General features: G+C 42.0%; 83 protein-coding genes, 1 tRNA gene and 1 pseudogene (1 of these 85 cut by a window edge). 34 read left to right on the plus strand and 51 right to left on the minus strand.

Translation table 11 applies throughout. From position 1 onward, the window contains the following. Positions 1-1020, minus strand: the 5' portion of a protein-coding gene (locus D2U88_RS00555; protein WP_119638354.1) for a right-handed parallel beta-helix repeat-containing protein. 948 nt of this gene lie to the left of the window's left edge; only the first 1020 of its 1968 coding nucleotides appear in the window; it begins with the start codon at positions 1018-1020; the stop codon falls past the left edge of the window. Positions 1021-1378: 358 nt separating this feature from the next. On the opposite strand from D2U88_RS00555, the gene D2U88_RS00560 reads away from it, so the two are divergent. The 7 genes from D2U88_RS00560 to D2U88_RS00590 all read left to right on the plus strand — a co-directional run bounded on the left by D2U88_RS00560 (position 1379) and on the right by D2U88_RS00590 (position 9579). Continuing rightward, entirely contained in the window at positions 1379-2542 is a 1164-nt protein-coding gene (locus D2U88_RS00560) for a glycosyltransferase family 4 protein (RefSeq protein ID WP_119638355.1), read from the plus strand. Positions 2543-2681: 139 nt separating this feature from the next. Beyond that, positions 2682-3770 (plus strand): hypothetical protein, encoded by a 1089-nt coding sequence (locus D2U88_RS00565; RefSeq protein ID WP_119638356.1) that lies wholly within the window; start codon positions 2682-2684, stop codon positions 3768-3770. 154 nt (positions 3771-3924) lie between these two features. Continuing rightward, positions 3925-4542 (plus strand): sugar transferase, encoded by a 618-nt coding sequence (locus tag D2U88_RS00570; RefSeq protein WP_119638357.1) that lies wholly within the window; start codon positions 3925-3927, stop codon positions 4540-4542. Between the two features lie 40 nt (positions 4543-4582). Next, positions 4583-5221, plus strand: a complete 639-nt coding sequence (locus D2U88_RS00575) for an acetyltransferase (protein ID WP_119638358.1) — start codon at positions 4583-4585, stop codon at positions 5219-5221. Between the two features lie 19 nt (positions 5222-5240). Beyond that, positions 5241-5906, plus strand: a complete 666-nt coding sequence (locus D2U88_RS00580) for an acetyltransferase (protein ID WP_182859069.1) — start codon at positions 5241-5243, stop codon at positions 5904-5906. After that, entirely contained in the window at positions 5903-8530 is a 2628-nt protein-coding gene (locus D2U88_RS00585) for a GNAT family N-acetyltransferase (RefSeq protein WP_119638359.1), read from the plus strand. Before D2U88_RS00580 ends, D2U88_RS00585 begins: the two co-directional genes overlap by 4 nt. 17 nt (positions 8531-8547) lie before the next feature. Continuing rightward, on the plus strand, positions 8548-9579 hold the full coding sequence (locus D2U88_RS00590; protein ID WP_119638360.1) for a GNAT family N-acetyltransferase: 1032 nt from the start codon (positions 8548-8550) through the stop codon (positions 9577-9579). 52 nt (positions 9580-9631) lie between these two features. Here D2U88_RS00590 and D2U88_RS00595 read toward each other — a convergent pair whose 3' ends face one another. Together D2U88_RS00595 and D2U88_RS00600 are read right to left on the minus strand one after the other, a co-directional pair. Then, positions 9632-10585, minus strand: a complete 954-nt coding sequence (locus D2U88_RS00595; protein ID WP_119638361.1) for a hypothetical protein — start codon at positions 10583-10585, stop codon at positions 9632-9634. 3 nt (positions 10586-10588) lie between these two features. Beyond that, complete coding sequence (locus D2U88_RS00600; protein ID WP_119638362.1) at positions 10589-12040, minus strand: MBOAT family O-acyltransferase; 1452 nt, start codon at positions 12038-12040, stop codon at positions 10589-10591. A gap of 240 nt (positions 12041-12280) precedes the next feature. Here D2U88_RS00600 and D2U88_RS00605 point away from each other — a divergent pair, with 240 nt between their 5' ends. Genes D2U88_RS00605 through D2U88_RS00645 form a run of 9 tightly spaced genes read left to right on the plus strand, consistent with a single transcriptional unit; the run spans position 12281 to position 22468 of the window. Further along, the gene (locus D2U88_RS00605) at positions 12281-13726 is read left to right on the plus strand and encodes an MBOAT family O-acyltransferase (RefSeq protein ID WP_119638363.1); all 1446 of its coding nucleotides are present in this window, start codon (positions 12281-12283) and stop codon (positions 13724-13726) included. A gap of 7 nt (positions 13727-13733) precedes the next feature. After that, positions 13734-14681, plus strand: a complete 948-nt coding sequence (locus D2U88_RS00610) for a hypothetical protein (RefSeq protein WP_147378491.1) — start codon at positions 13734-13736, stop codon at positions 14679-14681. A 2-nt stretch (positions 14682-14683) separates the two neighbouring features. Then, complete coding sequence (locus D2U88_RS00615; RefSeq protein ID WP_119638365.1) at positions 14684-15718, plus strand: GNAT family N-acetyltransferase; 1035 nt, start codon at positions 14684-14686, stop codon at positions 15716-15718. Positions 15719-15733: 15 nt separating this feature from the next. Continuing rightward, entirely contained in the window at positions 15734-16693 is a 960-nt protein-coding gene (locus D2U88_RS00620) for a GNAT family N-acetyltransferase (protein WP_119638366.1), read from the plus strand. Between the two features lie 13 nt (positions 16694-16706). Continuing rightward, entirely contained in the window at positions 16707-17924 is a 1218-nt protein-coding gene (locus D2U88_RS00625; protein ID WP_182859070.1) for a GNAT family N-acetyltransferase, read from the plus strand. Then, the gene (locus D2U88_RS00630) at positions 17921-19129 is read left to right on the plus strand and encodes a GNAT family N-acetyltransferase (RefSeq protein WP_119638368.1); all 1209 of its coding nucleotides are present in this window, start codon (positions 17921-17923) and stop codon (positions 19127-19129) included. Before D2U88_RS00625 ends, D2U88_RS00630 begins: the two co-directional genes overlap by 4 nt. Then, the gene (locus D2U88_RS00635; RefSeq protein ID WP_119638369.1) at positions 19110-20288 is read left to right on the plus strand and encodes a GNAT family N-acetyltransferase; all 1179 of its coding nucleotides are present in this window, start codon (positions 19110-19112) and stop codon (positions 20286-20288) included. Before D2U88_RS00630 ends, D2U88_RS00635 begins: the two co-directional genes overlap by 20 nt. A 22-nt stretch (positions 20289-20310) precedes the next feature. Further along, positions 20311-21267 carry a GNAT family N-acetyltransferase gene (locus tag D2U88_RS00640; protein ID WP_119638370.1) on the plus strand — a complete coding sequence of 319 codons (957 nt, stop codon included), beginning with the start codon at positions 20311-20313 and terminating at the stop codon, positions 21265-21267. Positions 21268-21304: 37 nt separating this feature from the next. Continuing rightward, positions 21305-22468: a GNAT family N-acetyltransferase gene (locus D2U88_RS00645; protein ID WP_119638371.1), complete on the plus strand. Its 1164-nt coding sequence runs from the start codon at positions 21305-21307 to the stop codon at positions 22466-22468. Here D2U88_RS00645 and D2U88_RS00650 read toward each other — a convergent pair. The 10 genes from D2U88_RS00650 to D2U88_RS00695 all read right to left on the minus strand — a co-directional run bounded on the left by D2U88_RS00650 (position 22465) and on the right by D2U88_RS00695 (position 35070). Next, a complete protein-coding gene (locus D2U88_RS00650) occupies positions 22465-24168 on the minus strand; it encodes a carbamoyltransferase family protein (RefSeq protein ID WP_119638372.1) in 1704 nt (567 codons plus the stop codon). The genes D2U88_RS00645 and D2U88_RS00650 overlap by 4 nt on opposite strands. Before the next feature lie 135 nt (positions 24169-24303). Further along, on the minus strand, positions 24304-25473 hold the full coding sequence (locus D2U88_RS00655) for an OmpA family protein (RefSeq protein ID WP_235855687.1): 1170 nt from the start codon (positions 25471-25473) through the stop codon (positions 24304-24306). Positions 25474-25586: 113 nt separating this feature from the next. Then, on the minus strand, positions 25587-25976 hold the full coding sequence (locus tag D2U88_RS00660; protein ID WP_147378492.1) for a hypothetical protein: 390 nt from the start codon (positions 25974-25976) through the stop codon (positions 25587-25589). Positions 25977-26046: 70 nt separating this feature from the next. Continuing rightward, positions 26047-27189, minus strand: coding sequence for an N-acetyl-alpha-D-glucosaminyl L-malate synthase BshA (gene bshA / locus D2U88_RS00665; RefSeq protein WP_119638374.1), 1143 nt, complete (start codon positions 27187-27189; stop codon positions 26047-26049). A gap of 29 nt (positions 27190-27218) precedes the next feature. Next, complete coding sequence (locus D2U88_RS00670; protein WP_119638375.1) at positions 27219-30131, minus strand: glycoside hydrolase family 3 N-terminal domain-containing protein; 2913 nt, start codon at positions 30129-30131, stop codon at positions 27219-27221. A gap of 91 nt (positions 30132-30222) precedes the next feature. Further along, on the minus strand, positions 30223-30705 hold the full coding sequence (locus D2U88_RS00675; RefSeq protein ID WP_119638376.1) for an ABC transporter ATPase: 483 nt from the start codon (positions 30703-30705) through the stop codon (positions 30223-30225). A 1-nt stretch (position 30706) separates the two neighbouring features. Then, positions 30707-31492, minus strand: a complete 786-nt coding sequence (locus tag D2U88_RS00680; protein WP_182859071.1) for a (Fe-S)-binding protein — start codon at positions 31490-31492, stop codon at positions 30707-30709. Positions 31493-31502: 10 nt separating this feature from the next. Further along, the gene (locus D2U88_RS00685) at positions 31503-32831 is read right to left on the minus strand and encodes a 4Fe-4S dicluster domain-containing protein (protein WP_119638377.1); all 1329 of its coding nucleotides are present in this window, start codon (positions 32829-32831) and stop codon (positions 31503-31505) included. After that, positions 32832-33800: an MlaD family protein gene (locus D2U88_RS00690; protein ID WP_119638378.1), complete on the minus strand. Its 969-nt coding sequence runs from the start codon at positions 33798-33800 to the stop codon at positions 32832-32834. A 67-nt stretch (positions 33801-33867) separates the two neighbouring features. Next, on the minus strand, positions 33868-35070 hold the full coding sequence (locus tag D2U88_RS00695; RefSeq protein WP_119638379.1) for an N-acetylmuramoyl-L-alanine amidase family protein: 1203 nt from the start codon (positions 35068-35070) through the stop codon (positions 33868-33870). Between the two features lie 130 nt (positions 35071-35200). Here D2U88_RS00695 and D2U88_RS00700 point away from each other — a divergent pair, with 130 nt between their 5' ends. Together D2U88_RS00700 and D2U88_RS00705 are read left to right on the plus strand one after the other, a co-directional pair. Beyond that, the gene (locus D2U88_RS00700) at positions 35201-37888 is read left to right on the plus strand and encodes a putative LPS assembly protein LptD (protein WP_119638380.1); all 2688 of its coding nucleotides are present in this window, start codon (positions 35201-35203) and stop codon (positions 37886-37888) included. Between the two features lie 44 nt (positions 37889-37932). Then, positions 37933-38313 (plus strand): RidA family protein, encoded by a 381-nt coding sequence (locus D2U88_RS00705; protein WP_119638381.1) that lies wholly within the window; start codon positions 37933-37935, stop codon positions 38311-38313. Here the strand turns inward: D2U88_RS00705 and D2U88_RS00710 are convergent. The 4 genes from D2U88_RS00710 to D2U88_RS00725 all read right to left on the minus strand — a co-directional run bounded on the left by D2U88_RS00710 (position 38306) and on the right by D2U88_RS00725 (position 45794). Then, positions 38306-39157: an N-acetylglucosamine kinase gene (locus D2U88_RS00710; RefSeq protein WP_119638382.1), complete on the minus strand. Its 852-nt coding sequence runs from the start codon at positions 39155-39157 to the stop codon at positions 38306-38308. The two genes, D2U88_RS00705 and D2U88_RS00710, sit on opposite strands and share 8 nt — an antisense overlap. 71 nt (positions 39158-39228) lie before the next feature. After that, positions 39229-40230: a type I glyceraldehyde-3-phosphate dehydrogenase gene (gene gap, locus D2U88_RS00715; protein WP_119638383.1), complete on the minus strand. Its 1002-nt coding sequence runs from the start codon at positions 40228-40230 to the stop codon at positions 39229-39231. A gap of 24 nt (positions 40231-40254) precedes the next feature. Then, complete coding sequence (gene pfkA, locus D2U88_RS00720) at positions 40255-41241, minus strand: 6-phosphofructokinase (protein ID WP_119638384.1); 987 nt, start codon at positions 41239-41241, stop codon at positions 40255-40257. A 134-nt stretch (positions 41242-41375) separates the two neighbouring features. After that, positions 41376-45794, minus strand: coding sequence for a translocation/assembly module TamB domain-containing protein (locus tag D2U88_RS00725; RefSeq protein WP_235855688.1), 4419 nt, complete (start codon positions 45792-45794; stop codon positions 41376-41378). Positions 45795-45895: 101 nt separating this feature from the next. On the opposite strand from D2U88_RS00725, the gene tsaD reads away from it, so the two are divergent. Both tsaD and D2U88_RS00735 read left to right on the plus strand, forming a co-directional pair. Further along, complete coding sequence (gene tsaD, locus D2U88_RS00730; protein WP_119638386.1) at positions 45896-46924, plus strand: tRNA (adenosine(37)-N6)-threonylcarbamoyltransferase complex transferase subunit TsaD; 1029 nt, start codon at positions 45896-45898, stop codon at positions 46922-46924. A gap of 20 nt (positions 46925-46944) precedes the next feature. Next, complete coding sequence (locus tag D2U88_RS00735) at positions 46945-47649, plus strand: 16S rRNA (uracil(1498)-N(3))-methyltransferase (protein ID WP_119638387.1); 705 nt, start codon at positions 46945-46947, stop codon at positions 47647-47649. Here D2U88_RS00735 and D2U88_RS00740 read toward each other — a convergent pair. Further along, the gene (locus D2U88_RS00740; RefSeq protein ID WP_182859072.1) at positions 47646-48383 is read right to left on the minus strand and encodes a DUF1223 domain-containing protein; all 738 of its coding nucleotides are present in this window, start codon (positions 48381-48383) and stop codon (positions 47646-47648) included. The two genes, D2U88_RS00735 and D2U88_RS00740, sit on opposite strands and share 4 nt — an antisense overlap. A 78-nt stretch (positions 48384-48461) precedes the next feature. Here D2U88_RS00740 and D2U88_RS00745 point away from each other — a divergent pair, with 78 nt between their 5' ends. The 3 genes from D2U88_RS00745 to D2U88_RS00755 all read left to right on the plus strand — a co-directional run bounded on the left by D2U88_RS00745 (position 48462) and on the right by D2U88_RS00755 (position 51402). Further along, positions 48462-49112 (plus strand): DUF4159 domain-containing protein, encoded by a 651-nt coding sequence (locus tag D2U88_RS00745; RefSeq protein ID WP_119638389.1) that lies wholly within the window; start codon positions 48462-48464, stop codon positions 49110-49112. Between the two features lie 3 nt (positions 49113-49115). Next, a complete protein-coding gene (locus tag D2U88_RS00750; RefSeq protein ID WP_119638390.1) occupies positions 49116-50216 on the plus strand; it encodes an AI-2E family transporter in 1101 nt (366 codons plus the stop codon). A 73-nt stretch (positions 50217-50289) separates the two neighbouring features. Continuing rightward, positions 50290-51402, plus strand: a complete 1113-nt coding sequence (locus tag D2U88_RS00755) for a class I SAM-dependent methyltransferase (protein WP_313781656.1) — start codon at positions 50290-50292, stop codon at positions 51400-51402. Between the two features lies 1 nt (position 51403). On the opposite strand, the gene D2U88_RS00760 is transcribed toward D2U88_RS00755, so the two are convergent. The 5 genes from D2U88_RS00760 to D2U88_RS00780 form a co-directional block, all read right to left on the minus strand. Continuing rightward, positions 51404-52330, minus strand: coding sequence for an alpha/beta hydrolase (locus D2U88_RS00760; RefSeq protein ID WP_119638392.1), 927 nt, complete (start codon positions 52328-52330; stop codon positions 51404-51406). A 15-nt stretch (positions 52331-52345) separates the two neighbouring features. Then, the gene (locus D2U88_RS00765; protein WP_119638428.1) at positions 52346-53056 is read right to left on the minus strand and encodes a M15 family metallopeptidase; all 711 of its coding nucleotides are present in this window, start codon (positions 53054-53056) and stop codon (positions 52346-52348) included. 5 nt (positions 53057-53061) lie between these two features. Beyond that, positions 53062-53784: a carboxylesterase family protein gene (locus tag D2U88_RS00770; protein WP_119638427.1), complete on the minus strand. Its 723-nt coding sequence runs from the start codon at positions 53782-53784 to the stop codon at positions 53062-53064. A 7-nt stretch (positions 53785-53791) separates the two neighbouring features. Then, positions 53792-54313, minus strand: coding sequence for a 5' nucleotidase, NT5C type (locus D2U88_RS00775; protein WP_119638393.1), 522 nt, complete (start codon positions 54311-54313; stop codon positions 53792-53794). A 187-nt stretch (positions 54314-54500) separates the two neighbouring features. Further along, a complete protein-coding gene (locus tag D2U88_RS00780) occupies positions 54501-55268 on the minus strand; it encodes an energy transducer TonB (RefSeq protein ID WP_119638394.1) in 768 nt (255 codons plus the stop codon). Between the two features lie 77 nt (positions 55269-55345). On the opposite strand from D2U88_RS00780, the gene D2U88_RS00785 reads away from it, so the two are divergent. From D2U88_RS00785 to D2U88_RS00800, 4 genes are read left to right on the plus strand one after another with little or no spacing between them, the layout of a single operon-like run. Then, entirely contained in the window at positions 55346-56224 is an 879-nt protein-coding gene (locus D2U88_RS00785; protein ID WP_119638395.1) for an aminotransferase class IV, read from the plus strand. 10 nt (positions 56225-56234) lie between these two features. Beyond that, a complete protein-coding gene (locus D2U88_RS00790) occupies positions 56235-57818 on the plus strand; it encodes an N-acyl-D-amino-acid deacylase family protein (RefSeq protein ID WP_119638396.1) in 1584 nt (527 codons plus the stop codon). A 12-nt stretch (positions 57819-57830) separates the two neighbouring features. Then, positions 57831-59129 carry a M20/M25/M40 family metallo-hydrolase gene (locus tag D2U88_RS00795; RefSeq protein ID WP_119638429.1) on the plus strand — a complete coding sequence of 433 codons (1299 nt, stop codon included), beginning with the start codon at positions 57831-57833 and terminating at the stop codon, positions 59127-59129. A 4-nt stretch (positions 59130-59133) separates the two neighbouring features. Then, positions 59134-60762, plus strand: a complete 1629-nt coding sequence (locus tag D2U88_RS00800) for a serine hydrolase domain-containing protein (RefSeq protein WP_182859073.1) — start codon at positions 59134-59136, stop codon at positions 60760-60762. An 85-nt stretch (positions 60763-60847) separates the two neighbouring features. Here the strand turns inward: D2U88_RS00800 and D2U88_RS00805 are convergent, their stop codons facing one another. From D2U88_RS00805 to D2U88_RS00830, 6 genes are all read right to left on the minus strand, one after another. Beyond that, positions 60848-62287, minus strand: coding sequence for an efflux transporter outer membrane subunit (locus tag D2U88_RS00805; protein WP_119638398.1), 1440 nt, complete (start codon positions 62285-62287; stop codon positions 60848-60850). Positions 62288-62295: 8 nt separating this feature from the next. Then, positions 62296-65451, minus strand: a complete 3156-nt coding sequence (locus D2U88_RS00810) for an efflux RND transporter permease subunit (RefSeq protein ID WP_119638430.1) — start codon at positions 65449-65451, stop codon at positions 62296-62298. Positions 65452-65611: 160 nt separating this feature from the next. Beyond that, entirely contained in the window at positions 65612-66781 is a 1170-nt protein-coding gene (locus D2U88_RS00815; protein ID WP_147378493.1) for an efflux RND transporter periplasmic adaptor subunit, read from the minus strand. A 181-nt stretch (positions 66782-66962) separates the two neighbouring features. Continuing rightward, complete coding sequence (locus D2U88_RS00820; RefSeq protein ID WP_119638400.1) at positions 66963-67883, minus strand: helix-turn-helix domain-containing protein; 921 nt, start codon at positions 67881-67883, stop codon at positions 66963-66965. Positions 67884-68325: 442 nt separating this feature from the next. Further along, on the minus strand, positions 68326-68925 hold the full coding sequence (locus D2U88_RS00825) for a hypothetical protein (protein ID WP_147378494.1): 600 nt from the start codon (positions 68923-68925) through the stop codon (positions 68326-68328). Further along, the gene (locus D2U88_RS00830) at positions 68903-69376 is read right to left on the minus strand and encodes a PspC domain-containing protein (RefSeq protein ID WP_182859074.1); all 474 of its coding nucleotides are present in this window, start codon (positions 69374-69376) and stop codon (positions 68903-68905) included. Before D2U88_RS00830 ends, D2U88_RS00825 begins: the two co-directional genes overlap by 23 nt. Before the next feature lie 166 nt (positions 69377-69542). On the opposite strand from D2U88_RS00830, the gene D2U88_RS00835 reads away from it, so the two are divergent. Together D2U88_RS00835 and D2U88_RS00840 are read left to right on the plus strand one after the other, a co-directional pair. Further along, positions 69543-71333 (plus strand): tetratricopeptide repeat-containing sensor histidine kinase, encoded by a 1791-nt coding sequence (locus D2U88_RS00835; protein WP_182859075.1) that lies wholly within the window; start codon positions 69543-69545, stop codon positions 71331-71333. A 17-nt stretch (positions 71334-71350) separates the two neighbouring features. After that, positions 71351-72085 (plus strand): LytR/AlgR family response regulator transcription factor, encoded by a 735-nt coding sequence (locus tag D2U88_RS00840; protein ID WP_119638404.1) that lies wholly within the window; start codon positions 71351-71353, stop codon positions 72083-72085. Positions 72086-72109: 24 nt separating this feature from the next. Here D2U88_RS00840 and D2U88_RS00845 read toward each other — a convergent pair whose 3' ends face one another. The 8 genes from D2U88_RS00845 to D2U88_RS00875 all read right to left on the minus strand — a co-directional run bounded on the left by D2U88_RS00845 (position 72110) and on the right by D2U88_RS00875 (position 81026). Beyond that, positions 72110-72943: a TolB family protein gene (locus D2U88_RS00845; RefSeq protein WP_235855689.1), complete on the minus strand. Its 834-nt coding sequence runs from the start codon at positions 72941-72943 to the stop codon at positions 72110-72112. A gap of 145 nt (positions 72944-73088) precedes the next feature. Beyond that, on the minus strand, positions 73089-73973 hold the full coding sequence (locus D2U88_RS00850; RefSeq protein ID WP_119638405.1) for a dienelactone hydrolase family protein: 885 nt from the start codon (positions 73971-73973) through the stop codon (positions 73089-73091). A gap of 504 nt (positions 73974-74477) precedes the next feature. After that, positions 74478-74672, minus strand: coding sequence for a hypothetical protein (locus tag D2U88_RS19455; RefSeq protein WP_147833601.1), 195 nt, complete (start codon positions 74670-74672; stop codon positions 74478-74480). A 1172-nt stretch (positions 74673-75844) separates the two neighbouring features. After that, positions 75845-76501, minus strand: a complete 657-nt coding sequence (locus tag D2U88_RS00855; RefSeq protein WP_119638406.1) for a response regulator — start codon at positions 76499-76501, stop codon at positions 75845-75847. 27 nt (positions 76502-76528) lie between these two features. Beyond that, on the minus strand, positions 76529-78421 hold the full coding sequence (locus tag D2U88_RS00860; RefSeq protein ID WP_182859076.1) for a tetratricopeptide repeat-containing sensor histidine kinase: 1893 nt from the start codon (positions 78419-78421) through the stop codon (positions 76529-76531). A gap of 138 nt (positions 78422-78559) precedes the next feature. Further along, positions 78560-79570 carry a hypothetical protein gene (locus D2U88_RS00865; protein ID WP_119638408.1) on the minus strand — a complete coding sequence of 337 codons (1011 nt, stop codon included), beginning with the start codon at positions 79568-79570 and terminating at the stop codon, positions 78560-78562. A 103-nt stretch (positions 79571-79673) separates the two neighbouring features. Further along, positions 79674-79898, minus strand: a complete 225-nt coding sequence (locus tag D2U88_RS00870; protein WP_147378495.1) for a hypothetical protein — start codon at positions 79896-79898, stop codon at positions 79674-79676. Positions 79899-80015: 117 nt separating this feature from the next. Then, on the minus strand, positions 80016-81026 hold the full coding sequence (locus D2U88_RS00875) for a hypothetical protein (protein WP_119638410.1): 1011 nt from the start codon (positions 81024-81026) through the stop codon (positions 80016-80018). A 120-nt stretch (positions 81027-81146) separates the two neighbouring features. Between D2U88_RS00875 and D2U88_RS00880 the strand changes: the two genes are divergently transcribed. Next, positions 81147-82808, plus strand: a complete 1662-nt coding sequence (locus D2U88_RS00880) for an MORN repeat-containing protein (protein WP_119638411.1) — start codon at positions 81147-81149, stop codon at positions 82806-82808. 692 nt (positions 82809-83500) lie between these two features. On the opposite strand, the gene D2U88_RS00885 is transcribed toward D2U88_RS00880, so the two are convergent. The 6 genes from D2U88_RS00885 to D2U88_RS00910 all read right to left on the minus strand — a co-directional run bounded on the left by D2U88_RS00885 (position 83501) and on the right by D2U88_RS00910 (position 88810). Further along, entirely contained in the window at positions 83501-84562 is a 1062-nt protein-coding gene (locus tag D2U88_RS00885) for a site-specific integrase (protein WP_235855690.1), read from the minus strand. Between the two features lie 442 nt (positions 84563-85004). Then, positions 85005-85078: transfer RNA gene (locus D2U88_RS00890), tRNA-Arg, on the minus strand. A gap of 102 nt (positions 85079-85180) precedes the next feature. Continuing rightward, positions 85181-86056, minus strand: coding sequence for a sugar phosphate isomerase/epimerase family protein (locus tag D2U88_RS00895; RefSeq protein WP_119638432.1), 876 nt, complete (start codon positions 86054-86056; stop codon positions 85181-85183). A 162-nt stretch (positions 86057-86218) separates the two neighbouring features. Beyond that, on the minus strand, positions 86219-86818 hold the full coding sequence (locus tag D2U88_RS00900; RefSeq protein ID WP_147378496.1) for a YceI family protein: 600 nt from the start codon (positions 86816-86818) through the stop codon (positions 86219-86221). A gap of 80 nt (positions 86819-86898) precedes the next feature. Then, entirely contained in the window at positions 86899-88161 is a 1263-nt protein-coding gene (locus tag D2U88_RS00905; RefSeq protein WP_119638413.1) for a hypothetical protein, read from the minus strand. Positions 88162-88207: 46 nt separating this feature from the next. Further along, positions 88208-88810 (minus strand): YceI family protein, encoded by a 603-nt coding sequence (locus D2U88_RS00910; protein WP_119638414.1) that lies wholly within the window; start codon positions 88808-88810, stop codon positions 88208-88210. A 344-nt stretch (positions 88811-89154) separates the two neighbouring features. On the opposite strand from D2U88_RS00910, the gene ppdK reads away from it, so the two are divergent. Both ppdK and D2U88_RS00920 read left to right on the plus strand, forming a co-directional pair. Further along, positions 89155-91881 carry a pyruvate, phosphate dikinase gene (gene ppdK / locus D2U88_RS00915; RefSeq protein ID WP_119638433.1) on the plus strand — a complete coding sequence of 909 codons (2727 nt, stop codon included), beginning with the start codon at positions 89155-89157 and terminating at the stop codon, positions 91879-91881. 140 nt (positions 91882-92021) lie between these two features. Next, on the plus strand, positions 92022-92909 hold the full coding sequence (locus D2U88_RS00920; RefSeq protein WP_119638434.1) for a cation diffusion facilitator family transporter: 888 nt from the start codon (positions 92022-92024) through the stop codon (positions 92907-92909). Between the two features lie 117 nt (positions 92910-93026). Here the strand turns inward: D2U88_RS00920 and D2U88_RS00925 are convergent, their stop codons facing one another. The 5 genes from D2U88_RS00925 to D2U88_RS00945 form a co-directional block, all read right to left on the minus strand. Then, a complete protein-coding gene (locus D2U88_RS00925; RefSeq protein WP_119638415.1) occupies positions 93027-93794 on the minus strand; it encodes a YoaK family protein in 768 nt (255 codons plus the stop codon). Next, on the minus strand, positions 93778-94254 hold the full coding sequence (locus D2U88_RS00930) for a hypothetical protein (protein ID WP_147378497.1): 477 nt from the start codon (positions 94252-94254) through the stop codon (positions 93778-93780). The genes D2U88_RS00925 and D2U88_RS00930 overlap by 17 nt, the downstream gene beginning before the upstream one ends. A 5-nt stretch (positions 94255-94259) precedes the next feature. Beyond that, positions 94260-94760 carry an adenine nucleotide alpha hydrolase family protein gene (locus D2U88_RS00935; protein WP_119638417.1) on the minus strand — a complete coding sequence of 167 codons (501 nt, stop codon included), beginning with the start codon at positions 94758-94760 and terminating at the stop codon, positions 94260-94262. Positions 94761-94857: 97 nt separating this feature from the next. Continuing rightward, positions 94858-96231 carry a HAMP domain-containing sensor histidine kinase gene (locus D2U88_RS00940; protein ID WP_119638418.1) on the minus strand — a complete coding sequence of 458 codons (1374 nt, stop codon included), beginning with the start codon at positions 96229-96231 and terminating at the stop codon, positions 94858-94860. Further along, entirely contained in the window at positions 96228-96980 is a 753-nt protein-coding gene (locus tag D2U88_RS00945; RefSeq protein WP_313781657.1) for a response regulator transcription factor, read from the minus strand. Before D2U88_RS00945 ends, D2U88_RS00940 begins: the two co-directional genes overlap by 4 nt. Positions 96981-97137: 157 nt before the next feature. Between D2U88_RS00945 and D2U88_RS00950 the strand changes: the two genes are divergently transcribed. Next, positions 97138-98868 (plus strand): alpha/beta hydrolase-fold protein, encoded by a 1731-nt coding sequence (locus D2U88_RS00950; protein ID WP_119638420.1) that lies wholly within the window; start codon positions 97138-97140, stop codon positions 98866-98868. Positions 98869-98896: 28 nt separating this feature from the next. After that, the gene (locus D2U88_RS00955) at positions 98897-99370 is read left to right on the plus strand and encodes a Cif family virulence factor (protein ID WP_119638421.1); all 474 of its coding nucleotides are present in this window, start codon (positions 98897-98899) and stop codon (positions 99368-99370) included. A gap of 116 nt (positions 99371-99486) precedes the next feature. On the opposite strand, the gene D2U88_RS00960 is transcribed toward D2U88_RS00955, so the two are convergent. The 3 genes and pseudogenes from D2U88_RS00960 to D2U88_RS00970 all read right to left on the minus strand — a co-directional run. After that, positions 99487-100155 (minus strand): bifunctional 4-hydroxy-2-oxoglutarate aldolase/2-dehydro-3-deoxy-phosphogluconate aldolase, encoded by a 669-nt coding sequence (locus tag D2U88_RS00960; protein WP_119638422.1) that lies wholly within the window; start codon positions 100153-100155, stop codon positions 99487-99489. Between the two features lie 50 nt (positions 100156-100205). Continuing rightward, positions 100206-101255: a sugar kinase gene (locus D2U88_RS00965; RefSeq protein WP_119638423.1), complete on the minus strand. Its 1050-nt coding sequence runs from the start codon at positions 101253-101255 to the stop codon at positions 100206-100208. Between the two features lie 129 nt (positions 101256-101384). Beyond that, a pseudogene (locus tag D2U88_RS00970) lies at positions 101385-101564 on the minus strand (bile acid:sodium symporter family protein); the annotation flags it as partial.

A 101564-nucleotide genomic window follows, 5' to 3' on the forward strand; every position in this document is an offset into this window, starting at 1 on the left:
GCCATGAACCCCATCAGCACTTCTTATATTGGCCCCATGGACTCCAAAGCAGTCTCCTGTCGAGTTCGAAAGAGTGATGTTCTCTATCAAGATATTTTTTCCTCCACTAACACTCATTACGTGCCCCCAGTCATGACTATCCGCAGGTCTTCCCTTTATATCGTTAACGGGGGAATAATCGTGTTTCCAACGATCTCCGTAGAGATTGCCTCCTATGATATGTATATTACTACTTTTATATATAGCCATCAAAGTATATCCGGGCGAACCGTTAGGTTGGACCCTTAGATGTGTCTTATCTGACATTTTTAAAGTAAAGTTCTCAGGAATAAGTATGGATTCTTCTGCAAGCATTTTCGGATTGGATATCGCTATATGCACATTAAAATATGCATCCATTTCATCAATCTCAAAAGAATTGACTCCTAAAGATTTGACTAAAGTCATGGCCCTTCTTAAATTATCCCTATTGATACGGGCCTTTTCGTCTGTAGTCTCTCCTTGAGTTATATCCCATCTCTGCGGATAGAAAAGAAAAGAATCTTCTATGAGTTCAGTATCTCCTTCAATGGATAGTGTATGATTCAACAAATTTCCAGAAATATACCCACCATGGAAATTTAAAGTTCCATTGATTATTTCTCCTCCATCAAAATCCAATGTTACGTTATTAGGCAAATCCACAACACCTCCATTAAGGTCTATCTGGCAACTTATGTTAAATGATTCATTCGCCACCAAAACTTCCAAGCCATGGCCACAAGGTGTAGAATTTATTTTTAAACCTTCGGAAGAATCAAAAGAGGGAGTGTCATCTTGGGCATCCTCAGAAACTGGGTTCCCATTGCCTTCATCATTGGAATCTTGATTATCGATATTTTCTGAATCTGTTGCATTGGGGTCTTCAAGCCCAACAAGGTCGATAAAGGCTTCGTCTTTAGAACAGGATATAAGGGCTGTCTGGGTAAATAGCAAAAAAAGGGTAGTAAATAAAAGCAATTTTGGGGTGTTTGTCTGCATCACACAATTTTTATTAATAACAAATTTGTTTTTTTTAACTCAAAAAACGACAAAAAGCGTCTTTTTTTCGATGAAATACACATCCTTGTACGAACGGTGTCATAAATTTGGATTCCCAGATTGTTGGTTTTAACAAAAAAATCGATGAAATGCATTTTTATTAGCAGATTTCCAGAATCTTACCGAGTGGAAAGATAGTTACATTTCATCCTATTTTTATTCACATAAATCTAAAATTTTACATTTATTTATCATTTAGCTGGTGTAAGGAACTAACTTTACAGCATGGAAAAAAGAACTCCCCCTACTTCCAGAAAATTTGAAAAAAAGACCACTTTTCAGATTGATTGACCAACACATGAAAAAAAAATTAGTCAGAATTACCACCGTACCAATTTCATTGAGCGGATTACTACAGGGACAGTCTAGGTTTATGGGCCAATTTTACGAGGTCATAGGCATATCCTCAGACCCCAATAAACTTAAAAAAGTAGGACAGCAAGAAGGAATGCGTGTAATTCCCGTTGAACTCACCCGAAAAATCACTCCTATAAAAGACCTCGTTGCCCTTGCACACTTATGGCGTATTCTAAGAAAGGAAAAACCGTTCATTGTGCATTCCCATACCCCAAAGGCCGGCACCATAGGCATGATGGCTGCAAAACTGGCAGGTGTGCCGCATCGTCTACATACCATTGCAGGATTACCTTTGGTAGAGGCCACTGGACTTAAAAGAAAATTGTTGAACACGGTTGAAAAAATAACCTATGCCTGTGCTACCAAAGTTTATCCAAACTCTGTAGGGCTACAGCAAATCGTTTTGGACCATAAATTTACACGTAAGGAAAAATTAAAGGTCATCGGTCATGGGAGTTCCAATGGCATAGACACTACATATTTTAACCCGGAATTGTTTTCTGAAAACACAAAGAGTGAGCTTCGCAACAAGTTAAGATTGGCCAATGATGACTTTGTGTTTGTATATGTAGGTCGGTTGGTAGGTGATAAAGGTGTCAATGAGCTGATAAGTGCCTTTAAGAAGATCCTTAAGGAGCACGATAAGGTGCAGCTATTGTTGGTCGGTAGCCATGAAAAGGAACTGGACCCCCTTTTGCCTGAAACCGATGAATTTATAGCCACCTCGGAAAAAGTCATTGCAGCTGGCTGGGCAGACGATGTACGCCCCTATTTTTCCATTAGCCATTGCTTGGCTTTTCCTAGCTACAGGGAAGGTTTTCCCAATGTGGTTATGCAATCTGGAGCCATGGGACTTTTCAGCATCGTGAGCAACATCAACGGTTGTAATGAAATAATACAAGAAGGTGTAAATGGGACCATCATCCCAACCAAAGACCCAGAAGCAATCTACAGGGCCATGAAATATGTTTTGGCCAATCAAGAGCTTTTATTGGGAGCTAAATCAACCTATAGGAAATTAATCCAAAATCGCTATGAGAGGTCTTTTATTTGGAATGAAATTTTGAAGGAATATGAGGAATTAGATACCCCGATTGACAATTGAGGTGTATAGGGCTTATATCTTTCCCAGCTTCTGCCCATCCAATGTTTTTGGACGATGAAGGATAAAGGTTTATCTAATTTATTTATCGTTGTTATCCCGTATAGTCTATTATCGCAAAAATTTTTCTAACCATATTACCATGCAAACTACCATGATGGATAAACCAGAAGGTATCGGTTCCTTTTTCAATGAAATAAACCCCTCAAACCTAAAGGAATTGGACAGTCTTTCCTTTTTAGGAGACCACAAGCTCTTTTATACCGGACGGCATGCGGTGCGCCACATTATAGACCACATACTCAACAAACAACATGTGCGCTACATTTGGGTGCCCGCTTACTATTGCCATCATGTTATAAGATGGTTGCAAGATGTCTATCCCAACATTAAATTATATGAGGTTTCCCCCTTCACTGAGGATAGTAATCCTGACCTGAGCGAGGTAGGGCCAGAAGATATAGTGATCATCAACAATTTTTTTGGCATTACCAACATGGACTATCCTAGACACCATAAAGAAACCATTTTTATAGAAGATCATTCGCATGGTTGGTTGAGCAATCAATGCATGAACAGTAATGCTGACTATTGTTTTACTTCTTTGAGAAAATCCCTTCCTACACCATTGGGAGGTATTTTTTGGGTGCCAAAAGCATCAAGAAAAACTTTTTTTGAAGATATAGGGTCCATTGATAAAAGCATTTATGAAAAATGGGGACAGGCCGGTGAAGCCATGAACCTTAAGAAAAAGTTCATGGAAGCGGAAATTTCGGATAAAGCCTATTTGGAAGTGTATCGGGAAGCCGAGGATTTCCTTGACCACCAATATGACTTTGTTAAAATGACCCAAGAACACCTTGGCACTTTGAAGGCCTTTTACACAAAAGATTATGCATATTACAAGAAACAGAACCTAAAGGCAGTGATTGGGAAACTCCATCAATCTGAAGTTTTCAAGGTATTGGATTTTAAAGATAAGTTTACTTTTGGTTTGGACCTGATCTTCAAAGACAGAGAAGATTTTATGGCATTGCGCTCCCATCTGGTATCGCATCAAATATATCCATCAGAATTATGGCCTGGAAATACCATTGAAACTGGTTACAAATATTTACTGAACATCCATATCGATTTTAGATATGACCATAAGGATATGGATTACATAGCACATACTATAAATGAATGGTCTATTCGTAATGATGCAAAACAACAATATACCTCTGTATAATTTTACAAGTGCTATTTCAATTCATCTAGAATATTGGTTCCTTAAACCATTATTCGATCATATTTCGGCAACTTGTCATAATTTCAACACTTAATAAGGTCACGTTTTGCAGACTTACCCTTATTTAAGCCCTAAATCAAAGACTACACTGACCATGTACAAGAATTTTTTCAAACAATTCATTGATTTCTTTATTGCCCTGATCCTGCTGCTATTCCTGTCACCCATTTTATTGGTACTTATTATATTACTTTTATTCGCTAACAAGGGAAAACCATTTTTTTTACAACCACGGCCTGGTAAACACGGAAAAGTTTTCAAAATCATTAAGTTCAAGACCATGCGTGATTTGGAGCCTGACTCCACTATTGGATCACACAGTCCGGAACGTATAACGCCTGTTGGCGGCTTTATACGCAAATATTCATTGGATGAACTATTGCAATTGATCAACGTACTAAAAGGGGACATGGCACTTATCGGTCCCAGACCTTTATTAGTTGATTATCTGCCTTTGTACAACCAAGAGCAGGGCCAGCGCCATAACGTAAAACCCGGAATAACTGGGTGGGCACAAGTAAATGGGAGAAATGCCATCAGTTGGGACAAAAAATTTGAACTGGATGTATGGTATGTGAACAATATTTCGTTCTTATTGGACCTGGAGATTTTTTATAAGACCTTCATTAAGGTAATTAAAAAGAAAGATGTTAACCAAGGGGCGGATGAAACCATGCCACGTTGGGAAGGAAACGAAACCGTTGTCCAGTAGATAATAGAGTCAATCTTCCTAATTTTACCGAAAAGATTATATGAAACGAATCAGGATATATGGAGCAGGAGGCCATTCCCAAGTCATCCGAAAAGTACTGGAACTATCAAATATTTTGGTCACAGATACTTTTGATGATAAGCCAGAAACTGCCCATAATGCCTATGACAATTCTACAATTGAAGGAGGGGTGAGAAATGATATGGATTCCTTTCCACACGATGGCGATCCGGTAATAATTGCCGTTGGCAATAATTTTCAACGTGCTGAAATAGCCCAATTTTTAAAGAGTGATTTTGAAAAAGCCATTCATCCATCTGCAATTATAGCCGAAAATGCAGAAGTAGGTGTGGGGACTGTAGTATTCGCCGGGGCCATAATACAGCCCAACACCAAAGTTGGCGAACATGTCATCATAAATACTGCGGCAAGTATAGATCACGACAACATCATTGGAGATTATGCCCATATTTCGCCCAAGGCCGCACTTTGTGGCCATGTTGAGGTTGGCGAGGGTTCCCATGTAGGTGTCGGTGCTGTTGTTATACCCAAAATAAAAATAGGCAAATGGTGTACCATCGGCGCAGGAACAGTAGTGATCAGGGACATTCCTGATTATGCAACTGTAGTGGGTAATCCAGGGAGAATTATCAAGATTGGCAACCCCTTTCATCTGTAAACACTAGGATATCAATATCATGGTTAGTAGCATTAACAAATTGGATGTGCAAAATAAAAGAATCCGTCTATATGGTGCTGGAGGACATTCGCAAGTAATTAAAGATGTTGCGGATAACATTGGCTATGATATCGTAGAAGTCTTTGACGATCACCCCTTTAATACCAACTACTGGGAATCGGGAACAATCCGACCGGGCCTTATGATAAACCCTGATTTCCCTCATGAAGGAGATGCCTTCATTATCGCCATCGGTGATAATAGAACCAGGGCCCTATTGGCTCAAAAATTGAAATCGCGCTTTGAAACCATAGTGCATCCATCAGCCATAGTAAGCAAAGAAGCAATAATAGGGACTGGAACGGTCATTTACGCAGGCGCAGTAATACAGCCCAATACCCGTATTGGTGAACATGTCATTATCAACACATCAGCCAGTGTCGATCACGACAATGTCATTGGAAATTTTGCCCATATTTCACCAAAAGCGGCCCTCACTGGTCATGTCGAAGTTGGAGAGGGTTCTTTTGTAGGAGCAGGCGCTGTGATTATCCCAAAAATAAAAATCGGCAAATGGTGTATCATAGGTGCAGGAACCGTGATTATAAAAGATGTTCCGGATTATGCCGTTGTGGTAGGTAACCCTGGCAAAATAATCAAATACCAAAAACCATTTCAAAAATGAGCAAATCTATTTCCTTTGACCTAGCATTTATCGGTTCCGGTATTTCTTCGACCTATACCTTGCTCCATTTTCTCAACAAATTGGACACAAAGAATGATTCCTCCATTTACCACATTGCCATCATAGAAAAATATCCGACATTTCATACTGGTATCCCCTATGGGGAAAGATCTGGGAGCACTACCCTATTGATCACCTCCTTAAAGAACTTTTTGCCAGAGCCCGAACTTTCTGAGTTTATTCCATGGCTTAATGAGAATAAAGATTGGTTATTAAAGGAATTTTTGGAAGAAGGTGGTCCGCTGTCGCTTGAATGGATTCAGAAACATAAAGACGCCCTCGAACATAATCAGTGGGGAGACCTGTTCATCCCACGGCGATTTTTTGGATACTACATCGATAATAAAATCAAATCTTTGACAAGATACCTCGAAAAAGAAAACCAGCTTAAGGTATCCTATATACACGATAAGGCCACCGATATGGTCCAAAAAAATGGATTATGGGAAGTATCCTTTAAGAAGCAATCTCCAATAGTTGCTTCAAAGGTGATATTGGCCATTGGGTCGCTTCCAACCAATTATTTATGGAAAAATAAAGCACGGGTCAACAAGGAACATTTTTTATTGATCAACGATCCATACAAACCCAATCTATCAGAAACACTACAAGATATTGGAAACTTTGTGGATGAACAATCTCTAGTCCAGCAATTAAACATAGCCATTATAGGTGCCAATGCAAGTGGGCTTGAAATGTTATATCAGCTTAATGACCATCCAGAAATTAAAAAAAACATTCATAATTTCTTTATGTTGTCCTCCCAAGGATTGCTGCCCGATTCCAAAATAGACGAATCAAAATTGTTGGAATACGAAACCACCAATTTAGACCACTTGGAAAAGAAAGAATCCATCCAAGCATCAGACATTGCTGAAGCGGTCTATAAAGACTTGGACCTGGCAGAGAATATTCAACTTGGAGCTGCAAGCACAGTTGGTATCATTTCCCAAAAGTTTGGCTCATTGTTAAACAAACTTGATTACGACGAATTGGAAAAATTTGCTTGTCTCCATGGTAATGAAATCGGCAGAAGGCAAAGATGTGCCGGCGAACATTATTCAAATATAGCAAAACTGCTGGGGGATGAAGATCGGTTCGTACATATCGCGGGGCGGTTTGCCGACCTTCAACCAACAAGCACGGGGTATGAACTCATTTATTCCGACAAGCACGGAAAAAAACAGAAGATCGAGCAATCCGTAAATCTTGTCATAAACTGTATTGGGGGAATGAAACTATCCCATCCAAAAACACCAAAAATACTTCGCAACCTACTGATCAAAGGAATAATCCAGGCGAACAAATCAGGAATTGGAATCAAGGTAAACGAGTCCTTTGAAGCAGCGGAAAATCTTCATATAATGGGTCCCCTTCTGGCGGGAAACGTGTTGGAAGACAAAGCCGTTTGGCATGTGGAACATTGTGGGAGAATTATCTCACTGTCGGAAACACTGTCAGATATTCTTTTTAATACTATACAAACCTCTAAAGAAAATAATTTTCAACTGGAAATAATTGATCTTGAGGATAGTGAAGGCATAAATGCCTATAAGAGTTTGATCAAATCCGAGTGGGACAACAACCCATATTACGTTTACGAACACCTATCACATCATAAATCGGAGGAAAACAAGCTCCTGGCCTTTAACTTCAAGGTTGGGTCAAAATCGACTGTGATCATGCCCATGGTAATGCGACAAATAGAATTGACCAAAGAACCTCTTTTTGACATCATCTCCCCTTATGGATATAGTGGACCTCTATACCGAAATGAAACAACATCAGGAATCATAGGAAGCTTCTGGGAAGCAATAGATGAATGGTATAAAAAAAATAACGTGGTCTCAGAATTTGTTAGATTTCACCTGAACGGAAACCACGAGGGCTATTCTGGATATTGTGTACCTACACTTGACAACGTTTTTGGTAAACTCATGACTTCTTTTGAAGAACAGTGGGACTCCTTTCTGCCCAAGGTCAGGAACAATTACCGTAAAGCGGCCAAGGCTGATTTAACCATAAAGTTTTATGAGCACGGGGAGATCGATCGCAATCATGTTGCCACTTTTTATGACATCTATGTGAGCACCATGAAACGAAATGGCGCTTCCAAATCACTCTATTTTTCATTGGAGCACTTCGAGAATTTGGTACTCTCCCATAAGGAAAGTTTCAGTATTGCCCTTGTATACAAAGGCGAAGTAGCAGTATCCACTGAACTAATCATCCATTTAGAGGATTCAATGTTTGCCTATCTTGGAGGTACCCTAGCAGATTATTTCGACCATAGACCCAATGATTTTTTACGGGTAGAAGTAATCCGATGGTGCATTGAAAAAGGAAAAAGCCACTATATATTGGGAGGTGGTATCAATAATGGGGATGGATTATATAAATTCAAGAAATCACTTTTTCCCAATTCCACAGATCGAATTTTTTATACAGGTCGAAAAATAATCAACCTAGAAAAATATAACCAATTAAGTGCATTGGCCGGCCTTCCATTCGAAGGATTGGAAGAAGTTTCCTATTTTCCAGTGTATCGAAAAACAGTTGTATAGATTGAAACCATGAGTTCATGTTGAAGGTAGTAACCAAAAAAAAAGAATGGGACCATGTGGTCGATAGTTTCGATAAATCCGATTTTTATCACTCATACGATTACCACCAGGCCTGCCTTAAAGAAAAAGAAGCTGCCAAGCTCTTGGTTTATAAGGCAAGTGGTGCTACCATTGCCCTTCCCCTACTTGTACGACCTATAAATGGAAGTGGCTATTTTGATGCCGCCTCGGTGTACGGCTATGCTGGTCCTTTGGTTTCCCAACTGAACGAGGATTTTAACTTTGTGGAGTGGAAAACACGGATGCTCTCCTACTTTACCGAGAACAAGATTGTCAGTGTGTTTTCCAGTATTAACCCTTTTGTGGAACATCAGATGGAACTGCTCTCTATCTTTGGAGAAATTGAAAAGCTTGGCGATATTGTCTTTTTTGACCTTGAACGGCCACAAACTCACTTTAAAGACTATTCAAAAACTACAAAAAGGTACATTAAACGCAATGAGAACCTTTTTGATATTCGTGAAGGCAAATCCGAGGAAGATGCCCGTAAGTTCATTAAGATATACTACCGAAGTATGGATCGGATCCAAGCAGATTCCCAGTACTACTTCAATCTCGAGTATTTCATGGATTTGTTGAACAGCAAAAGTTGTGATGCCTATTTCGTTTTTGCCACAAAAGATAATGGAAAAGAGATTTCTGCGGCCTTTATAGTACGCACCAACCAAATCATCCAATACCATCTGTCTGGAACTTTGGACAAATACAGGCACCTTTCACCTGTGCGTACCATTATTGACCATGTGAGGAAGAAAGGCATCGCCGAAAACTCAAAATTCTTTAATCTAGGTGGTGGGGTCGGTAGTAAAAATGACACTCTATTCGAATTCAAGGCATCCTTTTCCAAAAACAGGACACCTTTTAAGGTCTGGAAATTTATAGCCAACAGTGAAGTCTATCATCAGCTTTGCAGGGAGTATCCACCTATTCAGGATTTGGATAAGCCAAATTACTTTCCTAAATATAGGAGTAGTTTAAATAAATCCTAAACCATAAAAATATCTTGGGCGATATTCTTATTGGCCTTGGCAACTCTCTCCCCTATCCCTTTTTCTTTAAATAATTGGAGATAAGCTCTGCCAACAGTTCCCTACCATGGTCATTCCAATGCTGGTCATAAATAAGGTCCGTAGGAGTTTCTGATGCCAAGAACGTTTTGCTGAAATCGATGGTCTTGAAACCATTGCCCTTTAAATAGTTCAAAAAATCCTCAGAGCACAACCTTCCATCCAAAAGAAGAATATTCTTCTTTTTATCATAGCCATATGTTTCTACCAATGCCTTGAAGTTTTCCAATCTCTTTTCATCGATTGCCTCCTTATCTGGAGCCTGCGGGGTACCTTGACCATCAGTTTTCCCTTTAAGCAGGGATAAGACAGACCCGACGGTTTTAGTAATGGGGTCGAACAATCCGATATCTTTTAGGTAAACAACCGTTTTGATTTCTTTTAATATCCGGTTTACGGGGGTGTCCAATGAAAGTCGGTTGGAAATCTTATATTCCGACCTGGTCAAATCATCGGTAAATCTCATATAAATGATGGTGCAATCCATTTTTTTAAATATAGAATCATAAGCCTTGATCAGGTGTAATTGGTCCGCTAAATCGTACCCTGCATATCCAAACTCCCATACCTTGACTTTATCACCCATATAATGTTCCACCTTTTGCCCAAGGGAATTATTATAATCTTGATGAAATCCCTCGATAAAGGAATCGCCGACCAGGGCCACATCCAATCCGTCGCCTTTTGGGTCATAAGTGTCGTATACTGAATTAAAACCAAACTGGTTGATCCTATACTTTCCAACATTCTGTTTTCGATTGCCGGTCACGGACAATCCGGTTTGGTTGGGCACCCACTTCTCTACATCATAGCCGTCCAAGTATCTTTCAGGCCTTTCGGTATATACATGGAATACACGTACAAGCAACTCTATTCCCAAGAGCATTAGCATCCCATAGAGCCCTATTTTAAAAACGAACTTCTTCATAATCTAAAATTGAAAATAAATGAATGAACGATCTACACCATCATCATAGAACAATGCCATAATGAAAATCAAGATCAAATAGACAAGGAATCTTACATACCTATTTTTAAAACCAATCGGGTTTCGCTCATCTGCCCGGATAATGTATTCAAAAATGGAAAAGCCTACCAAAAGAAGGTAATAATCCAACATTCTATACCCATTGGGATGATGGTATTCGGAATGGCTAAAGTCAAACAACATCCGCTTCAAGTACAAAAGGGCATTGGACAGTGTCTCACTTCTAAAGAATATCCAACCAATGGTCACCAAAATGAAAGTCCATAAAATTTGTGTTCCCTCAACAAAAAATGTACGGACCGAACTGAACAGATTTGGCGTCTCCAGAAAATTTCGGTTCAAGTTCAAATAGAACAATGGCAAGAAAAGAATTGCATGGAACAATCCCCATATCACAAAGGTCCAGTTGGCACCATGCCATAAACCGCTCACTAAAAATATGATGAATATGTTTTGAACCGCTTTGGTTCTTCCTGCCTTGGAACCTCCCAAAGGAATGTACAAATAGTCCCGGAACCATGTGGACAGTGAAATATGCCACCTACGCCAAAATTCTGCAATGCTACGTGAGAAATAAGGAAACTTAAAATTGGACATCAACTCTATGCCGAACAACTTGGCCGTGCCAATAGCTATATCCGAATAACCGGAAAAATCCCCATAAATTTGAAAACCGAACAGAATTCCACCCAATGCAAGCGTGGTAGATGGATAGCTATCCGCATGTTGGAAAATATCATCTACTATAGGTGCCAAGGCATCAGCAATGACGATTTTTTTAAAGAGTCCCCATAGCATCAACTTAAGTCCTTGAACAGCTTGGTCGTACTTAAATTTCTTATCCCCGTCAATTTGGGGCAGCAATTGAGAGGCACGCTCAATAGGTCCCGCCACCAATTGAGGAAAGAAGGCCACATAGGTGGCGAAAGAAATAAAATTTTCACTGGGCTTTAATCGTTCCCTATAAATGTCCAGCGAGTACGAAAGGGTTTGAAAAGTGTAAAAAGAAATCCCAACCGGAAGAACAATGTCCAATGTCCATTGGTGTTCCATTTTGGCACCAGCAAAGGAAAAGGCTGTAATAAAGGAATGAACAAAAAAGTCAAAATATTTAAAAAAACCCAGCAGTCCTAAATTAAAGACCAAACTCAAAGTCAACCATTTTTTCTGATGAGATCGATCTTGGGATGCATAAATTTTACGTCCCACAACATAATCTACCAAAGTAGATAGAACAATAAGGGACAAAAATCGGTAATCCCACCATCCATAAAAAACATAGCTGGCCACCAATAGTATAAAGTTTTGGGTTTTTACGCCCCTTTTTGCAAATACCCAAAAAATGGAGAAGACCAAGGGTAGAAATATGAAAAATTCAATCGAATTAAATATCATCTGGCCGTTTTTGGTTCATGTTCGTTTGTTTTTTACAACGGGTCCGAAAATAGTAAATATCCATAGTCATAAACTTCTTTTTTGTTTAGATCGTCATATTTTCGGTTTAACAGCACTTATAAAACATTTTCATCGTTTAAATGGTAGACGATATCTTATATTTCATCTCGTTTCCTATACATATCCTAATTTTATTCCATTAACAAAGAATCGACATTCAAATAGCACTTTATCTCGAATATGCTTTTCAATTCATTTAATTTTCTGATTTTCTTCCCATTGGTCTTGGTAATCTATTACCTATTGCCCTATAAATCGAGATGGCTGTTCTTGTTGGTTTCGAGCTATTATTTCTATGCCGCCTCAGAACCTTACCTCATTGTATTGTTGCTTATTTCCACTTTAGTGGACTATTATTGTGGATTGAAGATTGGGGAGTTTGAGAATGGAAAAAAGAAAAAAGCTTATCTGTGGATAAGCATCTTGGTAAATGTGGGCATTCTTGTCACTTTTAAGTACCTGTTCTTCTTTATAGATTCACTTAACGGGTTGTTTGAATATTTTGGAATTGAAGTATCCTCCTCAGAAAAAATACAGAGCTTTAGAATTGATCAGGTTTTATTGCCGGTCGGAATCAGTTTTTATACGTTTCAGACCATGAGTTATACCATTGAGGTCTATAGGGGCAATATGCAGCCCGAAAGACATCTTGGACGGTTTGCACTATTTGTTGCCTTCTTTCCACAGCTTGTTGCCGGCCCAATTGAAAAAGCCACCAGATTGTTGCCCCAACTAAAAAGAAACATCGCACCCGATGTACAGCTGATCAAGCGTGGGATGATTATTATGGCCTGGGGTTTTTTCTTGAAACTGGTCGTTGCAGATAGACTTGGCCTCTATGTAGATGCTGTTTATTCCGACCCTGATGGGAACAAAGGGCTGCCATCGATACTGGCTGCCTCCTTTTTTGTTTTTCAGATATACTTTGATTTTGCTGCCTATACCTATATTGCCATTGGCGCGGCAAAAACCATGGGGATTTCCTTGATCAACAACTTTAACAGGCCCTTATTCTCCCAAAACATTTCACAATTCTGGCAACGTTGGCATATATCGCTCACCCAATGGATTCGGGACTATTTGTACAGGCCGCTCAGAAGAAATGGTAAAATAAACCGGATGTTCTCCGTTATTCTTGTCTTTTTTATCATGGGATTATGGCATGGGGCCAATTGGACATTTGTTGTTTGGGGGCTCATCAATGCCTTGTTTTTAATTATTGAGGTAGCTACCAATCCTGCTCGTAAACGTATTTTTGACCTTTTGCGGATAAACACTAATATAAGGGCATTTCTCGGATGGGGAACTTCTTTTACCTTGATGTTGGTTTCCCTCATTTTTTTTAGGTCACCTTCCCTAAAGGATGCCCTTACATATATTCAAAACCTGTTTGTGCTGCCCAACCTGCACGTGAACATACTCAACAATTATTTTGAGCTGTTTCTCAGTTTTATACTGATCATCGGCGTTCAACTGGTCCATTTTTACAAAGGCAACGATAAGGTTTATGAATTGATAGAAAACAAACCCAAATGGATGCGTTGGTCCATGTATGTGGCATACGTGGCAATAATTGTACTGTTCGGCATCAACAGACAGGAAAGCTTCATATATTTTCAATTTTGATCCTATTATGAAAGTATTTATTCTAAAAATAACCTTGTTCTGTGCACTTTTGGTCTTGTCATATCTTGCAATGGTCCATAAGCTTTCGGAAGGATATGTGGACATGTACTATCCCAAATTCACCCAAAGTGCGAAAAGCTTGATAATCGGACTGTCCCGGGCGGATGAAGGAATAGATCCATATACTTTAGAGAATGGCCTACCAGAGGAATACAACGGACCAGTAGTCAATTTTGCCTCGAATCAGAACTATTTTGGCAGTGTATACCTGGATGCCATAAAGGAAAAATTAGTAGATACCGGGAATAGCGAAAAACGATTTTTTATCGTGACAGTCTCGCCCGGCAGCTTTACCGCTCCAAAAGGTTTTGGCACTAAAGGAATTGAAGCCATGGATCGGAAAACGGCCATTGGAAGGGCCAATGATTTTACATCGATGCCCAATTATAGTTATATTATGAACTGCTACGGCAACGGTCTCTATAATGCCTTTATAGATTCCTATTCCGGGGGCAACCTAACCACCCATACCAATGGCTGGAACGAAGTTTCCCTTGAATCGCCCACATTCAACATTACCCAAGAAGTCATAAAGGATTGGAAAAGAAAGAACCTGGCCTATTTTGAGCGCAGACTGCCCAAGGAAGAGGTTAAACCATATCGATTGGAATGGTTTGGAAAAACGTTGGAACACTTAAAAAGCAAAGGAGATGTATTCTTGGTGAGAATGCCTGCCGACAAAGAGGTCATTGAGTTTGAAAACAAAAACTTACCAACCTTCAAAACATTGATGGATAGCATTACCCATGCATACCAGATTCCCTATCTTGACTATTCCATAGGCAACAAATCGTTTGGGACATATGATGGTTCACACCTCTATTCGGAATCAGCAAAAGAGTTCTCTACCATTTTGGCCAGGGATATGTTGAGACATCTTAAAAACCAACCTTAAACTTGTCAACCAATTCAATACATATCATTTCAAGAAAACTTGATGGTCCCTACCAACAGGAAGGGTTCAAACAGATTTGGTTGAAACATTTTCAAGCCAACAAGGCTACCTATACATTTGAATGTTTTAAAGGTATCTCCTTTTACAAACAGGCCTTCCCCCCTATTTATGTCAATGTTGGTGCCACCAATACAAAGAGCGTAATATATGAACTGGACCAAAATAGTTCAGTAAAAGACATTGCCAATAGTGTTTTTTTGATTTATGATGTGCCCCAACATAATGGGGATGGGGAACTAAAACTTGCTGGACTCAAATTAAAGACGGTCCCTCAATATGAAGGTTTCATCTGCGATCTAAACCAAGTAGGCTCTTTAGAGGAATATCTAAAGCAAAATCTGAGTAGCCGCAGTCGTTCCAAACTCAGAAATTATATCAATCGATTGAACAGAGACCATAAAGCGTATTGTAAAATGGTCTGGGGAGATATCGATTCAGAGGAATTTGACGTTCTCTTTGATCGCTTCCATGAATTACTGGTACAACGATTTGAAGACAAACAGATTGTAAACAATAACTTGGACCCCACCGAATGGGCATTTTATAAAGATGTCACATTGCCCATGTTGAGAAAAAAGGAAGCAGGGCTTTTTGTCACCTATATTGAGGAGCAACCTGTTGCCATTACATTGCTCAACTTTTCGGGCACCCATGTTTATGATGTAATCCGCGTTTTTGATATTGAATTTTCAAGGTACAGAATAGGAAGTATCAGTATCATGCACCAGCTTGATTGGTGTATCCAGAACAATTTTAAAACACTGGATTTTTCGAAAGGGTATTATGACTACAAAAAAAGATGGAGTACCAATTCATACCAGTTCCATTATCATATCTGGTACGACCCAAAAAAAATAGCCAGCTTGGCAATTGCCAATGCACTAGCCCTAAAATTTAAACTTAAATATTGGGCACGAAAACACAATCTATTTAAGCTAATTCACAAAATAAGATATCGGCTGGGCAATAAACCTTAATAATCCATTTAGAAAATGTCAGACCTCCCTGGACCATATAGAGACCATTGCCTCTTCCAGCTATACTTGGAACACAAAGTCCATGAAATCTACCAAGGGAAGGTAATCAATAAACTTTTGGACCATACCCTTGATGTGAATCTGGACAATATTGTCGACCATCGAAAGTTCAAGATCATAAAAGATGTTCCCGATTACCTTAGGTTCGAACGGAATATCCCCCAAAATTCCAAACTGTTACGAATTGCACAGTATAATGGATATCTCATTAACCTAAAGGGTTATAAAAAGATTGAGGATTTTTTAAATAGCCAACTCAGTAAAAGGAACACAAAGAATCTTCACAGTAAAAAAAGAAAATTGGAACTCCAAGGTTCTATTGAGTACAAGGTACTGACAGGTCCCATAGAAGAGTCCATATATTCTAACATATTTGATGATTTCAAAAGATTATTGCTCACACGATTTGATGAAAAAAAGATTTTCAATAGAGATCTCTTTCACTGGCAAGAATTGTATGCGCATACGTATCCAAAACTGGTCCAAGAAAAAGCAATGCTCTTTGTTATCTTTAAGGATAATGAGCCTATTTGTATTGCATTAAACTATATATTGGGCAATAGTATGTTCAGTCACATACAGACCTACCATGTGGGCTACTCGCAGTACAACATGGGAGATATAAACATGCTTTTCCAACTCGAATGGTGCCTTATCAATAATATTGACATTTTTGACGTTTCTAAAGGCAGAAACCCTTACAAAGAAAAATGGTGTAATCATACCTATCGTTTGTTTTATGAAATTGTATACCCCAAAGGTTCTTTCTTAATGGCTTTAAAGGCAAAAAATATTGGATACAGATTGTCCCTTATGCAAAAGCTAAGGGACATAGGGTTGTTGGGCAATATTGTGAATGTTGATAAATGGCTCTATTTTAAGAACAAGGGAAGACTCAAAGCCATCACAAAGTAAACCAGAGGCGTATATGCTTCAATTTTTTAAAATACTGGGCAATCAATTGGATTTTCATGAATTCATGCTTTTGTATGATCGTGCGGGAACCGTGTACAAGTCATTGTCCAACACGTACACTGGTTGTGACATATTTCCAGAAGAAAGCTCTTCCACTATACCTTACCCCATACACATCAAGCCCCTGATCATCACCAGTGTTCCCGGCTATTTGGAAACTGTCCCGGTCTTTGGTTCCAGAACTACCCTTAAAAAGGTGAAAACATACCCAGGTTCCCTGATCAAGCTTTCCTCCTACCCAAATTTTGAAGCCTATTTAGATCAAAACTTTAATAAAAAACGACAGGCCAATTTCTTGCGAAGCGAAGAAACACTATATGATTGCTTCGATATTGAACATCGGGTATTCTACGGGGAAATGGAAAAAAGTGACTACGAGACTGTTTTCAAGGCCTTCCAGGAAATGCAATCGTTCAGGTTCGACCAATTGGGAACCCAAGACGATGCTGCAGATATGTGGCCCATCTATTACAAGCAAACCTTGGAACTTGTCCAGAACAAAAAAGCTTGCATATCGGTCATTTACGATGGGGACAACCCTATTGCAATTAGCCTGAATTATGTTCTCGGCAAAATGATGTTCGGTTTTACCAAAACCTTTGATATGGCGTACACCAAATTCGGCATTGGAAATGTGGAGCTCTTAAAAATGATTTCTTGGTGCATTGACGAAGGTTTTGAGGTACTGGACTTTATGAAAGGGGAATACGATTACAAAAACAGGTTTATAGACCATGCTTATCCATTTTCGCTCCAAATTATGTATTCCCGCAATACTTTAAAGCAAAGACTCTGGGGAACCACAGCCTTTTGGGTGTTGCAGTTTTTTTACTTTATTTATCACGGGGCCAAGTGGCTGGGACTACGCAGATCAAGAAATAGGCAAACTTTTTTGCATAATCGCTCAGCATCTACCCCAATGGTAGACCAAATCCCGTTACATGATCAATCATCCATTGAAACCGGTGAGTTTAAAGTCAGTCTGAATGAAGTAAGGAACAAATATTTGCAAAAAGCAGTTTGTGATTATTGTTACTTGCACAGAAAGCCATTGAAGTCCATTTCAATATATGCAAAGAAAGAAGATGAAAGCTACATTAAAATGATCGCTCCATCAGAATCCTTTCTCTTTACCTTTGTCCAACCTAAAGCTCCCAGTTCAATAAAATGACACAAAAAATCTCATTCCTAGAGGAGCTTCTCGAAAAAGGCTGTATTGATGAACATGTCAGTTCCATATCATTTAAAGACAGTTCCAATAAAATTCATCATTCTACTGTAGAACCCAAATTTTGGGCCAGCCAAGATACTCTTATTTACACAGATGTCCCCGGTTACATGAGGGTTTCGTTTTTCGGACAAGAAACGAACAAGAATGAAAAATCGGTCGCCACTTTTGAAGGGTCTTATATTGATCTTGGCCGATACACTGATATTGACCAGTTTTTAAAAGCCAAACTCAGTTCAAAACGAATTTCCAGGCTCAAAGCCTATAAAAGAAATTTGGAGCGGGTCTTTCCCATCACTTATAATTATTATTATGGGAATATTGATGATACTACCTATGGTCAACTTATGGATTCATTAAAGAGTATGATCACAAAAAGGTTCCATGAGAAGGAGTTGGAACATTTGGCACTAATGGAATGGGACAAGTTTAAAGAAAATGGGCGAAAATTGATTCAGGAAAAAAAAGCGGCCATAATCGTGATTCAACATGGTGATCATCCCATACACATTTCCTTTAACTATGTATGGGAAAAATTGGTCTTTGGATATGTCAGGGGCTTCGATGTGGATTATTCCAAATTTTATTTGGGGTACATAGATATATTGCTCCAACTGGATTGGTGCTTTAAAAACCAGTTTAAAATCTACGACCTTTTGCGCGAAAACATGGAATATAAGCTACGTTTTGCAGATTGCACCTATCTATACAGAACGCACATAGTTTATCCCCAAAAACCGGTATACAAAAAAGTTGCCTCCCTAAAGCAGTGGCTTTCCATTTCTCTTGAGTTTGACGTATATTATCCTGTCATTGACAAATTGAAAGGTATCTACCGGAAAATTCCCTTTTTGCCCAAACGCCGAAGACAGATAAAATCACTATATTATTTGGATGAAGTATCGGGTGAAGAACGCTCTAAATTGGAACAGGGGACGTACCAAACAGTCAATCTTTATTCAAACCCCCAAATTTATCTGAAAAGGGCAGCATATCATTTTTTATACCTTTCGAAAGACAATCTGGAAAATCTCAAGGTATATCGGGACCCAGTCACTCCAAACATTTTTTATCTAAAGGGGCTTAAAACCATGAAGAAAGTTCATTTTAATCAATCTGAAACAAGAAATGGGGATTTGGAGTCTTGAAAAAATAATATTCTTAAAGGCATTTTTGGCCACAGATACCTTTCCTGAAGTCGTCAACATGATAGAGGACACTAGGGATGGGCAGCCGATCTATAAAAAATCCTCAAACCAAAAATCCATAAAAGCTCCCAAGACAATTGTGATCCAAGATGTTCCCAGTTATTTTAGGCTTCATACAGATTCCCATAAAAATAAGTTTTCTTTAAAAAAGGTATCCACCCAAAAAACATATGTAGTAAATCTTGACAAATACACAGATGGATCGGAATATTTATCCAAACACTTTGGCGCTAAGAGTAGATCGGCACTTAAACGCTATAAAAACCGTTTGGAAAAATGTTTCACCATACGCTACCAAGCATATTATGGAGCAATGGAGCGAAAACAATACGATGATATTTTTGGGAGTCTGGAAGGGCTGATGATCCGACGATTCAGACAAAAAAATGAACAGAATTATGAACTACAACATCTTACCGAAATCAAGGAGGATGTTTATCCCAGATTACTACAAAAGCAAGCCAGTCTGTTCGTAATCTATGCCAATGATACCCCCATAAGTATACGAATCAACATGATGAAAGCAAAATTGGCCTTTTACATTTTAAGCGCATTTGACCCTGATTATGATCTTTTTCGGTTGGGCAAATTGGATATGTGGCAAAATATAGAGTGGTTGATTGCGCAGGGGTATTCAAAATACGACTTGCTAAAAGGCTATGGATACATAAAAGAGAAATGGGCAGACACCGTTTATGCCAATGAGTTGGTCATCATAACAGACCAAGGGTCTTTGTGGGGAAAATCCACGTCCCTTTTTTTAGTATGGGTAAACAGCCTAAAGATCAGGCTACTCAAATTTATTCGTTTACTTCAACTGGACAGGGTCATCAAATTATGGAAAAAAAGCAGATTGCATGATCAAGAAAAAATGGATGTAGAAATCATTGATTTGGATGAACATATACAAACCGAGGTATCTTTGGATAAAAAGCCCATTGACCCCCTCGAAAGAAAAAAATTGGCCAAGGCCATTTTCCAACTCGGGTATACCCTTCAATGTCCGATAGAAGAAATTTTGGTATACCGAAAGAATGGGGCAGAAAATGAATATTATGCCCACTTCCAAAGCAATTACTATTTATTAAAAGTAAATTGAACCAGTACTATAACAGTTGAGCATGGTGAAAATGCGATTTCTTCTCGATATACTATTTGGTTCTTCACATTTGACCTTTCCCCAGATTGCTGCCAAAAGTAAAGATGAGGATCCACAAATCTTCAAGATTTATTTAACCCAAGGAGCTGAAATAAAGTCTTACTATACCATAATTGATATACCCTCCTATCAAAAAATTAGGCCTGCTGGGCAATTGCAACAGTTCAAAAGGGCAACCTCACCTCTATATCAAGGTTTCCTGATCGATCTAAGACCTTTTGAGAATTTCGATACCTATTTTCAATCCCATTTTGATGCCAAGGCGAGGAGAAATTATAGAAGACAGGGTAAAAAGCTTCAAAATGAAATACAACAACACCAAAGGAATATATTTTGTGGAGAAATAAAAGAATCCACTCTTGACCTTTTGTTCGACCAATTAAAGATCTTTCTGGAAAATCGTTTTGATCAAAAAGAAGCCAAGAACTATGAGATTCCCATTCTCCCCCTCTACAGGAAAATGTTTGGAAAATTGCTCCCTGATGGAAATGCAATTATTTTTTCTCGATTTGATAAAGAAATGCCGATATGTATCGGTATTGGATTTATAGACGATAAAACTTTGTATCTCTTCAACATTGCCTATAATGTTGAGTATTCTCAATATGGCTTGGGAAACCAGTTGATGATAGATGTTCTCAAATGGTGTTTTGAGAACAATATTGCCTTCGTGGATATGGGGCGGGGGGATTTCTTGCACAAAAGGTACTGGGTCAATTCCCAATACACCTATTTACAGATAAACTTGTTCGATCCAAAAAACCTTACCGCAATTCTCCAAGCCTATAGCTCTTGGGTAAAGAACAACATTCGTTTTTATTTAATTATATTCCTTAAAAAACTGAGGGTCCATCAATTGGCCAAAATATTATTTTTATGGAGGTATAGGGCCAAGCGCATGCTGATGCATAAACAGTAAAAATAGTTTTCAACTCCATCAACTACTAACGTCTTTAATGAGTCTACTCCACAAATACAATGTGTTCCAATCCATTTACGAAAGAGAATCCGTACCTTCAAACCTCATTGGTGCATCTGTCATGGGAACTCCTTTGGAAGCTGACGAATATGGTTTAAACCAGAAAGGTAAAGCTGTGCTGTCTCTCCGCTTGGTCCCTGACTATTTCAAGTTAAATGAACCCCCGAAGCATTATAACATCAAGATTGTACCTCAAGACAATTGGGGATACTCCATAGATCTTACGGAATCTTCATCGATCGATCAATATCTTGAATCCCAATTCAAATCGAAAACAAGAAGCATTATAAGGAGATATGTACGGAGGTTGGAAACCTGTTTTCCCATAACCTATAGATTATATTATGGGGATATGGATCAAACAGACTATGAAAGAGTTTTTGATGCACTTCACAATATGATCAAAGCACGTTTCAATCAAAGAAATGAAACCCACAAAGAAATGTGGAGATGGATGGAACTCAAAAAAAACACATATGACCAAATTCTCCAGAAACAAGCTTCCCTATTTGTAATATATGATGATACTGCCCCTATTGAAATTTCATTGAACTACCATCTGGGCCCGGTTTTGTTCAGTTCAGTCTCCTCATATGATATGGATTACGCCAAATTTGGCCTTGGTCATGTTGAAATCTACAAACAATTGGAGTGGTGTATCAATAACGGATACAAGCTATTTGAAATGGGCGTAGGTGGTATGGACTATAAACAAAAATGGAGCAATCATATCTATCGTTTCAACCATTGGATAATGATTCCTAAGAAGTCCCCGTTGATCAAGTTGATTGGAATGATGGAACATTACCGTGTAGTGATCAAAGAATACTTGAAATCCAAAAAGGTGAACGACCTTCGTGATTTTCTGATTGGGAAGGCGAAAGAAAACAAGGAAAACAAAGTTCCACAAGAATCGTATGGTTTTAAGACGTTGGAAAGTCCCCCTTCTGAAAATGATTTGGTTCCGTGTGGAATTGCCGAATGCAACCAAATAGGGTACAAGAAAACATTGAACGATCTGCTCTATCAAGAAGAAAGCCCCAGAAAGAATATTGAGATTTATAAAACAGATTTGTCCAAGGGGCGGTACTATGTCAAAATCAAGAACAGATGGTTCATCATACATCCAATATTGTCTTAATCCTTTGTATGACGTTTTGTTAATACAAAGTTACCAATCACTAGACTGTCCAATCCTGTAGACCAAAAACATCTAACAGCATCAACAGGTGATTCAACTACTGGCTCCCCTTGTATATTGAAACTTGTATTCAACACTACAGGAACACCGGTCTTTTTACCAAGCTTTTCTATTACGTCGTAATACCTTGGATGCAGTTCCCTACGAACCGTTTGCAAACGGGCACTACCATCAACGTGAGTGACCGCTGGGATAACCGATTGCTTTTCCTTGAGAACATTGCATACTTTTAGCATAAAGGGTGCTTCTACCTCCAAATCAAAAAAGTCGTCTTTTGCCTCAACAATTGCCGAAGGGGCAAAAGGTCTATAGGCTTCCCTAAACTTTACTTCAGCATTGATTTTATCTTTCATGTCCTTTATGGCAGGATTGGCCAAAATACTACGGCTACCAAGGGCCCGGGGACCAATCTCCATTCTCCCTTGAAACCACCCAATAATCTGACCTTCATGCAACAGAGAAGCCGCCTTCTCACAAACATCCTCATGGTATTCGTAAGGCAGTTTTGCTCCCTTGAGCACTTTCTCAATCTCTTCATTGGTATAGCTAGTGCCTACATAAGGATCTAGGTGGACAAAGTTTCTCTCATTCCCCAACAGTCCATTGTACAAATAGTAAGCAGCTCCAATGGCAGTTCCATTATCCCCCGCTGCTGGCATTACATACACATCCTTGAACTTGCTTTCGCGAACGATCCGTCCGTTCATCACGCTGTTCAAGGAAACTCCCCCGGATATAACAAGATAGTCGGCTTTGGTCTTTTGATGTAATATCTCACAGATTTCCAACACTCTATCTTCCAATACCCTTTGAAATGCAGCAGCCACATCCATATGGCGCTTTTCAAATGGCTCACCATGGTTACGGCCGGGACCGAATATCTTATAAAATTTTGGAGAAAGTCTTCTCCAGTGCATATTCTGAAAATTGAAGTAACTTAAATCAAAATGTAGCTGGCCATTCTTATCCACACTTACCATTTTACCCACCTCCTCTTTATACACTTCAGGGTCACCCATTGGGGCCAGCCCCATGGTCTTTCCCTCATCATAACTTGTCCTGAAACCGCAGAATTGGGTCACGGACTCGTAAAAGGATCCTAGGGAATGTGGAAAGAAACTCTCACCTAAACAGTCTATTTTATTCCCTTTTCCATAACCCATCCATGTGGTTGCCCATTCTCCAGAACCATCTATTCCCAATAACGCGGCCTCCTCATAGGGGGACACAAAGAAAGATCCAGGTGCATGGCTAAAGTGATGGGGGATAAAATGGACTTTAGGTCCATTTTTTTTATTTTCCCAATGATATTTGAACCAGTTCCAAAACCCCTTTTGCTTATTGTAGGCATGTACAAACTCATGATTGACAAAGGGTTTGAACCTATTGAGGTTACCTGTTAAATGCAACAGTTTCTTACCTAAATTGTGTGAAGGCTTAATGGAAACGGCTATGTAATCTATTTCATTATAGCTCAAGCCTGCAATTTTGAGACAGCGATCCACAGCCTTTTGGGGGAATACGCGGGTGTGCTTGTCCCTGTTCAACCGTTCCTCTTCAATTGCCGCTATTAATTTACCATCCACAACAATACATGCAGTGGAATCATGAAAATAGTAGTTCAAGCCTAGAATGACCATGCAAAAAGATTAACCTATTTTAGTGAAAAGACCTATTGTTCGTGTTGTATATTTTGGTCACAGAAAATAGAATCTTTTTTCTAGCAAGAATCAAATACTCGTTAAAATCAAGTTATAATCGATGAACATTAAGAATTAATATTCCTGAATGACAAACTCAGATCTTCTATTCTTAGCATGCTCCTCTTCAGTACAATAAACTCCATCCTTACACTCATTGACCAGCTTGGTCTCCCCATATGCCTCATGGCTTATCCTCGCTTCAGAAACCCCTTTTAATACCATGTATTCAACAGTTCTTTGCGCTCTTCGTTCTGAAAGCCACTGGTTATATTTCTGGGTCCCCCTAGAATCCGTATGTGCCATCACTTTTATGACCAGGTCGGGTTCATTCCTCATAACATTGGTGAGTTTGTCCAACAGTTCTTTATCCTTATCCGTTAGATATGATGAATTGAATTCAAAAAGTATGTTCCCCAGACTATTAACCTCATCTTGTAGTGCCTCTCGTCTTGCCTCCTCAGCTTTTTGCTTGGATTGTTCGGCTGCGGCAAGTTCTACAGCTTCCCTTTCTTTTTGCATGCGTTCCGCCAACAACCTTTCATCTTCTTCTAACTTGGCGATGGAATCCTTAACCTTTTGCTGTTTTTCTTGGATTTCTTCCAAAAGAGCCAACTTTTCAAGCCCTTTTCTAGAGAGTCCCTTCTCTACTTGGAACCTATATGCTACACCAAATGCGTGTTGAATGAGATTGGTTGCGTTGTCAGTATTCATGGTCCACTTTCCCGTGGTATTAAAATCCAATCCCCAATGGTCAGAAAGCCATGTTCTAAATCCCAATACACCGTTGTAAGTTCCTCTCCCCTGATTGTTGGCATTTGTATACCCAACTCCAATTCCAACATAAGGATCGAAAAAACCTGTGTCGCCTATTATCATGTTTAGGTCATAGCTAGTTCTTAAATCGATTGAAAAAAAATTGATATCAGTTGGGTTCACCACATCATCCACAATTTTACCTTCTCGATATTTGTTAAAAGTACCAATCATTTCAATGCCCATCCCATTTTTAAAATAGCGCCCAAAACTCAACCGGGAAGGATATTTTGCGATGTTCCATGCTTCCTTTATGTCGAACAATTCCCTGAATTCATCGCCCGAATCATCAACTATATTAGTTCCTAAACTAACCAGCCAATAACTCTCAACAATACTGTCCTTTTTGGTCAGATCCAGATTCTGCCCATAGGAACTCAGGGCAAGAGTAGACAAAAATGCAAACACTTTTAGGTTAAGTTTTTTCACACAATTTTGATTTGGGGTTGAGAACCAAAACTATGTCTAATCACCTAAAAGTGAAATTTTGCACTTTCAAGTGCGTTAATTTTCGATAAGAAGTAAGAAATATTCTTAAACGTCTAGTTTTCAATATTTTGAAAATCGAAGGTCTTATCGATAATCGGCATTTTATACAGGTAAAAGGGATAGTAGATGGGTTGAATGCTTGTTTGTTCAACTTGTTCTTTATCGATTAACTGTACCGCAATGGAAACCAAGAGGTCAGTCTCTTGAAGTTTTGAAAGCATTGGAACAACTTTCTTTCGTTGTTGACCCAAACATACCAAAATCAGCATATCCTTTGAAAAATCCACCATGGGAACGGGAAGCCCCGGCTTACGGGTCATGTTAATCTTGGCGTAGAATTTTTGAAGGGATTTTTGGTCTTGGATAATCCTAACCTCATAATCGGTTATCGTACTGAAATTATCTTGATCGATCAAAACCAAATCTTTTATTTCTTGCCCCATTGGTTTTGATTCCTTCTGGGCTTTACAGGACAGTAGACATATACAGGTTATGAAAAGGAAATATCGCACATCAAAAGGTATTCTTGAAACGGGATTTGTAGGCCTTTTCATAAATTTCCTCGTAAAGGGGAAGTATGTTGACAATGTCAAACTTGGAGGCTACCTTGAACGCATTGTCCTTGAATTTCTTCAGAACGGCATCATCCTTCAAAATTTCAATGGCCTTTGCGGCCATGGTCTCCACATCCCCCACATCGGCCAAATACCCAGAAACCCCATCAATATTCACCTCTGGGATACCACCGGTATTGCTGGAAATAATGGCAACCTTGTTGATCATGGCTTCCAAAGCGGCCAGACCAAAACTCTCGGATTCCGAAGGCAACAAAAACAGATCCGAAAAGCAAAGAATCCTGTCAATTTCGTTACTGTTGCCCAAAAACAGCACCTTGTCTTTCAATCCAAGGTCCTCACACATTTTTTCTGCCCTCTCCTTTTCCGGTCCCTCACCTACCATGATCAATTTGGCAGGTACCACTTTTTGTATCCTGTGAAATATTTTGATTACATCAGGAATCCGCTTCACCTTTCTAAAATTACTGATGTGGGTCACAATCCGTTCATTTTCCCTAGCCATCATGGATCTTTGGCAATCGGTGTATTCGGGGCGGTATTTGGAAATTTCTATAAAATTGGGAACCACTTCGATTTCCTTTTCTATATCGAACAATTCCATCGTGTCTTTTTTCAACGCTTCGGATACGGAAGTAACCACATCGGATTTATTGATACTAAAGGTAACAGCTGGTTTGTAAAATGGGTGCTTGCCCACCAAGGTGATATCGGTACCATGAAGCGTAGTGATCATAGGGATGAAAATGCCAGATTCCTGGAGCATTTTCTTGGCCATATAGCCTGCATAGGCATGTGGAATGGCATAATGTACGTGTAACAGTTCTATATCGTACATTTTGATGGTATCCACCAATTTGCTCGAGAGTGCCAGTTCATAGGGTTGGTAATGGAAAAGTGGGTACTCGGGCACGTGCACCTCGTGAAAATGGATGTTATTGCCCAAGAGTTCCAACCGCACAGGCTGTCTATAAGTCACAAAATGGACTTCATGGCCTCTTTCTGCAAGGGCAATCCCTAATTCCGTGGCCACCACTCCACTACCACCAAAAGTCGGGTAACAAACAATCGCAATTTTCATAAAAACAAATCTAAGGCAATAATCCGTGCCTAGTTAATAATGGAATCATAAATAACCTGCTGTATCCGTGTCCGCAATGCGGAATTGATCAACAAGTTATTGGCAGCAGAGGGATACGTCCTGTTCGACAAAAACACGTATACAATCTCGGCATCTGGATCGGCCCAAGTATAGGTTCCCGTAAAACCACTATGGCCAAAGCTCTTGCTCGAAACACAACCACAGGTTGGTCCTTTTTCCTCCAATTGGGGCTTGTCAAAACCCACTCCCCTTCGTACATTTTTATTGCAGAAATAGCAAGTGTTGAATTTTTTAATGGTTCGTTCGTTCAAAAACTGTTCACCTCCGTAATATCCACCCTGCAGGTACATCTGCATAATTATTGCCACTTCATTGGCTGTACTGAAAAGTCCTGCATGTCCCCCAACACCACCCAGCATGGCTGCTCCCATGTCATGCACATAACCCTGTATCCGCTGATATCTGAAATAGTCGTCCTCTTCTGTGGGAACTATCTCATCCACCTGAAATTTTTTCAAGGGATTGAAAGTAGTCCGCTGAAGCCCCATCGGTTTATAGAAAAATTCGTCGACCAATTCATCAATGGGCCGTTGATAGGTCTTCTCAATATATTCCTTGAAAATGTAATACCCCACATCACTGTACCGATAGCGATTGGACTTTAAAGTCTGTCTTCCAATCCTGTTATAAATAGAATCCTTGTAGGACCGCGTAAGGTATAAATGATCGGCCACTTTATACGGAAATGCCTCGGATGGATTGTTCCTGTAAAATTCAGTTGAAGGCTTCCTATCCTTAGTTAGGGTGTCCAGATAAAAGGCTATCCATGAAGGTAATCTGCCATAATGGGACAGTGCCTTTAAAACCGTGACATCCTTCAGCTCTGTGTCCGCATATTCCGGTATCAAATCCTTAAAAGTGTCATTTAGGGCAATCTTCCCCTCTTCTTCCATCTTCATGATCATGGGCAGGGTACTCAATATCTTGGTCAACGATGCGAGGTCATAAATAGATTCGGAGATAATATGCTCTTCGGAGTCATAGGTAGGTTTACCAAAATTTTTGTCATAGATGACCTTCCCTCTTCTGGCCACCAAAACCTGGGCACCAGGAAACATCAACGAATCGATACCATGTTGTACCAACGTGTCCACCATGGCCAACCCCTCTGAACTCATGCCTACACGTTCTGGAAAACTATAGCCCAATCTTTGAATCGGTTTCATTTCCAATCCGGTACCCATGGGTAATTCAGTATGGGCGGAAACGGGTAATTTACCGGTGGTACCGATGGCACCGAAAATTGCTTCCGCTGCCTTTTCTTGGGCAATGTCACTGTTTTGATAGGCCACCACCACACCATCCATGGCATCTAAATTGGGTACATCCAAGAGCGCATAGGGTTTGGTGAAAAGGGTAAGAATAGTGTTGCTGGTCCTTAAGTGCGATATTTCTTCCAGCCAATACAACTCGTTCTGTGAAAACTTATATCCCTTCCATGGGCTGGCATTACTCTTATGAAAACCAATGATGACCAAGTTGTAGTTTGCAAGTTCCGTTTTGTATTCCGAGATACTTTTGGCATCAATTTCCGTAACCTTGAAATATTTGTTCAATGATTTCAAAAAAACGGAACCGGAATCATCACCAAAATGTACGTAGGCAATTTTCTTGTTATCCAGTTTTTTGATGGGCATCAACGAAAAATTATTTTTGGCCACCGTGATGGCTCCTTCTATGGCCTCTTCGTAAAGCACGTCGTTTTCAATGGAATTCAGGTCCTCGTATAAGTTTTCCAGAGATACGGGGTGATAATCGTTCAACCCTACCTTGTACTTCGCTTTCAATATTTTCTTTACGGAAAGGGCCAACCGTTCCTCAGAGATGATTCCCTTATTGTACGCCTCCATCAACTTTACTTTGGCCTTGTCCACATCTTCGGGCATCAGGAGCACATCGTTACCAGCTAAAAAAGCCTGCAATTCCACTTCCCCATCGGGAGCAAATTGTGAAACAGCCTTCATGTTCAGGGCATCGGTGAAAATCAACCCCTGGAAACCCAATTCCTTCTGTAACAAATCCGTGACAATGGCTTTGGACAAGGTGGAAGGGTGTCCTTCCCGGCTTTCCAAGGCTGGAACATCCAAATGGGCAACCATTACCGAACTGAGTCCATTTTCCATGGCTTTTCTAAAGGGAAATAATTCTATGGAATCCAGTTCTTCCTTAAATGAATCGATAATGGGTAAGGCTTTGTGGGAATCCGTTTCCGTATCGCCATGACCAGGAAAATGCTTGCCACAGGACAACACCCCGGCGGCTTCCATTCCTTTTAGGAAGGCTATCCCTTTTTGCGATACATTTTTTGGGTCTTCTCCAAAAGAGCGGTTCCCAATGATGGGATTTCGTGGATTGTTGTTCACATCCAGATCGGGAGCAAAATTGATATGCACCCCCAATCGTTTGGCATGTTTTCCAATTTGATGACCCACCTTTTCCACAATAGTACTATCCTGAATGGCCCCAAGGGTCATGTTCCAAGGAAAGGCATAGGTGGAATCGAGTCGCATGGCCATGCCCCATTCCGCATCGGTTCCAATAAGTAAGGGAACCTTGGACTCGGATTGGTAGGCATTGGTCAATTTAGCTTGGGCAGTTGGTGTTCCACTTGAGAATATCACCCCACCGATACCTTCTTGCTTCACTAGGTTCTTGATTTTATCCGTAGCAGCTTTATCCTGATTGGAAGCAATACTGACCATGAACAACTGCCCTACCCGTTCTTGCAGGGACATGGCATTGTATTGGCTTTCCACCCAAGCCTTTTGCGCTGTGGAATCCATGGTCACCAAAGGGTCGGTTTGACCAAAAGATTGAATACAAATGAATAGGAATAGGGAGAAGTAGAGGTTTATCCGCATAAATACCTTGTCTAAGACATGAACTTATTGCTGATAAAAATATTGCATTTGGTCGAGGAATGCACAGAAATTAAGATAATTTAAGAACTCCCTAAACAAATCTGGAATGCCAACTTTCACTAGCGGGCACTTCCCAATTTTCCAAATACTCCTGTTTGGTGGCCACCAAATTATTAAAAACGATGGTGTTGGCGGACACTGCTTTGTCCTTTGCCATTTTCTTGAAATCCGTCAGGGGTTTATAGGCGATGTATTCCCCTTGTTTGAAGGAAACGTTCATCCGGTCCATGAGTTCCACTTGGAATTTCTGTTCCAGCGTTTGCATGAAATGAACGGATGCATCGATGGAGCAACCCGAAGCACTGGCATTGGTCTGGTCCAATCCAATGATGATGAACCTATTGTATTTCATCTCGAATCCGGCGTGCAAATCACTACCATGGGCGGTCCACTGCTTTAAAAATTCCGATACACTTTGTTGGATATCCTGCAATTCTGATTCCGTAAAGCTTCTGTTGGATTGATAGATCCAAATTCGGGAATGATTGGGCAATTCGTTAAACTCTACCAACATATCAAATGGAGTTTGCTAATAATTCGGCTACGTCCAAAACCGTAACACTATCTTCTTTTTCATGTGCCTTGATACCGTCCGTCATCATGGTATTACAATAAGGGCAACCTGTTGCTATGATATTGGGATTGGTTTCCAAGGCATCCTTTGTTCGTAAAACATTGATGTCCATATCTCCCTTTTCGGGTTCTTTGAACATTTGTCCCCCGCCTGCACCGCAGCACAACGCGGTGGTCTTATGGCGTTTCATTTCCACCAGTTCCGCATTGGTTTTGGCAAGCACTTCCCTTGGAGCCTCATATACTGTATTGGCCCGACCCAAATAACAGGGATCGTGAAAGGTGATGCGCTTACCTTTGTATGTTTCCCCTTGTAAGGTCAGACGGCCTTGATCCAAGAGTTCTTTCAAAAATTGGGTATGGTGCATTACATCATAGGTGCCCCCTAACCCTGGGTATTCATTTTTTAGGGTATTGAAGGAATGGGGATCGCAGGTCACAATCCTCTTGATTTCATAGCCATTCAGCAATTCAATGTTCATCATGGCCTGCATTTGGAACAAAAACTCATTGCCTGCTCTTTTGGCCACATCCCCAGTAGAGCTCTCTTCTTGGCCCAAAACAGCAAAATCAACATTGGCCTTGTTCAACAACTTTACGAAAGCCCTGGATATTTTTTTTGCCCTATCATCATAACTTCCGGCAGAACCCACCCAAAACAAAATTTCCGGTTGTTTGCCTTCCGCCATAAACTCCTGCATGGTTTTCACCTTCAATTGTTCACCCATAGTGCTAGATTTATTCGTTTACCCAGTTTAAGCGGTCCATTTGGTTGTATGGCCAAGGTGCACCGTTGTTTTCTATGTTGGACATCATGTTGTTCAATTCCATTGGTGCAGCGGACTGTTCCATGACCAAATACCTACGCATTTCCACAATGATGGACAAAGGATCAATACTAACAGGGCATGCCTGTACACAAGCGTTGCATGTGGTGCACGCCCAAAGCTCTTCCCTACTGATGTAATCGTCCAACAATTGTTTTCCATCGGGTTTAAACTCCCCTTTGTTGGCATCCATGTTCTTACCTACTTCCTCCAGACGATCACGGGTGTCCATCATGATCTTTCTTGGAGACAATTTTTTACCAGTCTGGTTGGCAGGGCATTCCGAAGTGCAACGTCCACATTCCGTGCAGGTATAGGCATTCAGCAATTGTACCCAGTTCAGATCCATCACGTCCGAGGCCCCAAATTTCTCCGGCACTGCTGCAGCATCCGTGGTAGCAGGTGCAGCAAAGGGGTCCGCATTGGGATCCATCATCAATTTGACCTCATTGGTCACGGATTGCAGATTGTCGAGCTGCCCTTTCGGCTTAACTTTTCCAAAATACGTATTCGGGAAGGCCAAAAGAATATGAAGATGTTTGGAATAGTACAAATAGTTCAAAAAAGCCAAAATGCCCAAGATGTGTAACCACCATGCCGTGCGCTCCACCATCATCAATCCGGATTCGGACATTCCACTCAATAAAGGGGTCAAAAATTGACTGATGGGAAATGAACCTGCCCGCACATAATGCTCCGCTCCCATTTGCTGTAATTGGGAATCCGCTGCATTCATCGTCAAAAAGAGCGTCATCAACACGAATTCGATATACAGGATCATGTTCCCATCCTTTTTGGGCCATCCCTTCATTTCTGGTTTGATGAATCGTTGCAACCGGATAACATTTCTTCGTATCCAAAATACCACCACGGCCACAATGACCAAGAAAGCCAGAATCTCAAATGAGCCTATCAAAAAATTGTATATGGAACCCAAGGAAGAAAACAATCTGTGGGTACCGAACAAACCATCCAGGATGATCTCAAGCACTTCAATATTGATGATAATGAACCCTACATAAACAAAAATATGCATGATGCCTGCCACAGGGCGCACCACCATTTTGGTCTGTCCCAAGGCAATCCGAACCATGTTCTGCCAACGCTGGGGTTTGTTGTCGCTCACATCCACATCTTTCCCCAATTTGATGTTCCTGGAGAGCTTTTTTACATTCCGGGTAAAGTAGCCCACGCCCACAATGAGGGCTATGGCAAAGAGTATGTTGGGCACGTATTCCATCTACTGATTTTCATTTTGTTCGGCCGGATCATTTTCAGGAAGGGTATATTCCTTTTGCTTTTTCCCGAAAACAGAAACATTCACGTAACGTTTGGGGTTTAGCCTGAAGTCCTGTAGCAACAAGTCCAATTCCCTTGAAGCCGCTGCCAAATTATTATACAGGGCGTCGTCTTTGTGCAATTTACCCAATGAGCCTTCCCCTTCTTCGATTTTGGCCAAAATGCCATTGAGTTTACTAACAGTACCTTGGAACTCCGCAAGGGTAGCACCCAAGTCAGCATTGACCAAAGAATCTGAGAGTTTGGAGAAATTGGAGGTGATACGGTTCACATTTTTCAGGGAGCTGTCCAATTGCATTTTGTTGTTGGCCAGCAACACATTTAAATTATCAGCGCTTCCTTTAAAGGACTTTACCAAGGCATTCAACGAAACTATGGTTTCCTGAAGCTGTTTTTTGGTTGGGTCGTCCAAGATTTCATTCACGTTCATCAAAAGGGAATCGGCATTGGAAACGGCCCCTTCTACCTTCATTTGCAAGGGTGTCAATTTCTGCTGTACCAGTTCCGTGATACCGGGTTTTATTTTAGATTGCAGGGTGTCCCCGGATTTGGCCATTGGCGCTTGGTCGAATATTGGTACGATCTGTACCCCTTTTCCTCCAATGATTCCTGTATCGAACAATTCGGCGACACTATTTTCAGAAAAATCAAATTCATTGCTCACGGAAAGGGTCACCAGCAATTTGCCGGAACCATCCTTAAACTTGATACTGGTCACATTGCCGACGTTGTAGCCATTGATGGATACCTGGGTGCCAGGTTGCAATCCGCCTACATTATCATATACGGCGTAAAATGTTTTGTTGTTATCAAAAAGTGGAGAGGATTTTAAGTAGCTCAGCCCAAAGATAAAGGCCACGATTCCAGCGACTATGATAATCCCGGTCTTGATTTCCCTGGATAGTTTCAAAAGATTCGGTTTACAGTTTAAACAAAATTAGGAATATTTTTTACAAGGAGGACCACTGATCTGATGGCTACTTTAAAGCATCGGTCAATGGCACCCTGTTTCCATTTTTATAAGCAACAATATATGAGGTGGTATAGCCTTTGGCATCGGCATTCGCCTTAAGCTTTTTGGCCTCGTCATATGTGTTCGCATTACCATACATATATCGGAACAGATTTTTGTAGGGCTCCTTGGTCATTTGGTCCAATCCATTAAAGTTTTCACTCTTCAATGGAATGTTTTTGGCACTTGCCATAATCTGTACCTTGTATTCAATTCCTGAACTAGCGGGTGGGGACACCACTTGCGTTTCGGTTTTTGTTTCCTCTTTTGGTGGTGTTGCCTTGGGTTCCTCTTTGATCGGGGTTTCGTCTTTCTTGGTCTCCTCGGGAACATTCACGGCAACTTCTGTATCCTCTACCTTTGGGCTCGGGGTACCTGCCACCGTACCGCTACCCACCTCTTCCTTGTAGGTCAAAACAGCATCGGCAATGGCCTTGCCCATTTCTTGTTGGCCTTTTTTGGAATTCAGATAACTGCCTTCGTTTTTATTGGTCAGGAACCCAGTTTCTATCAATACACTGGGCATAAAGGTTTGGTGCAATACAATAAAACCGGCCTGTTTTACCTTTCTGTCCTTCCTATGGAGCCTGCTGGTGAAATTATCCTGCAATTTTTTGCCCAACTGGATGCTTTGTTCCAAAAATTCTTCTTGCATAATAGTCAACCCAATAATGGATTCTGGGGAGTTGATATCATACTCGGCATAGCGAGTGGCATAGTCATCCTCCAAATAAATTACGGAGTTCTCTTTTTTGGCCACTTCAAAATTTTGTCGGTTGGCATGCAATCCCAAAACAAAGGTCCCCGCGCCATTGGCATCCGAATTGTGGGAGTCACAATGTACCGAAACGAATAAATCGGCATTGGCCTGATTGGCAATCTGCCCACGAACGAACAAATCTACAAAGGTGTCATCATCCCGTGTATATACCACTTTAATGCTTGGGTCTTTCTCCAATTCTTCCCCGGCCTTGAGAACAATAGCCAAGGCAATATCCTTCTCCAAATATCCATTTCCAAGGTTTCCGGGGTCATGGCCGCCATGTCCAGCATCCAATACAACCACAAACTTATCTTTCGGCGGCACCTTAGCTTTATTTTTTGTAAAAGATGTCAACGGTAGGACAAAGAGAAGAAAAACTAAAAATGCTGACCGACTTTTATTCATAAGAACTGCTTGATTATAGTGCTCTGTATTGGTTAAAAATATGGTAATCCCACATAAGTAGACCAAAAAATATATGTAAGTTTGGGGCCAAAAACTGGGCCAAACTAGCACAAAAATAGGATTTATCACGTTGCAAGCAAATAAACATCTTCTAGTTTTCCTATTTGTTCTTCTATGTGGCAATGCTATCTTAAGTGCTCAGGAAGACCAGATTACACCTTTGCCCATCAAAGCGGCAAGGGATACAATCCAGGCTCCTATTCTTACGACCAACATCTTCGATAAAACAAAGGCGACCGATACTGTTGAAGTTGATACTGTCCCCAAAAAGCAGCCTTTACTGTTAGATAAAATCAAGTACAAGGCAAAGGATTACGTCAAACTGAGCCAAAAGGACAACAAGATCTATCTGTACGACGAGGCGGAAATCTATTATCAGGATACCGAACTGAAAGCGGGGGTAATCGTGATGGATTACGTAAAAAATGAAGTCTATGCCGGACGCATGAAAGATTCTTTGGGCAATTATTCCCAATTGCCTTATTTTAAGCAAGGAGACAACGAGGTGCGACCAGATTCCATCCGCTTTAATTTTGATACACAAAAGGCCCTGATTTGGAACTCTAGGACCGAACAACAAGCCGGATTGGGTCAATTGGGTAGCGATGCCATGAAAGTATACGCCCAAGTGACCAAAAAGGAGAATGACTCCGTGTATTTTTTGAGCGAGGGTAAACTGACCACATCAAAGGACACCGTAGATCCTGACTATTATATTAGGGTACGAAAGGCTAAGTTTGTACCTAAGAAGAAAATCATTGCAGGTTACAGTAACATGTACATTGTGGATGTTCCAACACCTGTTGCCTTGCCTTTTGCCTATTTCCCCTTAACAACGGGAAGGGCTCCTGGTCTTATTTTTCCAACTTTTGGTAACGATCCCAACCGAGGCTATTTCATCCAAAATGGCGGATATTATTTGCCTATCAGTGATTATGTAGATCTTAGCGTGACGGGAGACTACTATACCAATGGTAGTTATGGGCTTATGGGACAATCCATCTATACTAAAAGATACAAGTTCAACGGTAGTATCAGAATCAGTTATGAAAACCTCATCCGAAGTCAGAAAGGGTTCACAGACTACAGTAGAACAAGTAACTATAACATTCGAATATCCCATTCACAGGATACAAAAGCCAGTCCGAATTCGCGATTTTCAGCTTCGGTAAACCTTGGTAGTAGTCAATATTACACCAACTCACTGAACCAGGTGAACCGTAACAATTCGCAAACGAACACCTTTGCCTCATCCATCAGTTATTCCAAGACTTTTCCGGCATATCCTTCTGTGAACACCAGTTTGACCTTGAGCCATACCCAAAACTCCAGGACACAGATCATCAACATGTCCCTTCCTACCTTTCAGGCCAGTATGGAACGTATTTACCCGTTTGTTAAAAGGGACGAGGTGAAAAAAGGCATTTTCGAGAACATCAACTTTCAGTACGATGTGAACGCACAGAACAGTATCACCACTACGGAGGAAGATTTCTTCACCAGTAAAATGTTCGACGAGGCCAAGGTTGGGGCCAGGCATAGGTTGCCCATTGCCACCAACTTTAAGGTAGCCAAATATTTTAGCGTAAGTCTTAGCGGCACCTATGAGGATATTTGGACCTTGGAGACCATCCGCAGGCAGTACAATGCAGACGAAGAGAGGGTGGTAACTGATACCATTCCCGGTTTTGACCGCTTTAATCGATATAGTTTGGGCACCAGTATCGGAACAACGCTTTACGGTACTTGGAATTTTGGGGAAGGCAAAAAAATACAGGCCCTGAGACACGTGATGCGACCTTCCATCAGCTATAGTTATGCACCATCATTTGAACAATTTTATGATACCTATGTTGATGGTGACGGTGAAGATGTACAATACACTCCTTTTGAAACAAGTCTATACGGAAGACCTTCCCTATCGCGTGGGAGTTCGGTCAGTTTTAGCCTTCAGAACACTTTGGAAGCCAAGGTCCGGGACAAGGACTCGACGGCCACGGAACCCAAAAAGGTAAGTATCCTTAGCAACTTAACGCTTTCCACCAGTTATAATTTTGAGGCAGATTCCTTAAAATTGAGTCCCGTGAGCTTGAGTGGTGCCACAGAGATCATTAAGAATGTACCCATCAATTTTGCGGCAACCTTCGATCCCTATGCCATTGACAATAGCGGAAGAAGGATCAATACCCTGAATATAAAAAATGGAGGTGGGCTGGCCCGATTGACTTCTGCCAGATTAAATACCGGATTCTCCTTGAATAGTGAGATGTTCCAAAAAGGAGGCGCCAAAAAGAAGGACGACAAGGAGCAAGAAACCCCGGACTATGGGGCAAATCCCTTTGAGGTGGAAGGAGCTCGAACGGGGGACCGGCATTTTAATAAGGACGGGGAAGACGACAATGAAGAAGTACCCCTTTATAATACCAAATTACCTTGGGATGCCCGTTTTACGTATGTGGCCACCTATAATAATAGCAACCGACAAAGCGAAATCACCAACCATTCCCTGATGTTTTCAGGGAACATTCAGCTTTCCCCTAAATGGGAGGTCGGCTTCAACTCCGGATATGACCTCAAAAACAAGGGATTTGCGGATACCCGATTTGCCTTTAAACGGGATTTGGGAAGTTTTAAGCTGAGTTTTGATTGGACACCTTTCGGAAGGTATGAAAGATGGTATTTCTTCATTGGGATCAAAAGCTCCATCCTCAGCGACCTTAAATGGGAAAACAGAAGTCAGCCATTTAGCAACCGATAATATTTTTACTTACCTTAAATCCATAACCTAGAAACCTTGAACACATGAAAAAAATCATCAATACTTCCAAAGCACCAGCTCCTATTGGCCCCTATAATCAGGCTACATTAATAAAAGACACGCTATATATTTCTGGGCAAATTCCAATTGATCCAGCCACCGGAGAACTTGTGGAAGGGGACATCAAAAAGGAAACCAAGCAGTCCATGGAAAACTTGAAAGCTATTTTGGATGAAGCGGGAATGACTTTTGAGCACGTGGTCAAATCCACTATTTTTATTAAGGATATGCACCAATTTGCACAGATCAATGAGGTATACGGTACTTATTTTGATGCCGAGACGGCACCAGCCAGGGAAACCGTGGAAGTAGCCAACCTTCCAAAGTTCGTGAATGTGGAGATTTCTATGATTGCCGTTAAATAGTCTCTTTGTGGAATTCCACGAGACCTTCTATGGGCCTTCTTCGTATGACACCCAAAATCAAATCATTGCGTTCCAGGCAAGCTTCGAGCTCGTCCTGTAAAAAATGGGCGATACTCCCCACAAAACTGATGGGGACCTTGGTGGCCAACTCGAACTGCATGATGTAGTTGTTCACGAACTGTTGCAATCCTTTTTCGATAACACCCTTACAGTAGGGGTGCTCCTTGTTCTCAATGATAAAACGGGCAAAGGTTGCCAAATAGGTGTTCGGGTTGGGTTGTTTGTATAGATGCTCCTTGATCACATCTGCATCCAAATCGTATTCCTTAGCGAATTTTATGCCCAGATCTTGTGGCATCTTGTGGAAGTAATAATCGCGCAACAGCTTTCTTCCGAAGAAATTGCCGCTGCCGTCATCCATCAAAATATAGCCCAAAGAGGTTACTTTTTGAATCAGTTGGTGTCCATCATAATAGCTACAGTTAGACCCTGTACCCAAAATACAGACGATGCCCTGCCTGCCAATTTTGGTAGTGGAATAAATGGCCGCGAAGGTATCTTCCCTTACTTCTGCTTTGGCATTGGGGAAGAAATCCTTAAAAATGGCTTTTAGGAAATTTTTCATTCTATCGGTACCACAACCGGCACCATAGAAAAACAATTGACGTACTTCTGTCCTGTTTTTGGAAAGTTCAAAATTATTGGCCAAACGGTCCTCGATGACCTCCCTGGTCAATACCTCGGGGCTCAATCCTAAAGTTTGGGTCAAGAACAACTGCTCCCCTTTTTCATCTAGGGCTATCCAATCGGATTTAGTGGCACCACTATCCACGATCAAAATCATACGTCAAAATTTTATGTGAAATCCTGAAAAGGGTAAAACCCTTCTCAGGATCATCAATGTAAGATACTAAATTATAGGCTTGCTGCGTGCAATGCCAATTCAACCAATTTGTTGGAGTATCCGGTCTCGTTATCGTACCAGGAAACTACCTTGAAGAACTTGGAATTCAATTCGATACCAGCATCGGCATCAAAGATGGAAGTCCTCACATCACCAACAAAATCTTGGGACACTACCAATTCATCGGTATAACCCAAAATACCAGCCAATTCACCTTCAGAGGCTTTTTTCATGGCTTGCTTGATTCCTTCATAAGAAGTTTCCTTTTCCAATTTCACGGTCAAATCCACTACAGAAACATCGGCAGTAGGAACCCTAAAGGCCATACCTGTAAGCTTTCCTTCCAAGGATGGGATTACTTTGGTAACCGCCTTGGCAGCACCGGTGGCAGCAGGAATAATGTTCAATAGGGCACTTCTACCTCCTCTAAAGTCTTTTCTTGAAGGACCATCAACGGTCAACTGTGTGGCAGTGGTAGCATGTACCGTGGTCATCAACGCCTCAGCAATACCGAACTCGTCGTTAAGCACCTTGGCAATCGGGGCCAAACAGTTGGTGGTACAGGAAGCATTGGAAATAATGGTATCGGTTGGCTTTACTTCTTTATGGTTTACACCCATAACAAACATGGGGGCATCTTTTGAAGGAGCGGAGATAACCACTTTTTTGGCGCCACCATCTATGTGGTACTGGGCCATTTCCAAAGTGGTGAAGATACCGGTACACTCGGCAACGATCTCAGCACCAACTTCGTCCCATTTCAAATTCTTGGGATCACGTTCGGCAGTAATCCTGATCGTTTTACCATTTACGACCAAATGGCCGTCTTTCACTTCTACGGTACCATCGAACAAACCATGTACCGAATCGTACTTCAACAAGTAGGCAAGATGATCCACGTCCAACAAATCGTTGATGGCCACTACATCTACATCGCCTCTTTTAACGGTTGCCCTAAAGACCAACCTTCCAATTCTACCGAATCCGTTGATTCCTATTTTCAAATTTGACATTTTTACTTTTTTAAAGTGTTTACATTAAGTTGTCATTATATCGGAAACTCTGATGAGTTCTTCGTCTATTTCTGTATGGGCCTTGATGGCTTCCGCCAATGGGGTCAATACCATTTTGGTATCGCGGATACCCACCATGAGGTTGGATTTGCCTTCCAAAAGGCTTTCCACGGCTTTCACTCCCATTCTACTGGCCAACACCCTATCAAAACAGGTTGGGCTTCCTCCACGTTGCATATGGCCCAAAACGGATACCCGCACATCGTATATCGGCAAATGTTCTTCCACATATTCCTTGAGTTGGAAAACGTTCTTCCCTATCTTATCACCTTCTGCAACGATTACAATGCTGGACGACTTGCCAGAAGCCTTACTTCGCTTCAAGGACTCCAATAACCTTTCAAGACCGAGGTTCTGCTCGGGAATCAAAATTTCCTCTGCACCGGCACCCACACCTGCGTTCAAGGCAATATGACCAACATCGCGACCCATTACTTCCACAAAAAATAAGCGGTTATGGGAACTGGCGGTATCCCTGATCTTATCGATTACCTCAACTACGGTATTGATGGCCGTATCAAAACCAATAGTATAGGAAGAGCCCAAAATATCATTGTCGATGGTCCCTGGGATTCCTATCACAGGAAAGCCATATTCCGCATTGAACTTTAGGGCACCTGTGAAACTTCCGTTCCCTCCTATGACCACAAAAGCATCAACACCTTCCTTGACCAATTGGTCGTGTGCTTTCTTTCTACCCTCCGGAGTCCTGAATTCCTCACAGCGGGCCGATTTTAATATAGTACCTCCCTTATTTATGATGTTGTTTACGCTACGGGCGTCCATGGGCTTAAAATCCCCTTCGATCATTCCCTGGTATCCTCTGTAGATACCCACACACTCCTTTTCCAAATACGCACAGGTACGAACCACTGAACGTATGGCCGCATTCATCCCCGGTGAGTCCCCACCTGATGTGAAGACGGCAATTTTCTTAATTTCTGAAGCCATTAAAAATTTTAAGAGGTCAAAACTAGGAAACTTTATTGAAATTATGAATGGCTTAATAATTTATTTAATTTCAACGTATTCCTCAAACGTTTTCGTAAAAATTTAGATGAAATTCGTGTAAAAATACAAATCTCCTAGGGCCTGTTCGGGATATTGTCCGCCTTTTGGGAAAAGCGAATGAGACTGTCTCTCCCCATTACCTCCGAAGTGGGTCTTTGAGGTGCTGGTTGTACTGCTTTCTCTTTCTTTTGGAAGACCTTTTGCATCAACTCCTTGAAACTGTCAAAATCCACTTGATAGGACAGACCCACACCTTGGGTATACCCTTGCCGTTCTGCCAAAAATTGCTGGATCTGATTTTCCCTGTTGAAAATCTTTGCACTCAGGGTTCCTTGGTCGTTCAACAACACCTGTACTTCCACATCCCCGGCAACTACGGTTTCCGATACTCCTCCTACAGGTACCCCAACCCTGCCATTCACCAGGATTTTGTCGGAAATTTGGGTAGAAACTGTCACCCCGATTCTGTTTTCCGTTCGGGTATCGGCATTGGGGGCCAAAAGTCCTTGTTCGTAGGACACTCCCAGATTGAATTTATCGTTATTACTTCCCAAAATTGAGTTGAGCAAGCCTGAGGCGGTCTGTATCAAATTCCCGGTGACCGCTTGCTGGTTGATGCCCGTCTGTGCGTTTACAAAGGTTCCTTGTGCCAATAGGAAAAAGGCATTCCTTTCCTTTACAGTGGGGTCTTGTAAACGATATTGGAGTTCTGATTGTACCACGGAGTTGGTTCCCGGGAAATCGATGTCAAAATTGACATTGGGCCTTTCCAGTTCTCCATCCAAACGAACAACCACCTCCGTGGGGATTCTTCCCGTGTACCCAGCATTGTCCAACAATGGGGCCGGATTGGCATTGAGGGAATAAACCGCTTCAAGATTCAACTGTGCAGCCAAAGGATCACGCTCCCAAAGGATAGTCCCTCCTGGGCGAACCTTAAATTTCTTGTCAATGACTCCTCCATACTTGAAGTTGTACTCCCCGGTCACCGCCACAAATTCCCCGTACATATTGAACTTGCCATTGGTATTGATCTCTATCAACAGAATACCTTCCCCTGTACCTTTTAAGGAGCTACCAGAAGCCCGATCCACCACAATTTCCACTTCGGCATCAGGGGTCACGGCCAGGTCAAACGCCATTTCCAGACCTTGGTATTCTTCCAGTACCCGTTCTTCTTCAAAGGAATTGGTTTCTTTTTTATTGATGAAATTGATAAAAGAATAATCCCCGACACTGGTTACATCGCTCAGGGGTATTTTTAATGATGTACCTTTTGCCGTGGAGGCATCCACGGAAATCGTCAACGCATCCGTAGGGCCATAAATGCTTCCTGTTCCGTTGATAAAACCTTGGCCGTAGTATAAAGATTCCTCATCATATTCCGTATTCAGGATCATAAAGCGGTCGTTGTTGGTGTCCACGTCCAAGCCCAGATACCAATTTGAAAATTCGGTATGGCTTATGGTGCCATCCAAGGTGGCCTTGGTTCCCTCTGCCACATCGGAAAGTCCCACCTTCTCAAAATAGAAAGTTTGGTCGAACAGACGCACGCGGGAAAATGGGGCAAAATCATAATCAACATTCAGGTATGGTATTCCAATCCCAGCATCGTTCAAGGTCAACTCCCCATTGATGGATGGGTTGGTCGCTTCGCCAGTAATCCGGGTGCTACCATTGACCTTCCCACGAATATTGGAAATGACACCATCCCCCAAGGGACTGAAGGGTTCCAGCGAAAAATCTGTAAAATCGGCCGTCAAGTTCAATTCCTGTTTATTGTTGAAGTTGGTCACCTTTCCGTTGATGCTCAGTTTTTCCTTCCCATTGTCGTTCAACCAGGTGCTCACTCCAAACTCGGTGAGGTCGTTGTTTCCGAAAATGCCGATCTCCATGTCGCCCAAATGGATATCGTTGACACTAAAATCCTGAATCTTCAGACTTGATGTGGGCAGATATTTGCCGTCCTTCTGCAAAATATTGAGGAAACCGTCCACGGCCCCGTTCATCTTCAAGCTGTCAATGGCAGGGGTAATCTTGTTCAACGACACCAATTTAAATTGAAGGTCCAAATCCTTATAGGTTGTATCCGCTATCTCTCCCCGTAACCGAATCTGTTCGTCATTGTTGTTGTCCATCACCAGATCTTCGATCTTAATACTATCCAAAGCGCTGTTGAAAATTACTTTGTTCTTGCTATTCCCGTCACGGTTCAACACCCACGTATTGCCCTTAAAACTGACATCGGATTTTTTGAGCCCGATCACGGATTTGTTATTCTCGTTGAAGGTATGGTAAAAGTTTAAGTTGTAGCTATCGTTATATTGGCTCCCCCCCTTAAATTCCGTTCTAAAGAAAAGGGTATCCTTAAGAGTGGTATTGATCAAACTGAAATCCTTGATATCGTAATAGGCCGTGGAAAGGTCCTCAACGGATAGAAATGTGTTGAAAAGAGGGTTTTTGTTGTCTATTTTCAGTTCCAAATTATCGAACTTATTCCCAAAAGCCTCTATGCTCGGCGATTTAAAGGTGAGCTTAAAATCCCTTTCATCCGCCTGAATACTACCACGGATAAAGGTATTGGCATCAAAAACAACTTCTGGGAAGAACACATCCACAATTTTGTTATATATCTTAAAGTTGAAATCCACATGTTGGCCATCCGAAATCTCGAACGGTTTGTAGTTGGTGTAAATGCTACCAATGGAGTTTTGAACCAATCTACCCAACTCACCTACCTTGAACTTACCTTTCATATAACCGGTGATGATATCCGGTGAATTGATCTCCACTGTGCGCACGGTATCCTTGTCGAAGGAGGAGTTCACCGTAAAATCCTCAAAGTAGTAGGTGTCATTTATATTTTGATAGGTGGTATTAGTAAAGTTCATTTGCCCGACCATGTCATCCAAGTTGTTTCCTTCGATATCCATATTCACGTGGCCTTTGAAGATGCTGATGCTGTCGTCAATAAAGTTCAATTCCTTCAAGTCGGCATAATCCACCGCGGCAACAAAGTTGAACTTGTTCTCCCTTCCCCCAAAATCTGCCAATCCTTTAAAATCGAATCTAAAATTATCATCATTACACAACAGAATCCCATCAAAGAGCTGATCCTTCAAAATACCGGAAACCTTTATTTTATTGTATTCATAATTGTTGTATTCCAACTTGTATATCTCTCCCCTAACCTCGGTATTCAGACTTTCGGCCACAAATCCCTTACCCTCCACGTTCATGTCCAAAGAGGTGAATCCAAGTTGGTCATCATTGATGAAATCACCCAAATTAAAATCCATCAACGAAATAAAACCAATGTAAGAGGCATCCTCTATGGTCTGGATATTGGTCATCTGCAGATCCACATAGCTGTCACCCACTGCCGTGTTCAGATTCACCGTGGCATCGATGGAGGTTTCGGTGACCTCTGCGTCCCCCCTAACCGTAAACTGCCCCAATTTCTGTACGGACTCCGGAATGTTCTCCCCTAAGATTTTCGGTAAAATTCCTCTCAACTGGTAATAACTCGAAGTGAGGTTGTCGATATCGCCACGCAGCACAAAAGGGGCCAAATCGCTGAACATGTTATCGAACTCAAAGTCACCCCTGATCCCGGTGTTATCCGTATTCAAAAACAAGTCCTTCACCTTGATCTGGTTAAGTACCCCGCTGAAATTCCCTGTAAAATTGACCACTTTATCCTGACCGAACTCATTATAAAAAGTATTCACCTCGTTCAAAGCTACCGTAGACTCTGTAAAATTGGCATTGAGCTGTACGCGATCCACAAACTGGGCAAAATCTTCCCGATCGTAGGTGAACACCAGATTGCCTTTCAGTTCCGATTGTTCGGTGTCGATGAGCAGGGAATCGAAGCGCATCTCCTCCTTGGTATACTTAAAATCCGCAGCAAGTTTTTTCAAAAGAATACCACGACGCGCCAACATGGAAAGATCTTCGATTTTTGTGGTCACTTCGGGTCCCAATATCTGGAAATCGGATGCCAAGATGGAGACGTCATTGAAATCCAAGGTTTTTGGCTTTTCAAGGTTGTCATCGATCAAACGGAACTTCCCGTTATGGATTTGTATCTCATCCGAAGAAAGGAAAAAAGGAGGGGTTCCCGGATCCCTAGGTTTCCCATCATCCAATTTGTCCACAAAAACATCCAGATTGGTATCCGTTTCCCCTTCGTAGGTCCTTAGATTGAAAACAAGGCCGTCCACCTCAATGTCCCCAAATTCCATTTTGTTATTGGCCATGTTCCGAAGGTTCAAGATGGAAGTGGTCAGTTTGTGGATGTAGAATAAGGTGTCCTTTTTATAATCCTCAACATAAATTCCCTTAACGCCAGTGTTCAAATTGAAAAGGGAAAGACTAACGCGGTCAATCTGTATATTGGTCCCAAACTCCTCGTTCACGGAATCCATGGCATATTTGGCCAACTTGGTCTGTACAACGGGCATGGAAAGTACCAGGGAGCCCAATACCATGAACAGCAAAATAGCCAGTAGGATGCGCAGCAGTATTTTACGAAGTTTTTTGATAGGGCTTTATGTTTTACCTTTGATGACCAATTTTTGTTCCAAAACCAGTGACAGCTACAAAAAAATATATTCTTGCGATCGAATCATCCTGCGATGACACTTCTGCTGCCGTACTTTGCCATACAAATGTACTGAGCAATGTAGTGGCTACGCAAGAAATCCACAAGCAATATGGAGGTGTTGTCCCAGAGTTGGCTTCTAGGGCACATCAACAAAACATTGTTCCCGTGGTGCACCAGGCCTTGGCCAAAGCAAATATCGATAAAAAAGAACTATCCGCCATAGCCTTTACACGAGGTCCGGGACTCATGGGCTCCTTGCTTGTCGGCACTTCTTTTGCCAAGTCGTTGGCATTGGGTCTCAACGTTCCTTTGATCGAGGTCAACCATATGGAAGCCCACATTCTGGCGCATTTTATTGAGGATGAAAATAAGCCCCAGCCCACCTTTCCATTTTTGGCCATGACCATAAGCGGCGGACATACCCAAATTGTAAAAGTGACGGACCATTTTACCATGGAAGTATTAGGGGAAACATTGGATGATGCCGTGGGTGAAGCTTTTGACAAGAGTGCAAAATTGATGGGATTGCCCTACCCTGGTGGTCCTTTGGTAGATAAGTATGCCAAGCTGGGAAATCCCAATGCTTTTGATTTTCCAAAACCGAAGGTAGATGGGCTCAATTTCAGCTTTAGTGGCCTAAAAACAAGTATCCTGTACTTTTTGCAAAGGGAAACCCAAAAGAACCCCAAATTTGTGGAAGAAAACATCAACGATATCTGTGCATCGGTACAGCATACCATTTTGGATATTTTGATGGAAAAGCTCCAAATGGCCGTGGATCAAACCGGGATCAAGCAGGTAGCCATTGGCGGCGGAGTTGCCGCTAACTCTGGAATCCGGGCAAGACTGAAGGAAGCGGAGGAAACCCTAGGTTGGCAAACCTTTATTCCTAAATTTGAGTATTGCACAGATAATGCCGCCATGATCGGAATTGTGGGTTATCTTAAATTTGAAAAGGGGAAATTTACGGATCAAAGTGTCGCGGCCAAAGCCCGTTATGCCATCGGCAGCTAACCAACCTTAAACTTAAGACCATGCAACTTTTCTATAACCCTTCGTTGGACAACAGCACAAAACAATTTGTTTTTCCTCCCGAAGAAAGCAAACATATTGCCAGGGTCCTCAGGAAAACCGAAGGGGACATTGTACATATCACCAATGGAAAGGGATATCTGTTTGAAGCGGAAATTTTGGTCCCTGATCAAAAGAGGTGCAAGGTCAAGATCGTCTCCGAGAGCAAATCGGTCCCAAAACGCTACAGCCTTCACATGGCCGTAGCCCCTACCAAAATGAACGATCGGTTTGAATGGTTTCTCGAGAAGGCAACAGAAATAGGAATTGATGAAATCACTCCCCTCTTCTGTGATCACTCCGAACGAAAAACGGTTAAATTGGAGCGCATGGAACGGGTGTTGCAATCCGCCATGAAGCAATCCCTACAAACCGTATTGCCAAAACTTAATCCTCCGATGTCTTTCAAGGATTTCATGGAAACCGATAATACTGGTCTAAAGTTTATTGCCCATTGCGATGAAGGGGAGAAAATGGAACTGAAACGTAGGGTAATTGCGGATATGGACATCACCATCTTGATCGGTCCCGAAGGAGATTTCTCCAAAGAAGAAATCGATGCTGCAAAAGCCAAAGGATTTGTCCCCATTTCCCTGGGGAACAACAGACTTCGCACAGAAACCGCGGCCATCGTGGCATGCACCACAGTAAACGTCATCAATAGTTAATCCGATACCTCCCTTTTGACAGCCCCAGTGATTTCTAGATCGGCCTTCTCCACAAGCAGCATTAAGGTGAGGCCATCGTCCTTTGAGACGATATCCGGAATTTGAATGGAGGACTCCCCTCTTGACTGTTTCAATTCAATATACTTTTCCTGCACCACTATATTGCTGTTCTTTAAGGTTCGGTTTCTGTTCTCGCCTCTTTTCACCTGAGTGACCCGTTCGTCAATCACCAAGACCACCCGAAGCATTCTATGATCAATCTTACCGGTTGCTACATATGAAAATGCTACTGTCCCGTTGACCACATCAGTATTGATAATCTTAATCATATTCTCTGCACTATTGGTTTTATAAGCATCAATTTTGGAATACAGTTCCTCACGGTTGGATCCCACAAAGTGTTCCCTCCCATTGATCACCATTTGTGGGGTGTAGATACTGCTCGACCTAAACTTTTCCCCGTAGGCCCGTTGCTTTTGGGTATACTCTGGCTTTGCAAAGGGATCCTTCCAACCTATGTAGTCCCAATAATCCACATGATAGGACAAGGCAAAGACATCATTCGGGAACTCCTGTTTCACCTTCCATAAGAGTGCATCCGCGGGAGGGCAACTGGAACATCCTTGGCTGGTGAACAATTCCAACACCACGGATGAAGAGCCCACAGCACTATCTTTAGGCTTATGAATATCTTCAGTAGGGTATGCCTTCAATAAAGCGAATAAGGACATCATGAGAAGAGTAGATGAGACAATTATGATTTTTTTTACCATGAATACTGTACATTTGACTAGTTGGTTAATCGTAACTCCATGAAACACCTTACCCTTTTGGCATTGATTTTAACGCTTTTTGGATCAGGTATGGCCAAGGCACAGGAAATTGCCGTGCTCAAATATGGAGGTGGTGGCGATTGGTATTCCAACCCGACCTCCATACCCAATCTTATCCAGTTTTGCAATGCCAACATCGGGACCAAAATCAATCCCCAACCGGAAACAGTCGAGCCGGGCAGCGTATCCATATTCAAATATCCATTCCTGCATATGACGGGTCATGGCAATGTATATTTTACGGACGAAGAGGCCGAGAACCTTCGGACCTATCTGCTTTCAGGTGGTTTTTTACATATCGATGACAATTACGGCATGGCCCCGTACCTCAAGAGGGAACTGCAAAAGGTCTTTCCCGACAAACAATTGGAAGAATTGGGTGCCGATCATCCTATATTTTCACAAAGATTCAACTTTCTGGAAGGTTTGCCAAAAATCCATGAGCATGATGGAAAAAGACCTCAGGCCCTAGGTATTTTTGTCGAAGGAAGATTGGTGCTCCTTTTTACCTTTGAGTGTGATCTTGGTGATGGTTGGGAAGACCCGAGCGTACACAACGATCCTGAAGACGTAAGGCAAAAGGCTTTGCAAATGGGAGCCAATATTGTGGAATATGCCTTTAAAAGCTGATACATGGATGCTAAGACCATAGCAAACGGAATACTGCGTGCAGTGGCCATATTGGCCGGGGTGGTATTACTAGCCCTTTTTCTTTATAAAATACAATCCGTATTGGCCTATTTGGCCATAGCAGCAGTAGTTGCTCTCTTGGGAAGACCCATTGTCCTTTTTCTCAGGAGACGGTTGAAATTCCCCAACACCCTTGCAGTGGTGGCCACGATGCTTTTCATGCTCTCCATTTTTATGGGCATACTAGCGCTTTTTATCCCGCTCATTTCCGAGCAGAGCAAGAATCTTTCCCTATTGGATATTGATGAGCTTAAATCCAATTTGAACACACTTTACCTACAGGGGCTGGAATATTTTGGGGCCTCAACGGGCAGTGTCAACAATCTTATTGAGGATGCCCATATTGAAGAAAGCATGCTCAAAGGACTTGATTTAGGTTTTATCCCCAATTTCTTGAACTCGCTTGTCAATGCGTTGAGCAGTTTCAGTGTCGGGTTGTTTTCCGTTTTGTTCATTTCCTTTTTCTTTTTGAAGGATAGCAACTTGTTCCAAAACGGCATCTTGACCTTTGTGCCCGACAACAAGGAAAGTAACCTTGTAAAATCCATCGATAAGATCAATGGTTTGCTCTCCCGATATTTTGCCGGAATCCTGCTCCAACTTTTTATCCTGTTTGTGATTTATACGATCGCCCTGCTCATCGTGGGGGTGGAAAATGCCATTGTCATTGCATTCCTATGTGCACTTTTCAACATCATTCCCTATGTGGGTCCGATCATTGGTGGCGTGATCATGATCACCCTTACGATGACGAGTTCATTAGGAGAAGATTTCAGCACCGTAATCTTGCCAAAAGCACTTTATGTTTTGATCGGATTGGCCATTGGCCAGCTGGTGGACAACTTCTTTTCACAGCCCTTTATTTTTTCCACAAGCGTTAAATCCCACCCCCTGGAAATCTTTCTGGTCATCATCATTGCAGGACTACTTTTCGGGGTCGTGGGAATGGTCGTTGCCGTGCCCGGTTATACCGCAATAAAGGTTATTTTAAAAGAGTTTTTAGCCGAAAATACCTTTGTGAAAAAATTGACCAAAAACTTATAGTGTCAGTTTGAATAAATTAATATTAAATACTGGTGTACAGGATTTTATATTTGAAAATCAGAATACTGACATTATGTCGGTTTTGCTTAAAAAATCCATGTTTGAAGGAGTTTCCCAAAAGGAACTCGCCGAGCAACTCGAATCCCGAAAAAAATGTCAGGACAAACTCCCAACTTGGTTTAAAGTCGAAGGTATTTATTACCCCAATAAACTGAACATTGAACAGACCAGTTCCGAACCAACGGCTGAATACAAATCTCGACTGGTATCTGGAAAAAAGCTGTTGGACCTCACTGGTGGTTTTGGTGTCGATTCCTATTTTTTTTCAAAGAAAATGAAGCAGGTAACCCATTGCGAAATCAATGCCGAATTAAGTGAAATTGCTTCCCATAATTTTGAAATATTGGGAAGCAAAAACATCAATTGTGTTCCCGTGAACGGTATCGAATTTTTGAAAAAAACAATCGAGAATTTTGATTGGATCTATGTAGACCCATCCAGACGAAATGATAAAATAGGAAAGGTCTTTTTGCTAAAAGATTGTCTCCCCGACCTCACTCAACACCTCGATGACATTTTACAAAAGACATCAAATGTTCTGATAAAAACGTCTCCTCTTCTTGATATCAAACAGGGTATTTCTGAACTCCAATTTGTAAAAGAGATACATGTATTGGCTATCCAAAATGAAGTGAAAGAACTGTTGTTCGTTATCGAAAAAGGATATGTTGGTACTATTGACATCAAAACAGTGAACCTCTATCAAGGACAGGAAGACCACTTCAACTTTAACCTCACTGAAGAAGAAAATGCTCCTTTGGAATTGGGGGAACCGCTTACCTACCTTTATGAACCCAATGCAGCTATTTTAAAGTCGGGCGCTTTTAAAACCGTTGGAAATACTCATCAACTAAAAAAACTGCATCCCCATTCCCATTTGTACACCTCGTCAAAACTTGCAGAGTTTCCGGGACGAAGGTTTGCCATCCAAACCGTGCTTCCCTACTCCAAGAATACATTGAAATCATTAGGAGTGACAAAGGCGAACATTACCACCAGAAACTTTCCCCTTCCCGTGGCCGATTTGAGAAAGAAACATAGGATTGCCGATGGTGGGGACCACTACATTTTTTTTACCAAAAACATGGACGACACGTTATTGGTACTGGTTTGTGAAAAAGTATAGTTCAGTCCAACTGTTCGACCCATTCAAAAAACAGATTGATCCAGTTCCTTAGAACAGGATCTTGCAGTGCCAAGGAAAATCCATGGCCTCCTTTTGGGTAGATATGCATAGCTGCTGAAACCCCTTGCTCACGGAGTGCCCTAAAGAATAAAATGCTGTTTTCAACGGACACACCATCGTCATCTGCTGCATGCACCAAAAATGTTGTTGGTGTATTCTTGTCCACATGTTTTTCATTGGACAAGTAGTCTATTTGTTCTTGGGTAGGGTTGTCTCCCACCAAGGATTTTCTAGAACCGCTATGTGTGCTTACCGCTCCCAACGTAATCACCGGATAGACCAGAGCCATAAAATCGGGGCGGGCGCTTAAATCATCAATATCGTCCTGTCTGTCATATACCTTCTCATTGTAATGCGTGCCCAAAGTAGATGCCAAATGCCCACCGGCCGAAAAACCCATAATCCCAATTTTATTGGGGGAAATATTCCACTCGCCTGCATTTTGCCTCACCATCCTTATGGCGCGTTGCGCATCTTGCAAGGGAACAATATTTTTATTGCTGGTGATGGATTTGGACCATGGCAACCGATACTTGACCACAATGCCGGCAATTCCCTTGGCATTGAAGGCCTTCGCAATATCAGTGCCTTCCCAATCGTAGGCAAGCCCATAGTAGCCTCCCCCAGGAAATATAAGCACGGCTTGGCCTGTTGCTGTCTTTTTGGTGGGCAAATACACCTCCATGGTAGGCTCTTGCACGTTCGTAATCCACAAAATGCCATCATCGTTAAAGGTTGCATCTTCTTTTTCATCCGTTTCCTTTTGATTGGGAATTTTGTTGGGCCATAAAGGCAAAATGGCATGTTGGGCAGAAATTTTCATGGTCACCAGCACTATTAAAAATGTATATTTCTTGAAACTTTTCATTTTCTTGTTCTTTGGTTAATCTTCACAATCCCATTTAAAATCGGCAACCTTGTCATTGGAGCCTGCGGATAGGTTGTAGTGCCACCATTCTGTCCTGATGGACCAAAATCCATGGGCTTCCATGGTTTCCTTGAGTAATTTACGGTTCTCCAATATTTCCTTAGGGAGATCTAAATTATCATGATAGGCACGTTTGCCAAAGAAGTCAAAATCGGTTCCCATATCCAGTTCGTTTCCTTCCATATCCACCAAGGTGATATCGACCGCTCCTCCTTTGTTATGGATGGATCCTTTTACGGGATCGGCAACGTATTGTGGATTCGGTACAATTTTCCACATTTTGTACTGAACCGAGTTGGGACGGTAACAATCAAAAAACTTGATCTTGGCTCCGTGTTGCATGAATTCCTTATTGGCCTCGATCAATGCTTTGGCCGTTTTTACCCGAGTGTAGCATTCAGCACAATCATACACCTTGGCCTTTAGAAAATTATTTTCAGTAGCATACCGAAGGTCATATGCGAAATCATCACTGAAATCGGCCAACCTAACAAAAGTGGTATCGGCGAGGCCATCAAAGGTCTTGAAGGTTTTTTGCTCTTTAATGGAAATGGTGTCCAATGGTTTTGCCTCGACCTCTTTTGTATTTACATCAGTTGCTATTTTGGCCTTTTCACGACACGAGAATATCATCAATAGGCCCAAAAATAAAAGCAAGTACTTCATGAAAATCAATTTATACGTTTTTGCTTCGCCATCCAAGTGTAAAGGGAATCGGTGGTATAGGCCCTGTCCCATGCATTGTGGCCAACACCTTTATATCTGGTATAGCGTACATCGTATCCCATTTCCTTCAACTTTTCCACCATCTTGTCCGATTCCTCCACATCAATGACCTCGTCCTGTTCCCCATGAAAAACCCAAATGGGCATTTTTTTGTCGATCCAATGGGCATACGGCAAAGGAGCCATACCACAGACAACGGCGAGGGCAGCAAAGGTATCGGGGTATTGTGTGGCCAGTTCCCAAGCAGCACTTCCTCCCCTGCTCAGACCCGTTAAATAGATGCGCTTTTTATCAACGCGATTGTGATCCACTACGGAATCCAACAATTGCATCACAGCTTGGGTGTTCCACCATTTTTTCTCGTGGGGGTTCTGTGGGGCCAAAATCAAAAAAGGAAATTGTTTGCCTTCGACCAAAAGTTTTGGAGGTCCTGTATCCTTGATCTCTTCCACCGCCCTACCTGATTCACCTCCGCCATGCAAGAAGAGCAATAGCCCAAAGTCTTCGGTTTCGGAAGAAAAATAATCCTCAGGATAGTACAGGTAATATTTTAGGTCTTCCTTGGTTACGGTCTCCAACTCATCCTGCACCAAATGCGATTGTGCAGTACAACCCTCGAGCAAAAAAATACTCATCAACAGCAATAAGCTTGGTATGGTCTTGGGCATCTGCATCTTATAATAATTTATCGGCAATATCTTTCCAAGTATCGGCCCTTTCAAAATCGGTTGTATTGGTGTTGTGCGGAGAAGTGAACATAATGGTCCATCCATCAAAATTTTTGAGATTTTTACTCCTGTCATCGATGAGGAGGTCCCCCTTCAAAATAAACTTATCACCGCATAAGATACGTTTTTGCCATGGGATAAAGGGAAAAAATTCATCCAGCCAATCAGATTTTTCACGAAGTGACTGGGGAAATTCCATGGCGGCCGAAGCAATAAAAACTTCGTGTTTTTGGCTCAGTTCCCTCAACACTTCCTGACTATCGGGGATTACCTTCAAATCCTTGAAAAATCCCACCCTGTGCGTATGCAACTTGATGGATTGTTGATGCTCAACGGGAACGCACTGCCAGGCTTCTTTACCAAAACAATCCTTTAGTTGTAGATTGGCATTGAACTCTTGGTTGTAAATATCGATATGGGCCATATAGGCATCGGCTATCACCTCATCCATATCCACAAAAATAGTCATACGGTATGTTTTTTGTGAAGTACGCTAAAACTTGGGGGAATTTCAAAAAATGTGGCATGATAATTTTAAATGCCAATAGGTCGGATTTTATTATTCTGGGAAAAGGAGCCTGCTTGAAAAACGCCAAAAGATGATTCTGCGTTTTTATGGGTTATCGAGATAAAATCCTGATTAAATTCACTTTCCATTATTCCAGTTCTATGTAAATTCCAAACGAAAATTTCTTTCGAATAGGTTTTCCGTATTGGTATGCAGGTGTCCAATCAGGAAGTTGGTCCACAATATCAATTATTTTTTGATCTATTTTTTTATTGATACCTTTTCGAATAACTGGATTAACCACTTTCCCTTTTTCGTTAATTTCAAATTCAATTTGGATTCTTTGGCCAATTTGAGAATCCATATCCATATCATCTTTTGAAATTGTCAATCTTTTTGCAATGAATTTTTGAAGCTCTTTTATACCGCCTGTAAACTCAGGTAAACTGTTCCAATTGCTCAAGTTTTCTAGGCTATCGGATATTGATTTTGCATTTTCTCTAAAATCAATTCCAAGCTTTTCATCAAGTAACGCACACATTATAGAATCATAACAATAATAGAATCGCATTGAATCCTGGCTTATAAACCTCCATTTGACATTGAATCTTTCCCTTAGCACATAAAAATAGGTGCTTTCAACAGGAAATGTTTCCATTGAATGAAGTTTGAAATTGTCATTTTTAAAATCGATCCTAGCCATCTTTTCAGCCACATCACACTCTGATTGCCCGCAACTGAACAAAAAAATCATGATTACAGAAACCTTAAAAATATTCTTCATATCGATATAAAAACTCCAACTGATGATGAATTTTATAATAAAATAAGCCTTTACTACAGGTTCTACATATAATTTCGAATTATTTTCCCTTCCATTTTTACCACATTCCCAAAACTTAAAACTACCACCCATTTAACGGCTTTGCAGTGTTTTAATTTAATGAAATAACCGTTACCTTCACAGCTTATGACCAAAACCAACCCACGAACATGCTGCCCAAAGGTAATTTTCCTGCAAAGGTCTATTTGAACGGTGAAATTGTAACCAGTGAAAACGCCACCATTTCGGTATTTGACCGTGGATTCCTCTTCGGGGATGGCATTTATGAGGTAATGGTACAACTCGAAAACGGCATTTTTTACAAAAAGGCCCATTTGGACCGACTACAGGAAAATCTGGTCAAAATTGGTATCGAGTATCAGGTGTCCGAGCTGGAAAAAGAAATCGAACCCTTATTGATTGCTTCGGAACTTGTGGACCAGCCCTGTCTTATCTACATGCAGGTTACCCGTGGTGTGGCCCCTCGAAAGCATTCCTACCCAAAGGGTATTCCCGCCACTGCGATGATGTACGCCCTACCCTTTCAATTGCCCTACATCAACCAAAAGAACATGCATGCCATTTTGCAAACCGATTTTAGATGGCACCGCTGTGATATCAAATCCATTTCCTTGTTGGGCAACATCATGAGCAACGAGGCCGCCATGCTGGCCGGAACGGGTGAAGCTGCTTTAGTACGTGATGGCATCATTACCGAGGGATCGCATACCAACATCTTTTTTGTCAAAGATGACACGGTGATCACCCATCCTGCCAACGAGCATATTTTGGATGGCATCACCCGAAAAATACTTGTGAAGCTTTGCCAAGAATTGAATATCCCACTGGTAGAAAGAGGGATTTCCGTGGAAGAAATACCAACCATGGAAGAGGCCTTTTTCACAGGGACTTCAACTCAAATTGCGTCCATTGCTCAATTGGACAATCATACCTTTCATGCACCTGATGACTTTGGCCCCATAACCCGAAAACTGCAGGATGCCCTTGCTTCCCTAAAAGAAATCGACACCTCTGAAGTGACCTTATAAAAATGTAATTATGATTCATAAAATACCACCTTTTGTTAGCACGATGACTCTTTTGGTATCCGTGTTGATTCTTTCATCCTGCAGCGAGCAATACGACCTGCTTATTCTGAACGGAACCGTTTATGACGGCAAGGGAGGGGAACCCGTTGTGACCGATATTGCCATCAAAGATTCCATGATCGTGGCCATGGGAGATTTGGATAATGTCAAGGCGCTTCGCATCATTAATGCCGAAGGATTGGCCGTTTCCCCTGGTTTTATCGATATGCATGCCCATTTAGAACCGATTATGGAACTGAATTCCTGCGAAAGCCATGTAAGACAAGGAGTGACCACCGCGTTAGGCGGTCCGGATGGTAGCTCGCCCTACCCCATGAAACCTTTCATGGACAGTCTTCAACAAAAGGGTATTGGCATGAATGCCGCCTTTTTGGTGGGCCATAATACGGTAAGAAGAAATATCATGGGACTCGAAAATAGGGCTCCTACTCCCGAAGAACTCAAAGCTATGGAAGCAGAGATCGACAGTGCTATGAAAGATGGGGCGTATGGTATTTCCACTGGCTTGAAATACTTGCCCGGGGCCTTTTCCAAAGTGGATGAAGTCATCGACCTTTCCAAAGTGGCCTCCAAATACGGGGGCATCTATACATCCCATTTACGGGAGGAAGGACTGGGACTTTTCGATGCTGTGCAAGAAGCCATCCAAATTTCCGAGGATGCCGATATTCCCGTAATCCTTACCCATCACAAAGCCATTGGAAAGCCTATGTGGGGAAAGAGTGCCCGAACCTTGGCCATGGTAGATTCCGCAAGAGCAAAGGGATTGGACATAAAAATGGACCAATACCCTTACGCAGCCAGTTATACCAGTATTTCGGTGCTTATCCCAAGTTGGGCAAGGGCTGGTGGTCAAGAAGAATTCAAGGCACGGGTGGAAGACCCAGTACTTCGTGACAGTATTAAAAATGGGATTGTCTTTAATATTTTGAACGACCGGGGCGGTTCAGATCTGGACCGAATCCAATTCGCGAAAGTAGAGTGGGCCCCAGAACTGGAAGGAAAAACATTAAAGTATTGGTGTGAACAACACAATTTGGAGCCCTCCGTGGAAAATGGGGCGGACTTGGTCATCAAGGCTCAATTGAACGGTGGGGCATCCTGTGTATACCATGCCATGGCCGAAGAAGATGTGGAGCGCATCATGAAGCACCCCATGACCATGATCGGTTCGGACGGGCGTTTGGTGGAACCAGGTATGGGTCACCCACACCCCCGTTGGTATGGCACCTTCCCAAGGGTATTGGGACGTTATGTGAGGGAAAAGCATACCTTGGAACTTTCCGAAGCCATACGTAAAATGACCTATCTGCCAGCCCAGAGCCTCAATCTTACAGACCGTGGACTCATCAAGGAAGGGATGAAGGCAGATATCACTATATTCAATCCAGAGACCATCATCGACAAAGCCACTTTTGAAAAACCTCATCAATACTCCGAAGGCATCGAATATGTTTTGGTGAATGGAGGGTTGGCCGTGGATGAAGGTGAGTTCAAGGATATTAAATCAGGAAAAGTATTACGTAAACAATAGCACCTCAACATGATGAAAAAAACTACAATAGCATTTGTTCTTGCCTTAGGAATGGCAACTTGCATTCTTAACGCACAAGAAACTCCAACCATTGAAAAGCAGTATACCAAGGAAATTGAAAAATTGACCAAAGCCAAAAAGGTCAAGGCTGCCTTCGAAATTATCAAGGGTCAAATGGACCAGACCACAGCGGACCTCATTACCCTTACGGAAGTGTTGGCACCTCCTTTCATGGAAGATGAAAAAGGAAAGGTATTCGCCAAAATGTTGGAAGAAGCTGGTATTGACAGTATCTGGACCGATAAAGTCGGAAACGTCATCGGCCTCAGAAAAGGAACCTCAGGCGAATCAGGATATGTGGGTGTGGATGCCCATTTGGATGTGGTTTTTCCCGAAGGCACCGATGTGACCGTTCAAAAAGTGGGCGATACGCTCAAAGCCCCCGGAATCGGGGACGACACTAGGGCTTTGGCCATGCTCATCAGTATGTTGAAGGCCATGAACAAGGCCGATATCAAAACCGGAAAAGATGTATTGATCGTGGGTTCTGTTGGTGAGGAAGGCCTAGGTGACCTTCGTGGCATGAAATATATGTTCAACGAATCCGGGTTGGACATCGATTCATGGATTGCCATTGATGGTGGCAGTATGGGCAGAATCAGCAATGCTGGACTGGGTTCCAAACGCTACAAATTGGAAATCAAGGGAAAAGGAGGCCACTCTTGGGGGGCCTTCGGTTTGGCCAATCCACATCATGCCTTAGGTAAGGCCATCGATGTTTTTTCCGAAGCAGCTTGGGACTACACTTCCGGGGATATTCCCAAGACCAGTTTCAATGTAGGTCGAATTGGAGGTGGTACTTCTGTCAATTCCATTCCCTTTGAATCTTGGGCGGAAATAGATATGCGGGCCATCGACCCCAAAAATTTGGATGAAATTGAGGCTATCTTGAAAAATTCCGTGGAGAAGGCCATTACAGCGTATAATGCCAGTGGTGTTAAGGGGGAAGTAACCTATGAGCTGATTAAGATCGGGGACAGACCTTCTGGCGAGTTGCCTGGTTCCCTACCCTTGATCCAACGTACCATGGCCGCAACCCAGTACTTTGGTGTTGTCCCTAGTTTGGGGCGTGGTTCCACCAATATCAACATACCTGTTTCCAAAGGAATTCCATCGGTATGTATCGGTCGTGGTGGAAAAGGTGGCGGCGCCCATTCCCTACACGAATGGTATTTGAACGACGAACCAGGGGATGAATCCATCCAATTGGCTTTATTGGTCACCTTGGCCCAGACAGGATTGGAAAAATAAGGTGATGAGAATTTGGAACCCTAAAATAGTAAGCTGTTTTCTTTTCCTCTTGTGGGCCGCTACATATGGCCAACTGGATACGGAAAAAGAAGCGCAAATCGATAACCTGTTCCAAGCATGGAACAAGCCCAATCACCCTGGAGGCGCCATAGCCATTATGCAAAGCGATAAGGTGGTGTACTCCAAAGCCTATGGATTGGCCAGTATGGAATACTTGGTACCCAATTCCACGGGAACTTTGTTCAATGTGGCCTCAGTTTCCAAACAGTTCAGTGCATTGGGTATTGTGCTATTGCAGGAACAGGGTAAACTATCCATTGATGATACCATCGACAAATACATTGATGGACTTGCTCCTTTTGGCAGTAAGATTACCATCCGTCAGATGATGCACCATACCAGCGGCCTTCGGAGCCTCCATGCCCTCTTTGCCTTGGCAGGATGGCGTAATGACGACTCGCGGACCAATGCAGATCTAGATCGAATCATGGCACTTCAAACGGAACTTAATTTTGAGCCGGGTTCCGAGTATCTCTACTGCAACACAGGATATATGTTCTTGGCCAACATTATTGAAAAAGTGACCCATAAGTCCTTTATGGATTTTATGAAGGAAGACATTTTCATTCCTTTGGGCATGCACGAAACCTATGTGGAAGATCGCTACGATCGGATTGTCCCGAACAACGCTACCTCCTACTATACCCAAAGAAATGGCTTTATCCGAGCGGTGGAGTATTGGGGTTATGTGGGTTCTGGCAATATGCACACCACTACGGCAGACCTATTAAAATACCTGAAAAACTATTATGATCCGCAACCTGGATGGGAAAACATATTCCGAACCATGCAGACCTTAGACCCCTTGAACGATGGAAGTTATCTAGAGTACGCTTTTGGTGTGAATGTAGACAAACTATATGGTAAAAAACGGATTACCCATGGCGGTTCCATTGGGGGTTTCCGTTCCAATGTAGCGGTATTCCCAGAGGAGAAAACGAGTATTGCCATCATCACCAATTTTTCATCTTCGGGACCTGGGGGCAAATCCAATGACATTGCCGGTATTCTATTCGGCAAGCCCGCTCCTTTTAAAAAGTTGAAGGTGGCGAAAATTTCAAAGTCGACCATGGAATCCTATGCAGGTGATTATTGGGATGATGACACCTATGAAGAACAGCAAGTCACCATAAATGGCGATACGTTGTTTTTGGGCCGCAGAACCGCTTTTCTTCCTGTTGCCGAAGGAAAATTTGAAGCCTTGGATTCCCAAAATGGCACCAAATTGGAGTTCCATGAAAATGAATTTGACTACATCCCAGGCTCCAATCGATCACTTCATTTTAAAAAATTCAAAGAAGAACCCCTAACCGATGCCGATGCAGCAGAATATGTGGGAGCTTATTACAGTCCCGAGATCCATACCTCCTATTCCATCTTTTATAGGGAAGGTAAGTTGTATGCCTTTCATATACGATTTGGTGAATTGACCCTCACGCAAAAATTCAAGGATTTATTACAGGGTGAATATCCATTGAGCACATTAAAATTCAAGCGTGAAAATGGAAAGATTACCGGAGTTTGGATTTCCGATGGCAGGGTACGAAACCTATGGTTTGAAAAAACGGAATAACACAATTTGGTCTTTATGGCCTTATAAAAAGGAACCCCCGCATGTAGCAGGGGTTCTTTTCTTTTTCAATCAGCAATTTTCATCCTCAATTTTCCAATCGCCCGGAATCAAGGGCCATGGATCGTATCAAATTGACACGTTCGGTAAGTTCCTGTCCAAAAAGTTGGACACTAAGGCGCTCCGCTTCAAGGACCTGACGTTCGGCATCCACCACATCAATATAGTTTACCAATCCCTTTCTATATCGTTCATTGGTCAATAGGGCAGCGTCCCTTGCGGCCACCACGAACTCCTGTTGCGCCAACAACTGTTCCCGTATCCAATGCAAATTGGAGAACGCATTTTCTACCTGTTTGTAAGATTGAAGCAGGTTTTGCTCATAATTTCTATGTTCCTCATCCAATTCACTCTTTCTCAACTTAATCTCAGCGCGCTTCTTACCTCCTTCAAATACAGGAAGAGAAGCCGTAACACCCGCAAACCAGGTCCTGCTATCCCTTTCTATAAGATTGTCCGAAGCTCCGGAAAGATAACCGTAAGCCCCACTCAATTGGAATGAGGGCAACAATTGTTTCTTTTGATTGACCAGCATTTTTTCCGCTGACTCTATCATCAATTTTGAAGCCCGTAAATCCGGTCTGGTAACCACCAATGAATCTTTCCTCAAAAATTCAACATTGGGTGGAAGATATTGGATGTTGGCATGGGGCACCTCAAACGTACTGGCATCCTCCCCGACCAACGTGGCCAAAATGAGTTCTATTTCGGACCTTAATCTTTGGGTGTTTTTGAGTTGCACCTGTACCGAAGCCAATTCGGTTTTTGCCCTAAGTTCATCGATTTGGCTCACCAGACCTGCGTTGTAACGCGTTGAAGCTATCTCCAGATTATCGAGTCTAGTTTTTTCCGTATGCTTCAACAAGTCGATTTCGGCATCCAAACGGACCATTAAAAAATAATTACTGGCCACTTCGGTGGTGACTTCCAATACTATCTGTTTGCGGTTTTCTTCCGTGGCTTTATAGAGCAGATTATTGGCCTCCAAATTGTTGAAATTTTTCCCAAAAACATCCAATTCATAGGAAGCCGTGACCGGAGCTTGGTAGGTACTCAAAGTTGCCGGTCCCAGTTGCCCTCCAAATGGATTGGGTCGGTTGGCCGAAAACTCCTGTCTCGTGAACGATGGTTCCACCCGAATGGTCGGGAACATAGTCGACATGGCGATATGTTTGTTGGCCTTGGCCTGGTTCAGTTTGGCCAACGCGATTTTTAAATCAAGGTTCTGCTCGAGGGCCTTGCTTTCCAAAGTATCAAGAGCTGGATAGCCAAAAGATTTCCACCACTGTTTATCTTGTGTGATGGGCCATACATTTTGACTTATGGTATCATTTCCAATATACAGTACCACAGTCTCTTTGGATGTATCCCGCCATCTCCATTTAGAAGTATCCATCTCCTGCCCATGGGCAGAGAGCACCCCAAAAAGGATCAAAACGGATTTTATAATTGTTCTTGAATATTTCATTCCTGTTATTAGTTTAATTCGATTGCCTTTGTTTTTCTTTTCCCAATATTTCTACAGAGCACATAAAAAACCGGTGTGAACAGTAAACCAAAAAAGGTTACTCCCAACATTCCACTGAACACTGCCGTTCCCAAGGAGCGTCTCATTTCTGCCCCGGCCCCGGATGCCAATACCAAGGGTACAACACCCAAAATGAAGGCAAATGCGGTCATTAATATGGGACGAAGTCTTAATCGAGCCGCTTCCATGGCCGCTTTTTCCAAAGGATATCCTTGGTCTTCCAACTGCTTGGCAAACTCCACTATTAGGATGGCATTTTTACTGGCCAATCCCACAAGGACCACTAATCCAATCTGGGTAAGGATGTTATTGTCCATACCCACCAATCCAATGCCCGTCATGGATGACAGCAAACACATGGGTACAATCAGGATCACGGCCAAGGGAAGTACCCAACTTTCATATTGTGCTGCCAACAAGAGGAACACAAACAAGACGGCCAACCCAAAGGCAATCCCTGCGGTATTTCCTGATTCTTTTTGTTGATAGGCCAGTTCAGTCCATTCATAATCAATTCCCTCGGGCAAGATTTGGTCAGCCAAGCGTTCCATGGCTTCAAGGGCCTCCCCTGAGCTGTAGCCAGGGTTAACGTTACCCGAAAGTGCCAATGCCGGGTAAAGATTGTATCTGGGTACCCGTGCTGGTCCCGAAATATCCCTTAACTGGCCTACAGCACTCAAGGGTACCATTTCACCATTCCTGTTCCGTACCCTTATCCGGGTAAGGTCTTGGGGAGTATATCGATATTCCCCATCTGCTTGTGCCGTTACCCTGAACGTTTTCCCCTGCATGTTAAAGTCATTCACAAAGGCAGAACCCATGTACACTTCCATGGCACTGGAAATCTCTTCGATTGGCACTCCCATGGTCTGGGCTTTCTCCTTGTCCAGATCAAAGAACAATTGTGGTGAACTCGAATTGAAGAAAGTGAAGACACTGTTGAGTGCAGGGTCTTGGTTGGCTGCCGCCATGAGTTGATACCCAGCCTGCAACAACTGCTCCGTACCCAATCCCCCACGATCTTGGATCATCATTTTGAATCCACCTGCGTTTCCAATTCCGCGAACCGGAGGAGGAGCCACCACCACGGTAAAGGCATCGTCAAAAGGAGCCAACTTTTTGGTCAGCTCTTGCTGTAATCCCTTAAAGGTGATGCCTTTTTTCTTACGGGTCTCAAAATCCTCCAGAGCCGTGAAAATGGCCCCGGCATTGGAGGAGTTCGTAAAGGTAGCCGCATCAAAACCTGTGAAAGCCACGGCATTCTTCACCCCATCAATGGTTAAAACACTGTCAATGGCCTTTTGCATTACCTTATCGGTCCGTTCCAAAGAAGAACCGGGAGGCAATTGGATAATGTTGATGAAATAGCCTTGATCCTGTTCCGGAATAAATCCTGTAGGTATTCGGCTAAAGGCAAAAACGGTTAGCACGATTAGTCCCACATAAGAGAGCAATACCCATTTGCGCTTCGCGATAAATTTTTGGGTAATATTCCCATACTTCAACGATACCCAATCCATGACTTTATTAAAGCCAGAAAAGAACTTGGGAACAAAACCGAACCTTGCTGTCGCCACTTTTTCATGGTCTTCTTCCTTATGTTTTTTCATGACGATGGCCGCCATTGCAGGACTCAACGTAAGTGAGACAAATACAGAGATCATAGTAGCCACGGCCACGGTAACACCAAATTGACTGTAGAACGCTCCACTGATTCCTTTTAGGAATATGGTTGGCAAGAACACAGCAACCAATACCAATCCCATGGCCACCAAGGCTCCTCCTACTTCATCCATGGTCTTTCTTGCCGCTTTTTTAACGCCCATGCCATCCCGAAGGTTCCGCTCCATATTTTCCACGACCACAATAGCATCATCCACCACAATACCAATGGCCAGTACCAGACCGAAAAGGGTCAAGTTGTTCAGGGAATATCCCAATCCCTGCATCACTGCAAAAGTTCCAATAAGGGATACGGGTATCGCCAAAATTGGTATGATGGCGGCCCTCCACGTCTGGAGAAACAAAATGATTACCAACACTACAAGGATGATGGCTTCGTAGATAGTCCCTCCAACCTCGTCAATGGACTGCGCAATGAATTCCGTTGGGTTGTAGGCAACTCTATATTCCACCCCTTTTGGAAAGTCTTTGGAAACTTCCTTCATGGTATTTAAAATGGCATCCGCGGTTTCCAATGCATTGGTTCCCGGTCTTTGAAACACGGGAAGCGCCACGGCAGGGTACTTATCCAGATATCCTTTGGTGGCATAACTTGCCGAACCCAATTCCACCCGACCAATGTCCTTCACCCTTACCAACTGGCCTCTATCCCCGTTTCTAACAATAATGTCCTCAAATTCCTCTTTGGTATTGAGCCTACCCTGGGTCTGTATGTTTACCTCAAAGGCATTCTGATCCATTAAGGGTTGTTGGTTCAAGGTACCACCGGCTACCTGGACGTTCTGTGCCCTCAAGGCACTGAGTACCTCGTTGGGCGTCATGTCCATACTGGCCATTTTATCTGGGTTGAGCCAAATTCTCATCGAATATTGATCCCCACCAAACATCCTTACATTTCCTACCCCGTCAATCCTTGAAATCTTGTCGATGATCTGGAAATTGGCATAGTTGGCCAGATAGGTTTGGTCATACGTATTGTCAGGAGAAATCATGTGGATGACCAACATAAGGTCCGGAGAACTCTTCTGTGTGGTGATACCGAGTCGTCTTACCTGTTCGGGCAATCTAGGCTCGGCAATGGCCACTCTGTTCTGTACAAGTACCTGTGCTTGGTCCACATCAACCCCTTGTTTAAAGGAGATGGTGAGGTTCAGCAACCCGTCGTTGGTTGCTTGGGACAACATATAGATCATCCCCTCCACCCCGTTGATTTCCTGCTCCAATGGCGTGGCGACGGTCTTGGAAATGGTCTCCGCGCTCGCCCCTGGATACGCAGCGGTCACTACCACCGTAGGGGGAGCCACTTCCGGATATTGTGACACCGGAAGCGAGAAATAAGCCAATCCCCCAAGGATCATCAAAATGATGGAAATCACAATGGAAAGGATGGGCCTTTTTATAAAATTATGCGTGAATTTCATATTGAAATATTGGTTTTTTGATTTACTATGTATTTGTTGTTCCTTTTGAATTTTGAAAAGACCTGCCCTAGCTTGCCCCATCTATAATGGGACAAGCTTGTATAAAAGGGCTTTGTAATGTGAAATACTTACAGGCCTGTTCAAAAAGGATATTGGATGCTTACATGGCTGCCAAAGAGGTATCAGGTTCAACCTTGAAGGTCTTTTGTTCCGGTTTGATCTGAATTCCCGGACGAACTTTGAGCAAATTACCACTGATGACCTTATCGCTAGATTCCAGACCACCCAAAACAATTCTGTACTTGTGGTTGTACAACTTGCCTATCTGGATGGGTTTTACCTGAACCGTATTATCCTCACCTACCGTATACACTATTTTTTGTGATTGATTGGTAGTGATCACTTCTTCGGGAATCAGTAAGACCTCGGTTTCTTGTCCCAACAATCGCATGCGCCCGAACATCCCTGATTCAAGTTCCATGTTCTTGTTGTCAAAAACTGCCCTTCCTCGAATGGTACCAGTGGTTTGGTGGATTTCGTTATCCACAAAGTCCATATAGCCGACCCTGTCATAGGAAGTTTCATTGGTCAACTTTACCAACACTTGCTTTTTATCGGTTGAAGCTTTTCCATCACTGGCTCCAGCATTTCCAAAGAAATCCGTTTCACTGGCATCAAAATAAAAGTGCATAGGGGTCACTTGAAGGATCGTGGTCAAAAGGCTGGCATCTGCCGACCCTCCTGAAATATAGTTTCCCGGATCCACATATTTTTCACTGACCTTTCCACTGATCGGTGCTTTTATGGTGGTGTACGAAAGATTCAATTGCGCTTCGGCCAACCTAGCGTTTGCTGCCATTAACCTAGCCTCAGAGGATTTCGCAATCTGTTTGCGCTGTTCTACCTCTTCCATGGAAACTGCCCTGGAATCCTGTACGGACGAAACACGATCATAATCACTTTTAGTTCTTTGCAGATCTGCCTCGGCTTGCAATTTTTCGGCCTCCGCTTGTTTTAAGGCCGCATAAAATGGGCGTTGATCCACAATAAAAAGCACTTGACCCTTTTCTACAAAGTCGCCATCCTTGAACTTAACGGATTCCACGTATCCGTTTACCCTAGATCTTACCTCTACTCTTTCCGAAGCTTCAAAACGCCCGATGTACTCATCCCAATTGGTAATCTTTTCAGTAGATGGGAGAATATAGGGTGTTGCCATAGCAACCACCTTCTGTTCCGCAGCGTTGGAATCGGCGCAAGATGTCAGTATCGACCCAAGGATTGCCATAACGCATATGGCCAAAACTGTCTGTAAATTTTCCTTTTTCATGGTGTTGTTGTTTTTGGTTATAATGATTGATAATGCAAATACCCAAACCCCAATACAGGCTTGGTATGATAAAATTGTTTTAATGTTTAAATGAAAAAACCCTGTCACGAACCGATCGGTCGGCCGTGATATGGTCAATGTCCAAGAACAAAAGTTTGTCTAGATGATGTGCTTTCGTTGTTTAATTGAGCATACGATAATCGTTCGGGGAATACCCCACTCGTTGTTTGAACAGTCTCGTAAAATGCTGCGGGTATTTGAACCCGAGTTCATAGGCAATCTGGCTTACTGACTTTGTGGTATCAAAGATGCGCTCCTTGGCCACATCGATCAATTTTGTCTGTATATATTCCTGTGCGGTCTTACCTGTTTCCTTTTTGACCAGGTCCCCAAAATAGTTGGACGACAAGTTGAATTCGGAAGCAAAATACCCAACCGAAGGGAGACCAATGTTTTTTGGATTATCCGATGTAAAATAATCGTTCAGCAAACCCTCGAACTTATTGAGGACTCCTTGATTTTGATTGTCCCTTGTGATGAACTGTCTGTCGTAAAAACGCAAACAGTAGTTCAGGAACAATTCAATCGTTGAAACGATCAGTGTCTTGCTATGCTTGTCAATGGCCTGTTTTAGTTCAAATCCAATTTTTGAAAAGCAGTCCAGCACAATTTCCCGTTCACAATCTGAAATATGCAACGCCTCATTCACTTGGTACGAAAAAAAGTTATAGTCATTGATATTTCTGCCTAAAGAAGTCCCTTTGATCAAATCAGGGTGAAATGCCAAGGCATGCCCCTTGGGTTTCATCTTTTTGCACGCCTTTTTTGACAATTCCTCTGGTTTTGGCGATCTACCGGCCACTTGGCCAGGTCCCATGAACACCAATGTACCCTCCTGGTAATCATAATAATGTTTCCCGTATTGCATATCCCCACACTTCACATCCTTCAGCATAACTAAATAGAAGCCAAAGTTCATTTTGGATGGCATTTTGGGTTCTACTTTTGAAAAGTCGATCACAGAGACCAAAGGGTGTTCTGTTTTTACCCCATAATGCTTGTTATATTCACAAATGCTGTCGAATTTTATGATCTTTTCCATGGGTACTGTTGCTTTACTCCAACCAAAGTTAGATCATTATCTTAGTTATGGTACACCCTACGGTAATAATGGTATGCTTTCGGTAATATGTATAACTTTTACTACTCTACAGTTGTAATTTTGGAGTATCACAAAAGTATATCAAACTCATTTTAAGCAAAATACACTCTTATTTTTTATAATTTGGGAAAAGCAAAAATTTATACTTACGGTGAGGGGTGAGTGTTATGAAGCGCTTAGGAGGTGAAAACAAGCCTATGGGAGGGTGTCGAAAATAAAACTTTGGCCTTGCATTTGCCTTGTCAATATTAGTCTTCAAATCAAGACTGAACAAAATAAAGATATCTCGCCGATAGTGAAAAAATGCTAAAATAACCTTTAATCCCTATTCAAGAATTGTGTGTTTGGGGTTTAAGACAGTTTGAGGTCAATTGATTTTGAATCAATATCTCGGTACCGCGAATACCCCTTCAGAAACCACCAAAGTATTCAATAATTCTACGGTTCCACCACTTAGGTCATACAACAAAAGTGTTCCGTAAAAAGTACCACTTATCTTGGTCTCTGTTATTTCGGTAAAGGTTACCGAAGCCAATTCATAAAGTGCGGTTGGTCCTGTATTCAATGCTGCTGAGTACAGATTTCCCTGCTCGTAATAATAGCTCATCAAGAAAACGGAGCTAGGGGTACGGTCACCCTCGCCAACAATATTGGTATAGTCAACTCCTGTGACAATGTCCGCGGAATCGCTCAAAAAAAGAGTCACTCTATTGAGAGGGTTTGTTTCAAAAATGTTCTCAATTCCAACAATGCTTGCAACATAATTTCCTGTCCCACTATCAAAAAGAATGGACCCCGTCAGGTTTATTTGGGATTCGGGTAGATAGTCATAGGATATTTGTGAACCGTCCACCTTAAACCGGAAGTAATATTCGCTTTGTTGATTTCCATTATCATCGGAATCATCCGATGAGCAACCCAACAGGACCAATAGGGATGCCAGTGCCAAAAAAAATCCTCTACCCTTCATTTTTGTTGCCATTCTTGTTCTTGGAGGAATCCATGAAATATCCTATGGCACCTCCTATCAACATAAAGACCACTACCCCGATCAGGGCATCCCAAATAATGTCCATCCCATTACCTACGTATCGGTCCACCTGGTCCACAATGGTTACAAAATTTTTAAGGTAGCCTGTAATGCCCCCAGCCATTTGTTGCACCATATCGGATTGAAAATGGTAGCTAAATGGGATACCCAACAACGCCCCTATCAGGGCAAAGGTCACCATCTTGCCCGCCATTTTGTTCAAAATCAAATAAAATCCCAAATAGGCCACTATCCCAAAAGGGATGAACAATAAGGTGAGTACAATGAAGGCAATCCGGATGACGACGGGTTGCAGGCTTGTTTTTAGTGCCAATTTGCTGCAAACGCCCAGAAGGGTTCTTTCAGGGCGGGTGAAGTATTGGGTTATCTTTTGTGTATCCATTTGGTTGCGGTTATGATTACGAAGATTGAAATTAAAGAAGGGCTGCATTCCTGTAAACTGTAAATGATTATCTGCATGAACCTTCTTATTTTATGCTGTATCTCATTTATTCTTTGCGAAAATGTGTATTTTCATTTTGCCTTCATCCAGATTAAAGGGTTGCGATATGAAATACCTCAAAACATTGATGTTGTTTTTGGTTGTTGTGCATTCATACGCCCAACAATTTCAGATAGAACTAGATTCCCTTTCCCAAAAAATCGCTTCAAGCCCAATCAGCAATAAAGAAACCATCGACCTTAGAAACCAATATACCAAGCAAGCCCTTTTTGCCAATCCTTCCGATACTACACTCTTGTCATTTTCAAAAAAAACGGTAGACTTGGCAACGGACTTGAGATATTGGAAAGGACTTTTGTTGGGATATGAACGTGTGGCCTTGGTATATCAATATTCCTTCTCCAATCCGTACAAAGCATTGGAATATTATCACAAAGCCTTGGATCTTATGGGAAAGGACAAGGACTTGCAAACGCTTGGATGGAGCATTTATGGAGGTATAGGCACCCTGTACTATGAGCAGGAAGAATACGACAAGGCCTTGGAACAGTTCAGAAAGGTATTGCATAACGATAAAAATCTTGAACTTACTGCAACGGCCAACATCGCCAATATTTTTGGCTCTCTGTACCAATTGGATTCGGCCATATATTACTACAACAGGGCTTTAAATCTTGAACAAGTGACAAACAACCCAACCTATAGGGCCAATCTGTACAGCAACCTATCCTTGGTCTATAGTCAGGCAAATCAAATGGACTCCGCTTTGACATCAGCAGAAAAGAGTATCGGCCTTATTGAGCAATATGGAATTGAGTTCGTTCGTCCCACTGCTTATGCGAATGCATCTATGGCCTATTTGGGCAACAAGGATTATGATAATGCCGAGCAATACGCCAACGAAGCATTACAACTAAGCGAAGCTCAAGGAAATATTTTTCTTCAAAAGTCAGCTTGGGGCACACTTGCCGATCTGTATTCAGCCAAAGGAGAATTTTCCAAGGCGTTGGAAGCCTACACCAAATTTTCTGAGTTGAAGGATAGCCTCAACAACCAGAACAGGCGGGTAGAGATCAACCGTAGTCAGTTGGAGTTCGAATTTGAAAAAGAAAGGGCCATTGCCCAAGCGGAGATAGATAGACAATCTACCATTAAAACGGCTTCGCTCTTAGGCGGAGGCGGTCTGTTGGCAGCATCTGTTTTCGGATTTGTACTCTACAAAAGACGAAGGGATGCCGTGGAACAAAAAAAAGAAGCAGAATTCAGGGCTCTGGTAGCCGATACGGAATTAAAGGCGCTCCGAGCGCAGATGAATCCGCATTTTATATTCAATTCCCTCAATTCCATTGGGGATTATATCCTTAAAAACGACAACGAAACGGCACTGGAATACCTTACCAAATTTGCAAAGTTGATGCGGATGGTGCTCGAGAATTCCGAAACCAAGACCATACCTTTGGAAGAGGATTTAAAGTTTCTTGAACTCTATCTTCAGGTCGAAGCCAAAAGACAACCCGGTAAATTTTCATACGTCATTGATGTTGATGAAGGACTTGATGCTGAAAATACCTTGGTTCCCCCATTGCTGTTACAGCCCTTTATAGAAAACAGCATTTGGCATGGGTTTCGTGACAAGGATGGACAAGGACACATACTGATCTCCATTAGGGAAAAGAACGAAATGCTCCTGTGTTCTGTAGAAGACAATGGGACAGGCATACATGAAAAAACAAAAGAAAATAGCTCAAAAAAATCCTTTGGGGTTTCCATAACAGAAAATCGATTGGAAATCCTGAACAAACAACAAAACAAGAAAGGTAAACTGCAGATTGTAGATTTAGGTAGTCAAAAAGGTACCCGGATTGAAATCAGCATACCCCATGAACGTTTTTTTTAAATGGAACCGCAACTTATATGAAAGTAGCCATTGTAGATGATGAACAACATTGCATTGACCATTTGGTGGCATTACTAAAACCGTATGGTTCCAAAGTGGACCTATCTTGTTTTGGCAGTGCCGAAGAGGCTATTAAGGGTTTGGATTCCATCCATCCCGATATTGTTTTTATGGACGTTCAGCTCCATGCAAAAACAGGGTTTGATGTGTTATCCTCCCTCCCAAAACGTGATTTCAGCCTCATCTTTACCACTGCATATGAAGCTTATGCCATTGAGGCTTTCAAGTTTTCCGCCATTGACTATCTCCTAAAACCAGTGGACAAGGACGATTTTGAAATGGCTCTTCAAAAAGCTATGGAAAAGGTGGAACAATCTCAACTCCATGATCGGGTCAAGGTACTATTGTCGCATATTTCAACGGAAAACAACCCTAAACGCATCAGTATCCCCTCCAATGATGGCTATGCATTTCTGTCGATCGAGGATATTGTTCGGTGTCAGGCCGATATCAACTACACCCATATTTTCACCGTTGATGGCAAAAAATATACGGCATCCAAGACCTTGAAACATTTTGAAAAACTCTTGGAAGGCCAACACTTTTTCAGGATCCATAATTCGCACCTGATCAACTTACATTATGTGACTTCTTATCATAAAGATGGATATGCCACCCTAAAGGATGGCCTTAAATTGGAAGTCTCTACCCGAAGAAAAGAGGCTTTCATCAAAGAATGTGGTAAACTCTAATTAATAGAAAGGTGAAAATTTAACCTATTCCACTTGATACCCAATAAAGGCTATCTTTTTGCTATCCGGACTCCAAGATGGTACATTGATGGTTCCCTGTCCGCCAAAAAACACAGGTGTCAGATCCTTGATTTCTTTAGTCTCCAGATTCATCAATCGGAGTTTCACGTCCTTTCCAAATAAATGGTCCTGCTTTTGATCCGAGGTATAAGCAATATAGGCCACCCATTTATTATCTGGGGAAACATGGGGAAACCAGTTGGAGTTTTCATCAAATGTCAATTGTTCCGGATCACTCCCATCCACTTTCATACGCCACAATTGCATATGACCTGTTCGGTATGAATTGAAATAGATGTATTTACCATCAGGTGAATATTCAGGTCCATCGTCCAATCCTTCGGTAAGGGTAAGTCGGGTTTCTTCTCCCCCGTTCACATCAATGGTGTAAATATCGTAGTTACCGTTCCGCTCGGCACAATAGGCAAGAGTATTCCCATCTGGGCTCCAACCGTGCCAATAAGAAGGCACTTGGTCGGTAACCTTTCTTGGTGCACCTCCTTCCATGGGAAGTATAAATATTGCAGATTTATAGGATTTTGGTGATGGATTTTCCTTGTCATTACTGCTCACCACCAACCACTTGCCGTCTGGTGAAACCCCGTGATCGTTATTGCACGCAACAGCCGACCCTGTATAGAGGACTTCCATACTGTTTTGGGAAATATCATAGGTATAAATAAATCCGTTGCTGTTCATGATCAAATAGCCATCCGGATGCCAGTTGGGTGCTTCAAAGTGTTGGTTCAATTTTAGAATGGTATCTATTTTACCTGTTTCAATATGAACAGATTGCACAAAACTTATGACATTCTTTCCTGTTTGACCGTGGACAATACAGGTGAAAAGAAATGCTAGAGAAAAAAATAAACGAAAACCCATGTTAATAAAGGTAGGAAAAATGGATGAACACATTCCCAAGCCATTCCTGTCCATATCTACCTCAACTTAATTTTTCCTTGAAAAAATCCATGGTGCGCTTCCAGGCCAATTCGGCTGATTCCTTATCATATCTCGGTGTTGTGGTATTATGGAATCCATGGTTCACATTGGGGTAGACGAAAGCAGAATATTCCTTGCCATATTCTTTGAGGGCCGCTTCGTAAGCTGGCCATCCGGCATTTACCCTTTCATCCAAGCCTGCATACTGTAACATCAAGGGGGCATTGATCTTGTCGATATCTTCCGTAGGTTGACCACCATAAAAAGGTACGGCAGCAGCTAAATCAGGTATTTTAACCGCCATCATGTTCGATATCCATCCCCCAAAACAAAAACCGACCACACCGATTTTACCACTGCAAACCTCATGGGCTTTCAAATACTCAAAAGCGGCGATAAAGTCTTCCAACATTTCATTGCGATCTCTTTTTCGTTGCATTTCCCTCCCTTCATCATCAATGCCCGGATAACCTCCAAAAGGAGTAAGTGCATCAGGAGCAATGGTGATAAATCCTTCCAAAGCGGCTCTTCTTGCCGTATCCTCAATATACGGGTTAAGACCCCTGTTCTCATGAACCACCACAATTCCTCCCAGTTTACCCTTGGCATCCTTGGGTTTTGAGAGCAAAGCTTTCATCTCTCCACCTCCCTTTGGAGAATTGTAGGTGATGTAACCCGAATCGAGATTGGGGTCGTTCTTGTCCACCAACATGGTATCCACATAATTTGGCATTAAAAAGCTCATCAAAGAAGCTACGGTAATTCCTCCAACTGCATACAGTCCCAATTTTTCAATGAATTCCCGACGTTGGATCTTGTTATGGGCGTAATCATCATATAGGTCGAACACCTCCTGTTCGATGTCCTCTTTTTTTAGTTCTTTCATGTTCTATTTTGTTAGTATTACTTCATTAAATTAACATTTTATCCAGATAATCAGAAGTGTCCATTTCGGTAATAAGTAGCTTAGTAAAAACTAATTATGAATTCCTTTCAACCAATCACTGATCCAAATATATAAGTGAACAAAAATTCAATCTCATTCCAACAACCCAAATCTTTGGAATTAAGTTTTGTGTGATTTCCATTAAAAAAGACTTGTCTTATTTTCCCATCTACATTTAAATATCCTATTCTTCAGAACCTGTCTTCATCAATCTCCAACATCTTACCAGTGAAGCCCAATGATGGGTCTGGAGAATTGCTATTGATTTCAAAAAATACTTTGGATTTCAGTTATTTAAGATAAGAAAAATTGGATATACATGTATTTCGTCAGAGAATTAACAATAACGATGGTGATATCAATGGGGAGAAAACCATTATTCTTCAAATAAAAAAGCACGGAGTGGTCACTCCGTGCATTCAAATCACGAGAATTTAAGAAAACTCATATGATGCATACTCCGTTAACACAGTATTCTCCCCCAATAAATCCACATGGATCGGTCCAACTAGGGTGACAGCAGTTTCCTGAACTAAAAATTTCCCTACAAGTCTCTCCACCACCAGCACCTCCAATGATTGCCTTTTGTTCTGATGTGCTAAGGCTTTTGGCTCCTTTTAAATTTTCTAATCTTTTCATAAAATTGATATTAAAATTAGTGTTAGCCTTGAACAGTTAAGGACACTCAAGGAATATGTCCATCTTTCGCGAATAGATATTTTCTCCCTATACTTATTTTGAACGTATAGATTGTGGTTTTGATTTTTTGTCCAAGTAATTCTTCACTTATTTTAAACAGCTTTTTTGTTGGTCAAAATAATGTATCACCCATATTTGGATCCAAAAAAATATAGATGAAAAAGATTCAATTAATGTAAGAATTATTTTACCATTATTTATGGATTAATATTAATAGTTATCATCAATTACATTAACGAAGACACCAATCTCTACATTTTAAAGTTTGGAGTCCATAATCAGGATGGAAAAGTTGCTTTGATAGATTATTATTGGAAACCGAGCTAAGGTTCATCAGACATTTTTTCAGTAAGGCCTATGGGTCCTCGGAATACATAACTCCCTTTTCAGGAAGTGTTCTTGAGGACCAAGGCGAATTTCAGGAGAGACTACAATAGTTTTTTGAAAATTACGGTGATTTCTTTGGAAAGAACATCGGTTACGCTTTCAGAGCATTGAGGTCAAAATTGCACGAGTGGATAAAAATCGAAACCTACTCTCTGGTTTTGAACCATTTGGACTCTACGATTTCGTCAAAAAAAATAAAGCAATACAAGATCGGGTTGACCATGAGATTGAGTTTTAGATATTACGAACTGGTATGTCTTTGTCTGATGGATTGGGAATCCATGTACAATAATGTAGTGGCAACCAACAAAAAATTAAAGGCAGGTAAATTGAAGCGTATACGGTTACAAGCTAAATAATGTCTATTTAGTTTGGACACTTGATGCTATAACGAATTGCCCGGGATTTTTACAAAGGAGTAAATCATGCAATCTTTGGATTGCGACTCCCATATTTATAAAAGGTATCGAAATAAAAAAGCCTTCACAAAACGTGAAGGCTTGATTTTTAATGTGATTGCCGAAGGATTCGAACCTAAACCGTCATCCCCTATGTTTACTGGGTTTTTCCTTTCTTATGTTATGTAACTAATCGAGTTACAGACCACTATGAGCAATCTCATTTCGTAGGACCCAAAATTAACTATAAAATATTAAACCTGTCCTAAAAATCGGGGTTTCTACATTCATGCCCATGAATAAATTCAAAGGTTTGTATGAGGTATATTATATGAGGCTTTGTCTTCTAGCCTTTTGAACAGCCTCTAACTTGTTGTGGACCTGAAGCTTCCTATAAATATTCTCGATATGCTTCCTTACCGTACTTGGGGATAGGAAGAGATTATTGGCAATCACGGTATAGCTTAACCCTTCCGCCAGTTGTTCCAATACTTCTTTTTCACGTGAACTTAACGAAACGTCATCTTCCTGTACGGATAGTGATTCTTGTTTTTCCGGATATCGTAATAATTTGAGCGTCTTTACCGCAATGGAAGGGCTCATCGCCGCACCTCCCCCAAGAGTCTCGGTAATGGCATTGTACAACTTTTGTCCTTCAATTTCCTTGAGCAAATACCCATCGGCACCGGCCTGGATTGCATTGAAAATATTCTCATCATTATCGAAAACGGTAAGCATGAGCAACTTAATGTGGGGATATTTCTGTTTTACGATACGAACGGTTTCTATACCGTCCAAAACAGGCATTTCTATATCCATAAGTACCAAATCGAGGTTGTGGTTCTTTTCCAATTTAGACAGCAACTCCCCACCGTTGTACACCATGTACTTGATGTCCAAATCCTCAAAATCTTCTAATTTCTCTTTTATGGCACGAGCCAAGAACGTATTATCGTCCACTATGGCCAGTTTGATTTTGCTCATGGTCCTATACTTTTTGAAGTGAAAGAATTATGTCTTTACCTGTAACGTTACCTTGGTGCCTTTACCGATTAGACTTTCTTGATTGAAATAAATGCCAGCTTTTTTGGCCCTGTTCCTCATTATATGAAGTCCGTTCCCTGTCGACTCCTTTGATGTATCAAAACCCTTTCCGAAGTCCTCTATTTCAATCTGCACTTTTTCATCAACATAGACAAACCTTACCTGAATCTGATCACTCCCTGAATGTTTTACAGCATTGTTCACGGATTCTTGAATAATTCTAAAAAGATTCATCCCCACAAAGGCATTGAGCACCTTATGATCCGGATTCCCCTCAACTTTCACATTGATTTTATCATCTGTGGCTTCATGAACAGTGGCGGCCAATTGCTGGGTCCGCTCCTTGATATCCTCCAAACTGATTTCATCCTTATTCATGGCCCAAATGGTATCCCGAAGCTCAGATATGGTGACGAGTGAAAACTGTTTCATCTGGGTAAGCTTCTCCATTAAAAATACTTCTCCCCTATCTATTCCGCGCTTTGCCGAATCGGTTATTGAGGTGAGGTAGGTGAGCTGCGACCCAATATTGTCGTGTAAATCTCTGGCAATACGTAAACGTTGTTCCTTAAGGTTTTCCTGTGCTCGGGCTTCTGCCATGGCCTTTTCCAGAGCGGTCTCCCTAGCAAAATTCTTCGCCTTTACCTTTTGTTCACGGAAAATCAGAAAACCGACAATAAGCAGTATGGCCAATAGAGCCCCACTGCCCATAAGCATACTGTTCCTATTTTTCAGGACTAGCTCACCCTCGACCAATGCATTCTGTTGGCGAAGGATTTCGTTTTCCTTTTGCTCGGACTCGTATTTTTCCTTAAGGTTGAACATTTCGCTTGCTTTTTCAGCAAAATAAAGGCTATCTCTTGCTTCCTTATGTTTTTGATGATAAACATAGGCCTTTTCAAAATCCGGTTTTTCTTCATAAATCAAGGACAAGGTTTTCGACAACACATCAATGGCTGGAATAAAATCTATTTGCTCTGCTTCTTGATATGTGGTTAAAGCCAATTCCTCTGCCTTGATTTTTTTCCCTTGTTTGAGAAGTACATTGGCAAGATCATTTCTTAGAAAATATAACGCCAGACGCTCACCTCTTTCCTCTTGAAGCGAAATGGCCTGGATATAATATCGCTCTGCTTCCTCAAAATTTTCAAGCCCCCAGCTTGCCAAGGCCATATTGGTCACTGGATATGCTTGATCCAATCTTGCTCCCATGGACCCAAAGCCATCGAATGCTTTTTTTGCATATTCAAATGCTGTATCGTATTCCTTTTTTACAATATAGGCCGATGCCGCACTATTATAGCTCGAAATCAACATATATTGATTACCCATAACTTTATACATTTCCATTGCCTTGAGGTAGTACTCCAATGAAAGGTCAGGTTCTTCAATGAGCTTAAATCTGTTTCCAAGATTTAGATATGACCCAGCAATCCACAGACTATCATTTCCAGCCTTAAAGTTTTCCAATGCCTTTAATTGAAAATCCACAGCCTTGTCAAACTCTGACAGTGCCTCATATGCATTGCTGATATTCGTGTAAAGACTTCCCAAAACATAATAATCCTTGGAATTTTCTAAAATCGGTTTGGCCTTCAAATGAAAATCCAACGCCTCTTTGGGCCTACCCTCATCTTGAGAAAGAACTCCATACGCTACCCATATTCTTGCCCTGAAATGGTCATCATCCATAATTTCGGCCTGTCGAAAGGCCATATCCATGTAATATCGGGCACTGTCCATATTTACGGACCGAAACCTCATGCCAACATCTTTTAGTGCCAAAACTTTATCGCCGCCCTCCTTCAACTGGGCAGTATCCTTAAGTGCTTTGATTTCTTTTTTAATATCCTGTGCCAAAATTGACTGCAACGTGAATATCAAAAAGAATAAAAAGGTGATTGGAAATTTGTAATAAGTGGTCATTATAACTAAAAGGAATGGTTGGTGCTTAAAACTAATCCAATTGATTTTATAATCTTAGTTTTTACAAAAAAATTAATTCGCCTTGTCCACCAATTTTTGAATGGTGGCATCTAAAAATGATGATATTGCAAGTTCTGCTCCCTTCTTATATTTTTCTGGATCGCATTTTACAACGGACACATTAACGTCCTCCTTGTCCTCTACCCTCCAAACACGGAAAACACCGGCATCCATTCCTCGCTTGTCCACATCTGCTCCCTGTGAGGCATCAAATTTTTGCTTTTCAAGAACGCCTTCAACCTCTACTCCACGGTTGGACACCATCTGCCCTATGTTAAACCTGTTGACGCTGGATGCATCAATCTTAAAATCGGTCTCTGCCTTTACCTGTGCGTACCCGGCATGTCTGTTCAAGGCTCTTGTGGTTTCGCTCAATGCATTATCAAAAGAAATAACATTTAGCACTACCTTGTTGAAAATAAAATCATTTTTCTGGTTGGACACCTTCATTTCGACCTGCTCCTCGTAATTGGCTAGCTTTAATGGCCCAGCTTTCTTGTTCTCCATATTTTGCTTTGCCACGATAAATTTTTGTCCTGTGGGACGCATTACTATGTCACCGAACTCATCTCCTTTTTCTCCACCTTGACCAGACCTCAAATCCCATCTTTTTTCGCGGTTTTTCTCATAGGCGCTATGGTTCCATAACTCATCAACGGAAGCTATTTCAAATCCTTTTGCCCTAAGGTCCGCCTTGTACTCTTCAAAGAGTTTATCGGTAAGTTGTTGAAGGTCTTCAATATTGAGCCCGTCCAGCACCAAGGTCAACGACGCCTTTGCATCTCCTTTTAGTCCTCCTCGCCACATTTTGCCTCCTTTTTTCTTGTCCTCTAACTGCAATGCTGTTTGAAAATTGACCTGAAAATCGGAAATGACGATTCGTTTTGGACTTTTTCTAAAATTGAGATTGGCCGGCCCCAACATTTTTATCTTAAAATCCTTTACATTTTGTGCAAATGCCACAGGGGAGGCACAAAGTAGAATCAATGAAAAAGATAACATGGGTAAATTGATACGTTTCATACTATTGGTTTAAAGTTTTGAACAAACATAGCATCCAATGGCGTTGAACTCAATAGGGCAATTGTCGTAAAATGACAGGGAATAGGTGGCTATGTGTCAAATATCAAAATAGAAAAAGCTTAAAAGCCCGATCACGAATGTTGCCAAAAGCAAAGCCGAATTGATGCGTTGCAACTTTGGGTTCAATTTTTTCAGGGTTGCATAAATGTGCAACGCCAATGCCAAAAGAAACGCAGGTAGACTCAAATAGAAGTTGAAAAGGTAGAACCATAGCCAACTGGTGCACAGCGCCCATGCTGAAATCGCCGATATTGCCGGTGGTATGCATTGATTCATACGGCTCACAGCTGTATTAGGATAACGATAATACAGAAAAGTTGCCAGAAGTACCATGGGCCCAAGCATCGCAATCAACAATAGCACACTACCGAACATAATATGTTTTTTATACCAAATAAACTTCTTCACCATTGGGCAGCACAATGCTCAACGGCACATTTCCATATTGTGTCTTGTAAACCAATACTTTGTCCCCAATAAAGAGTTTGTCGTACAGTGTTGAGCTTACCAAGAGTGGTCCTGATGTAAGTATGATTCGATTGGAATTGGCATATCGGTTGGAAGTCAGTGCGAATTTATCTTCGACGATGGATGGAACTCCACGTTTATGGGACCTTTCCTTGTTCCTGTTATAATTTCGGTAGGCCACATATAATCTATAAAATTGAAAAAGAGGTACGACCCAGATTGGAAACAATAGCACGACAAAGCTCCAAAAACCGCTAATGATCATTAAAAGGCCAATAGTGATAAATGGACTGGACCTTACCAAACGCTTTTTTATTTCCGTTTTCCAGATCCTATGCAAGGCTTCATAATCTTTTGGGGTATAGCGAGTATGTGGAATGTGTTTTTCCAGAAACTTTTCTTCTTCATCAAGCTTTTGAGCAACATGGGCATCCTCAACTTGCCCCAAAACATGAAGATTTAGTGTGATTCCTGATTTGGGAGCACGGTCCAGCTGCACCTCTGCTCCGATTCTAGCTTTTGAGTAATAAGAATAGTCCACCGAAAACTCCTCATTATCAATATAAACATAATATGACCTTCTAGTTCGGGTCCTTGTTTTGTGCCCGTAAACAGGCCTGTCTCCCGTTGTGGCCCAATGCATCCTTTTGTCGGTGATCTTTCCAGAAACCCGAGATTTTAAACCTAGTTTTAAATCGATTGCCGTGGATGCAATAATATAGGCTATGATGCTAAAAAATAAGACCGAGAAGGCCACCATCATGTAGACTCCAACTGAATCATCTGCAAAACCTGAATTGAACATAAACGACAGAAACAACCAGAATATACCGATAACCACTACCGGAAATAACAACATTCCATATAATTGACGCCTCAGCTTGGTCTTATCTCTATGTTCTAAGGGCAATGTTTCCAATTTAGGCATGATCCACAATTTGGTAGAGCCAAAATTAGGGCCTCCTAGAATCCCCACAATAGGGCAATTGTCCTATTGCGGCATAGCATGGCATACAGATAGTTTTGCTGAAAACCAATCCAAAAAAAAATGAATTCCATTACCAATACCAAAAGACTTTCCCTTGCCATATTTATAATTCTTGCCCACTTTTTTCATTACCAAGGGTCTGCCCAAAACCTGCACCTCAGCAATTTTGACATCAAGTATGGGCAGGTAACAGCGATGTCCATCACCAAATATCATGCTATCGGAGCCCATTTGTACAGTGAAAAGAACCAACTCATGTTCAACCCCGATGGTTATTTAACAGAGGACAAACTTTACCTGGATAATAATTACGAAAAGCTTACCACTTATGATTACATTAATAATGCGTCAAAAACCATAGAGAAAAAATTCAATCCATTAGGTAAACAAGAAGGTTTGGATAAAACCCTTTATATCTATGAAACACCCATTGGTATAATTTCGGATGACCTACCCGAAACCGTAAAAAACGATGAAGGTCAATACATTGTTCTCGGCGGTTTAAAATACGGTGCAATCTTTAAGTACAAAAAATACGTGATCGTCTATGAGCTTGCGGAAGCAAACAATGGAGAAAGCAAGGTGTTCTACTCCAGTGAATATACCTACGATGGACTAAAACTAGATGAATCCTACAATCAAAAGGATATACGTTATTTTAAATACAATGACAAAAAGTTATTGGAGGAAGAATTGGGCATGTCCAAGATTTGGGAAAGCCTTTTATATAAGTATGTTTACGACCAGCGTGGCAATTGGATTGAAAGAACCAAATTTAGGGCATCAAACTTTACCGAAACCAAATATCAATGGATCATCGATGAGGTAAAATACAGGACCATCACGTACACAGATGGCACGGCAACAGGTAGCAATGTGCCAAGTACTCCAGAAATCGCCTATTCATCCAACCAGAGCAAATTGAAAGACCTCCCAAAACTCAGCGATCCCATATTGATGTCCAAATCCATGAAATTCCTTCAAGATATTACTAAGCTCAGAAACAAAAACAACAAAGGTGCAAGCAACGCAACTAAAAACGAGATTTCCCCAACATGTTTAAACGGTGACTGTTCTAATGGGTTTGGGAAAGCTGATTTTGGGACATATACCATTGAAGGTTTTTTTAGTGATGGCAAGGCCAATGGCCAAGGAACTTTATTCTACAAGGATAATTCAGGATATTATCAAGGCAACTTTGTAAATGGTTTCAGGGACGGATTCGGTATATACACCTGGGTCGGCAGTAAAAACTACTACATCGGACAATGGGAAAAGGGTTTTCAAAACGGATATGGCTACATCAAAAATGGGGGTGAAATATTGCAGGCGGGTAAATATGAAAAAGGGAAATTGACCCAAGACCTACTAACCAATAACTATAAGAACAAAATAGCAAAGGGAAACTGTGTAGGTGACTGTCAGAATGGATTTGGATACTATAAGTATGATAATGGAGATAGCTATGTTGGATTTTTCACCAATGGCAAAAGAGATCATTTAGGTGCTTACTCTTGGAAATCTGGAATGGCGCATATCGGAACAATTGTTAATGAACAGCATAACGGTTACGGTCAAGAATTCTATAGACCTAGCGGACAATATTATTTGGGTGATTTTTCACAAGGAAAACGTAATGGACTTGGCATTTTTTATAACAAAGAGCATCAAATACTACAAAAAGGTATTTGGGGTGATGGGCAATTGACCGGAAAGTTCTAGAAAACTTGAGCGCTTTTATGAAAAGCTTAAGCTACTCAAGATTCCTTGAGTATTAAAAAATCAAAATTTAGCGAACGGAACGCAGTGAAGTGCTGCAAGCCCCAAATCTTGCCAAACTAACCATACTGAGCGAGGCAATTTTATCTATTAATCCGCTATACTCTTCCCATCATTTGAGTTAATCCAATGGTCTGTTGACCTCAATTTTATATTTCCAATCTCCATTCCGTTATTTTAAGCTTTAGATTGCTTTTCCATAGGTCCAATTTATTTTTTCGTCAAATTGCGTCAATTTTTTCGTCAAAAATTTCCAGTGTTTATGGGGCTTCCCGAAGGGTTTACTGTAGATTTCGGAAAAGTTTACTGTAACCCCTGATTTTGAACAGTATTCCAAAAATATTTTAATTAAATGGTTTTCAACTTGTTGAAGACTCGAAAACAACCGTGATGGCGCAATTTGCGCATCACCCTCTTGCTATTCGTTTTTTCACGCGAGCGTGAAAACCCAAATACCTTTCTTTTAGTGTATGGAGTATCAATAAACTCTGTGGTTTTTGTCTCTTTGTAGCTGTTGATTGGACTTATCTTCACTAACTACAAAAACAAATTAGAAACCAAATACAGAAGGTGAAGTTCAGACTTGGGACAAAATTTATGATGTGCATTTATGAATGGCTTTTCCGAATTACAAATCAAAAGTCAAGATCTCCAAACTTTTCCCTATTGTCATTTGAATCTGAAAATTTCGAATCCAGAATCGTTTCTAGACCACTCATATCTTCACTTATTTTCTTATCCAATACTCTTGCATAAACTTGGGTAGTGGCCAATTTTGTATGTCCTAATATTTTGGAAACCGTCTCTATGGGAACCCCATTACTCAAAGTAATCGTAGTTGCAAAAGTGTGCCTTGCCATATGGAAAGAAACATTTTTTGGAATGTCACATGCATCCGCGATTTCCTTTAAATAACTGTTCAATTTTTGATTGGAGATTCTAGGGAATAGTTTTTCAGGTTCTCGTTTAGGATGATATTGGTATCGTTTAATAATAGATAATGCTGGACCAACCAATGGAAGCTTAAAACTATTCTTCGTTTTCATCCTTTTTGTGCTTATCCAATATTTTCCATCAATGCCAAGTACAAGGTTATCTTCGCTAAGACCCATTACATCACAATAAGAAATACCCGTATAGCAACTAAAAACAAACAAGTCTTTTACTATACGTAACCGTTCAATCCCTGTATGATATTCTTGAATTTTCTGAAGTTCAGGTAAGTTCAAAAACTCCCTTTCCTTTCTTTCCATTCTAATTTTAAACTTTTGAAATGGGTCTTTATCAATCCATTCATTATCAACGGCTATTCTAATCATTTTACGTAAGCGTTGAATATGCTTCATCGCACCATTATTTGAAAGGTTAGCATGATGATTTATGGGATGTAGTTTGCGTAAATATGTTTCAAATCCAACTATAAATTGGTGATTAAGTTGTGATAATCTGTAGTCATCACATTTATATTGTTGGTTGATATACTTCAACAGGTACTTCTGACATGTCTTGTAATGACCAAGAGTAGCCTTGCAAAGACTATGTGCATTGTATGTGTTGTGATACTCAAACAAACTCTTTAAAGTAAATTCACTCACATCTTCTCCAAAATAGTGCGCTTTAACCATCTGTGGGGTGATATGGGATGTTCTAGACCGAAGTTCACGATAGCATTGAAATAGTTCTGTTTCAACTTCCATCAAATAGGTATTTATTTCCTGAGCTTCTTTTGTTCGCCCCAGAACCTTCGACCCCTTACTAACCCATATCTCTTTTCGGAATAGTATACTTTAAACTCATGTTTGCCCTTTGCGAATCAACGGTGATTCGGGCATAGATCTTTGCGTTGTCGTCATTTCTTCGGGAAGTACTTATCCAGAAACTGATTGAAAATGTTGACCGGGTTCTCATAGGTTTTGTGTTAAATTGAACGATAATTACCTACGAAAGTCAAATACTAAGTGATTGTAATATAGTTAATTACACGCTTATTCGGTTAACACTTTAAAGAAAAAAATTTACTAACCGAATTACAAACCAAAACATACCATTTCAAACCAATTCAAATGGGGCTCCTAAAACATTAAAGCCTTGCAAATCAATAAGATATGCAAGGCTTTGTTTTTATTTGAACTCTTAAAGTGATCGCGGAAGGATTCGAACCTTCGACCGTCTGCTTAGAAGGCAGATGCTCTATCCAGCTGAGCTACGCGACCCAACTTTGCGGGTGCAAAGATACACATGTCAACCGTTGTAAAAAATATTTTTTTGGTTTCTTGTCTGATTTCAAGAAATCCCGGTCAAGCATCATGTCATTTTTAGTCGAAGCCTATCTTTTTAAGGCCTTTATGGCTGATCACGATTACTTCCAAAGGCTTTTTGTCCCAAGTCCTATCCTGCTCCACAAAATACTTGACCATTCCAGCAGTTTTCTTTTCCTTCAAAATTCTGCCAAAATCAATGGTTCCCTCTCCTACAGGCGCAAACTTGCCTTCTTCGTCCATATCTTTTACATGCCATGATTTGAACCTTCCGGGATACTTCTCAAAGTAGGCTACTGGATCGGCACCAGCCTTGGTCACCCAGAACAAATCCATTTGGAAATTGACATATTTTGGATCGGTATGCTCCAACAAATAAACAATAGGAACTACCCCATCAGCATTCTCCTTATACTCAAAATCATGATTGTGGTACAACAATTTCAACCCAGCTGCCTCGCACTTCTTCCCTAGGGTGGTCAAGACATTGGCAAAGTCCTCCATGGTACCCTTCATGCCCATGGTCCTTGTGTCCGAATCAAAAGTGAACATACCCATTGGGGGTACGGGAATGGTAAAAAATTCAAAGCCTGCCGCCTTTACATCGGCAATCAGTTGATCGGCGTTGTCCAAGGTTACCATACCCATATGGGTACTAACGGGTTTCAATCCTTTACTTTCCAAATACGCTTTGAAATCTTCAGGAGCCATTCCATAGAACTTTCCTTCATTGTAACCGGCCGCTTCTACGTAGGCATAACCGGCATCGGCCACCTTGTCCAAGGTTGCCTTGGCATCCTCGCCCATATCATCCCTTACGGTATATAGGGCCAATCCCCCAAATTTATCCTGTGCATTGACGGATAAGGCCAAAAAGGCCACGAAAAGGGAAGAAAAAACAATTTTTCCCTGTTTTAATAAAATTCTGCTCATCATTATAGTTTGTAGTTAATTTTTGGTTTCAAATACTTCACAATATACTGCTTTATTCATAATTTCTTAACTATAAGAACCACCGATTCAGTATTATCACAAACCAAAAAATCCGTTGGATCAATCATCACAACGGATTTTTAAGCATGAGTACCTGTTAAATCAAATTTCTTTCATCTGAAGGGCCATATGCACCTGAATATCATTGTCTACCTTGATCATTCCCAAAACCTTGCGGGGTGGCTCAAGGCCAAAGTCCGTCAATTTTAAGGACAAGGTCCCTTTTACACAAATACCCTCTTTTTGTTCACAGTTTAAAATGGATTCGTATTTGCGGGACACTCCAGCTATCCTGATTTCCATGCCCACGGATATGGTCTGTCTATCAGGTTGCGGTGGGTCTACATATAACAGTTTCAGTTCCACTTCTGGATGATTCTTGGTTTGCAAAAGCTCCCTAAAGTCTTTGTTTATGGTCTTGCCCCCACAATCGAAACAATCATTGGCCAGCTTTAGCCTAGCATTCTTAAATAGAATATGCTGCGCCTTTTCATCATAGGTCAACCTTATGGGCAGTTCCAGTTCTTGGAGGTTATATTTGCAGGTAAATTGATTGACGTTTGTTGTTCCGGAAATGACCACCTCACTTTCAGGGGCCACCCTTACCGTGGCTTCACGTTCCGGGTCAGGATCGGTCAACCAAAGGAGCAATGTTGGAATCGCCCAGAGGTATTTGGTGATATGTGGAATTGTGGATAACATGTCAATTAAATATACGGATTTTAGTTTGAAGGCCCAGGACAAAATTGTCCCAGGCCTTTCGTCATTAAAACCAAAGGTTCTTAGAAGCTGATCACAGCTTCTAACAAAACCCCATTAAATTTACCTTCGTTGAAGATACTTGTATCACTATATCCATCATAGGTTTGGTTCACGTATTCAAACTTGGCAAGGATGTTTTTGGTCAAAAATGCACCCAATCCCAATTGTACCCTGTCGATGGTAATGTCCTCACCTGCTGCAGTCTCGGCATTCACAGTGTTGTAACGACCCCCTATGTAGAAGTTTTCATTATTACCGAATCTATAGATAAGCTCTCCTGCCAATTGGGTGGCATTTCTCTTATCTGCCTCAGCATCGGCCTTACCGTTTGCAGTTTCAAAAGTTCCAAAGAATTCCAAGCCTTTGTATTTCACAAAAGGGTTGATCATAAAGGAAGTGATTTCATTGCTCATTCCTGGATCATATCTACCTGAACGGAAATTGCTGGAAGTAGAAGCTTCTGTGTTCTCCATTACCAAATAGTATCGGGAACCTGAACGGTCAGCACTATATAGGTACACATGTCCAGATTTTCCTGTGCTGTACACGGATCCTGTGATACGTAGCCTAAGATCATCGTTCAATTGCTTATCATAACCTAACTTGGCCAATATAGAAGCTCCTGTTTGGTCTGGGTTGTTTACGGCTTGGTTCAATTTACCATTGGAAAGTCCGAACATACCGATGAAACCATTTTTTCTGAAGTACACCTCACCACCTACCTCGGTTGTGAAAGCGTCCATGATCAAGTTACCCACAAATGGGTTATAGATGGCCTGGGCGTTGTCGGTTCTTCTGAAATGGGCATCACCATAGTTGTTTTCCATGTGCCCAACCTTAATGGTCAAATATTTCATGGCCTCTTCCAAGAATCCAGGGCTTATGAAATCCAAATTATCCACTTGGAAATAACCACCTTTAACATAAGGCTCTGGGTGGTGCCTAGAGGAAAGGTAAGTCCTTAAGTGCATACGCACACCTTTGGCCAAGGCCACATCCAAATCTAGGTTTGCGGTGGCCAGGTTAAAGTTGTCACCGATAGGAATCAATTCCACGGCACCTGAATTCTCATGGTCCAAAGCTTGGAACTGTAAGGTTGATGAACCCCCGATCCTAACTTTGACACCATCAAAGGTAAGGGCGGTATCTTTTGGGCTCTCAAAAACATTGATGCCATTTTTATCGGGAGATCGATAATTATCCAATTGACGGTTTTGGGAATACCCCCAAAAGCCTGCAAAAATTGCAGCAGCCAATAATCCGTGTTTTACATATTTTCTCATTGTTATAGATTTTTAAGTTGAGTATTTTATTTATTGATCTGTGTTATTATTTCCATATGGTATTGTAGTGCACTTCTATATCATCCCCGGTCTTGATCGTTCCCAAAAGGGCCTTGGGAGGCTCAATGCCAAAGTCGGTCATTTTTAAGGGTTTGGTTCCTTCCAAGATTGCCTTGCCATCATGCACCGTAAGGGTGAAAGGTAGGTCCACCTTGTTGGTCTTGCCTGCAATGGTCAAATTGCCAGATGCCACCACCTTGTATTTGTTAGTGGTTGAAACTACAGGTGAAATACTTTTTACCTCACCCATTTTAAAAACAATCTCTTTGTACTTGTTTGTGCTTAGGGCCTTGTAGGTGTTCTTATCCATTCCGTCGTGACCACTTTTAAGGCTTTCCGCCTCAATGGTAAAGCTTAATGAACTGATGGATGGAAGTTCCCCGGACTGGTCAATGGCCATAGAACCATTGCGTTGTTCCGCTACCTCTTCCCAGTCATGCAGGGTAGAAGTTCCCGTAACCTTCACTTCCCCCTCATTTTTACTAAGTTGGAAGCTTTGTGCTGCCAATGCTATTGGAATTAGGCCAAATGTCATCAACAGAATGACCGCCTTGAATGATAACTGATTTTTTCTGACTTGTGATTGCATAGTATTTCGGTTTTGATGGGACAAAGTTCATACAGGGATAAATTCCAAAAGATGATAAATGTCAGTATTTTCCTAACTGATTGATTTTAAGTAACCTAGGTTACATATTTTTTTATATTTTTCTGATTTTTAACGATTTACCGACCCATTTTTTCATCCAAAACAATACTTCCGTAGTCATTTACAGACCATCCATCATCAACAAGGACTTGGGATTCCCTTTCTATAAGATCTATCAAGTTGTCAGACTTAAAACACTGATTTTTATCATGTTCTGGGCAAGCATTAGCCGCTACTTTTACATACAGATTTTAGCACTTATCAACTTCTTAATAAAGATCAAGATGGAAACACTTACAGCAAACCAACTCAGCGTCTATTCCTTCGGGAATAAAAAGGCCGATGGCAGTCGCGACATGAAGGAGCTACTAGGGGGCAAAGGAGCCAACCTAGCTGAAATGAGTCGAATCGGAATTCCGGTGCCACCAGGCTTTACCATTACTACGGAAGTTTGTACCCAATATAACCAAGAAGGAAAAGAGGCGGTCATCAATCGCATAGAACCCGAAGTAAGGGAAGCCATTACCCGAATAGAAGAAACCATGGGGGCCACATTTGGGGATGATGAAAATCCACTGTTGATTTCGGTCCGTTCCGGGGCAAGGGTATCCATGCCCGGCATGATGGACACCGTCCTTAATCTGGGGCTCAATGATGAATCGGTAAAAGGGGTCATTAAAATGACAGGCAACGATCGTTTCGCATGGGATTCCTACAGACGTTTTATCCAAATGTACAGTAGCGTGGTAATGGGCCTTAAACCCGAATCCAAGGATGATCTAGATCCCTTTGAGGAAATCATGGATCATTTAAAGGACAAACGTCGCATTGAGCACGATACCCAGTTCACCGTTCAAGATCTTCAGGACCTTGTGTATGACTTTAAGGATATTGTAAAGAAAAGAACAGGAAAACCCTTCCCTACCAACCCATGGGACCAACTATGGGGCGCCGTGGCTGCCGTGTTCGATAGCTGGAACGGGGACAGGGCCATTTACTATAGAAAAATGCACGGTTACCCAGAAGATTGGGGAACCGCAGTGAACGTGCAGGCCATGGTCTTTGGAAACATGGGTGACGACTCTGGTACCGGCGTATGCTTTACCAGGGATGCCGGAACCGGGGAAAACGTGTTTAACGGGGAATACCTTATCAATGCACAGGGAGAAGATGTGGTGGCAGGTGTACGTACCCCTCAACAAATTACCCTATTGGGATCGCAACGTTGGGCACAGCTTGCACAGATAGATGAGGAAGAACGTAAAGAAAAATACCCTTCCCTTGAAGAACTGATGCCCGAAATCTATAAGGAACTCTTTGAATACCAAAATAAATTGGAAACCCATTATCAGGATATGCAAGATATGGAGTTCACCATTCAACAAGGTAAACTTTGGATCTTGCAGACCCGTAACGGAAAACGTACAGGTGCGGCCATGGTCAAAATTGCCATGGATCTGCTCAAAGAGGGATTGATTGATGAAAAAAAGGCCCTAATGCGCATAGAGCCCAATAAACTAAACGAACTATTGCACCCCATCTTCGATCCCGAAGCTTTGGAAGAAGCCGAAGTGATCGCCCAAGGTTTACCGGCATCCCCTGGTGCGGCAACCGGTCAGATCGTATTCTTTGCCGATGAGGCCAACAAATACAAAAACAGTATTCTGGTACGTGTGGAAACCTCCCCGGAAGATGTGGAAGGGATGAACGTGGCCAAAGGTATCGTGACCGCCCGCGGTGGTATGACCTCCCACGCAGCCGTAGTAGCCAGAGGTATCGGCAAATGTTGTGTTTCCGGTGCAGGTGCCTTGAAAATCAATTATAAGACAAGAACCCTAAAAGTGGGGGATCACGAATACCACGAAGGGGATTGGATTTCCATCAATGGATCTACCGGTAACATCTTGGAAGGCAAAGTGGCCACCAAGGAACCCGAGTTGAGCGGTGAATTTGCCGAATTGATGAAACTTTCCGATGCCTACGCAAAAATGGAAGTCCGCACCAATGCCGATACTCCAAAAGATGCTGAAATAGCACGTAGCTTTGGAGCGAAAGGGATCGGGTTGACCCGAACCGAGCATATGTTCTTTGAAGTAGACCGTATCAAGGCCATGCGCGAAATGATCTTGGCCGATACCATCAAAGGACGTAAACAAGCTTTGAAGGAATTGCTGCCCATGCAAAGAGGTGACTTTGAAGGCATCTTCCGGGCCATGAAGGGTTATCCCGTAACCGTGCGGTTGTTGGATCCCCCGTTGCACGAGTTTGTGCCCCACCAATTGGCTACCCAAAAGGAATTGGCAGATGATCTCCATATTTCCTTGGCTTCCGTGAAAAGCAAAGTGGCAGAGTTGGAAGAGTTCAACCCCATGTTGGGACACCGTGGCTGCCGTTTGGGCAATACCTATCCGGAAATCACAGAGATGCAGACCCAGGCCATTTTGGAAGCCGCATTAAAATTGAAAAAAGAAGGCATCGATACCAAACCTGAGATTATGGTTCCACTAGTGGGTACCGTTGAAGAATTCAGACAGCAAAAAGAAGTGATCGATAACACTGCCCAAGAACTCTTCAAAAGACGTAAAGATTCTGTGGAATACTCCGTGGGTACCATGATAGAAACTCCAAGGGCCACTTTGGTAGCGGATGAAATCGCCAAAATTGCCGACTTCTTCTCTTTCGGAACCAATGACCTGACCCAGATGACTTTTGGATACTCTAGGGATGACTCCGGCAAATTCCTGCCCATCTATTTGGAGAAAGGAATTTTAAAAGCGGATCCTTTTGAAGTATTGGACCAAAAAGGCGTGGGCCAATTGATAGAAATGGGTACCCAGAGAGGACGACAAACCCATCCTGGATTAAAAGTGGGCATCTGTGGTGAGCACGGTGGTGAACCAAGCTCCGTAGGTTTCTGCCAAACCGTGGATATGAACTATGTGAGCTGCTCCCCTTACAGGGTGCCTATCGCTAGGGTGGCCGCTGCACAAGCAGCCATAGCCAAAGCTTAAACTCAATATCTAACCATTCTGTTTTTTGAATCCCCGGCCTTGAAGAGCCATCAAGTGCCGGGGTTTTTATTTTATCGTTGACCCCTATCCCTAAATTTTTATCTAATTTGCAGTCATAGCAATCAACGCCAGTGAATACCATAAGTAACGAACAGACTGCCATACGCACCACCTATTTTAGCATAATTGGTAATGCAAGCTTGGCACTCATCAAAGGTTTGGCCGGCTTCTTCGGAAATTCGTATGCCCTGATTGCCGATGCCATCGAATCTACCACCGATATTTTTTCTTCCCTTTTGGTCCTTTTTGGACTCAAATATGCCAAGAAACCCGCCGATGAAAATCATCCTTACGGCCATGGCAAGATCGAACCCCTGGTTACCTTCGTGGTCGTGGCTTTTTTGGTGACTTCCGCCACCATTATCGCTTACGAAAGTATCCTGCACATTCAAACGCCCCATAAAACCCCAGAATCATGGACCCTTTACATTTTAGGGGCCATCATCCTGTGGAAAGAAATCTCGTATCAAATCGTCATCAGAAAAAGTAAACAAACGCACAGTTCCTCATTGAAGGCGGATGCTTGGCACCATCGCAGTGATGCCATTACTTCCGTCATGGCCTTTATCGGGATTTCCATAGCCATCATTTTTGGCAAGGGGTATGAAACGGCCGATGATTGGGCGGCACTTCTGGCTTCAGCCTTCATCCTCTATAACAGTTATTTGATTTTTAGACCTGCTTTGGGCGAGATCATGGATGAGCACCAATACGATGACCTCATTTTGGAAATCAGAAAAACATCCTTGGAAGTGAATGGTGTATTGGGTACCGAAAAATGCTTCATCCGAAAATCGGGCATGAAATACCATGTGGACCTACATGCCATTGTGGATGGTTCCATTTCAGTGGAAGAAGGTCATTGGATCGCCCATAACCTAAAAGATCATCTTCGAAAGGAAATTCCCAATCTGGGGCATGTGCTCATTCATATTGAACCGAACGAGTATTCGGATAGAAACCTATAGAAATTGGGGGTGCCTGCAAGAAAGAAGCCTTACCAAAGCTTGTGGAACAGGTGTCCATTCTTTGATAAGGCCAGCCAACCTAGCTACAACATCCAGTATTGCAGCAACCAAATAACTCTAAATCTTTCTGTCCGTTAGTGCATATCTGCGATTGTACAGTCTTCTTCTTTGCACAAATTTTGTCACCTGAAGCTTATAATAATCATATAGGAGTACCACACTCAACATCATGCCAATAATTAAAAAAGTGACGTTCTCAATTTTATAATAAAGCAGTCCGGAGATAATACCTCCCGCCATGTAAGAGAACATGATGGCCAAAAGCAATTGCGCCTTTTCCACTAATTTTTTATCGTTTCTGAATTCTTTCTTTGTGAACATGGAAAATACGATTCCCAAATCTGTGGTCAATCCAGTAAGGTGGGTGGTCTTTACCTTTCCATTGGAAATACTTGCAGTAAGTCCGTTTTGAAGTCCCATGGCAAACAACATGGCCGCCACCAAAAATTCGGTTTCCTTGAGGCTTTCCGAATAAAAATACTGCAGATAGATGCCCACGAACATCAAACAGGCCATTTCCAAGAATACCGGTATGGCATGTGCCACATACCTGCCTGTTGGGGTATTGTTATGGATGATCAGACAATTTGAAGTGAAATTACCCGCAAAGAAGAGAAAGATCCAGACAAGTACAACGGCACCCTGGTACCAGTTTCCCTTGGCAATCTCTTGGGCTAGAATGGCATAGTGTCCGGTCACATTGCTCGTGAAGGCAAAAAAAACGATTACCGAGATTACGTTCACCATCCCCGCCGAAAAAGCGGTAAGCGCACCCAACTTAATATTGTCCGCAAAGCTTCTATAATTGCTATATTTTCTGAGCATATTGCTTTTGGGGTATTCGTTTGAAGGTCATCTTTACAATGCCCCTTACCTGTAAATCAAAATTGAACTGCACCACGAGTTCGTTTTCCGAAATTCCTACCACTTGGTAGTCTTCCACAATAGTATTCTGGTGCTGAAGTTCCAAGATATTTCCGCGACCCTTGATGTTCCATTTTAAATCTTCCTTGATTACTCCTCCTTCTAAAAAGGACAGGGTCCTATCGGGTCCGAAACGCCAAGTTTCCGCCTTGTGGATTATGAGATTCCTGCATATTTCCTGCTTTTGGAAGTCATCGATATCAAAATCCAAAACATTGTTATGATTCAGTTTTTCATATTTCCAGGAAACTTCTTCCCAATCTCCAAGAATCAAACTTTCCGGACTTTCCGTATCCATGAGCATCCAACTGCTTAAAGCTAACAGGACACTGAAAAATAGATAAATGGGCCAGAGCTTCATGAGTGCTATTTTATCCCCGTTAAGAATACATTGGCAAACTGGGCCTTGCCCATTTCCGTACCTTCCATTTGGCCTTCAAAGTCCAGATAGGTACAAGGAATTCCACAGGCACCAAACAATGGAAGCGTATTGAAACCTTTTACTTTCTTGAAATCCAAAAAATCTTTCTGGGGAACAACGATCTCATCAATACGGGCGGCTTCCACATAATTCATGAAATAGGCTTTGTTCTTTGAAGTGATCAGATCCACATGGAGCGAATCCAACTTAATGGGATACTTGTTCCTTAGAACGTTGATCGCCTCGGTGAATTCATCGGTCTGTAGTTCCTTGATCATTCTTGTTTTGGAAAAGAACAGCAGATCTGTAATGGAATTGGAAAGGTAAACACCGTGCAACAATACAATTTCCAAAGCCCCCTTTTCAGAACCTTCGATGGTCTTACGGACCAATTCCAATGATTTTACCGAAAAATCGGTTGGGATAAGAACTTTTTTTGTCTCCATGATTTCTTTTTTTCCAAAAGTACCATGGGGTCCATTAGGAGGGATTTAGAACGGGATTAGAAAGTCCTTAGAAATATTGATAAAGATTAAAATGGAATTAAAGGGGACCGCTCCAGATGGGAAGGTTGATCTTTACGGAGGTTCCCTTGTTTTCCACAGAGGTCACATTCAATTCGCCATTGTGCATTAAAATAATGTTGCGGCTCAATGGCAAGCCAATACCATATCCCGCATAATCCGTGGTATTGGATGCCCTAAAGTAGGGGTCGTATATATAGGCCATCTCTTTCTCCGGAATACCGATACCAGAATCCCTTACCACGATCACCACGTGGGTATCCGAAGCACCAAGGGCAATGAATACGGGTTGGCCGTTGGAATACTTGCATCCGTTTACCACAATATTGGTCAAAGCCAAGTGAAGGAGATAGAAATTTCCCTTAACCTTCAACATTTCATGGTTCTCTGGCAAAAGGCTGAAATCAAGACATATCTTGAACTTGGCATTCAATTTTTGAACGGTCTCCTTCACATCCAGAATAAGCTGGTCCGTTCTCAAGCGCACCAGTTTCTGGGATTTCCCATCAAAACCTGTCTGGGCCAATAATAGCAATGCCTTGGTTTTCTGTTCCAACTTTTCAGCTTCACAAAGGATATCGGTCAACGACTTTTTATACTGTTCCGCATCCCTTTCTTTGGACAGGGCATAATCCGCTTCCCCAATAATGCTGGTCAAAGGGGTGTTCAGTTCATGTGATGCATTGCTCACAAAATTCTTCTGGGTCTCAAAAGTGGTCTCCAATCTGTTCAACATATCGTTGAAGGTTTGTGCCAAGTTCCGGATGGAGTCCTTCGACTTGGGCAGTTGAAGTCTCAAATGCAGATTCTCCGAACTGATCTTTTCCACCTCCTTAATGATTTGCTGAACAGGTCGTACCAAGGTCCTTGAAATGAGCATGGATACCAATACTATCAATAAAAGGGCATATAACAAGGAAGTGACCAGCAAGTTCCTTAAATAGGCAATATGGTGGGAATAAAAATAGTTGTCAGCAGAAACCACCACAATATATTCACCTCCCTTTATGGTGGTATACTTAATCCCTGAATAGAAGATACTCCCCTTTCTAAAACTTCCGAATCCCTGAATTAAAAGTTTATTGCCAAATTCGGTCGGTAGACTCTCCTGTCCATCGGACACAACGATCATATTATCCTTGATCGGAAAAATATATTCTTTTTGGTTGGGAAGCTTTTCAAGATATTCCTGTCTAATCTCTTTGATGATGGAAGCATTATCCGGGTTGTCCAACTGGATTTTTGCCGTGGTGGCCGCCCTAATTTCCAAACGCTTGTAAAAATCAGTGAAGGAAAAATTGGAAATGGAATAATAGATAAATCCACAGAAGAGCAAGGTATAAATAAAGAATACCGAGATCAACAAATAGATGATGCGATAATGTATCTTCATCTGCTGTCCTTTAATGCATACCCCATGCCCACAACGGTATGGATGACCCGATCCTGTCCGTTTCGTTCCAATTTCTTTCGGATATAGTTCACATACACATCCACCACATTGGTCCCAATGTCAAAATTGATGCCCCAAACCTCATCCAACAGGTCTGTCCTTGACAACACCTTGTTCGGATTTTTCATGAACATCAACAACAATCGATACTCGGTAGAAGTAAAATTTATTTGTTCATTGCCCCGGGTCACCGTTTTTGAGTAATCGTCCAAGTGAATATCTGCAAAAGAGTAATGGTTACCATTCTTGAACTTGGCATTGTCCAGTGCATCCGTTCTTCTCAGCAGCGTGCGAAGCCTGGCCTTCAACTCAATAAGTTTAAAGGGTTTGGTAAGATAATCATCCGCGCCATTATCCAATCCAAGTACCACATTTTCAACACTCCCCAAAGCGGTCAACATTAAAATTGGAAGTTCATTGTACCCAAGTTCCCGGATATTCTTGCAGACCTCAAGACCGTTCATCCCAGGTAGCAGGATATCCAAAATGACCAAATTTGTAGGGGTCTTGCCTAGAGCCTCTATCCCACTCGCACCATCTTTCTTATGGATTATGGTATAGCCATCCTCTTCGAGGCCCTTTTTAAGAATATCGGCTACGTTCTGTTCATCCTCGATCAGTAAAATAGTACCCATGCCATGTGTATGAAGCTTGCAAAAATAGAGGCTATCCGTTGATATTCTGAACATAAAGGATTAAAATTTAATTAAAATCCATCTTCTTCACCTCTCTTTTCTTCCCTTGGGACAAGAATGGCCAACCAAGACTGAAACTTTCAATAAAACCTTCATCTCCATTGGTTTGTGATGGAAATGAAGTATCTTTTTCATCTAAAATCCAACCGCCATGAAAAATTTCCTTTTCCTATTTTGTTGCTGCTCCCTTTTGTTCGTTTCCTGTGAAAAAAAGACAACTTCAAAGTATAGTATCGATGTGAGTTTTGCTTCGGAAATAAGTCCTGAAAAGAAGGATGGTCGCCTGCTTTTGATGCTCTCCACAGACGATAGCAAGGAGCCCCGCTTCCAGATTAATGATGGACTGTCCACCCAACTGATTTTTGGCGTTAACGTAGATGATATGACCCCTGGAGAACCCATCAATTTTGATGAAACTGTTTTCGGGTATCCCTACCCTAGTTTGGCCGATGTACCCCCCGGCGAATACAATGTACAGGCCCTTCTGCATGTGTATGAGACCTTTAACCTATCCACAGGCCATACGGTAAAACTTCCCATGGACAATGGTGAGGGGCAACAATGGAACCGTTCACCCGGAAATCTTTATAGCAAACCCTACAAAATAACCGTTGGCAGTAACGGTGTTGAAAACGTATCCGTGGTCATGGACCAAGAAATTCCGCCCATCCCCGAGCCCGAGGATACGGAATGGATCAAACACATCAAAATGAAATCGGAAAAATTGTCGGCCTTTTATGGCCGGGACATGTATTTGGGTGCCCATATTTTGTTGCCTAAAGATTTTGACAAACATCCCGAAGCCAAATATCCCTTGATGGTTTTCCACGGGCATTTCCCCAGCGATTTTGGCGGATTCCGAACCACTCCACCCGACCCGAACTTGAAGCCGGAATACTCGGCACGTTTCGATTTAGATGGGTACAACATCATTCAACAGCAGGAGGCCTACGATTTTTACAAACGTTGGAACGACCCTGATTTTCCACGTTTTTTGATCATCGAAATCCAGCACCCCACCCCCTATTATGATGACTCCTACGCGGTGAATTCCGCTAGTCAGGGACCGTGGGGCGATGCCATTACCTACGAACTCATCCCGTATATCGAGAAGCAGTTCCAAGGCATGGGCGAAGGATGGTCTCGATTCTTGTACGGAGGTTCCACAGGTGGTTGGGAAGCCTTGGCCGTGCAGGTCAAATACCCAGACGAATACAACGGCTGCTTTGCCGCATGCCCCGACCCTATCGACTTTAGGGCGTATTGCCTCACCAACATTTACGAGGACAAGAATGCCTATTACTACGATTCGCCACACAAAAAACTGGAAGTACCCTCCCATCGCAATTATTTGGGGAACATCCAATCCACATTACGGCAAGGCAACCATTTGGAACTGGTTTTGGGCGATAAATCCCGATCCGGGCAACAATGGGATATTTGGGAAGCCACCTATTCCCCTCAGGGTGAGGATGGCTACCCCGTTCGTATTTGGGACAAAAAAACAGGGGAAATCAACCACGAAGTGGCCGAATATTGGAAAGAAAACTATGACCTGCGCCATATTTTGGAGCGGGATTGGGACAAATTGGGCGAGAGCCTAAAGGGCAAGATCCATCTCTATTGTGGCGACATGGACAATTATTATTTGAACAACGCCGTGTATTTGATGGAAGATTTTCTGGAAAGTACCACCGACCCCTATTACAGTGGGGAAGTGTTGTACGGAGACCGCGCGGAGCATTGTTGGAACGGTGATCCCGACCAGCCCAATGCCATCAGTCGCTTGCGGTACAACACCATGTATGTGCCTAAGATCATGGAGCGTATTTGGGAAAGTGCCCCCCAAGGAGCCGATCTGACGAGTTGGAGATACCAATAGATTTTAATGGAAATTAAAACAATCGATTATGAAATACCTGACAGTCTTTTTAATCATCTCAATATTGCTTTCTTGTAAACCTGAAGTCAATAATGAACCGGAAGCGGATACATTGAACATCCCAGAAGAACTTGCCAAAATTGAACAAATGCGAAAGTCATTTGAACAAACCGTAAAGGAAAAAAGGTATGGCGATCTTGGAAAATTCACGACGTCCGATATGATTTCAATAGGTCCGGGGAGCGAGGATTGGATAGCATACCGAAAACTCCGTGAAGAACGTGGTAACAAGTTCAGATATGATAGTATCATCATGAGACCAAAAGAAACCGTGATTGTTTCGGACAGCATTGCCTACGATTTTGGGGTGAGCTCCATGTTCTATACTGATGAAGATGGAACGGTACATGAACTGGAAGATACCTTTCTTGTCATTTTGAAACGAATGAAAAACGGTGAATGGAAACTCCATCGCGAACTGGCTTCAGCGTTGGTTGAATGAATATGAAACCAAGTGATAATGGACAATTGAGTCTACACTTTCCCTCTAAATTCTATGTTGCTCAAGTATTTGATTACTATTCTCCTAAAATAAGTTTGCAGGTAAGTTATTGAGGTTTATTTTAGTAAATTTTGAATCAATTCCAAGACCTCCCTCACGGTACGGGTCAATTTCGAAAAGTCCTTCTTTTCCAGGATTTCCTTGGAGATCAGTTGGGATCCCATGCCCACACAGGTGACCCCGGCGGAGAACCAGGCCTTCAGGTTGGCCTCGCTGGTATCCACCCCGCCCGTGGGCATGATGCTCGTCCAGGGTTGTGGCCCCTTGATGGCCTTCACGAACCCGGGACCATAGGTGGAGCCAGGGAACAGTTTGATGACCTCCACCCCCAGTTCCTCGGCTCGGTTGATCTCCGTAAGACTGCCACAACCAGGGCTATACAGGACCTTTCTCCGGTTGCAGGTCACGGCAATGTCCTCCCTGAGGGAAGGCGTCACGATAAAGTTGGCCCCCAATTGCATGTAGAAGGAAGCGGCCGCGGCATCGGTGATGCTCCCCACCCCCATGATCATGCCCGGCAGTTCCTTTAAGGCATATTTGTTGAGTTCGGTGAACACCTCATGGGCAAAATCCCCTCTCGCCGTAAATTCCATCAACCTTGCACCGCCATCGTAACAGGCCTTCAACACCTGTTTTCCCAATTCCACATCGGGATGGTAGAACAGGGGGACCATGCCCGTTTCCGCCATTTTCCGTGCCACCTCGATCCTTGAATATCTTGCCATATCGTTTCTTTTACCCTTGTCCTTTTACTTTTACCTTTTTTACTTTTGCCCTATCTGGCCACCCTTCCGGAAGCATCGCCTCCCATCAGTTTCTCCACCTCATCAACGGTCACCAGATTCGCATCGCCCACAATCGTATGCTTCAAGCACGAGGCGGCCACCGCAAAGTTAAGCGCTTTCCGGTCATCATCCGGCCATGTGAGCAATCCGTAGATCAATCCGCCCATGAACGAATCCCCTCCCCCTACACGGTCCACAATGTGCGTGATCTGGTATTCCGGGGACGTGAACATATTATTCCCATCATACAATACCCCGGCCCACGTGTTGTGCGAGGCCGAAAGCGACCCCCTCAGGGTGGTGATCACCTTTTTGGCGTTGGGGAACTTTCTCATCATCTGCTGGCAAACGGACAGAAAGGCCTCGGCCTTCACATGTTCCCCCTGGGTGGTGATGTCCAGCCCTTCGGGCTTTATCCCGAAATGTTTCTCCGCATCTTCCTCGTTCCCCAGAATAATGTCACAGTACGACGTCAGTTCCGTCATGATTTTCTCCCGGTCCCCTCCGTATTTCCAGAGCTTGGCCCTATAGTTCAGGTCGGTGGAAATGGTAAGCCCGTGCTTTTTGGCCGCCTTTACCGCCTCGATACAGGCATCGGCCGCTCCCTGGGAAATGGCTGGGGTGATCCCCGTCCAGTGGAACCATCCCGCCCCTTCAAAAACGTTGTCCCAGTCCACCATGCCCTTCTGGATCTCCGCCATGGCCGAGTGGGCCCGGTCGTACACCACCTTGCTTCCCCGGGACACCGCCCCCGTTTCCAAAAAATAGATGCCCAATCGGTCACCGCCGAAAATGATCTTATCGGTGCCGACCCCGCGCTTGCGCATCTCCATCAGGGCGCATTCGCCCAGGTCGTTCTTGGGCAATCGGGTGACAAAGTCCACGGGGATACCATAATTGGCCAGGGATACCGCCACATTGGACTCTCCCCCGCCGTAGACCACATCGAAACGGTTCGCCTGCGAAAACCTTAAAAACCCCGGAGGGGCCAATCGTAACATGATTTCCCCGAACGTGATCACTTTTTTTGTCCCTTTCATATGCTGTTATGTTAGTTGGTTCTTAAAATATCATTTTGTTTGAGAAAAAGAAGAACGTACTTGGGAAAGCGGTACGCTCTTCTTGAAAAACTAAACTAACTCAAACAATCAATTCTTCTATTCTTTTGATTAACTTTTTATTTCGGATACTACTTTTTCTGGGGCGCTTTTGTGCCAATAGGATGCCAGTATGGACCCGGTAATGTTCATCAACGGACCGAAGACTGCCGGCGCAAGCCCCATGGTGGCAATCTTGCCCAACGAATTGGCGATCCCCGAGGCCAACCCCCCGTTCTGCATGCCCACTTC

The sequence above is a fragment of the Flagellimonas aequoris genome (assembly GCF_003584165.1).
In the GTDB taxonomy this organism is placed as follows: domain Bacteria; phylum Bacteroidota; class Bacteroidia; order Flavobacteriales; family Flavobacteriaceae; genus Flagellimonas; species Flagellimonas aequoris.

Coding starts and splice junctions, on each gene's coding strand:
- D2U88_RS00560 (WP_119638355.1), top strand. CDS start 1,379: ATGAAAAAAAAATTAGTCAGAATTACCACCGTACCAATTTCATTGAGC.
- D2U88_RS00565 (WP_119638356.1), top strand. CDS start 2,682: ATGCAAACTACCATGATGGATAAACCAGAAGGTATCGGTTCCTTTTTC.
- D2U88_RS00570 (WP_119638357.1), top strand. CDS start 3,925: ATGTACAAGAATTTTTTCAAACAATTCATTGATTTCTTTATTGCCCTG.
- D2U88_RS00575 (WP_119638358.1), top strand. CDS start 4,583: ATGAAACGAATCAGGATATATGGAGCAGGAGGCCATTCCCAAGTCATC.
- D2U88_RS00580 (WP_182859069.1), top strand. CDS start 5,241: ATGGTTAGTAGCATTAACAAATTGGATGTGCAAAATAAAAGAATCCGT.
- D2U88_RS00585 (WP_119638359.1), top strand. CDS start 5,903: ATGAGCAAATCTATTTCCTTTGACCTAGCATTTATCGGTTCCGGTATT.
- D2U88_RS00590 (WP_119638360.1), top strand. CDS start 8,548: ATGTTGAAGGTAGTAACCAAAAAAAAAGAATGGGACCATGTGGTCGAT.
- D2U88_RS00595 (WP_119638361.1), bottom strand. CDS start 10,585: ATGAAGAAGTTCGTTTTTAAAATAGGGCTCTATGGGATGCTAATGCTC.
- D2U88_RS00600 (WP_119638362.1), bottom strand. CDS start 12,040: ATGATATTTAATTCGATTGAATTTTTCATATTTCTACCCTTGGTCTTC.
- D2U88_RS00605 (WP_119638363.1), top strand. CDS start 12,281: ATGCTTTTCAATTCATTTAATTTTCTGATTTTCTTCCCATTGGTCTTG.
- D2U88_RS00610 (WP_147378491.1), top strand. CDS start 13,734: ATGAAAGTATTTATTCTAAAAATAACCTTGTTCTGTGCACTTTTGGTC.
- D2U88_RS00620 (WP_119638366.1), top strand. CDS start 15,734: ATGTCAGACCTCCCTGGACCATATAGAGACCATTGCCTCTTCCAGCTA.
- D2U88_RS00625 (WP_182859070.1), top strand. CDS start 16,707: ATGCTTCAATTTTTTAAAATACTGGGCAATCAATTGGATTTTCATGAA.
- D2U88_RS00630 (WP_119638368.1), top strand. CDS start 17,921: ATGACACAAAAAATCTCATTCCTAGAGGAGCTTCTCGAAAAAGGCTGT.
- D2U88_RS00635 (WP_119638369.1), top strand. CDS start 19,110: ATGGGGATTTGGAGTCTTGAAAAAATAATATTCTTAAAGGCATTTTTG.
- D2U88_RS00640 (WP_119638370.1), top strand. CDS start 20,311: ATGGTGAAAATGCGATTTCTTCTCGATATACTATTTGGTTCTTCACAT.
- D2U88_RS00645 (WP_119638371.1), top strand. CDS start 21,305: ATGAGTCTACTCCACAAATACAATGTGTTCCAATCCATTTACGAAAGA.
- D2U88_RS00650 (WP_119638372.1), bottom strand. CDS start 24,168: ATGGTCATTCTAGGCTTGAACTACTATTTTCATGATTCCACTGCATGT.
- D2U88_RS00660 (WP_147378492.1), bottom strand. CDS start 25,976: ATGGGGCAAGAAATAAAAGATTTGGTTTTGATCGATCAAGATAATTTC.
- bshA (WP_119638374.1), bottom strand. CDS start 27,189: ATGAAAATTGCGATTGTTTGTTACCCGACTTTTGGTGGTAGTGGAGTG.
- D2U88_RS00670 (WP_119638375.1), bottom strand. CDS start 30,131: ATGCGGATAAACCTCTACTTCTCCCTATTCCTATTCATTTGTATTCAA.
- D2U88_RS00675 (WP_119638376.1), bottom strand. CDS start 30,705: ATGTTGGTAGAGTTTAACGAATTGCCCAATCATTCCCGAATTTGGATC.
- D2U88_RS00680 (WP_182859071.1), bottom strand. CDS start 31,492: ATGGGTGAACAATTGAAGGTGAAAACCATGCAGGAGTTTATGGCGGAA.
- D2U88_RS00685 (WP_119638377.1), bottom strand. CDS start 32,831: ATGGAATACGTGCCCAACATACTCTTTGCCATAGCCCTCATTGTGGGC.
- D2U88_RS00695 (WP_119638379.1), bottom strand. CDS start 35,070: ATGAATAAAAGTCGGTCAGCATTTTTAGTTTTTCTTCTCTTTGTCCTA.
- D2U88_RS00705 (WP_119638381.1), top strand. CDS start 37,933: ATGAAAAAAATCATCAATACTTCCAAAGCACCAGCTCCTATTGGCCCC.
- D2U88_RS00710 (WP_119638382.1), bottom strand. CDS start 39,157: ATGATTTTGATCGTGGATAGTGGTGCCACTAAATCCGATTGGATAGCC.
- gap (WP_119638383.1), bottom strand. CDS start 40,230: ATGTCAAATTTGAAAATAGGAATCAACGGATTCGGTAGAATTGGAAGG.
- pfkA (WP_119638384.1), bottom strand. CDS start 41,241: ATGGCTTCAGAAATTAAGAAAATTGCCGTCTTCACATCAGGTGGGGAC.
- D2U88_RS00725 (WP_235855688.1), bottom strand. CDS start 45,794: ATGGTATTGGGCTCCCTGGTACTTTCCATGCCCGTTGTACAGACCAAG.
- D2U88_RS00735 (WP_119638387.1), top strand. CDS start 46,945: ATGCAACTTTTCTATAACCCTTCGTTGGACAACAGCACAAAACAATTT.
- D2U88_RS00740 (WP_182859072.1), bottom strand. CDS start 48,383: ATGATGTCCTTATTCGCTTTATTGAAGGCATACCCTACTGAAGATATT.
- D2U88_RS00745 (WP_119638389.1), top strand. CDS start 48,462: ATGAAACACCTTACCCTTTTGGCATTGATTTTAACGCTTTTTGGATCA.
- D2U88_RS00750 (WP_119638390.1), top strand. CDS start 49,116: ATGGATGCTAAGACCATAGCAAACGGAATACTGCGTGCAGTGGCCATA.
- D2U88_RS00755 (WP_313781656.1), top strand. CDS start 50,290: ATGTCGGTTTTGCTTAAAAAATCCATGTTTGAAGGAGTTTCCCAAAAG.
- D2U88_RS00760 (WP_119638392.1), bottom strand. CDS start 52,330: ATGAAAAGTTTCAAGAAATATACATTTTTAATAGTGCTGGTGACCATG.
- D2U88_RS00765 (WP_119638428.1), bottom strand. CDS start 53,056: ATGAAGTACTTGCTTTTATTTTTGGGCCTATTGATGATATTCTCGTGT.
- D2U88_RS00770 (WP_119638427.1), bottom strand. CDS start 53,784: ATGCCCAAGACCATACCAAGCTTATTGCTGTTGATGAGTATTTTTTTG.
- D2U88_RS00775 (WP_119638393.1), bottom strand. CDS start 54,313: ATGACTATTTTTGTGGATATGGATGAGGTGATAGCCGATGCCTATATG.
- D2U88_RS00780 (WP_119638394.1), bottom strand. CDS start 55,268: ATGGGTGGTAGTTTTAAGTTTTGGGAATGTGGTAAAAATGGAAGGGAA.
- D2U88_RS00785 (WP_119638395.1), top strand. CDS start 55,346: ATGCTGCCCAAAGGTAATTTTCCTGCAAAGGTCTATTTGAACGGTGAA.
- D2U88_RS00790 (WP_119638396.1), top strand. CDS start 56,235: ATGATTCATAAAATACCACCTTTTGTTAGCACGATGACTCTTTTGGTA.
- D2U88_RS00795 (WP_119638429.1), top strand. CDS start 57,831: ATGAAAAAAACTACAATAGCATTTGTTCTTGCCTTAGGAATGGCAACT.
- D2U88_RS00800 (WP_182859073.1), top strand. CDS start 59,134: ATGAGAATTTGGAACCCTAAAATAGTAAGCTGTTTTCTTTTCCTCTTG.
- D2U88_RS00805 (WP_119638398.1), bottom strand. CDS start 62,287: ATGAAATATTCAAGAACAATTATAAAATCCGTTTTGATCCTTTTTGGG.
- D2U88_RS00810 (WP_119638430.1), bottom strand. CDS start 65,451: ATGAAATTCACGCATAATTTTATAAAAAGGCCCATCCTTTCCATTGTG.
- D2U88_RS00815 (WP_147378493.1), bottom strand. CDS start 66,781: ATGAAAAAGGAAAATTTACAGACAGTTTTGGCCATATGCGTTATGGCA.
- D2U88_RS00820 (WP_119638400.1), bottom strand. CDS start 67,883: ATGGAAAAGATCATAAAATTCGACAGCATTTGTGAATATAACAAGCAT.
- D2U88_RS00825 (WP_147378494.1), bottom strand. CDS start 68,925: ATGGCAACAAAAATGAAGGGTAGAGGATTTTTTTTGGCACTGGCATCC.
- D2U88_RS00830 (WP_182859074.1), bottom strand. CDS start 69,376: ATGGATACACAAAAGATAACCCAATACTTCACCCGCCCTGAAAGAACC.
- D2U88_RS00835 (WP_182859075.1), top strand. CDS start 69,543: ATGAAATACCTCAAAACATTGATGTTGTTTTTGGTTGTTGTGCATTCA.
- D2U88_RS00840 (WP_119638404.1), top strand. CDS start 71,351: ATGAAAGTAGCCATTGTAGATGATGAACAACATTGCATTGACCATTTG.
- D2U88_RS00850 (WP_119638405.1), bottom strand. CDS start 73,973: ATGAAAGAACTAAAAAAAGAGGACATCGAACAGGAGGTGTTCGACCTA.
- D2U88_RS19455 (WP_147833601.1), bottom strand. CDS start 74,672: ATGAAAAGATTAGAAAATTTAAAAGGAGCCAAAAGCCTTAGCACATCA.
- D2U88_RS00855 (WP_119638406.1), bottom strand. CDS start 76,501: ATGAGCAAAATCAAACTGGCCATAGTGGACGATAATACGTTCTTGGCT.
- D2U88_RS00865 (WP_119638408.1), bottom strand. CDS start 79,570: ATGAAACGTATCAATTTACCCATGTTATCTTTTTCATTGATTCTACTT.
- D2U88_RS00870 (WP_147378495.1), bottom strand. CDS start 79,898: ATGCATACCACCGGCAATATCGGCGATTTCAGCATGGGCGCTGTGCAC.
- D2U88_RS00875 (WP_119638410.1), bottom strand. CDS start 81,026: ATGCCTAAATTGGAAACATTGCCCTTAGAACATAGAGATAAGACCAAG.
- D2U88_RS00880 (WP_119638411.1), top strand. CDS start 81,147: ATGAATTCCATTACCAATACCAAAAGACTTTCCCTTGCCATATTTATA.
- D2U88_RS00885 (WP_235855690.1), bottom strand. CDS start 84,562: ATGGAAGTTGAAACAGAACTATTTCAATGCTATCGTGAACTTCGGTCT.
- D2U88_RS00895 (WP_119638432.1), bottom strand. CDS start 86,056: ATGAGCAGAATTTTATTAAAACAGGGAAAAATTGTTTTTTCTTCCCTT.
- D2U88_RS00900 (WP_147378496.1), bottom strand. CDS start 86,818: ATGTTATCCACAATTCCACATATCACCAAATACCTCTGGGCGATTCCA.
- D2U88_RS00905 (WP_119638413.1), bottom strand. CDS start 88,161: ATGAGAAAATATGTAAAACACGGATTATTGGCTGCTGCAATTTTTGCA.
- D2U88_RS00910 (WP_119638414.1), bottom strand. CDS start 88,810: ATGCAATCACAAGTCAGAAAAAATCAGTTATCATTCAAGGCGGTCATT.
- ppdK (WP_119638433.1), top strand. CDS start 89,155: ATGGAAACACTTACAGCAAACCAACTCAGCGTCTATTCCTTCGGGAAT.
- D2U88_RS00925 (WP_119638415.1), bottom strand. CDS start 93,794: ATGCTCAGAAAATATAGCAATTATAGAAGCTTTGCGGACAATATTAAG.
- D2U88_RS00930 (WP_147378497.1), bottom strand. CDS start 94,254: ATGAAGCTCTGGCCCATTTATCTATTTTTCAGTGTCCTGTTAGCTTTA.
- D2U88_RS00935 (WP_119638417.1), bottom strand. CDS start 94,760: ATGGAGACAAAAAAAGTTCTTATCCCAACCGATTTTTCGGTAAAATCA.
- D2U88_RS00940 (WP_119638418.1), bottom strand. CDS start 96,231: ATGAAGATACATTATCGCATCATCTATTTGTTGATCTCGGTATTCTTT.
- D2U88_RS00945 (WP_313781657.1), bottom strand. CDS start 96,980: ATGTTCAGAATATCAACGGATAGCCTCTATTTTTGCAAGCTTCATACA.
- D2U88_RS00950 (WP_119638420.1), top strand. CDS start 97,138: ATGAAAAATTTCCTTTTCCTATTTTGTTGCTGCTCCCTTTTGTTCGTT.
- D2U88_RS00955 (WP_119638421.1), top strand. CDS start 98,897: ATGAAATACCTGACAGTCTTTTTAATCATCTCAATATTGCTTTCTTGT.
- D2U88_RS00960 (WP_119638422.1), bottom strand. CDS start 100,155: ATGGCAAGATATTCAAGGATCGAGGTGGCACGGAAAATGGCGGAAACG.
- D2U88_RS00965 (WP_119638423.1), bottom strand. CDS start 101,255: ATGAAAGGGACAAAAAAAGTGATCACGTTCGGGGAAATCATGTTACGA.